Here is a 106,880-nt window from a genome sequence, read left to right as displayed (position 1 = left end):
GTCGGTATGGCTATGACCGTCCTTATCCAGCACCCTCCACACCAGGGGCAGGGTCAACCCCTGGTACACCACCCCCAGCATCATCACATTCAACTGCTGTCTGCCAAACGCCCACTCGGTACGATCCAGCGCCACTATCCAACCCCTCTCGTCGGCTTCGAGCAGGCTCAGCACCCACTTGGCCAGCTTTAACTGGCACAGCTCAAAGCCCTCAAAGAAGCGTTGTAGGCGACGATAGTTGGAGCTTGGGGCCACCTGGGTCAGGTTCACCGTTCTGACCCTTACCAGGGCCAACACAATGGCCGCAATCAGGTTGACCCGGGCCAGGTGATATCCAAGCTGGGGTGGTATCAGCTCAACCAATCGTTTATGCTCTTCCATGGGCCACCTCCTGGCGGGGGCTGGCCCTTATTCTTAGCCTTTCTCAAAGTTTTGTCGTGTACTAAGCCAGGATGCTAAAAGGGTGCTGGAATACCTCGAGGCCAAAGCGGGCGCTACCTCTACCCAGCCTGAACCTGCCCCGACTTGAAGCCTGGCCCACAGCAAGGTGGGGCCCTTTGCGGGCAGACTCGAGGGTATGAAACGCCTGTGGTTTTTGCTTTTGCTGCTGGCCCCGGTGCTGGCCCTGGCCCCCGGCGACCCGGTGTCCTTGCCCAAAGTGCAGGACTCCTACGGCAAGCCCGTTGACCTGGCGGCTGTGGCCAGGGAGGGCAAGTACCTCTTGTTCTGGTTTTACCCCAAGGCCAGCTCACCTGGCTGCACCGCCCAGGGCAAGCGCTATGCCGAGCTCTACGGCGAGTTTGACAAGCTTGGGGTTGAAATTTTTGGGGTGAGCGCCGACCCCGCCGCCGACCAGTGCGCCTTCATCGAGCAGATGGCCCTCAAAGGGGCCATGCTCCCCGACCGGGACGGCACCCTGGCAAGGCTCTTCAAGGTAGGGGGGATTTTTGGTTTCTACAACCGCGATACCATTCTGGTAAACCCCAGAGGCCGCATCGAGCGCATCTGGCGTAACGTGAATGCCTTCCGCGACCCCGATACGGTGCTGGCTTACGTGCGTGAACTCAAGCGATGAGTTTTGGTCTCCGTTGGATGCACGTGCAAAGCCACGCTTTTGATTGGCTAAAAGCCCAGGGCTGAAAGCTGAAAGCCCATGGCCCTGGCTGTGAGTTGGGGCAATGCTCCTGTAAGTGAGCATCGCGTTGGAATCGGGCTTCTCGGCGGGTGCAACTTTGGCCTCGAGGTGTGTATCCATCCAAGACCTGCTCGAGACTGTAACCATCCCGTAAGTCTCTGGTCGCCAGGAATCGCAGAATAAGCCTTGATGAAAGTGGTGGTGATCGGCGCGGGGGTGGGGGGGCTTACCACCGCCGCTTTGCTGGCGCAGGCGGGCCTCGAGGTCAGCGTGCTCGAGCACCATACCTACCCCGGCGGCTCGGCGGGCACCTTCTGGCATCGGGGCTTTCGCTTCGATGCGGGGGCTACGTTGCTGGCCGGTTTCGACGAGGAGGGGGTTTTTACCCGGCTCGAGCGCCGGTTGGGGGTTCGCTTCCCGGTGCGCAAGTTGGCCCCGGGCGAACCGCTCATGGAGGTCTGGCTCCCGGATGGCCGGGTGGTGATGCGTCCGGTGGGCCGGGCCTTTGAACTCGAGGCCCAGCGAGAGGCCTTCGGCAGAAGCGTGCAAGGGTTCTGGGCTTGGCAAGAGCGCCGTGCCCTGGCCCTGTGGAAACTGGCCCAGGGCCTGCCCTTCCCACCCGCCGATGCCCAGGAACTGCGGCAGCTTGTGCGGAAGGGACTGCCCTGGGCGCTGGAAAACCTGGCCGACCTGGGGGGCCTTCTGGCCGATTTGCTGCGGCCCACGGTGGCCCATGCGCCTGCCGACCCCATCTTCAGGCGCTTTCTGGATGCCCAGCTGCTGATTGCCTCCCAGACCGATGCCAGGGGCACCTATGCGCTCTTTGGCGCAGCCGCGCTCGACCTACCCCACCGCAGCCCTGCCCTGCCTCAGGGGGGGATGGGGGCCATCGCCGAAACCCTGGCGGAAGCCGTCCGGATGCACGGGGGCCGGGTGCTGTACCGGCACCGGGTCGAACGGCTACGGGTTCGCAACGGGCGGGTGGAGGCCGTGGAGGTCGCACTGGGGGGTCGTCGGCGGGGTGAACGCGAGGTGCTCGAGGCCGACGTTTTTATCGCCAACCTGACCCTCGGCGACCTGGCGGCGCTCATACCGGATGGCCCCCAGCCGCCGCCGCCCGCAGACGGCTGGGGGGCTTTCATGCTGCACGCCGTGGTGCCCGAGGGCATGGTTCCCCCGGGGGCCCCTTACCGGCAGTGGGCGGGGGAGGGCGACTGGACTTTTGTAAGCCTGGCGGATGCCGGCGACCCCTTGCGGGGCCCGGCGGGCTGGCGGGTCTTGTCGGCCTCGGTGCATACCCGGTTGGCCGAGTGGCGGGGCTTATCCAAAGAAGGCTATCAGGCCCAGAAACAAGCCTGGCAGGAACGGGTTCTCCGACAGGTAGAACGGCAGATTCCGGGTATCCGGGAGTCGGCATTGCTTGTGCTGGGCGGAACCCCCCGTACCTACCACTTTTACACCCGCCGACAGGATGGCTGGGTGGGGGGGTATCCGCAAAAACACCCTTTCCGCACCCCCAGCCCCCGAACCCCCTTTCCCAACCTGTGGCGGGTAGGAGAGACCATTTTTCCCGGGCAGTCGGTGCCGGCGGTTGCGATGGGGGGTGAGCGGGTGACCGCCCTGATTCTGGCCCGGCTGGGCCTGGCAAACCCTAGCGGGCCGCGAAATCCTGCCCCACTTTCCAGTACGCCGCCATGACCTTGCGCACGGCGGGCAGGGCCACCCCACTGCCCTCACCGCCGTTTTCGAAGAAGGCCACCACCACCAAAGGGGGGCGAGGGTCGGCAGGGTCTACCGGGCCGTAGCCCATGTACCAGGCGTGCTCGAGGCCGGGGGTCAGGGTTTCGTTCTGGGCGGTGCCGGTCTTGCCAGCAGTAGATACAGGAAAGTTGCCCAGCACGTGCTTGGCAGTGCCCCAGGTAACGGTCTTGCGCAGCCCGTCTTGCAGTTCCTTCCAGTATTTGCCCGGTACCTGGGTATTGGGCCTCTGGATGGCCTGGTTGCCAATGCGTAACACCAGGTGCAGCTCGGGTTGGTTGCCGCTCTGGGCGATGGTAGCCAGCATGCGGGCAATCTGGACAGGGGTGGCTTTGTTGTAGCCCTGCCCGATGGCAATCGAGAGGGTTTCGCCGGGCCACCAGCGGGGGTCTTTGGGGATGTTCTGCCGCTTCCATTGCAGGGTGGGCACAATGCCGGTCTGTTCGCCGATCTCGAGCCCGGTCGGGCGGCCCACCCCCAACTCCAGTGCCCGCTTGTGGAGCTTGTTCACCATGCCGATGGGGTCGAGCATGGCCACCTGGTAGTACCAGGTGTTGCAGCTCTGGGCAATGGCTTCCTTCACGGTCATCATGCCCATATCCACCCGCGCCCAGTTGCGCCGGATGCCGCCAAACACGATATACGGGCTGCAGCGGTAGGCCGTGCCGGGGCTCACGTAGCCGCTTTCCAGAGCCAGGCTCGAGGTGGCCAGCTTGTAGGTGGAGCCCGGGGGATAGGCATTCACCGCCCGGTTCAGGGTGGGTCGGTCTTTGTCGGCAAACAGCTCACGGATTTTGTCGTTGGGGCGAGGTCTGCGGCCAAATAGGTTGGGGTCGAAGGCGGGGGCGGTGGCCATGGCCAGCACCTCGCCGTTGCGCGGGTCGAGGGCCACGATGGCCCCTTTGGCCTGCCGGGCCAGTGGAAGCCCATAGCGAAGGCGGATGCGGTTGATGTCCTCCACCCCCTCCCGTAGCGCCTGCTCGGCAGCCCGTTGGAGATTCAGGTCGAGGGTCAGGTACACATCGGTGCCGGCCTGGGGTTCTTTGAGTTCTTCAAAACGCACCCGCTGCCCCCGGGCATTCACCTCGGCCAGCACCACCCCTTTGATGCCCTTGAGCTGGGCTTCCAGGGCGGCCTCGAGGCCCGCTGCTCCTACCAGCTCCTCGGGGTCGTAGCCTTCCTTGAGCTGTTCCTGGCTGGGCAGGGCGGTGTACCCAATCACCGGCCCGGCAATGGGATTGGGGTAAACCCGCTCGATACGCTCCAGGAGCTTCAGATTGGGCTCCCCGGCGGTCAGCTCGGCCAGGGTGGGCACGAGCGCCTCCGGAATGTTCACCATCAGCTCTACCGGCTCCCGCTCTACCCTGGGCAGTTCCTTGAGCCCGGCCAGAGCCAGAATGCGCTCCTTGAAATGTACTTCCCCACCCAGGTAAATCAAATCCACCGCCAGTCGGTTGGTAGCGATTACCTGCCCGTTGCGGTCCAGAATGCGCCCCCTGGGGGCTAGCGAGGTTTCGGTGCGAAGGTAGTTGCCCTGGCTGCGGGTGGCATACTGCTCGTACTGAAGCACCTGTAACTGCCATAGCCGCCCTACAAACAGCAGCAACAGGAGGTAAAAAAGCCCCAGCAAAATCCAGACACGGCTGTTCACGCGCTACCTCTATTTGCTGCGAACTGCAAAAAGTTGCCGGGAGAGTTGAATGGCAAATGGCGCTAAAAGAAGGGTCAGCAGCATCTCCGGTACGATAACCGACCAGAGCGTGAGAGGGTTGAATGCGCCGAGCCGCAGCCAAAATGCCACCAGCAGAATTCCGAGCCATTTGGCCACGAAGCTCCCCCCCAAAATGACGGCCTGACCGGCTAACTCGTCCCAGTGTACCAGCCGTGAAAGGCGGTAGTAGGCATAGGCGGCAAGTAAGAGCCCCACCGCATGCAGCCCCGGATACCCTGCCGAGAGCAGGTCTTGCAGCAACCCCAGGATAAAGGCCAGCGGCAGACCGACAAAAGGCGACACCGAGGCAACCAGCAACAAAGCCGCCAGATAAATCAGATCCGGGGGCGCAAAACTGTCTCCAAGCAGTCCAGAAACAAAGCCCTGGAGTACAAAAGCCAATACAACAATCAAAAGGATTCGCATAGGGAACAAAAAGAGGGTTCAGGTAGCACGGGGGTTGTGAGACCGGGCGGAAGCAGAGCCAGGCGTTTTTGCAACGGTTCAATCCGCAGCCATGCCTGATGACGGGCTGAACGAACCGGATTGACACCGCTCAGGAGCGCCCTCGAGGGGATGAACTTGCGTGTATTCATAAGGGCTTGAGTACCTGTACCTCCTCCAGGAGCGAGAGCTGTACTGCAGGCCGCACAAGCAAAACCTTTTTGAGCGCTCCGGGCGAGGTGGGCAAGACCTGCTCCACCGTTCCAACCGAGATGCCTGCAGGATAGAGGCCCAGCAAAGCGCCGGTCACCACTTTGTCACCAGGTTTGACGCTGGCCTCTGGAGCAATCTCAACCCGCAACATGCGAGGGGGGGCGCCATAAGCAATACCGCGCCCTGGGGCGCCTGCAAGCCGTACCCCCACCCGCGATTCGGGGTCGAGCACTGTGCGAACCACGGCATTGTTTGGCGTGACCTCGGTGATGACCCCTACCAGTCCACTGGCAGTTGTGACCGGCATTCCGACCCGCAAACCCTGGGCCGAACCAGCCCCTAAAAAAAGCCTTCGATAAAGCCCTGAAGCATCGTCGTCAATCACAGGCGCAACCGCCGCCACCCCCAAACCCTGAACAGCCTGTACGCGCAAGGTGGCCTGAAGCTTGCGGTTTTCCAGCGTCAGGCGCTGGTTTTCTTGCCGGAGTTGTTGCAGCTCGGCTTGCATCCGGCGTTGCTCGGCCCGCAGGTCGCGGCGGTCAAATATAGCGGCCAGGCTGGCCCTGGCATTCTGACCCAGGCGAAAGGAGAAGCCAAACAAAGGGGCGGTGCGGGCGGCAAACTCGCCCGGCAAGGTAGGGGCCGATTGCCGGGTCACGGTGACCAGCAAGATTCCCAGCAGCAATAAGCTGAACAGCAAAGCCCGACGGATAACGGTATCGCTCATAATTTACCGCCCGTCGGAGCGTTCACGAAGTAACGGTAGCTTGTCTTCCAAAGCTTCAAATAACCCAACTCCCAAACAAGAGTTTAGCGTACAGGGTAGAAAAGGGCTCCCTGGAAAGCCCGATATGATTTATAGAGTATAAGTGTTTAGTCCAGATTAGTGCTTGCGCCTTGGCGGTTGTCTGCCTGGCGATTTTTTGGGGAAGACTCGAGGTTGTGGTGTATGGGGTATCGAGGTGTGTCTGCACTTAGAATCCTTTGAGGTAGACATGGCTGAGAAAATCTCGCCCAAATGACAACCCGCTGGCTTCAGAAAGATTGGCTTTGCTGTGGTCCAGAGTGCCAAGGCTATGCTGGTTGGTGTTTGGGCTGGGCCCCGACATAGCGTGTGGCAGTCCAGATCAACACCACTGCAAACACCACCCGCAGCCAGAATTCAGGTAGCTGATTGGCCACCAGACCGCCCGCAAAGGCCCCCACCAGAATGCCCACCACCAGCCCCGGCACGTACTCCTGGGCCAGATTGCCGTGGCGGTAGTGTGTGTAAGACCCCACCAGGGCCGAAGGAATCATGGCCAGCAGGGAGGTGCCCTGGGCAGTGTGCTGCTCGAGGCCCACCAGCAAGACCATTATCGGCACGGTGATGGTGCCGCCCCCCACCCCCAGCATCCCCGAGGCAAAGCCGGCGACCACACCCGTAAGAATCAGGGGCAGCACCCGTACCCAGCCTTGCAAAGGCTCCTCTACGTGGGGGATATAGGGCTTGAGCAGGAGCGACAGAGCCACAAAAATCAGGTACCAGCCGAAGACCCGCTTGAGTTTCCACTCGGGCAACCGATTGGCAAACCGGGCCCCAAGGTTGGCGGTGATCATGGCGGTAGGGAAGATCAGCAGGGCTGCTACCCAGTCCACCGTACCCTGGGTAGCATAGGAGAGCGCACCCGCCAGCCCAGTAAAAACCACCATCACCAGACTGGTTGCCACGGCTTTGTGTTGGGTGAGCTTGAGGAAAGCCACCATCAGGGGCATGGCCACAATGCCCCCGCCCAGGCCCACCAGTCCCCCAAAAGCCCCCGCTACCAGTCCGATCCACAGGCTAGAAAGATTCACAGCCCCCGTTATACCACGAACGGGTCGGATTTTAGATTCAAAATGGGCCTTATGGCAGGGCGGTTTGCAACCAGCGAAGCCAGTTCTCCCCCAGTACCCCACTTCGGAAAGGTTCGGGAACCAGGCCCCCGATTTTTTGCAGGTCGGAGGGCTGGTTCAGGCCCTCCGGGTTTTCGTGCAGGCCAAAGCCTCCATCAAAGTCGGAGCCGATGCCCACTTTGTCCCATCCAATCAGGCTGGCGGTGTGGGCCATGTGCCGTCCGACCACTTCCAGCTTCACACGCTCCATGCCGCGTTGCCAGGTGTGTTCCAGGAAAAACCCAAAGAGCACCGTGCCGATCACCCCGCCCCGCTGGCCGATGGCCCGGATCATGGCATCGCTCAGGTGGCGGTTGGCAAAAGGGGGCTCTTCGCCCCCGAGCAAGGCTCGAGGGTTGCTGTGGGTAGCGCAAACTGACCCCTCGAATACCTCCAGGGCCTGCCAGAAGGCTTGTTCGTCCATGTGGGAGAAGTCCAGGGCCAGGCGGTTCTCGTCCATAGCGTGAATCAGTTCAAACCCCAGCTCGCTCAGGCCGCCGGGTTCGCGGGTTCCGCCCGAGTAGCGGGTGCGGTTCCAGGCAGGACCGATGAGCCGTACCCCCTGCGCCTTCCAGAACCCCACCTCGCCGGGTTCGCGGATACACTCGGCGCCCTCGATCAGGATGACCAGGGCGGTTACGTGGTCCTCCGGCCACAACGCCAGATGCTTTTGCAGGCTGGCCTGATCGCGCAGAATGCGTACCCACCCCTGTTCTTCCCAGCGCAGATACACCTCGAGTTGCCGCAGGGCTTGCTGGTGAGCGGTCTGCGGGTCAGTGTACTTGCGCGGATCTACCCAGAGGGTTGCAAAACAGATGCCTATGTTGCCTTCTCGAAGGGCAGGCAGGGTCACGACGGGCACATCGGGGTGGGCGTCCTGTTTGCGCAACGCCGCAAGTGGCAGGGTCAGGTCGCGCCCCAGGTCTACTGCGTTGTGGGCCAGGTCGAGGTGGGCGTCCACGATCATGCTTCACATCTTAACGTGGCTGGGCGACTTGGATGTTGCGTAGGCCAGCGTTCCGAGATTGGGTTACCAGTACCGATTTTTTTGGATTAGCAATCCAGGCCCAGGTTCCGTGCGCACAAATGGCCGATGATTCAAAGTGTGAATCTGGTCTGGCACCGCGCCGATCTTCGTTTGCACGACAACCCCGCCCTTGGCGAAGCCCTGAAAGCGGGCCCGGTGGTGGGCCTGGTGGTGTTTGACCCCAGCATTTTGCAAAACACCAGCCCGCGCCGGCGAGCCTGGTTTTATCAGAATGTAGCCGCGCTGCGTGAGGGGTACAGGCGGCGGGGGGGTAGCCTGCTGGTTCGCACCGGCCTTCCCTGGGAGGTGTTGCCCCAAGTGGTGGGTGAACTGGGGGTGAAGGGTGTTTTTGCGGTTCGTAATTCGACCCCTTACGCCCAGTTTCGGGATCGGAAGGTACAGGAGGCCTTGCCGGGCCAGGTTCGCTGGCTCGAGGGCCAGTACATCCACGAACCGGGCACCATTCTGAAGCCCGACGGAGGCCCTTACACCGTCTTCACCCCCTTCTCCAAACGCTGGTGGGCCGCCCAGGAGCCGGTTTTGCTCGAGGCACCCGCCCATTTCCCCAGCGTGACCCCTCCGCCCGGCTACGACCTGGGCAGCATCCCCGAAGAGGCTTCGGACGTTCCGCTCCCGCCGGTGGGGGAGGAAGCGGCCCTGCGGGCGCTCGAGGCCTTTCTCCACAATAAATTGCCCCAGTACCACCAGACCCGTGATGGGCTGGCCGGGGAAGGGGTCTCGAGGCTTTCCTACTACTTCACCCTGGGGGTGCTCTCGCCCCGCCTGGCCGCCCGCCGAGCCCTGCAAGTGGGTGGCGAGGGAGCCCGCAAATGGGTAAACGAGCTGTGCTGGCGCGACTTTAGCGGCGATCTGCTCTATCACCGTCCCGAGATGCTCTCTTCCGCCTACGACCCCCGCTGGAACGACCTCCCCTGGAACGACGACAGCGAGCTTTTTGCTGCCTGGCTGCACGGCCAGACCGGTATCCCGGTAGTAGACGCCTGCATGCGTGAACTACGGGCCACAGGCTTCCTCTCGAACCGGGGCCGCATGGTAGTGGCGCAGTTTGCGGTCAAGCTGGCCCTCTTGCCCTGGCAGAAATGCGAGCGGGCTTTCCGTGACCTCTTGCTCGACGGAGACAACGCCTCCAACCTGCAAGGCTGGCACTGGGCAGGCGGGCTGGGCGTGGATGCGGCGCCCTACTTTCGGGTTTTCAACCTGATCACCCAGGCCGAGACCCACGACCCCGGCGGCGTCTGGCTCAAGCGCTGGGTGCCCGAATCGAACGGCCTTGCCCAGCCCTACAAAGCCCCGGTGCTGGATCTGGAGTTTGCCCGCCGACGCTACCTGGCGGCTGCCGAGAAGATCGCCAAAAAGCCGGGCATGGCGGCAGAGAGTCAGGAGCCGAAGGCCAGAGGTTTCTAGTGGCTAGACAAAAATCCTATCTGCCCACCGTTGGCTGCCACCAGCATGCCCTCGAGCAAGGGTTTGCACCGGTTGAGGATTTGTGGGCGATCAAGGTCAAACGCTAAAAGCAGGTGTTACCGGGGCAGCCTCAGCCCTCGTCTGACCTGTGACATGCGGCCCGTAACTGGCGACAGCAAACGAGCATCTCTACGAAGCTCTACCCCGATACTCAATTTCCAGGGATTGTATATGCGGTACAAAGGCTTCAAAACACACCTACCGGTCAAGGTATGTCCGGTTTGTGGTCGGCCCTTTCAGTGGCGCAAGAAATGGGCCCAGAACTGGCCGGATGTGAAGTACTGTTCGGAACGCTGCAGAGGCCAGGCCAAAGGGAGGAAGACTTGAGTGAGCTGGTGGGGGAACGCATAGCCCAGCAACTGCTGCTGTGGGCACTGGTGTGTTTGGCGGGCGCTCTTTTCGGTTTGTGGCGCACTCAACATGCCTTCTGGAGGCCGTTCTGGTTCATGACCGGAGTCTGGGCCTTGGTAAACGCGGCGATTGCCTATGGAGGCTGGCTGGGAGCCGAGCCCGACCCAGCAAGCCTCCGCCAGTTCCTTTGGATTAATGCTGGGCTCGATGCCCTGTATGTGGCGGTAGGGCTGGCTTTGTGGCTGCGCCCAAAACCGTTGCAGAAGGGGTTTGGCCTCGCCATCATTGTGCAGGGATGGTTCTTACTGGGCTTCGATGTGTTGCATGCCCTACAAATCTGAACGTAACTTGGACAAATGTTGTACTAATCCTCAACGTATAACGTAGTCATCAGAGGTTGCGAGGTAAGTGTTCATCAGCCCAAAGCCGATACCAACGGCCTGGGTGCAGGTAAAGACTTGACCTCTAACCCAATCCAAGTTGTACAGGGAGGTAGGAAATGAAACTCAAGGCATTGTTTGTAGCAGGCAGCTTGGCCCTGGCCGCCCTCGGCCTGACCCTGACCAGCGCCCAGAGCACCACCCAGAACCAGACCATCGCGCAGATTGTGGCTACCAACCCCAACTTCAGCACCCTGCTGGCCGCCGTCCAGGCCGCCGGACTGGTCCAAACCCTCTCGGGCCCTGGCCCCTTCACCGTCTTTGCGCCCACCAATGAAGCCTTTGCCAAGATACCCAAGGCCGACCTGGATAAACTGCTGGCCGACAAGGCAGCCCTGACCAAGGTTTTGACCTACCATGTGGTGGCTGGACGGGTGCCCTCGAGCCAGGTCGTGAATCTCAAAGAAGCTAAAACCGTGGAGGGGCAAAACGTGACCATTGCGGTGAAGGATGGCAAGGTAATTCTGAACGGCAACTCCACCGTCACGGCAGTGGATATTCAAGCCAGCAACGGGATCATTCACGTGATTGACACAGTTCTTTTGCCCAAATAGCTAGCCCGGGTGCGGCGCCCCCGTCGGTCAGCGGGGGCGCTTTCAAGTTGCGCCTGTACAAGGTTTAGAACCCTTACAGAGCTGCCCATTGCGGCACGAACTACGCAGTATGCTCTGGCAAAAGCCGTAGCAGACGCCCTTTCGTTCCTCCCCTACCGTGTGGGGGAGGTTAGGTGGGGTTGCCGAACAGCGACTTGGTGCAGCCAGTTGATTGCTGGGCCTTGCCCGATACCCTCCCCGGCCCTCCCTACGTGGTAGGGAGGGAGCTCTATGTCAATCCCTCCCGGAAACCCGGAGGTGTACGGACATCTCTACGACGATGTATTTAGTTTTTCCCAGGTAGGGGCTCTGTAGGCCAGAGAGGTTGCTGAACTGCGCGTCTCACGATACGATGACCTGGCAAGTATATAAACCCTGTCGGTAGAAAGGAGCGTCGTATGCGGTGGATGAAATTGATCGCGGGCCTGATGCTGGTGCTGGGTTTTGCCCTAGCTCAGGGGGGTGGCAACACAGCCTTTGTGCGCTTTGCCCATCTGGTGCCCGATGCCCCGGCGGTGGATATCCTCTCCGGCGGTAACAAGGTTTTTGAGGCCCAGGCTTTCAAGGATGTGACCTACTACGCCGAGGTGCCCGCCGGCAGCCTGACCCTGACCGTGCAGACCCCCGGGCAGAACCCGGTGAAGGTGGCCGATGTAGCCATCCGCGTGCAGGCGGGTAAGTACTACACGGTCATGGCGCTGGGTACGGCCTCGACCCTCAAGGCCCGGCTGGTCGAAGACCGCATCGCCCCTGCCGAAGGGGTGGCCAAGGTTCGCATCGTGCATGCCTCGCCGGATGCCCCGGCGGTAGATGTGGCCCTCAAAGGGGGGCCGGTGCTGTTCCGCAACCTGGCTTTCAACCAGATTTCCGGCTACGGCACGGTTCCGGCGGGGGTTTACAACCTCGAGGTACGTCCCACCGGCACCACCACGGTAGCGCTGCCGCTCGAGGGGGTGGGCTTTGAAGGCGGCAAGGTCTACAGCGTCTTTGCGGTAGGCTTGCTGGCCGGCCAGACCCTCGAGGTGATCGTGGTCGAGGATAGTTTTGGCAGCCCATAAGGGCAAAGCAGGCTAGAGGGTGGGCTTCGGCCCACCCTTTTTTGTGGGCTCTGGTCAAGTCTGAACCCCCTGGTGGCCTCAGGATAGAAGGGTATGCGTAGGTGGGTGGTTCTGGCTATGGTTCTGCTGGGTACAGGCCTGGCTCAGCCCGCGCGCTGGACAGGCCAGGCCGAGTACCGGGCTATTCCGGGCGCACCGACGGCAGCGGGGGCGGCTCTGGACCGAAGTTACGTGCTGGTCTACCCGGCCCAGGGAACCCCGCGCGGCACCATCGTTTTGGTGCCGGGGTTCTTGGGGGGTGCCACCAATTTTGAGGCCCTGGCCCGACGGCTGGTGCTGGCGGCCCCTGGCTGGGCGGTCTGGGCCTGGGATCGGCGGGCCAACGGCCTCGAGGACCGCCGGGGCTTTACATCGCCCGACCCCTGGGCCTACTACCAGAACTACCAGCTGCCCGATTTTCCCTTCCTCAAGGACTGGGGCCTGAAGGTACACCTGGACGACCTCGAGCAGGTGGTCGACCAGGCCCGAAGCACCAGTCCTGTGGTGCTGGCCGGGCACTCGCTGGGTGCGAGCCTGGCCTCGCTCTTTGCGCTGTACCGGGGCGATAAAATCAGCGGCCTGATTTTGCTGGATGGCGCACCCCGCCTGATTCCCCTCACCCGTGAGCAATACTTTGGCGGCACCGAAGGGGGTTTTGGGCGGCTGGCCGGGCTCAACGAACTGCTTGAAGGCAGGGCCCCGCCCTACATCAACGCTTTCGGGCTCAACCCGGTGGGCTTTGCCCAGGCCGAAGCCCAGGCCTTCATGACCGCGCAGAACCCCCAGGCCGACGCCCCACCAGGCTGGGTGCCTTTCCGGGCGAGCCGGCTGGCGGCGGCCCTTTCCCGCGTGGACGACCGCTATGCCCTGTCGCCCATTTTCTCGGTCTCGGTGGGGCAGTCCACCGGGCGCGAGGGGATTAGCCTGTTCAGCTTTTTTGTGGGGAGTGTGGTCTACACCATCCGGGGCCCCCGGGGGGGCCGGGTGGAGTGGCGCGATAGCGGCGAGGCCACCGACCCGATGGAATTTATCTCATCGTATGCCAACCCTACCACCGGCTTCTCGGAGTGGTTTTTCCCTTACCGCCTCTCCCTCGACATCTCGGCCTACGATGTGGCCATGCCCGAGCTGAGGCCGCGCTCGCTGGCGTATCCGGTGCTGGCCCTGGGCGCAGGGCGGGGGTTGCTCCCGCAAACCAGCAATTTTCAAAGTGTAGGGGAGGTGTTCCCCAGTACTCGAGTAGACATCCGAATCCTGCCGGGCCTCACGCACCTGGACATCCTGACCAGCCGCAACGGCGCTGCGGTGGGCCCTATTGCGGCTTACCTGCAAGGAGTTCGCTGACAATCTTTGGCCCTAGACCCTTGGCCCCAGGCTCTTGACCTTCGCATGACCCTCTGGATTCTCGGCGACCAGCTCAACCATGCCGCAGTGCAGCAGCTATCGCCCCAGCGGGTGCTGCTCCTGGAGGCCTACGAGCTGGGGCGTACCCCGCCCATGCACCCGCAAAAGCTGGTGCTCTTTTTCAGCGCCATGCGCCACTTTGCCCAGGAGCTGCGGGCGGGCGGAAGGGAGGTCATCTACCTGCAGGCCGATACCCTGCTCGAAGCCCTGCAAGCGTTTTTCCAGGCCTACCCCGGCGAAACCCTGTACCAGATGCAGCCCGCCGACTATGGCTTCGCCGAGCGGGTGGGGGCCATCGTGGAAGGCCAGGGCGGCAGGTATCACCTGCTACCCAACCGGCTCTGGTTGTTGCAGCCGGAGGATTTTGACCGCTGGGCGGGGAAGCGCCAGACCTACCGCCTCGAGTATTTCTACCGCTTTATGCGCCAGCGTACCGGCTACCTGATGCACAAGGGCCAGCCGGTGGGGGGTGCCTGGAACTACGATGCCGAGAACCGCAAGGCGCCGCCCCCAGGCTACCGGCCCCCGGCCCCGCGCCGTTTTGCCCCCGATGCCCTCACACTGGCGGCCTTCGAGACCGTACGGGAGAAGTTCAGGGGGCATTTTGGTTTCCTGGAGGGTTTCGAGTGGCCCATAACCCGGCAGCAAGCCCTACAGGCTCTGGAGGATTTCGTGCAGCACCGTCTGGCGGCCTTTGGCCCCTACCAGGATGCCCTGGTGGAGCAGAGCTGGAGCCTGAATCACTCGCTGCTCTCCCCGGCCCTCAACCTGGGCTTGCTGCACCCGGCCGAGGTGGTGGAGCGGGCCCTGGCCGAGTACGAAAAGGGTGGCATTCCCCTTGCCAGCATCGAGGGTTTTGTGCGGCAGGTGATCGGCTGGCGCGAGTACATCTACCACGTGTACCGCCGCGAGATGCCCGGGCTCCTGCAGGCCAACCAGCTTCAGGCCCACCGGCCTGTACCGCCGCTCTTCTGGGGTGCGCCCACCCGTATGCGTTGCTTATCTACCGTATTGCAGCGCGTTCAGCAGCGCGGCTACGCCCACCACATCGAGCGACTGATGGTGCTGGCCAACTTTGCGCTCCTTTATGGCATCGAACCGCAAGCCCTTAATGCCTGGTTTGTGGCGGCCTTTGTGGACTCCGCCGACTGGGTAATGGTGCCCAATGTGCTGGGCATGGGGGTCTTTGCCTCGCCCATCCTTTCCTCCAAGCCCTATGCGGCCAGTGGGAAGTACATCGCCCGCATGGGCAACCACTGCCAGCACTGCGTTTATAAAGTGGGCGAGACCCTGGGCGAGCAAGCCTGCCCCTTCAACAGCCTGTACTGGGACTTCATGGCCCAGCATCGCGCCCTGCTGGAGGGCAATCCCCGCCTGGGGGTGCTGTACAAGACCTGGGACAAGCGCAGCCTGGAGGAGCAAGCTACCCTTCGCCGCCAGGCAGAGGCGCTGCGCGAACGGATTGCTTTGGGTGAGCTTTGAATGATAATCCGCTCATGGTTGTGCGGCGGGCCGTTACGTGCGAAAACCAACCATCGCAGTGAATCCGCTAGTTCTCGTTGTGAATGAAGGTTTTGCACGTGACCCCGCTAGCGGCACAAACGTTACCTGGTTATGAAGTGTAAATAACGTTAGATGGGACATTTTTCTCCTGTAGACTCACAACGTGCAGATGCAACTACAAGAAGCACGCGGCAGGCCGTGAATGCGACCATCATTCAGATGCTAGCGTATAGACTGAAGAGCATATTCGAGGGGAGGTTGGGTTTTTGCTAGCACAGTGGACGACCTGGCTACTGCAGCGGAGGCTCGAGCTGGTGCTGGGTCTGGTGGGGCTTGGGGTATATTCGCTTGTTTTCCCCGCACTGTACTCGCTGTATGGCTACTATTTGCTGGTTCTCTCGTTACCGGCATTGCTTTTGCTGAGCTGGAGTCTGGGCCTGTGGGGTGCAGGGTTGGTGGGGGTGCTCAATGCACCCCTCCAGATGTTCTTGCTCAACACGGTAGAGGCCCAGTGGGAATCGGGGCTGACCAACTTTGCCCAACTGATGACCGGCGCAGGGCTGGCGGCCTGCCTGGCGATGGGGCTGTTCCGATTTCAGTATGACCGCCGTTGGGCTGCGGAAGTGGCTATGCGGAAAAGCCAGGCCCAGGCTGAGGAGCGCAACCTCGAGCTCGCCCTTTTCTCCAAGGTGCGCGACGGGCTGGCCCGCGACCTCGAGCCCGCCGCCTTGATGCGTGGGGTGGTGGATACCCTGCATGAACATCCGCGCTTTGACAGTGTGGCAGCCTATCAACCCAACGGCGAGGGCCTGCGTCAGATCTGGTCGGGCGGTAAGCAAACCCTGCCTGATCATTTTGGCCCGACCCACGAGATTGTGCTGCGGGCGGCCCGCTCCGCCGAAACGGTGGTGCTGTACAGCACCGAAGAGCGCAGCAAGGCCGGTTTGCTGGGAGAGCGTAGCCTGATTGCGGTACCTTTGCTGGTAAAGGGCAGCGTCCAGGGGGTGCTGCTTGCCAGCAGCCGTACCGCGGATTTTGAGCAGCGCGACGTGCGCTTTTTGGAAGGGGTCGCTGGGCAACTCAGTCTGGCCATAGACCGCGCCCAGGTCTACGAAGCCCTGCGCGAACAGGAAGCCATTTACCGCACCCTCCTGGAAACCTTACCCGATGCGGTAGCGCTATACGATGGCTCCAAGGTGCTCTACCTCAACCCGGCTGGCTTGCGGGCGCTGGGCTATGAGCGCCTGGAGGAGGTGGTGGGGCAGCCCCTGACCCAGTTGGTGCACCCCGAGTCGTTGCCACGGGTGGCCGAGCGGGTGCAGCGCATTCTGGGGGGCGAGCCCGACACGGTGGAGGAGATTCGGTTGGTGGCCCGGGAGGGGCGTGAACTCGAGGTCGAGGCTCTGGGCGTGCTGGTGCAGATTGCCGGCCACAAACAGGTCATGATTTCCATCCGCGATGTGGGTGAACGCAAGCGCCAGCAAGCCCGTATCGAGTATCTGGCCTACCACGACCCCCTCACCGACCTGCCCAACCGCCGTAAGCTGTGGGCGGTGGCCGAGACGGTTTTTGTGGCCGACCGCCGCAAGCGCGAGACCCCGGCCCTGATCTACCTTGACCTGGACAATTTTAAAGTCGTCAACGACACCCTGGGCCATCAGGTAGGCGATGAACTCCTGCGCCAGATTGCCCAGCGCATTAAGGAGGTGCTGCGCCAGGGCGATCTGCTGGCCCGCATGGGGGGCGACGAGTTTGCGGTACTGCTGCCCTCCGCCGACCGCACCTCGGCCCTGGCCGCAGCCCGCCGGGTAAATGGGGTCTTCGACACGCCCTTTACCCTGGGCGAGCACGCCATTCACGCCCAGGCCAGCCTGGGGGTGGCGCTCTACCCCGAGCACGGCCAGACCCTCGACGAACTGGCCCGCGCCGCCGATGTGGCCATGTACCAGGCCAAGCACGCCCGCACCGCGATTGCCATCTACGACCCCACCCAGGACATCAACTCCCTGGAGCGCCTCGAGACCGTACAGCAACTCCGCAAGACCATTCAGGAGGGCCGCTTCCTGATCCAGTACCAGCCCATCCTGAACATTCAGAGCCGCCATGTGAGCAAATGGGAAGCCCTGGTGCGCTGGGAACACCCCGCCCGCGGCCTTTTACACCCCGGCGAGTTTGTGCCCCTGGCCGAAGAGGCCGGTCTGATTGGCGAACTTGATCTGGCCGTGCTCAAACAAGCCGTGCAGGATCAAAGGCGGCTGGGCGGTGAGCTGGCCATCAATTTTTCTGCCGTTACCCTGGCCCACCCCAACTGGGTGCGGGAGGTGGTGCGCTCGCTGGTCGAGGAGACGCTCCAGCCCAGCATGTTATGGCTCGAGATCACCGAGTCGGCCTTGTTGCCCGAGCGGCAGAAATGGTTGGGGGGGCTGGTGGCGTTGCGCGGGCTGGGTGTGCGGGTGGCCCTCGACGACTTCGGCATGGGCTACTCCTCGCTGGCCCACCTCAAACAAGTACCCATTGATCTCATCAAAATAGACAAAAGCTTCGTGAGTGAAATCGGCAGCAACCGCGCCTCCGAAGACATCCTGCGGGCCATGCTGCAACTGGCCAATGCGTTCGGCCTCAAGACCCTGGCGGAAGGGGTGGAGAACCGGGCGCAGCTCGAGTGGCTGGCCCGCCATGGCTGCCACTATGCCCAGGGCTACTACATTGGCCTGCCGATGTCCGCTGATCAGGCGACCAAAGAAGTATTCTCCAAGGCGTTTTGAGGTTGTTCCCTGATTTGCTTCTGCCCCACGGTGTAAAAACCACAACAACCGTACGCTCAAAGCGTGAATACCCTGTTGATTGGAGCCACGGGCGGTATTGGGCAGTCGTTAGCGCGTCATCTGGCAGGCCGGGCAAGCCGTTTGTGGCTTTCCGGGCGCAATGGGCAGACTCTGGCCAGCCTGGCCCGCGACCTTAGCGCACTGGCGGTTCCTGCCGAGCTCGGCAACGAGCTCGAGGTACAGGCCCTGGCCGAGGAGGTGGGGCCGCTGGACCTGCTGCTGTATGCGGCGGGGGCAGTGCAGAAGGCGGGTCTGCGCGAACAGAGCATGGCCGACCTCGAGCGCATCACGGCGGCGAACCTGGGGGGCCTGGCCTTACTGCTCAAATATGCCCGGTTCAACCCCCAGGCCCGGGTGGCGGTGCTGGGCGTATACCCCGAGTTGATTGCAGTTCCCGGGCTCTCGGCGTACCTGGCGACCAAGCTTGGGGCCGAGGGCCTGCTAAACGTGGCCCGCAAGGAGTTCCGCCGCGAGGGGGTGCGTTTCTGCCTGGTGCGCTTGCCTGCCGTCGCCACGGGTTTGTGGGCTCCCCTGGGTGGGGCTCCCAAAACGGCCCTGCATCCAGATGAGGTGGCGATGCGTATTTTGGGGGGAGTTCTGGCCGAGCCCGTCCCGGAGGTACTTGAAGTCCGGTAGACGCGCCTCAAGAACAGGAGAGAAACCATGATTCACCGCAAATTCTTCATCCCCCTGCTGGTTGGCTTGTTCTGTGGCCTGTCGCAGGCCCAGACCAACCAGTACGCCATTGAAGGGCGGGTGACCTATGCGGCCAGCTACAGCCTGGGCCGCTGGGAAGGAACCAATACCAGCGTGCGCGGCATGGTGCGCTGGAACAACCAGACCGGCGAGGCTTCGGGCCAGGTGTGTGTGGAGCTGGGCCGTTTCGACTCGGGCAATGTCCTGCGCGATGCCGATGCTCGAGGGGTGTTTGATGTCAACCGCTTCCCCCAAAGCTGCCTCGAGGTCGAACGGCTGGTACAGACCGGCGAGGATGCCGTGCTGAGCGGCACCCTGGAGATTAGCGGCACCCGGCGGGCAGTGCGGATTAGCGGCAAACTGACCCGTGAGGGCAGTACCTATCGGTTTGTCGGGGGGTTCAGCACCAGCTTTTCGGAGTGGAAACTAAACCCGCCCAGCCTGCTGTTCCTTCGCGTCAACGACCCGGTGGAGGTGCGCCTCGAGGCCCGGGCCACGCTGCGTTAAGTAAAGCAAAGTTAAAGCACTCCTTGAACTTTGCTTCAAAACAGGTTGATAGGCTCAGTAGAGGAGGTTCCATGCAGAAACAAACCCTTCTGCTTTGGGCCCTGGTTTCGTTGCTGGGATGCAACGCACCGGATGCCAGTCCCCCGGTACTGCCACCCGGCCAACCCGCGCCTGTGGCGGGGCAGGCCTGCCCGGACTGGGTACACAACCGTCACACGGTGCGCGGCCCCGACGGGGAGCTGTATCCAACCTGGCACCCACCAGTGGATCCCGAGTACAACTGCTACTTTACCCACGAACACGGCGACGACCCCCGCACCAGTCTGGCCAACCCGGATCTGCCACCTTTCGGCTACGTGGGTAAGCTGGCCGGCATGCCCGAGGCCCACGAGGGCTTCAAGGTGTTTGTGGCCAACCGGGGCACCCGCAACGACGAAGACCGCACTGCCCTGACCAGTACCCGTATCGTGGCCCACATGGGCACCGGCGGGGTGCGGCGTTACAGCGTGCGCCAGCACTCCCTGATGTTCGACCTGGTGGCCCCCAGTGGACACCGGGTAAGCGTACAGGGTATGGCCGACACGGGCCTGGTGGGCTCCATCTGCGAGCGCGACCCTACCCTGAACGACGCCGATCCCAATAACGACATTGGCCGCAGCGTGATGACCCTTCCCGGAACCGGCTGCCACACCCAGAGCCCAGGCTCGCTCTACGAAATCTGGGCCTTTAAGCTGCGCCTGGCCGACAAGGTGGAGGTGATCGCCTCCACTGCCGCCTTCGACCCCATCACCACCATGAACCCGGCCAACCTGAGCGAGTTGCACTACACCGAGCAGGTGTTCAGGGGCTTCACCGGCTTGCGCGGCTGCAACCGCGAGTCCTACCACGGGCCGGTCTACTGGTACAACGCGAACGGCCCCGAGGTGTTTTTTACCGATGCCTTTGGCAAGGCCGGGGGGCCTATCCGACAGTTCGTCTCGCGCCACAACGATATCGGCATCTGGATGTCGCAGCGCTCGGATGGCTTCCTGAACCAGTTCAAGCTACCTAAAAACCACTGTGCGCCGGGGCTGGGCCTTCTAAACTAGCCACGCACTGCGGTAGCTGTAGAGGATGCTCACACAGCAGGTTTGCGCCGTGGGCCTCGAGTTCTCCCCGGCTTCCATAGCCCCCCACAGAGCGCACCGGGTGAGCCCTGGCTGCTTGGAGCAGGGTTACGTAGACCACCCTATTGTAGGGCTGTCTTCATGCCTCGGATTGCGTCTCCACTATCGCTTTTAAGCAGGAGTAAGCCTGCATCAATGCAGCGTATGCCGGTGTGGGGCCTTGCTCGAGATCCTCCCCAACCCTCCCAACGCCGTGGGGTAAGGGTCAACTCGCCCCGTGAGCGTCTGACAGGAACCGCTCAATCGAAAATCTTACCTGGGTTGAGCAGGTTCTGGGGGTCGAAGAGCTGCTTGATCTGCCGCATCCAGTCCAGGGCGGGGCCGTGTTCTTTGGAAAGGTATTTTTTCTTGCGCAACCCCACCCCGTGTTCGCCGGTGCAGGTGCCACCCAGGGCCAGGGTGTGCTCTACCAGTCGTTCAGAGAATACCTCGGCTCGCTGATCGCCCGGTTCGCACACCACCAGGGTGTGAAAATTACCGTCGCCCACATGCCCCAGGATGTTGCCGGTCAGGCCCAGCTCGTGCAGCAAGCGGCTGGAGTACTCCACCAGGTCGGGCATTTTAGAGATGGGCACAGCGGTATCGGTGGAGAGGTACTCCTTGCCGGGAAACAGGTTGACCAATGCCCAGTAGGCCTGGTGCCGGGCCTCCCACTGGGCGGTGCGCTCCTCCTGGGTGCGGGCGCTGTCTATGCTGATGGCCCCGGCTTCTTGCATCAGCCCCAGGGCCATGCTCGACTCGGCTTCCAAGGCTTCTTTGGTTGAGGAATGAAATTCCACAAACAAAGCCGGTTTTTCGGGGTAGCTGCGGGCCAGGTAGCGGTTGATGGCCCGAATGCCCACCTCGTCCACCAGTTCCAGCCTGGCCACCGGCAGCCCACTGGCCATCACGGCGTAGGCAGCCTGGGCGGTGTCGGAAAGACTTTCGAAGAAGACCCGCAAGGTGTGGATGTGCTCGGGGATGGGGTGCAGCCTCAAGGTCAGCCGCGTGATGATGCCCAGGGTGCCTTCGGAGCCGATGAACAGATCCTTGAGGTTGTAGCCTGCGCTGGTTTTGCGAACCCCCCGGCCCAGTTCCAGCACCTGGCCGCTGGCCAGCACCACCTGCAACGCCAGCACGTTCTGCCGCATGCCACCGTAGCGCACGGTGGTGGTGCCCGAGGCATTGGTGGCCGCCATGCCGCCCAGGCTGGCATCCGCACCGGGGTCTACGGGAAAAAACAATCCGGTGCCCTTGAGGGCTTCGTTCAGGGCCTTGCGGGTCAGGCCCGGCTCCACCACCGCCATGAAGTCCTGGGGCCGAACCTCAAGCACGCGGTTCATCCTGGAAACATCGAGCGAGATGGCCTGTCCCTGGGGGATCACGTGCCCTTCGATGCTGGTGCCGGCCCCGAAGGGGATCACCGGCAGGTGGTGCTCCTGTGCCCAGGCCAGGGTGGTCTGAATGTCTGAAAGGCTCTCGGCAAAGACCACCGCCAGGGGTGGGCGGCGCACGGGGTAGCTTTCGTCTTTGCCGTGGGTCTCGAGGTCGGCAGGAGCAGTGCTGACCTTTTGAGGCAAGAGGTTTTTCAGGCTTTCCAGCATGACCATAGCCTAACCTGAACGGAAGATAGGCAGCGTGTCTTGCCGCCCCCTGGTTTGGTGATATTTAGCCCGTAAAAGAACCCTGAGCGTTAAGTAAATCCGGTTGGTGACGAATGCGCCGAACAACCCGGCATAAGCTGCTACCCTGACCCTTGGCAATGAGTACCTTGACCGACGTCCACCAACCTACCGTGCGCGAAAACCTGCAACAACTCCTTTCAGATGCTTGGAACCAGCTCGAGCAGCAACCTCTGGAGGCGGCAGTGCTGGCTCGCAGGGCAGAACATCTGGCACGGCGCTCCGGCAATAACCGGGCCTGGGCCCAGAGCCTTTTTATCTGGGGGGTGAGCACCCTTTACGAGGGGGATAGCCACGCGGCCATTGGGCTCTTGTCGAGGGCGCTGGCGGTGTATCGCTTTCTATATGACGAGCAGGGACAGTGGTCTTGCCTGAAAGCCATTGCCCTGGCCTGGGGCAACCTGGGCGATGCGGTACAGGCCCTCGAGACCCACTCACAGGCAAACGCCTTCAAACGCCAGACCGAGTATGCCAGCAAAGCCCGCTGGCTGCGCTGGTTAGCAGCAAACTGAGATTTTTCCAAGATTTGACACTTTCGCTACTGGAGTGTCAAGGCTCGTATGGTCTTATTCGTCGTCCAGCACGGGTAATTTGCGCTTGACCGTGCGCCGGCTTTATTGCAAGCTGAGGTATGGCGAGTGCTGTGAAACGTGAAGTGTGGCAGGACGTGGAGGTGAGCCTGGAGCTTTCGCTCGAGTTCGACCCCGAAGAGTTTTTGCGGCGCCATCCGGGCCTGGCGCTGGTGCTGGCAGAGCTGCTAATCGGGCCGCCCCGGCGCTGGCGCGACCCTGCCGAGCTGTTGCCCTATGCCGGTTGCAAGAGCCTGGAGGCCAAGCTACCCCGTCTGCGTTTCAGCCCCCTGGAAACCCGCCCGCTGGGTCAGGCCCTCGACAGGCTGTTTACGGCCCTCGAGTTCAGCATTGTCGGGCACAAGGTGATGGCGGTGCCGCCGCCCAGCAAAGCCCTCGAGCTGCCCGAGGGCTGGCGGGCACGCAGTGGGGTGTGGCTGTGCCACCAGCCGCTTGGCTGAGGCAAGTCCATCCATTTGGCCAGGCCGCTCTCACAACGCATACCAAATCTAGGCGTGCCTCTTGCCTTCTCTCCTGAGCGGGAGAAGGTGGTGACACCCCGACTGAGCTATTTGGTAGCAGTGACAGGAACGCGACTGACTGCGCCTGGGGTGTTGCCGGATGAGGGGGCATGGTTAACCTCTCGATAACTCGTGAGGTTGGTGTCACCTGTAGTTATGCAAAAGCTGTGTATTTTGGACTAATCGCCCTCTCAATTCCCCGAGCCTGTATTTCTTACGTTCCCCAAAAAGCAATACCTAGACGGGGTATCTGGGTATGGCCCGATATTAAGTGCCAACACCTGTACTTTGACGCCGCCGATTGCTATACTTGATAGGTTGCCGTGGAAACGTTTACACAGCGTTTCTTACGGTATGAAGGAGTTTGAAGTGAGCCGGTCGTATATGGTTGATTGCGGCGAAATGGTCGAAAAGGTGGAGGCGCTCATTGCTCGAACCTGGCAACTGTTGATTGACCGCGAGGAAAGCCTCGAGTACAAAAACACCGTTCGGAAACTGGGGCTGGAAATTGAACAGCAAGCCCGCAACCTGGGCAGCGAAAGTGCTTATGCCATGTCCCAGCTGATTCTGGGGGTGAACGCCCTGGATCGCCACCAACCCGACGAGGCAGTGCAGCGCCTGACTACAGCCCTGACCCGCTTCCGCTGGCAGTCCGATGTGTACCACGAATGGTTCAGCCTGGCTGCCATTGCCCAGGCCTGGTATCTGCTGGACGACTACGACCAGATGCACGAAACCCTGGTAGGTGCCAAAGACCTCTCCCAGCCCAGCACCCAGGATAAGGTTCGCTGGCTCGACCGACTCGGCATGATTCGCTGATGCGGCAAACCATACCAATCTTCAAATGGTCTAATCTATAGGAGCATGGCCCTGCGGCCATGCTCTTTATGCCACAGCGCATCCTATTGGTCTATACCAAGGCGGGGGGCGGGCATTTTGCCCTGGCCCAGAACCTGCACAAACTGCTAACCGAACTCGAGCCCGAATCCGAGATTCGCCTGTTCAATTTTTTCGATGTGGGGCCGCGCTGGATTGCCCAAGCCATTCAGGACGGCTACAACTTTGCCGTCAACAAACAGCGCTGGTTGTTTACGGTGTTTCAAGCCTTCTACCAGACCCGCCCGGCCATTCAGTCCTTTGCGCGGGTACTGGGGATGCGTCTGGCTCCGGCCATCAACGAATACCTGGAGGAGTTTCGCCCCGACAAGATCATTTACTGCTATCCAGTTAACCACGGTTTTCGCCGACTGCCCTACGTGCGGAAGCATAAACCCAAGACCCTTACGGTGGTGAGCGATATTTTCAGCCCGCACCTGTACTGGTTCATTGATACCAAAGACCAGTACGTGGTGGCTAGCCCCGAAGCCTACAGCATTGCAAGGCGCTACCGGGTTCCCCCTGAAAACCTGCACTACTTCCAGACCCTGATTGACCCCAAATACGACCAAACCCTGGCGCCCGAGGAGGTGGCCCGCCTGCGCCAGGAGTGGGGCCTGATTCACCCTTACACCGTACTGGTGACGGGAGGTGGGGCGGGTCTCAAAATCAGCTTTGGCCTGGTGCGTGAGTTGGTCAAAATTGAGGGTATCAATGTGGTGGTGGTGTGTGGCTACAACCAGAAGCTCTACCGCCAGCTCGAGGCTTTCAAGCAAAAGAACCAGATTGCCAACCTGATTCTGTTTGGGTTCACCAAGCAGATGTACGAACTGATCAACGTTTCCAACGTGGTGGTTTCCAAGGCGGGCCCTGCTACCATTGCCGAGGTGCTTTCGCAGCACAAAGACCTAATTGTTTGCGATTATGTGTGGCCGCAGGAATACGGCAACGTCGAACTCATTCTGCACGAAAAGCTGGGATACTACATTCGCCAGCCCCGCAAAATTGCCGCCAAGATACGCGAACTCAAAGATCGGCCTCAGGAACGCAAAACCCTCAACCTGCAAAACGACATCGTTCGGCTAGCCAAGTACATCCTGGCGTTGTGAGGCTGGAGGCCCGAAGCCGAAGGCTGGAAGCGGAACCATGTCGGGTGAATGCCGTAAACCGGGTTTCCGCGCCAAAGTTCCGAAAAAAGCCTTCGGCGTTTAGCTTTGGGCCATCTTCAGGCTTTGCCCAGAATCTTCTCGATGCGCTCCAGAGCCTCCTGCGGCAAATCCACCCCTGCAGCCCCCAGGCTTTCCTTGAGCTGTTCGGGTTTGGTGGCCCCGGTAATGGCACTGCTCACGCCCTTTTGCCGCAAGACCCAGGCCAGGGCCAGCTGGGTACGGGAGAGGCCCAGCTCGCTGGCCACCTTTTTGAGGGCCTTGACCTTTTTCACATTCTCGTCGGTCAGGAAGCGGCTACCAAACTGCGGGTAGCGCTCGAAGCGGCTGTCTTTGGGAATGCCCTTGTCGTAGCGCCCGGTGAGCATCCCCATGGCCAGGGGGCTCCAGACCACCATGCCCAGTCCAAAGCGCTCGGCCTCGGGCAGGATTTCTTGCTCGACCCGTTCGCGGTAGAGCATCGAGTATTGCGGCTGCTCCACTGCAGGCGGATGCAGGCCGTTGGCCCTGGCAAACTGCACGGCCTCCACAATGCGGGCTGCCGGCCACTCCGAAGTCCCCCAGTAGAGCACCAGGCCCCGGTCTACCAGGTTGCTCATGGTGGTCACAATCTCTTCCATGGGCACCTCGGGGTCGTGGCGGTGGCAGAAGTAGAGGTCGAGGTAGTCGGTGCCCATGCGCTTCAGGCTGCGCTCCAGGCTTTCCCGCACGTGCTTGCGCGAAAGGCCCCGTCCGTTGGCATCGTCGCTGGTGGGCCAGAAGACCTTGCTCGAGAGAACCAGCTCGTGGCGGGGGAACTGCTCCAGCAGGGCCTTGCTCATCAGCTCCTCGGCCAGCCCCTTAGCGTATACATCGGCGTTGTCGAAGAAATTGACGCCGCCCTCGTAAGCGATGTGGGTGATCTCTTTGATTCGCTCGAGGTCGTTGACGGCATCGCCATAGGTGACCCAGGCACCCAGCGAGATTTCCGAGACCTTCAGGCCCCATTGACCAAGTTTGCGATAGCGCATGGGCATGATAACCTCCGCCCGCTATCTTATGGCTTGCAGGCGGGCTCAGTGTGTTTTTGCTCTCTTTGAGCTAAGCTCGAGCCAGACGGCTTAGGAGTCAGTCTTGAGTTCGATAACGGCTGCCGGGGCCACGAATCCGGCGGTCTTGTGCGCTCCATCGCAAAAAGGCTTGTTGGCCGAGTGGCCGCAACGGCAGAGTGAAACCCTGGGCTTTTCGATGACAACCTCCTGTTCGCCCTGCCGAAGCACCAGCTTACCGCCCGTCTCGATACCAATGGAGCCGTTTTCTCTGAACTCAATCTTCATGGCCGAATTGTACCGCCCCAGGCGGCACCGGAAAATGGTTACAGACCCGAGTATCATCCAGGCTGCCAGGTTTGACCGTTGGCCCCGTGCAACTCAGAATGTGCTTGATGTATACGACCCGGCTGGCCTATGTTCACCTGACCGTGCGGCATCTGGAATCTGCCGTGACTTTCTACACCCGTTTTTTGGACTTGCAGCTCACAGAGCGCTTCGGGGCCACCGCGCTGCTGGTTTCCTCGGAAAATACGGGCCACTTCGAGCTGGCCCTGACCGAAGGAGAGCCCACCGGAACCGCCGGGCTGGGGTTTGAACTGGCCTCCGAGGCAGATTTCGAGGCTGCGAAGGAGTTTGTAAGGCTCGAGGGGGTACCCTACAAACTGGAAGACCGGGGTGTTGCATATGTGCTGACCCTACAAGACCCCGACGGGAACACGGTGGAGCTTTTTTTGGATCGGCGCAAGCGGGGCGGGCGGGCCTTCTGGCGCGGTGAGAGTGAGCTAATCGGCTGAAGTTTCTCCAAGGGGTGCTTGGCAGGTCTGGCTTTATACTGGGGCCAAAGCAGGGAGGAACCATGCGTTGGTTGCGATTTTTGGGGCGTTTGCTGCTGATATTGGTGGGCCTGGTGCTGCTCCTGGGGGTGGGTGGCTGGTTCTGGCTGCGTGGGGCAACCCTTCCCCAGCATGAGGGCAGGCTGGCCCTCAAAGGGCTCTCTGCGCCCGTGGAGATGAACCGCACTGCTGAAGGGGTACTCCACATCAAAGCCCAGACCGACGCCGACGCCTTTTTTGCCCTGGGAGTGGCCCATGCCCAGGATCGGCTGTGGCAGATGGAGTTCCAGCGACGGGTAGGTGCGGGGCGATTGTCCGAGGTCATCGGAAAGGCCACGCTGGATCAGGATCGCTTCTTACGCACCTGGGGTTTCTATCGGGCCGCCGAACAGGCCTATACCGGGCTGTCGCCCTATGCTAGGGCCGCGGTGGATGCCTATGTGGCGGGCATCAATGCCTACCTGGACAGCAACCCGCCCTTGCCCCTGGAGTTCCGTCTGCTGGGTTTCCGGCCCGAGCCCTGGAAACCTGCCGATGTGCTGGTCTGGGCCAAGATGATGTCCTACGACCTTTCGGGCAACTGGCGCAGCGAACTCCAGCGCTTGCAGTGGGCAGCCCAGGGCATGAGCCCGGAGCGGATGACCAGACTCAAGCCGCCCTACCCCGCCGACGCCCCGACTGTGCTGCAAGCCGAGGATCTCCAACAACCCCCACCCCCCCGGCCCGATGGGGAGTCGGCTCGCACCCTGCTCAGCCTGGCCTCCGAACTGCCCAAAGCGTTTCATCTGCCCGGTGAGCCGATGGCCCGGGCCTCCAACAACTGGGTGATTGGCCCTTCGCGAACCGGAAGTGGCAAACCCTTGCTGGCCAACGACCCGCACCTGGGGTTAGGAGCACCCTCGGTGTGGTATCTGGTGCACATGGAGGCCCCAACCTACAAGGCCATGGGTAGTAGCTTTCCGGGGCTGCCGGCAGTGGTGATTGGCCGCAACGAGCGCATCGGCTGGGGGGTTACGACGGTAGGGGCCGATGTACAAGATCTTTACATCATGGAAGAGGTTGCGGGGGGCTATCGTTACAAGGGGCAGGTGGAGCCCTGGCGTATCCGCACCGAGGTGATCAAGGTCAAGGGTGAACCCGAGGTGACTCTGCGGGTGCGGGAAAGCCGCTATGGGCCGGTCATCAACGATGTGGTGAATAATCCGGGTGCAAGGCCGCTGTCGCTACGCTGGACCAGCCTGGACGCCACTGACCGTACCATGGAGGCTTTTTTGGGCATTGCCCGGGCGCAAAACTGGGAACAGTTCAAAGCTGCGCTGGCTCTCTACAACGCCCCCAGTCAGAACTTTGTTTATGCCGATGTGGACGGCAACATTGGCTACATGGCCCCGGCCCGCTTTCCCATCCGCAAGCCCGGTCATTCGGGCCTGATGCCCGTACCGGGCGATGGCAACTGGGACTGGCAGGGCTACCTGCCGCAAGACCAGTGGCCCCAGGTTTACAACCCCAAAGAAGGTTTCATCGTAACCGCGAACAACAAGGTGACTGCACCTAACTATCCGCACACCATCTCGCTCGAGTGGGAGGAACCTTACCGCGCCCAGCGCATCCGGGAGCTGATTCTGGCTAAAGAAAAGCTCTCTTTGGAGGATATGGTAGCCATGCAGCAGGACATTACCAGCCTGCTGTACCGGGAGTTTAAGCCTGTGCTCGAGGTGCTCAACCCGCTCTCGGAAAACGCCCGGCAGTGGAAAGCCCGCTTGCTGGCCTGGGACGGGGTGATGCGGGCCGAGCAGGTAGAGCCCACGGTCTTTCAGGCCTGGTACACCGAGCTCACCCGCCTGCCCAGCAAGGAGGTGGGACAGGAGTTCTGGGAACAGCCCCGGTATGTGCTCGAGGCCATGCGCCAGGGCGACCCGGCCTGCCAGACCGGCGACACCCAGACCTGTCTGGACTTTGCGGCGCTTGCCCTAGACCGGGCGCTGGATCGCTTCAACAACAACCCCCCGCGCTGGGGCGAGATCCACCGGGCCACCTTTCCCCATGCCATTCTGACCAACGTTTCACCCCTGAACCGCCTTGCCGACCGCTCAGTGCCTCATGGGGGCGACCGTTACACCCTCAACCGCGCCTCTTACGACCCCAGCAACTTCAAGATGACGGTGGGAAGCAGCTACCGCCACATCCTGGACTTTTCCGACCTCGAGCGCTCCTTGTTCATTCACCCCATGGGCCAGTCCGGGGCACTACTCTCCGGCAACTACGACAGCCTCCTGCAAAAGTGGGCCAGTGGTCGGTACCTGCCCATGCGGATGGGGGAGACGGGCTTCAGAACACGGCAGACTTTGGAACCCCAGCGGTAAAGCGGAGCGCCGGGTTCACCGAGTAGATGCAGTATGAACTACCGTTCACCCCAAACTTTGATGAGTATTACCGGAATTAGCTGGATGGTCATTTTGGAGTGGCATTCCTATCCCCCTCATCCGGCGACTAATTTGGCATGAACCGGCTAGTTATGGTTTTTTGATGAGCCTGCTTGCTCCTAACGGGAGCCTGGGGGAAACAAACCGCGACCCTCGAGGCGTTTGCAATCAATACCAGGCTCGACCGAAGGAACTGCGCCAGGATTCAAAAAGACCGCCTCCAGGGCTTTGGGTTTGGCCAACTGTCTTTTTTGAATCCGGTATAAGATTGGGGTGGGGGACTTCAGCATTGCCCGGAAGCGGCTTTGTTATGCCCGTGCCCCTCGGATGGAACCACCAGCCGCTAAAGCCCCCGGTCTGATATTCCGCGATCTATACGAAGTTTGGCACAAAAGAGGTGGGAACTATGTGGGATGTTTTGTGGCAACCCGGCCAATTTTTCAAGGCCCTGGCAGAGCGCAAGCCTAATTTTGTGGCTCCATTTTTCATCGTTGTGGCCAGTACAGTGGCAGCCTCGTTGGGGCAGGTGTTGCTGGTTCGACTCCTGCCCAGCTTTGTGCCGGGGGGATTGCCCGTGCAACTGGTGTTTGCGCTTTTGGGAGGGGTGGTATTTGGCATGCTGCTGTGGGGGTTGGGGGGACTGATTATTCGCCTGCTGGCCGGGCCGGATAGCCGGGCCTGGGAGGTCTATGGTTGGGCCTCGGTACCGGCTTTGCTGGTGGGGCTGGTGCTGGTTCCGCTGGGGGCCTTGTTTCCCATCACCGGCGATCTTTCCCCCCTGCCACCGGCCACCGACCCCGAGGCCCTGCGGGCCTGGCAGCGCGAGTATCAGCAGGTGGTCGGGGCGGCCATCGGAACCCGCGTGCTACAAGGGCTGGGGATTGCAGGTTCATTGTGGTCGTTCTGGATTATCTGGTCGGGCCTCAAGGTGCTGGCCCCCAGCCGGGCACTCCTGGCCACTTTGGGCGTGGCGGTGGTTTCGCTGGCCTTCACGCTGTGGGGCATTCTGGCCCAGCGCTAGGGGCCTGTTCAGGTTTGGCTGGGGTAGGCCCGCTTCAACTTCAACTGACTGGAGGCAATTCGCATGAGACGCTGGATCTGGATCGGGCTGGTGGCCCTCTCGCTGGGCCTGACCCTCTTTGGGCTGTTGCGCCCCAGGGCCGAGCAGGGCCTGGCCGTCAACGTAGCGCGGGCCGAACGGGGCGAGTTTGTACGGGAAGTGCGGGCGACCGGCACGGTGGAGGCGCGGGTTTACACCCTCACCTTCCCCAGGCCGGGCCGGGTGGCCGAGGTGCGGGTCAAAGAAGGACAGACCGTGCAGGTGGGGCAGGTGCTGGCGGTGCTCGAGACCACCAACGAACAGGCCCAGTTGCGCTCGGTGCGGGAGGCGCTTCGGGCCTTGCAGGCCCGAGCCCAGGCCGCCGAGGCCGACTACCAGAGCAACCGCACCCGCCTGCAAAACCAACTGCTCGAGGTCAGGCGGAACCTGCGCATCGCCCGGGAACTCCTGCGGGTGGGCGGGGTGGCCCGGGGCGAGGTGGAACGCCTGGAGCGCCAGGTGGCCGACCTCGAGGCCCAGCTCGCCAGCCTGAACCAGGCCCGCACCAGTACCCAGCGCGACCTTCAGGCCCAGCTTCAAGCCCGCCAGACCGAGCTGTCTGCGCTCGAGCGCAGCATTGCCCAGTCCAGTTTGCGGGCGCCCGTGAATGGCACCGTCTCGAGCGTGGGCTACCTGGTGGGGGTCGAGACCACCGCCCAGAGCGCTGGCGCTGCCCTGGGTGCGCCCTCGATTCGCCTGGTGGAGGCCGGGAGCCTGCGCGTTCAGGCCCGCCTGTCTGAGGCCGATGTCCCCTGGGTACGGCCCGGCCAGCCGGTGCGCCTCGAGCTCGACGCGGCGCCCGGCCAGCCCCTGGTGGGCAAGGTGGATCGGCTGGGGGTGCAGGCCGAGGTGGCCGGAACCGGGGGGAGCGCGGTGCTGCCGGTGTTTATTCGTTTTCTCGACCAGAAGGCCGAGTCGCTGGCCCGGCCCGGCCTGACCGCCACTGCCCGCATCACCACCCTGCGCCTGCCCAGTGCGCTCAAGGTGCCCCTGGAGACCCTGGTAGAAGCGGGGGGCCAAACCTACCTCTGGGTGGTGGATTCGGCCACCCGTACGGTGCGCAAGCAGCCGGTTACAGTACTCGCCCGCAACCTCACCCAGGCCGCCGTAGAAGGTATTCCCGACCAGAGCATCGTGGTATCGCTACCCCCCGAAGCCCTCAAGGAGGGCGCCAGGGTCAGCTACCGCTTGAGCGGCCCGGAGGCTCGTCCATGACCCCCGTGGTGCAGATGCAGGGCGTGACCAAGGTCTACCGCTCGGGCTCGGGTAGCCGCACGGTGGAGGTACACGCCCTGCGGGGGGTAGACCTGACCATCGAGGCCGGGGAGTACGTGGCGCTGATGGGGCCTTCGGGCTCGGGTAAGTCCACATTAATGCACATCATCGGCCTGCTTGATTCGCCCACCGAGGGCGAATACAGCCTGGGGGGTGAGCCGGTTCGGGGTCTGGGCGAAGCGCAACTGGCCCGCATCCGCAACCAGCGGGTGGGGTTTGTGTTTCAGGCGTTTTTCCTGTTGCCGCGCCTCACCGCTTTGCACAATGTGGCCCTGCCGCTGGTCTACCGGGGGGTGCCGGCCGCCGAACGGCTCAAGCGGGCCAGAGTGGCGCTCGAGTCGGTAGGCCTGGGCGACCGCCTCGACCACTTGCCCTCCGAGCTTTCGGGCGGGCAAAAACAGCGGGTAGCCATCGCCCGAGCCCTGGTGCAGGAACCCGACTTACTCCTGGCCGACGAACCGACCGGCAACCTCGACTCCAAATCCTCGGACGAGATTATGGCCCTGTTTGATGCCTTGCACCGCCAGGGCAAGACCATCGTGGTGGTCACCCACGAGCCCGATGTGGGGGCCAGGGCCCAGCGCATCGTGCGCTTGCGCGATGGCAAGGTGGCCGAGGGGGGGATGGCATGAACCCTGCCAAAAACGCCCCGCAGAGCCCGCCGCAGGCGAGTATGTCGGGCATGAACCCGCTGGAGAACTTTCGCATGGCCTTCGAGTCGCTGTGGGGCAACAAGCTCCGCAGCTTCCTGGCCTTGCTGGGCATCGTGATTGGGGTATTTGCGGTCACGGCCATGATCTCGCTGGGCCAGATGGCGACGGCAGGCATTACCCAGGACCTGGAAGCTGTGGCAGGCCGCTCGATCTTCGTACAACCCAACTTCAACGAGGGCCAGGATTTCAGCTCTGCACCCATCCGCGAGGAAGACCTGCAGGCCCTGCAGGCGCTGCCCGTCACGGTGATTCCCCAACTTTTTACCAGCATTCAGTACGAGAGCAAGCCGGGTGAGCGACGCTCCATGCAACTGCAAGGCACGCCGGGGGATTTGCCCAGGCTCGATCCCACCAACAAAATTGCCAGGGGGCGCTATTTTACCGACCTCGAGGCCCGGGGTGGTCTGGCGGTGGCGGTACTCTCCGACCGGGCCGCCAAGGACCTGTTTCCAGGCCGCGAAGCGGTGGGTCAGGTGGCCCGACTGTACTACCCCGGCGGGGCCCGCATCGACCTTACGGTGGTGGGGGTGCTGGAGCCTCCCAGCGGTATTTTTGGGGGGTTTGGCTCGAGCGCAACCGTCTATGCCCCCATCCAGCTCATCTGGAATACCTCCCCCACCGCACGGCGGGGCGAGTATGCGTTTGTCATTCTGCCCCTCAAGAAAGGGGCCGACGCCCAGCAGGTCACGCGCCAGGTGCAGCGCATCTTCGAGAGCCGTTACGGCAAGGGCAAGTACCAGGTACAGTCCACCGAGAGCTTCCAGGGCACCCTGCGCTCGGTCACCCTCATCTTGCAGGCGCTGCTGGGCGCTATTGCGGGCTTATCACTTTTGGTTGGGGGTATTGGCATCATGAACATCATGCTGGTCTCGGTGACCGAGCGCACCCGCGAGATTGGCCTGCGGAAAGCCCTGGGGGCCACCTCGGGACAGATTCGCCAGCAGTTCTTGATCGAGGCGGTGGTGCTGACGCTCGTAGGGGGTCTGCTAGGGGTACTTCTGGCCGCAGGGCTGCTCTTGCTCATAACCGCCACGGTGCCTTTCTTCAAGGTGTACATTCTAAGTCCCACCACGGTTTTTCTGGCTCTGGCGGTCAGTGCCCTGGTGGGCTTGTTTTTTGGGGTGTGGCCTGCCGCGAGGGCTGCCGCACTTGACCCGATTGAAGCCCTTCGGTACGAATAAAAAACCAGGGATGTGAGCACCCCTGGTCAAAGAAACCGTAAAGAGTGTTTAGCGGAAGTAGAGCCTGGGCCCAAACTCGACTCCCATAACAAAAGTGCTGGAACCGCCGGCGAACAAAAGCGCGGGTTGCAATTCCACGAAAAAGTTGAAATCGCGGGTTACGGGAATTTCCAGTCCGGCGTTGCCGTTGATACTAAAGACGGTAGTGCCGCCTGCTACCAGGCCTAGGCCGCCTCCAAAGTAGAAATCAGGGTTGCCACTCGAGCGCAGGAAGTAAATCACATCGGCTCCGATGGAAAACTGGGTTCCGCCACCAGTAGCAAGCCCAAAGCCGCCCCGCAGCGCCAACGGGCCAATCACATTCTCGGCCCCCATGCGGGCCTGAACGCTCAGGCTAAACCCAGGCACCAGGCTCATGTTTCCGCTGGCAACCTCACCAAACAACCGTCCCTGGGCGAAGGCCCCGCTCAAGATTGCAACCAGCACGATAGCCATCAGTTTCTGCATAAGCAACCTCCGAGGGAAGTATATCAGAGCCTTCCCAGCAGGGCCTTAAGCCTAGAGCACACCTTGCGGTAAGCTAATCTTCCAAAGGAGGCAACATGCTGCGTTGGTTCGTGCTGCTCGTCACGTGTTTTGGTTTTGCGTTAGCTCAGGGTTCGATCCAGGCTCCCGCGGGTTGGCAGGAGATTCGCCCTGGAGGTGCAGCGGTCTGCTCGGATGGCTCTCCCTGGCGTTTTTATGTGGCGCCAGGGGCCGCCGATAAGGTGATTGTGAACTTTCAGGGAGGAGGGGCTTGCTGGGATGCCGCAACCTGCAACCCCCAGTCGCGCCTCTACACCCCCCGGCTGCAAATCCAGGACTTACAGGCGGGGCAGGGGGTTTTCAACCGCAACAACCCCGAGAACCCCTTCCGCGACTGGACCCACGTGTTTGTGCCCTACTGCACCGCCGACCTGCACTGGGGCAACAATACCGCCCGCTATGGCGACCTGAGCATTCAGCACAAAGGAGCCGTCAATGCCCGCCAGGCGGTGCTATGGGTTTTCAACAACATCCCCACCCCGCAAAGCGTGATGGTTACGGGCTGTAGCGCGGGGGGCTATGGCTCTATCATGTGGGCACCCTATTTCATGCGCCGCTACCCCAACGCCAGGGTGGTACAGTTGGGGGATGCCGCCCTGGGGGTAGCCCCGGTGTCCTTTTTCCCAATTGCCTCGGCAGCCTGGGGCATCCAGGGGGCGCTGCCTGGATGGATAGGGGGCCTCGAGCCCGCCAAACTCGGTTCCAACGACCTCTACCAGGCCTTCGCCAAAGCCTACCCCAACCGCAGCTTTGCCCAGTACAGCACCCTGCTGGACGAGGTGCAAATTTTCTTTTACAGCCTGATTCTGGGCCAGCCGCGCCCTACCCCGGAAATTGCCCAGCAGTGGGTGCAGGGTGCTCTGGCCAACCTTGCCTCCATCAAACAGTCGGCCCCCAACTTCTACAGCTACCTGGCCCCGGGCACCCAGCACTGCATTATCGGGCGGCCCGAGTTCTACAGCACCAAGGTAGGGGAGGTGACCTTTGCCGACTGGGTGCGTAAGCTGGTCTCGGACGGCAAGCCGGGGGATGTGGCTCCACCCCGATAGGCACTGGGCTTACGTCAAAGGCGTGTGAGTTTGAGGTGAATGCCGTTCGCTACCGGTAATTCCAACTTTAGCCAGATACCCAACTTTCAGCGATGCACAAGATGGAAGGTAGGTTGCGGTGTTCATACGCCTGACCCCTGTTCCCTACTTCAACGTTCCCATAAGTGGGCCAAGTGTTATGACAGGGATGGTTCAAGGGGGCTATGGTTTTTCTCCTACTTCCTCCCAGTTGAGGCCGTCCCCAAGCTCCTGAGGGGCGAGTGTTTTCCTTGGGGCAAAGCTGGCGAACCATTCGCGCAGGTCGGGTTCCAAACCAACCAGAACTTTGTGCACGGTTTTCCTGGATAGTGGCGCCGCCTGTAGCAGGCCCTTTAGCAGTGCATCGTCCTTTTCCTCCACCAGCCGCGCGGCCTCGAGGGTGAACTGCCCCTGAAACCAGAGCTGGTCGGAAAGCGTCTTGGGTTTGCGTTCGTAGCTGCCCAGGCTGGGCTCGCTGGGCGTCAGGTGGGCCAGCAGCAGGCCCCACTGCCTGGCCTGGGGGTACAGCTCCGGCAGGGCCTGGTGGAGTGCCAGCAGGTACAGGTAGTTGGCCATAAACTCGTCCACCCAGCGAACCCGGGTGCGCAGCTTCCAGGCCACCGCCACCGCATGGGCGTACTCGTGCCCAAGGTTGAGATCCAGAAAATCACTGGGCTGGCCGTAGGGCTTCCCGGCCCTTTTGATGGCCGGAACCAGGGTCTCGCGCAGCCGCCAAATCAAGCGCTCGGGGTAACGGGCGGGCAAGAACAGATAAAGCCCCTCCCGCAGGCTGGTGCGCTGAAACGGAAAACCATAGGGGTGCTTGACCCGTGCCTTCCAGTCGGCCTCGTTCAGCACCATCAGATGTACCGGCGGCACCTCGGCATAGCGTGCTAGCGCCCCGCGCAAGGCTAGCAGGTATTCCTGCATGGCCCTGGCCCGCAGCACCGAGCCCTCGGAGGCTTGCAGCGGGATGTGGGGATGGGGGAGGGCCTGCACAGGTTGATTGTAAGCACAACGTCAAAAAGGGTCTCAAGTCGCAGGTCGCGGGTCAGGTGCAGGCCGGGAGGTTTGGCCATCTGCGGGTTGCGCTAGACATACCCCAGGATTTCCTTGCGTTTCTGGCCCCAGGCCAGGGCGCTGGCGATGCCCTCGTCAATCGAGTGCTCGGCTTTCCAGCCCAGCAGTTCCAGGGCCCGGTCGGCGTTGGCGTAGGCCCCGGCCACATCGCCTGGGCGGGGCGGGGCTTCGCGTTTGGGGATTTGCTTTCCGTACACGCGCTCGAAAGCGGCTACAAGTTCTTTTACCGTGACCCCGTTGCCGGTGCCCAGGTTAATTACCACGTAGGGGCTCTGGGTTTTTTCCATGACCGCATCGAACTGCTCCACCGCCTTTACGTGAGCCATGGCCAGATCCCACACATGGATGTAGTCGCGGATGCCCGAGCCGTCGCGGGTGGGCCAGTCTACGCCGGTGAGGGTGAACTCGGGTAGCTTGCCCAGGGCTACGTCTACCATCTTGCCCAGCACATGGCTGGGTTCGCGTACGTGGATGCCCGAGCGCAGCTTGGGGTCGGCCCCGATGGGGTTGAAATAGCGCAGGGCAATGCCGCGCAGTGGGGTGGCCCTGGACAGGTCTTCCAGCACCATCTCCATCATGTACTTGGTGCGGGCGTAAGGCGAACTGGGCTTGAGCGGTGAGGTTTCGGTTACTTTGAACCCCGGCACCACGTCGTAGATGGAGGCCGAGGAGCTGAACACCACCCTGGGGTAGCCGAGTTCCCCCAGGTTCTTGAACAGTTCCAGGCTTTTGCAGACGTTCTCGCGGTAGTAGAGGTAAGGCTCCTGCACCGACTCCGGCACCACAATACGGGCAGCGCAGTGAATGGTGCTGTGGATGTCGGGGTGGTTCTGGAAGATGCGCTCGAGTAGCGGCCGGTCGGCGATGTCGCCCTCGTAGAAAATCTTGCCCTGGGTAAAAGCCCTGGGCCCTGTGACCAGAGAGTCCAGCAGTACCGGCACGTGGCCGGTGTCCTGAAGTGCGTTGGCGATGGTGCTGCCGATATACCCTGCTCCGCCTGTAATCAGAACCTTCATGGGCCCGATTGTACCCGTAAAAGCCTTAGTATTTGGACCATGGGCGCACTGGATGGTCTCAAAGTGCTCGACCTTTCCCGCATTCTGGCCGGCCCCTACTGCACGCAGATGCTGGCCGACCTGGGCGCGGAGGTCTGGAAAATCGAGCCTCCCAAGGGAGACGACACCCGAACCTGGGGCCCCCCCTTCCTGTCCGGTCTTCAGCCACCCTCTTCTGCCCTCGAGGGCGAAGGGGGCCGGGGGGATGAGGGGGCAAGCCCCAGGACAGAACCGTACTCCCAGAAGGGTCAAAGTCCCCGCTGGACTCTCGCATCCGAGGGGGAGAGCGCTTACTACCTCTCCTGCAACCGGGGCAAGAAGAGCGTGGTGGTGAACCTCAAAGACCCCAGGGGCCAGCAGATTGTCCAGGAGCTGGCCAGGCAGGCCGATGTGCTGGTGGAGAACTACAAGACCGGCGACCTGGCCCGCTATGGCCTGGACTATGCCAGCCTTGCCCGGTTGAACCCAGGGCTCATCTATCTTTCCATCACCGGTTACGGCCAGACTGGCCCCCGCGCCCAGGAACCCGGCTACGATGTGGCGGTGCAGGGGCTTTGCGGCATTATGTCGGTTACGGGTGAGCCGGAGGGGCCGCCCATGCGGGTTCCGGTGGCCTGGATAGACCTGATGACCGGCATGAACGGGGCCGTGGCCGTCCTGGCCGCGCTACAGGAGCGCTCGCGCAGCGGGCTGGGGCAGCACCTGGATCTGGCGCTCTTTGATGTGGGGCTGGCCGCCATGGTTAACCTGGCCCAGAGTTACCTGGTGACCCAGCAGCTACCCGAGCGGTTGGGGAACGCCCATCCTCAGATTGTCCCCTACGGCGCGTTTGCCGCCTCGGATGGCTGGTTCATGCTGACCGTGGGCAACGACGAACAGTACCGCCGGGTGTGCGAGGCTACAGAGCACCCCGAGCTATGGGACGATGAACGCTTCCAGACCAACGCAGGCCGGGTAACCCACCGCGCCGAACTGCTGCCCAGGCTCGAGGCCATCCTGCGCACCCGTCCCCGCCGGGAGTGGCTCGAGCGCTTCACCCAGGCCGGGGTTCCGGTCACGCCGGTCAACAACCTGGCCGAGGCTTTCGCCGAGCCCCAGGCCCAGGCCCGGGGAATGCGCCAGGAGGTTGCCCACCCGACCCTGGGCGCCATTCCCCTAATCGGTTCGCCGCTTTCGCACCTGTCCCGCACCCCTGCCCGCGCCCAGGGCCATCCGCCGCTGCTGGGCGAACATACTCGGGCGGTGCTAGCGGGCGTGCTGGGTTACACGCCGGAGCAAATCCAGCATCTGATAGACGCTGGGGTGGTCAAGGTGGCTTCTTGAGCTCGAGGTTAGCTAAACGCACCAGCACTTTGCATACCATAGGAAAGGTGAGGTAACGAACCGGGGGTAGGGGATAGGCCAGGTAAACTCACAACCTGCCTCCTACCACCCACTCCCGCCCTGAGCGTTGTTGAAAGTTGGGTATGCATCGAAAGTTGGCGTGAGAGCCCGGCCGCCAACGGGTAACTTCATCCCATACACAGAGCGAAGCTTGCTGTCACCGTGAAGAACGAGGGCTTCTACAGGCCCTTGGTACCGAAATCGCTTGAAAGACGTGGCTTTTTGCGCGCTTCAAAGACGTGGCCGCCCATCCAGGCGGCCACTGTTTTGTTCAGGACAAGGCATTCTTGCAGTCGGATCGCGCAAGGTGTGTGAAGATCGCTCTTAGCACAACGTATTTACCCGAATCTGGCGGGTTCGGAAGATGGTGTTAACTCCGTCAGATACCCGCAGGGTGATGATGTGGTTGGCCGAGACCACCGAGCAGTTGGTATACAACCTCACCGTCACCGAGCTGCCGGTGCCCAGCAGTTGGTCGCCGCTGGCCGGGGGGCCGGGTTGCACGTCGCCGAGATTGGTGAACCACTGTAAGGTCAGGGGGTCTCCATCGGGGTCGGAGGCGCTGGCCTGCAGGGTGATCTGGTAGTATTGCCCGTTTTCATCGGAGCCGTTGAAGTTAACGTTCAGGTCGCTGGAGGGGTTGGTAATGCTGGCCGTGGGGGGGTTGTTGGTGCAGTTCACGACGGTGAGGGTGCGGGAATCGGTGCTGGAGAGGGTGTGGGGGGCCGGGGCATCGTCGGTGGCCTGCACGCTGATGGTGTAGCTGCCCGGTGCGCTGAAGGTGCGGCTGGCGGTCAGGCCGGTGCCGAAGCTGGTGCTGCCCACACGCCAGACCACGTTGCTGCTGGGGAAGGGGTTCGCACCGAAATTGTTGGGGTCGCTGACGCTGGCACGGAAGTCGATGGGGGTGTTGGTGCACAGGGTGCTGCCGAGGACGGGCTCCAGGATTCGCACGGTGGGGGGGTCGTTGCGCACGGTGATGTTCACGCTGGCGCTGGCGCTCTGGCCGCCGGAGGTAGCGGTAGCGGTGATGCGGTGGCTGCCCGGGCGCAGGTTAGAGACACTGATTGCGTTGCCGCTTCCCAGGCTGCCCTCGAGGCTGCTGCTCCAGGCCAGGCTGGGGGTTCCGGGGGTGTCCGCGTCATAGGTGGTGGCGTTCAGGAAAACCGGCTGCCGCCAGGAACGTACCAGACCTTCGGTGGGGCTATCAATGCGCACAAAGGGGGGCACGTTGCCCAGGGCCCGGCTCACCGCGCCAAAGGCATTGACCCGCCGCTGGTGGCCACCCGAGCCGTGTACGCCACCGTTGTGGGCCGATTCGTAGAGGATTTGCTCGACCTGGAAGGGTAGCAGGCCAGGGTTGGCGGCCCAGATCAGCGCGGCCACACCGGCCACAAAGGGGCTGGCAAAGCTGGTGCCGTTGACCCGGCGAACCTCGCGCCGGTCGGAGTCGGGGCCGGCCCAGACGGTATAGGGGCCGTAGATATCCACCGAGAAGAAGCCCCGGTCGCTGCCAAAGTTGGAGCCAGCAGCCCTGGCGGTGCTGTCCCAATCCATGCCGCCCACGCAGATCATCCCCAGCAGCTCGCAGGGAACCCAGAGATCCTCTTCCCAGCAGATGCCCAAAAAGCAGTCCTGTTCGTCCACATTGCGCCCACTGTTGCCGGCAGCGGCGAAGAAAATCGGGCGGAAGGGGCTGGTTTCGATGGCCAGCAGTAAGGGGGTAACGGTCGCGTCGAGCAGGGCGCCGGGAACCGCCGGAACGGCTCCGGCGCCACTCATGTTGATAATGCGCGGACGCTCGGCCAGACCCCCGGCCAGGGTAGTGACCACGAAGCGCAGGAACTCGAAGAAGTCGCCGGGCACCTGGATGGCCATCAGCTCGGCCACCGGGCCCGCAGGGCCGGCTGCGCCCTGGCTATTGTCGGGCTGGCCCATAGCGGCCTGGGCTACCAGGGTGCCGTGCCAGGGGCACGGAGCCGACCCGCAACTATATGGGTTCCTGGCCCCCCAACCGGCGCCCCCGTAAATGTTGCGCTGGGTGGGGTAGTCGGGGTGGTCGCGCTCAAAGCCCCCGTCTATGATGGCGATCTTGACCCGGTTGGAGAGCCGCCCGGCTGCCTGGAGCAGCCGCCAGGCCTCGCCTACGCCGATGTCCTGGGCGCTGCCCCGGTTCATGTAGGGCCAGGTAAAGGCGTTGGGGTTGTAGAGGTCACGTTCGGCGGCAGCCACCGAGCTAAAACCGGCCTCGAGGGTAGTGGCCTCGGCGAAGCCCTGGGGGCTCAGCACAAAGTTGAGCGAGACCTTGAGGTTCTGGCTAACCCCCTCGCGGGCGGCGGCAGCCAGCAGGTTGAGGCCCTCCTGGCTGGAGAACTCGAGGTCGCCCCTTGCTCCAGGCACCAGGGCTTGCAAATCCTGGGCGAGCTGGGCCTCGATGGCCGGGCTGGCGTTAATCTGTACCAGGTGGAGCTTGGGGGCACCCTCGAGGCTAATGCTTCGCAGTATCCGCCCACCGTAGCGGGCCGCCAGGGCCTCCACCTTGGCGGTGTCGTCGCTGCTGATCATCAGCTCGTTGAGCACAAACTCGCTCTGGATGCCGCTCTTGCCCCGCAAGGCCCCAACCGGGCGGGGTGCGCCGCCATCGGGGTCGGGGATGGAGGCTACCGACGGGGTGAGGGTTGGGACGATGCGGAAGGTGGACGGGGGAAGCTGGTTGGAGCTGGGGGCGCCGCCGCACTGGGCGGCCATCAGGAGCAGCGAAACAGCCAGCAGGATGGTTTGCATCAGGAACCGAACTCGAGTGGGTTTCATTCTCTTCCTCCTTGAACCCTTCGGGTGTCTACCGAAGTTATGCAAAGGGTAGAGGTGGGGGGTTGAACGGGGCATGAACGCTAAAAAACCCCGCCACTCAGCGGGGTGAGAAATCTGTCAAGTTCAGTTAGGTAAACGATGGAAGAGGGGTAGGTTTGCTGGAGCCGGATACAACACAATGCTATTGGCGTTGCCCAGGGTACTGCCCTCAATAATGCGCTCGGGGATGGTGGGGCTGCCAGGGCTTGAGTCCACCGTGAGCTGGCTGGGTGACAATCGGGCAAAGCGCCCGTTTGCCGAGGGCTTATCGTAAGCCAGCCACAAACCGCCTCCCTCGTCGAAGGCGAAGGCGCGGGGCAGAGCAGTGGCTGGGAGGCTAATCTGCTTATCTGGACTTAGAGTGGCGCTGCCGGTGCCGGTTAGCTGTGTGCTGGTATACTTGTATAAAATAGCTCCACCACAGTTAAAACAAAGCACCCATAGGCTGCCCGCGTTGTCGAAGGCCAGATCGTAGGCCGTGTTGGTAGGGCCTGCTGCAAGGTTCGCAGTCAGTATGCGTACGGCGCTGCTGGCGGTAGTTGAACTGTTCAGGCTGCTAGCATCGAAGCGCATAACCTGACCGCTGTTGCTGCTGAGGTCGTGGCCGACCCACAGGTTGCCCGATGCATCGAAAGCCAGGCCCCTGGGGGTTCCGCTAAAGCCGCTAATCTCGACGGTGGGGGCTACCGTGGTGAGGCTGCTCGTGGCTCCGTTGAGCTGGTTGCTGGTTACACGTACCAACTTTTTGGCGCATGGAATGGATAGCCAGAGGTGGCCGTTGGGGTCAAAAGCCATGCGTTCGGCCCCAGGAACGCAACTAAAGCCCGAGACGTCGAGTCGCTTGTCAGGGGTTTTGCTGCCGGTTGCACCAAGCGTACTCGCCGGGTAACGCAGCAGCGTGGGATCTGAAGTGGTTCCACCCAGCATCCACAGGTTTCCGTCTGGATCAAAAGTCAGATCACGGGCCAGTGCAGTGTCTGCCGACACCGCTGCCGCAGCTGTGTTCGAGGTTTCCAGGTTGTTGCCAGCATACCCCAGAGTGCGGGCATCGCCACTATTCTTGGGGGGGTTGTTGATAGTCCACAGTTTGGCGCTGCTGGGAATCTGGTTGTAGGTCACTGTAATCTGGCTGGTCTCATTGTTTTTCACACAGGCTTGGGTTTTGTCGCTGCTCCCGGTGTAAGCAGAGCGAACCACTGTACTGCTGGTTGTCTGACTGGTGGTTTTCTTGACATCAATCACATAGTTGCCACCGCCAACGCTGAGCGTTTGGGAGCTGGTTAGCGTCTGGCTGAAGCTGTTTGGCCCGCTCACCGTCACTTTACCGTTAATACCTGGGGGAAGGCCATTGATGATGACCTGTAAAGTGCCCTGGCCATCGGTATTACAAGCCGTTTGCTGACCACCAGGACAAGCCGTGAGCAACAGCGACAGCGCTCCCAAAAGACCAAACCATACCTGTTTCATTCGTAACCTCCCTTTTTCATTCGTAACCTCCCTTTACGCCTTGCTTGTAGTGTGCCATACCCTAGCACGCCCGGAGGTTAACGAAACACCCCTTAACGCTCCATGAACGCTCCACGGCCTGGGTAAACTGAAGCTATGCTTTACACACTGGGCGGCCTGCGCCTCGAGGGCAGCGGCTTCAGCCGGGAGAAGCCCCTGCTGCTGCTGGCCTACCTGGCCCTGGAAGGCCCCAGGCCCCGGCGCTTTCTGGCCGAGCTGTTCTGGCCCGAGGCCGCCGACCCCATGAACTCCCTGGCAGTGGCCCTGGCCAAGCTGCGTAAGCTAGGGGTGGCCTACAACGACGAAAGCCGGGCCTGGGTAGACCTGGACTGCGATGCCCTGGCTTTGCAGGATGCCCTGCGGGCGGGGCGCTGGGAGGAGGGGGTGCGCCTGTATGGGGGGCCTTTTGCCGAGGGGCTTGCGGCCACCGAGGTGGGGAGCGAGCTTGAGGAATGGGTCTACGAGGTGCGCGAGCGGCTGGCCCGCGAGGTGCGCCAGGCCCACCTGGTACTGGCCGAGAAAGCCGCCCACCAGGGGAGGTTCGCCGAGGCTGCTGCCCTTGCCGAACGAGCCTACCAGGTAGCCGGCGCGCCGCCTTTGGAGCCGGAGGAACTGCCCCAGGTCTACCGGCTGCTGCTGGCTGGCGAGCATCCCCTGGCCGAGGCCCTGGGGCGCGAGGCGCGGGAGCTGGGCATTGCGCTGGGCGGCTCGAGCCAGGCCGCCCGGGGTCGCCTGCGGCAGGGTCTGGTGGGCCGGGAGCAGGAAATCGCAGCCCTGCTGGCCACCCAGGAAGGAGCCTGGGTCTGGGTGCGGGGTGGGGCCGGGATGGGCAAGACCGCCCTGCTACACGAGGTGGCGGGCCGCACGGGCTGGCTCTACCTGCCGGCCCGTTCAGGGCTGCCTTACGCTACGCTGGAACCCCTGCTGGAGAACCTTCAGGGGGGTGAGGAGGCCCTGCTGCGCCGGGCGGTGCAGTTGCGCGAACACCTCCTCCTGGACGACTGGGAGCAGATGGATCCCGAAAGCCAGCGCATTTTGCTGCGCCTGCGGAGCCTGCGCCCGCCCATCCGGGTGGTGGCCTCGGGCCGGGGAGAGCCCCCCTTTGCGGTGGATGGGCTGGTCGAGCTCGAGCCCCTCTCAAGAGAGGAACTGGCAGGCTATCCGGGGGCTTTCGAAGCAACCGGAGGGGTACCGGCCCTGGTGGGGGCCTGGCTGCGCGGGGAGCCCATCCAGACCGCCCTGGAAGCCCGCTTGCTCGGCCTGAGCGAGCCGGCGCGGCAGGTTTACATGGGGCTGGCCCTGCTGGAAACCCCCGACCTGCTGCTGGTGCGCCAGGCGGTGGGCCTGAACGCAACCGAGATGGCCCAGGCCGTAGACCTGCTGCTTTCCGCCGGGCTGATCAACCTGAACGGGGCCGTCTTCGGGCGCGAGGCCGCTTTGAGCTACATTGCTGAACGTCCCACGCTCGAGGCCCGGCTCAGCCTGGGGCTGGCCCGCCTGCTCAAACCCCAGCAGGCCCTGCCGCTCTACCGGCGGGCCCGGGCGCTTCTGGAGGATACTGACCTGCCCCACCTCCAGCAGGCCTACCGGGCCTGGGCCACCGAGCTGATTCGCCGTGGCTTTCCCAAACGGGCCGCCGAGGAGCTTACCGAGGCCCCCAACCACCCCGAAATTACCCTGCTTCGCGCGCGGGCCTTCGAGCGGGCGGGCCTGTATAAGGAGGCCCTCGAGGCGATGCGCTTCCTGCCCGACACCCCCGAGCACCTGGCCCTCAAGGCCACCCTTTTCCACCGCCTGGGCCGGGCCGATGAAGCCCAGGAAGCCGCCGAAAAAGCCCTATCGGGGGGGATAGAGGCCCGGGCTGAAGCGCAGAATACCCTGGGCCTGATTGCTCTGGCCAAAGGAAGCTTTGCCGAAGCAGCCGCCGCCTTCAGACGGGCCGCCGCTCTGTGGCTGGGCCTGGGCGACGAAAACCGCCGTCTGGATGCCCTCAACAACGCGGCCATCGCCCGTGCCCGCACCGGTGAGGATGTGGCCCAGGTCTTCCAGGAGCTTTTGCAGGCCGCCCAGGACAACCCGAGCCTGCGGGCCCAGGCCCTCATCAACCTGGGTAAGGAACTCGAGCGGCAACAAAAGCTCGAGGCCGCACTGCAAAGCTACCAGGAGGCCGAACAACTGGCCCTGGCCACTGGCAACCTCAAGAAAGCCGCCCTGGCCCAGAACAACGCGGGGGCTCTGCTGCACGTTCAGAACCGCACTTCCGAAGCCCGGGCCTATTACCACAAAGCCATCGAGGCGGCCCGCGAGGCGGGCGAGGCCTATGTGCTGGCCCTGGCCCTTTCGAACCTGGCCGAGCTGATGGGGGATCTCGAGGTCTGGCAGGAGGCCATTGCGGTCTCGGAAAACGCCGGGTATTTCGACCTGGCCCAGCAGCAGCGGGCGCAGATGCAGGCGTTCATGGAGCGTTCAGGGTAGCGGCGGCAGGATAAACCCATGCCACGGAGCGCGTACTGGCTCGAGGAGACCCCTTATCTGGAGGTGCAGGATGCGATGGATGCTGATGCTGGCGGCGGTGGTGGGGCTGGTGGGTTGCGACCTTTTGGGGCGTGGGACGAGCCCCATCTCGGCGGAGGTGTATCCTTCGCCCCGGCGGGCGGCCTGGGAGGAGGAGGTGCAGGTGAGCCTGCCCTGGCGGGCGGGCGGGGGCCTGCGCCTGAGCCTGGCGGGGGAGGAAGTGACGGGCTTGCGGACTGAACCCGAGGGGTCAGGCAGCAAGGTGTTCTTCAAGGTGCCCCGCAACTTCTGGGGCGGCCCACAGGCACTGGATATTACCGACGGGGCCAACCGGGCCACGGGCAGCCTGACCGTGCTGGGCGAGAGCGTGGGCGCGGGAGCCCTGGTGGTGCTCAAGCCGGGGGTTACCGACGGTGCTTTTGCCCAGCAGATTGGCGGGGCTGGCCTGCGGGTGGTGCCCAACGCCAAGGGGGAGCCCTCGGTGCCTCTGGGTGCGGCCTCCGGGCCCTGCGCCGGGCGGCTGGCCCAGGTAGCCCAGGCCCCCGGCCCGCCCCTGGCGGTGGGGGCTTTGCTCGAGCGCCTTGAGACCGCCGCCGCAGGGGCTATCGTAGACCTGGACGGCATTCTGGGCATTGACCCCCTGACCGGCTACGACACCGGCTCCGACCTGGATCCGAGCCCCAATAGCAGCCCCATCAATGCCCGGCAGGCCATCCAGCGCAACCCGGCCAGCAACTTCACCGGGGCAGGTACTACCATTGCGGTAATTGATACCGGGGTAGCCAGCCTGACCGGCCTCAACCTGCGCACCGGTGGGGCCGACTTCACCAACCTCGACACCCCCAACCCCAACCTCGACGAGTACCGGGACGGCCTGGGCCACGGCACCGCCGCCGCAGTGCTGGCCGCCGATGCGGCCTACGGGGTGGCACCCGCCGCCGGGATTCTGCCCATCAAGAGCTGCGACAAAAACGGCAAATGCCCCCTGGCCGCGGTCATCCGGGGCATCTGTCATGCGGTGGCCTATGCCGAGGGTAATAAGAACCAGAAGCTCATCCTTAACCTAAGCCTGGGCAGCGACACCCCCAGCGAAATCGTCTATATCGTCCTCAAAGATGCCCTGATGAAGCGCGGGGTGGACGGCCTCCCGACAGTGGCCGCCGCCGGCAACCAGTGGGCCATCCGTAGCAGCAAAAAGGGCACCCTGCACCACTTTCCGGCCTCCTTTGGCGGGAGCCGGGGCCTTTCGGTCAGCCGTGAGCCGGCCCGCCGCATGACCCCGCTGAAGGGGCTCCTGAGCGTGGGGGCGGTGGGGCTATATAGCAGTGCCTTCCGCGTGAGCGGCTTCAGCAACCAGGGCGACTTTGTAGACCTGGTGGCCCCCGGCGAGCGGGTGCGGAGCCTGCGCCCGGCGAACCTCGAGGCCGAGTTCACCGGCACCTCGTTTGCTGCCCCCCTGGTAGCGGGCGCGGCGGCGGTCGTGCGTCAGGCCAGTGCGCTCACCCCCCTGACCCCGGAGGCCCTCGAGCTCACCCTGCTGGCCAACCTCACCAACCCTAGCGGGCTGGGGGACGCGCCGGAAGAGGCCAGGGGCCAGGGCATGCTGGATATGACGAGGGGCCCCTAGATCAGCTAGATCAGCACACTCACCGACTGGTTGGTATGCACCCGCCTTATGGCCTGGGCCAGCAGGGGCGCGGTGGGCAGGATGGTGTAGCCCAGCGCCGGGTTTAGCGCAATGGTGTCGGTGAAGACCACCTCGCGGATGGCCGGGTGGGCCAGGTTCTCGCGGGCACTGCCCACCAGCACCGCGTGCGAGGCCATCACGATGACCTCCGGGATGGCTCCCGCAGCCACCAAAGCCTCTACGCCCCGCCGAATGGTGCCGCCGGTGGAGATGATGTCATCAATGATAAGGGGACGCTTGCCCGCCACGTCCCCAATCACATAGCTGACCTGGGTTTCGCGGGGGCCGGTGCGGCGTTTGGCCAGGATGGCCAGGGGCAGGTTCAGCCGCTCGGAGAGCCTGCGAGCCTGCTCGGCCCGGCCCGAGTCGGGCGAGACCACCACCGCATTTTCGGTCAGGCGCTGGCTTTCCAGATACTCAGCAAAAAGCCGTACTGCCGAAAGCTCGTCCACCGGTTGATAAAAAAAGCCCTGAATCTGGGGGGCGTGCAGGTCCACGGTAATGACCCGGTGGATGCCCACATGTTCCAAAAGGCCCGCCACCAGCCGGGCGGTAATGGGCTCCCGGCCCTGGGTTTGTTTATCCTGGCGGGCGTAGCCAAAGTAGGGAATGACCGCGTTGATGCGGCCTGCGCTGCTGCGGCGTACCGCGTCGGCCAGCACCAGCAGTTCCATCAGGTTATCGTTGACCGGGGGCGCAGTGGGCTGGATCAGGTACACATCGTCGCCGCGGATGCTTTCCAGCAGGCGCACCCGCACCTCGCCGTCGGGGAAGCGCTCCACGGTGGCCTTGCCCAGTTGTATGCCCAAGGCTCGGGCGACTGCTTCGGCCAGGGGGCGGTTGGCGTTGCCGCAAAAGAGTTTGACATGTCCGCTGTTAGTGTGCTGAACATCCTCTACCAGTTCTGAACCCAGTCGCTGCTCCGTTACGGATGCTCCCCCCATGCTTCCTCCTCCTCGAGTGCCCGCATATGCCAACCTATTGAAGTTCACTTTGATACCTCAGTATACCTGGGCACCCCAGTAGGCATCACCAAGCCTCCAAGTCGCGGTCTTAATCAAGTTGAAGCAGGAAGCCAACATCTGCAGCCCAACGAAGGAAGCATTGGCGAACGCCCGATTTGGTACGACTTTGTTTCAACTGTTCAACACCTGGCCAATCAGACTGGCCAGTCGTTCCGAGGCGCTCTCCAAAAAAGTTTCGAAGGCTGTGGGGGCTTCGCTGCCGGCCTGGTCGGTAATGGCCCGCAGCAGGGCCATCGGCATACCCATGCGCTTGGCGGCCCAGAGGGCGGCGGCGCCTTCCATTTCCACCGCATCGGCGGCGAACACCCGGCGTACTTCTTCGGCCTCGCTGCGGTGGGCCAGAAAGCGGTCGGCACTGGCAATACGCCCCAGGTAGATAGGCAAGCCCATGGCCAGGGCCGTGCGCAAAACCTTGGAGGTGAGCCCTGCATCGGCAGGAATAAAGCGTTCGCCGGTAGCCAGCTCACCCGGTGCACGGCCAAACGCCGTAATGTCCACGTCGTACTGCACGGCATCCTGGGCCAGGATCAGATCGAGGGTTTTGAGGTCAGGGTTCAAAGCCCCGGCCACGCCCACCCAGAACGACTGGGCCGGGTTGAAACGAACCTTGGCATAGGCTACTGCCGCAGCGGCGGCTGCTTTGCCCACCCCGGTTTCGATGAGCACCACCGGATAGCGCCCCAGCTCCCCCTGGTGGATGGTCCAGGGGCCATCCACGGCCTGTTGCAAGCTGAGCTGTTTGCGCAGAGCCTGGGCTTCGACGCCTTCGGCAGCAAAAAGAGCGACCACGGACATACTGGGTAGCCTAGCACTCACCAGTGCGAACATCCAGCAGTAGTCTAGCGGGAAACGCCCGAATTACGGGAGGTGTGAACTGCAGGGTAATACCATCCTTGCCTGAACACTTCACCTGTTATGGAAACGATGAAGTGGGGAACAGGGGTCAGGGGACAGGGGCCAGACGTTGTATTACCTTCCCTCATCTGGGGCCTCCAGCAGAACCGTTTGTCGGCGTGTTGATGGGAAGATTTACCTGGCGTTGAGGTATTTCGGGAGGCGTAGGTACCTCAATCCATAATCTCGATGGTTTCCTGGATGTGCAGGCCGCTTTCCAGCACCCGCTGGGCCCAGGCCCGTGCGCCCTGGGGGTCGTGGTCGCGGTAGTTGCCGCACTCGAGCTCACTCACCCCCGGCACGGGTTCGGTATGGTTCACCACGTCCTTCAACGTTTCCCGGAAAGCCTCCAGTACTTTCTGGGGCCCCGGCTCCCCCAGCACTACCATATAAAACCCGGTGCGGCAGCCCATCGGCGAAATGTCCACCACCCCCTCGAGATGACTGCGGATATAGGTGGCCAGGAGGTGCTCGAGGGTGTGAACGGTGCCGGTGCTGAGGGCTTCTTGGTTGGGTTGTACAAAGCGCAGGTCGTACTTCTCAATGCGGTCGCCCCTGGGGGTCTCCTTCACCCCCGCCAGTCGCACGTAAGGAGCCTGGACTTTCTTGTGGTCAAGGCGAAACGATTCGGGAATGGGTGGCTTGGACATCAGCTTCAGTTTACAGGGCTTAAAGCCGAACGCCGAAGGTCGAAAGCCAGAAGCCGCAAATCCCAACGGCCCTCCACCCTAGACTCTTGACCCTTGACGTTCTTAACCCCGCAATTTCTTCCACAGCTCGGGGGTGAAAAGCAAAAAAACCGGAATCAACTCAATACGTCCGGCCCACATCTGGAAAATCAGGATTGCTTTAGATAGCGGCTCCAATCCGGCATAGCTTCCCATCGGCCCCACTTCGCCCAGCCCCGGCCCGATGTTGCCGATGGCCTGGGCGCTTGCGGTGAAGCCAACTATAAAGTTGTTCTCGAGCAGCGAAATAGTCAGCGTACCGGCGGCCAGCAGCGCCACGTAGAGCGTAATGAAAGCGGCTACCGAGCGCATCACATCCTCACCCAGAGCCTTGCTGCCCAGCCGCAGAGTGATGATGGCCTGGGGGTGCAGCGAACGGATTAACTCCCGCCGCACAATAGCCCCCACCACCAGCAACCGAATCACCTTGATACCCCCCGCGCCCGAGCCCGCACATCCCCCCACAAACATGGCCGCGACCAGAATGGCCTGGGCAGCCGGAACCCATAGGGCAAAGTCGGCGCTGGCATAGCCGGTGGTGGTGATGATGGAGGTCACGTTGAAGAAGGCATGGCGGAGGGCGTCGCTCCAGCTATAGTTCATGTCCCGGGTGTGGTGGGTCATCAGGAAAGCCGCCAGCGATAAGCTAAACACCAGGACAATCAGGGTATAGACCCGCAGCTCCACATCTCTTAATAGCGGACGGGGGTCCAGCGTGAAAAAAAGCCTGTACTGGAGCACGAAACCTGCCCCACCCAGAAACATGAACAGGGTGCCGAACCACTGGGCCAGCGGGGTGTACTGCTCAAAACTGCGGGGGTTGGGGCTAAACCCCGCAGCCGGTAGGGTGGTCAGGGCGTTGCAAACGGCTTCAAAGGGGGGAACACCGGCGACCCAGTAGCACAGCGCGGCGGCCACGGTAAGGGCAGCGTACACTTTGAGGATGCTCTGTGCGGTGGTGCGCAGCCGGGGGGTGAAGGGTTCTTTTTGGACCCCGGTGCTCTCGGTGATAAAAAGCTGACGCCCGGCCACAGCCAGATGGGCCAGCAGGGCCACCGCCAGCACCAGGAAACCGACCCCTCCAAACCACTGCATCAGGCTGCGCCAGAAGAAGAGGCTATAGCCAAACTGGGAAAAATCGGCCAGAGCGGTGGCCCCGGTGGTGGTGAAGCCCGACATGGCTTCAAAGAGCGCATCGAGATAGGGCATACCCCCCGCAATCCAGAACGGGATGGCGCCCAAAGCAGGCACCAGCAGCCAGATCAGGGCAATCGAGAGGAGGGCTTCGGCCCGGCCCGGCTCGTGTCTGGGGTCGCCCAGTTTACGGAACCACCCACCCAGTCCCAGGCCTACCACAGCCCCGATCAGGAAGCCCCAGGGCGATTCGCGGAGCAGAAGCGCCAGGGCCTCGAGCCCCAGCATTACCAGGCCCAAAGCCAGGTACACCACGCCCAGGAAGTAGTAAGCAAAGCGCAGGTTTTCGAGCAGCCAGGGTTTAGCTCGGGTTCTCATCTGACACCCAATCTGCTCAGAAGTGACCCAAAAGCGATATAAGAGACCCTCGGACGCGCCCCCTGGCGCGGCAAGTGAGGGGCGCGTTTAGCGCCGCTCACGCGCAGAGTTGGTATGAATACCAACCCTGCCTTTCGCTGCGAGCAGGCCAGGCCATCGAAAGCGTGTAAAACGCGCTGGGCTAGTTCAATTCCAGACTGTGCGGCTTCAGAGTTGTTGCGCCGCCAGAGCAATGCAGGTATGAACAGCCTGGATTTCATCGAGCGCCTCAGGCCCTTAGCCGACGCCAGAGGTCGGGGGTGAAGAGCGAGAATACCGCAATCAACTCGATCCGGCCTGCCCACATCTGAAAAATCATCACCGCTTTGGAGATGGGATGCAGATTGCCGTAGTGGGCCATGGGCCCCACATCGCCCAGCCCAGGTCCCACGTTGCCGATGGCCGCCGCCGAGGCGGTAAAGGCGACCACGAAGTCTTCTTCCAAGACCCCCATCACCAGTGCGCCCAGGGCAAAGAGACCCACGTACAGGGTGATAAAGGCCGAAACCGCCCGCAGTACATCCTCGCCGATGTTCTTGTTGCCGACCCGCAAAGGCAGCACTGCCTGGGGGTGCAGGGCCCGCTGCAACTCCCGCCGCACCAATGAGCCAATCACCAGCCAGCGGATGACCTTGATGCTCCCCCCCACGCTGCCGGCGCTTCCGCCCACGAACATCAGCATGACCAGAAGGGTCTGGGCGGGTACCACCCACTGGGCAAAGTCTGCCGAGGCGAAACCGGTGCCGGTAATGATGGAAGCGGTTTGAAAGAAGGCATGGCGCAGGGCCGGTTCCAGGGTGTAGTCGTGTCGGAAGAACAGCACCCCCGCCATGACCAGCGCTACCGTCAGCACAATCAGGGCGTAGGCGCGAAACTCGGGGTCGCGCAGGGGCGCGGCGTACTCGCGGCCAAAAATGGCCCGGTACTGGAGCAGCAGATTAACCCCGGTCAGGAACATGACCACGGCCGCTATCCACTGGGTGAGGGGGGCATAGGCTGCGAAACTCTGGGGGTTGGGGCTGAAACCGCCGGCGGAGACGCTCGAGAAGGTGTTGGTGATGGCCTCGAAGACCGGCACGCCGGTCAGCAGGTAGGCGGTCAGGGTGAGCAGGGTCAGTAGCAGATAGACCCGCAGGATGTAGTTGGCGGTTTGGCGCAGCTTGGGGGTGAGCTGCTGCTTTTGTACGCCGGTGGTCTCGGCAAAAAACATCTGCCGTCCAGCCAGGGCCAGGTGGGGCAAGACCACAATAAAGAGCAGCAGGATGCCCATCCCGCCAAACCACTGGCTCAGGCTGCGCCAGAAAAAAAGCCCATAGCTGAACTGCGAGAAGTCGGCCAGGATGGTGGCCCCGGTGGTGCTGAAGCCGGAGGTGGCTTCGAACAGCGCGTCCAGGTAGCTGAGGCCCCCCGAAATCCAGTACGGGATGGCCCCCAGGATGGGCACCAGAATCCAGAGCCCGGCCACTGTGAGCAGGGCTTCGGCCCGGCGCGGCTCGGCCTGGGGGCTTCCCAGCCGCCGGAGAACCCAGCCAAGGGGTAGTCCAATGGCCGCCCCCACAAAAAAGCCCAGGGCATTCTCGCCCAGGAGCGTATCGGTCAGGCCCAGCAGGCCCATCACCGCACCCAGCGCCACATACACCGTTCCGGTCATGTAGGTGGCCACCGGGATGGGGTTGGCCCGGACTGCTTTAGCGAACCTGGGCCAGGACTTCATCGGCCACCTGCCGGTCGGTGAGTACCAGGAGCTTGTCGCCAGCCGTAACCGCCAGCATAGGGGAGCGCAGGTAGACCTTGGTGCCGCGCTCGAGGGCCACCGCCACCGCCCCCTGGGGCAGCACCAGCTTGTCGAAAGGGGTCTCGCGGAAGTCGGGGGGTACCTCGAACTCCAGGAGCTCGATCTGGTCTTCGATCAGGGCCAGGTGATCCACGTTGTCGGGAGCGATCCAGTCCACCACCTCGCGCACCGCGGCCGCGCGGGGGGTGAGGGGGATGTCTATGCCCACATGCTCGAAAAGGCGGCGGTTTTCGCCCCGGTTGACCCGGGTAATCACCTTGGCTACCCCCACCTGCTTGGCCAAGAGCGAGACCAGCAGGTTTTTTTCGTCGTTTTCGGTGACCGCTACCATCACGTCCACATGGTCGAGGCCCTCGGACTCCAGAAGCTCGAGGTCGGTGCCGTCGCCCTCGAGGACCAGGGCCCCCGGCAGATGCTCGGCCAGCCAGGCGCAGCGGTCGGGGTTGTGGTCGATGATGGTGACCTCGAGACGGTGCTTCAGCAGCTCTTTGGTCACCATGTAGCCCACATTGCCACCCCCCACCACCATCACCCGCCGCACCCGCTCACGGGGGGCAAAGCAGGCCTGGATGACATCGAAGCCCTGGGGGGTGGTCATGAAGAAGATGCGATCCTCGGGCTCGAGGGTCAGCTCCTTGAACCTGGGGTCGGTGGCGGCGTAGAACTTGCCCTCCCGCAGGATGCCGGCCAGAAAGCTGCCGCCCGGCCAGTCCAATAGGGCCAGCTCCTTGCCCACATAGGGGCCGCCCTCCCGCACCTGATACTCCACAAAACGGAGCCGTCCTCCGGCCAGTACCTCGGTGTCTACCGCGCCCGGAATGCGGATCACCTCGACAATTTCCTTGGCCAGCGAGCGCTGGGGCCAGAAGACCTGGTCAATGCGGGTGCCCAGAATTTCTACCGTGCGGGGGTCGGTCAGGATGTCCACATAAGACTGCTTACCCACAAAACACAGGGTTTCCCTGGCCCCCAGACCCTTGGCCAGCATGCAGGCAATCAGGTTGACCTCGTCCCAGTTGGTAGTGGCAATAAAGGTGTTGCACAAGTCCACCTTGGCTTCGCGCAGGATTTCGGGGTCGGTGACGCTGCCAATCACCACCTGTACATCCAGCCCCCCCAGCCGCTCCTTGGCATCTGGGTTGGTATCCACCACCACCAGGTCGTGCTGGGTGTGTAGAGCTTTCGCAATCTGCGAGCCGATCTCGCCGCCGCCAGCAATCACGATGTACATAAGGGGCTCCGCTTTACTACCTGCCAATAGCCGAAAGCCAAATGCCGAAGGCCCCTGTGGAGGTCTTCGGAGGGTTTGGTCTCCCGGTTTTGCCGAATGCTCAAGTCTAGACAGACCTGAAAAGGTTTCATAAGCCAGACCGGGTTCAGCTTACACCCGAATTGTTTCTATGGCTACGTTGTGCATCACCGGCACCCCCGGTTTCCAGGCCACCCGCCCCACCATCTCGCCGTACAGGTCGTAGGCTTCGGCCTGGGTGACCCTGACCCGGATGATGTCGCCAATCTTGACCGTTCCATCGGTCTCAACGTAGACCAGGCCGTCAATGCCCGGCGCGTCGAATTTGGAGCGGCCCACTACCTGGCCCGGTAGCTCGCCGTAGTCGTCCACCATGACCTCGAGGGTCTGGCCCACTCTGGCCTGGTTTTTCTCGAGGCTAATCTGCTGTTGCAGGGCCATCAGGCGTGCACGGCGTTCCTCCTTGACCTCCTCTGGCACGGCTCCCGGCAGGGCGTTGGCGTCGGCCCCTTCCACCTCGGAGTAGGTGAAGCAGCCCACCCGGTCGAGCCGCGCCTCGGCGATAAAGTCCAGCAAGAGGGCGAAGTCCTCTTCGGTTTCGCCGGGGAAGCCCACGATGAAGCTCGAGCGTATCGCCAGGTCGGGGGCGATGGCGCGCCATTCCTGAATGGTTTTGAGGTGGCTTTCGGCCCCCCCAGGGCGGCGCATGGCCCGTAGGATGCTGGGGCTGGCGTGCTGCAACGGCACATCCAGGTAGGGCAGCAGCTTGCCCTCGGCCATCAGGGGAATCAGGTCGCGCACGTGCGGGTAGGGGTACACGTAGTGCAGCCGCAGCCAGGCCCCCAGCTTTGCCAGTTCGTTGACCAGGTCTACCAGGTGTGCCCGTACTGGTCGGCCTGCGTAGTCGGAGGGACGGTGGCGAAGATCCACCCCGTAGGCCGAGGTGTCCTGGGCAATCACCAGCAGCTCCTTGGTGCCGGTGCCCACCAGCCGGGCCGCCTCGAAGAGGATGTCGGCGGCATCGCGGCTTTGTTGCAGGCCGCGTAGCTTGGGGATGATGCAGAAGCTGCAGCGGTGGTTGCAGCCCTCGGCAATTTTCAAGTAGGCATAGTGGCGGGGGGTGAGCTTGACCTGGGGCGGCACCAGGGCCGTGAAGGGGTTCTGATCCAGGGGCGCCACCCGTTGCACGGCGGCCAGTACCCTGTCTACCTCGCCGGGGCCGGTGACTTCCAGCACCTGCGGATGGGCCTGCTGGATGACCTCGGGGCGGGCCCCCAGGCAGCCGGTCACGATCACCCTGCCGTTCTCCGCGAGGGCCTCGCCAATCGCGGTGAGCGACTCCTCCACCGCCGGGGTGATGAAGCCGCAGGTATTCACCACCACCACATCGGCGCCCTGGTACGTCGGGGCGGTCTCGTACCCCTGGGCCCGCAAACGCGAGAGTATCTGCTCCGAATCCACCAGGGCCTTGGGACAGCCCAGACTCACAAACCCAACCTTGCCTGCCATTCGCTCTCCTGTGCGCCGGTGGCGCGACAACATTAGCGAGTATAGCAGGAATAGCGTGAATGGGTGGAAACCGCAAAGTTGAAGGAGGCACGTCATTGTTAGAGAAGTCAATAGTTCGTCTAATGTCGCAGGTCACAAGTCGCAGGCCCATGGCCAAAAATCCTTGACCAGACCCTTCTGGGCTGCTTCAAGGGATGCCTCCGGAACTGCCTACAAATCTCCTGCAAAGGGTGGTGCTACAATCCATAAGGTTTCTGGGAACCTGCATTCGTGGCCAGTGGAAACCGGAGGTCAAGATGGCAGGACTTATGGATTTGCTTGGAGCGGCCCTCAACGAAAACACCATCAAGCAGATGGCGGGCCAATTGGGGGCTTCGGACACCCAGGTACAGAGCGCTATCGGGATGGCATTACCGGCCCTTTTGCAGGGCTTGCAGCGAAATGCTGCCGATCCAAAGGGGGCCGAGTCGCTGGCCGCTGCGCTAGACCGCGACCACGACGGGAGTGTGCTGGACGACTTGATGGGCTTTCTGGGCCAGGCTCAGCAGGGGCCGGGCGCCGGTATTCTGCGGCACGTGCTGGGTGATCATCGGGCGACAGTGCAACAGGGCATCGGCCAGGCGGCGGGCATCAACCCCAACCAGGTGGGGAGCCTTCTGGAGATGCTGGCCCCGATTGTGATGGGAGCGCTGGGCAAAACCACCCGTCAGCAAGGCGCGGGGGCGGGTGGCCTGCTGGATCTGCTGGAGCAAGCCACCGGGCAGATGCAGCAGCAGCAGCCCCAGGCCTTCAATCTGGTCAACATGCTGCTCGACCAGAACCGCGATGGAAACGTGGTGGACGACGTGGTGCGGATGCTGGGCAATTTCCTGAAGCGATAGGGGTCTGAAAGAAATAGGGCCGGACACATGATCCGGCCTTTTTTGCGGAACCACTGTCTTTAGCGCCTTTTCACCGGTTCACTGTCCGTAGCGCAGCGATACTACCTGCCCTACGTTGCCCATGCGGCCCCGATCCTGGCCGTCCACAATGACCCGCACCACCCCGGCGTTACCGGCTCGCACCACCACCGGGAGGGGGAAGCTGAGCTGGGTGCCGCCGGGGGCGGTGCCCTCGTAGAGCTGCCGGCCTGTGCGGGCGTCGGTCACGCGGAGCCAGCTGGCGCCCTCGAGCCTCAGCACCAGCCCGGTGGTGGGGGTGGTCGGATTGGGGGGGGACGTGGGCTCTGGGGTGGTGGGTGCGGCGGGGTTGGGCGGGGGGGCCGGTGGAACGGGGGTGAGGGCGAAGCTCAGGCTGCGGTCGCTTTGCAGGGTGAGTACCTGTTCGTATTTCTGGTAGCCAGCGGCCTCAATCCGGAGGGTGCGTTCGCCGGCCTCCACGCGGGCCTCGAGGGGGGCCTGCCCCAGCAGAAAGCCATCGAGGTAGACCCGCGCCCCGGGGGGCTGGGTGGCAATCCGCAGGCTCACCTGCTGGGGGGGCGGGGGCGTGACGGGGGCCGGTGGGGGGGGTACAGGGGCCGACGTGCTGGGCGGGTTCAGGGCCCGGTAGCCCAGCCAGCCCAGTACCGCCAGGAGCAAAATAAGTGGCACCAGCCAGAGCCAGCCCGTGCTGGAAGGGGAGGTAGGCGCTTTTGTGCTGGAAACGGTTTGGGAAGCAGCGGGCCCTCCCGAATCGGGGGCGCCGATGGGGTAGAGGGCCAGCAAAGGGGCCGGGTCGAGACCCAGCAGCTGGGCGTAGCGCTTCAGGTAGCCTCGAGCCAGGGCCGGCTCGGGCAGCTCGTCGAAGCGACAGTCCTCCAGCGCCTCCAGTATGGCCCGCCGCACCTTGAGAACCTCCGCGGCCTGGGCTAAGTCCAGCCCTTTGGCTTCGCGGGACTCTTTCAACCGCTTCCCCAGCTCACACATTGCGCCTTATTCTATGCCAGTTTATCAGCTAACGTACACGTTATGGCTAGCTGTTCACTCGAGCTCTGCCAAAGCCAGCGCGATTTGCGCTGCAAGCCGGGCATTTTCTTCCAAAAGGCGCAGGTTGACCTCGTCGGTCTGACCGCCGCTCAGCTCGGAGATTCGCCGCAGCAGGAAGGGGGTCAGGGCCTTGCCGCCTATTCCGGCCCGGGCGGCCTCCTGGGTGGCCTGTTCGACCCAGTGCTGTACCTGGGCAAAGTCCAGCCCTTTGGAAATGGGGTTAAGCACCAGCGAGGCTCCCGGCAGCCCCAGCCCTCGAGCGGCCCGAAAAGCCTGGGCGGCCTCAAGCGCCGACTCGACCCGAGCGGGCAGGAGGTAGGGGCTGGTGGGGCTGTGAAAGGCGGGCAGGCGATTAGTTTTGTAGCCCAGCAGGGCCACCCCCAGCGACTCCAGGCGCTCGAGGGTGGCGGCCAGGTCAAGAATGCTTTTAGGCCCCGCCGAGACCACCACAATGGGCGTGCGGGAAAGCTCGAGCAGATCTGCCGACTCGTCGTAGGGATGGGGGTGTACCCCGCCAATACCCCCGGTGGCGAAGACCTGGATACCGGCCTTGTGGGCCAGGAAGGTGGTGGAGGCCACGGTGGTGCCGGCACTCCTGCCCTGGGCGACCAGTGCGCCCAGGTTCCACAGGCTGGCCTTGTCGGCGCTGTCGTCGGCAGCGATGGCCTTTAGCTCGTCCGGGGTCAGGCCCACCACCACCTCGCCTTTCAGAATGGCGATGGTGGCGGGGACGGCGCCGGCTTGCCGCACGGTGTCCTCGAGCTTCTGGGCTAGTTGCAGGTTCAGGGGGCGGGGCAGGCCATGGGTGATGACGGTGGACTCGAGGGCCACCACCGCCTGGTGGGTTTGCAGGGCTTGGGCGACTTCGGGATGCAGACGCATAGGAACAGCATAAGGGAGGGGGCAGGGGTTATGGAGGGGGCAGGCGACAGAGGTTCCCACTGAATTTTATTGACTCTACGATGCTTGTTGCTGTCTTTATCTCGTCATCAAATCGGGTTACTGCTCCCTTGGGCAACTGGCGTGTAGATGCGCTGTTTGGCTTAGAAGCAGTGAATTCAGCGTAGTTGCATACCCCTGACCCCGCTTCCTTTACCCCTTTACTTGCGGGAACACCCGATTGCGCCCCGCTCGCTTGGCCGCGTAGAGCTGTTCGTCGGCGGCGGCGAGGAGTTTTTCGTGGTTGGGCAGAGTGGGGTCGTTGCTCACCCCGATGCTCACCGTAACCTTCAGATCTGGGTGAATAGTACTCCAGTCATGGCTCTCCACCCGTTGCCGCACCCGTTCACAGGCCACCAGCGCACCGAGCAGGTCGGTTTGTGGGAAGACCAGGGCGAATTCTTCTCCCCCATAGCGGGCCGCAAAGTCCACCCCGCGGCAACTGGACTCGAGCATCTGTCCCACCACCCGGAGGACATCGTCGCCGACCTGATGGGAAAAGTGATCATTAATCTGTTTGAAATGGTCAATGTCCACCATAGCTACGCTAAGGGGAAAGTGGTAGCGTTTGGAAGCAGCAAACTCGCGCTCCAGGTTTTCCTCGAGGTAGCGGCGGTTATAGAGCCGGGTGAGGGGATCCTGACGGGCCAGTCGCTCTAGCTCCTGGGACTGCAGGCGCAGTTTGTCCAGCAGGCGCGACTTTTCGGCGTCGGCTTCCTTGAGGCTTTCGATGGCGCGGGCCAGCTCGCGGTTGGCGCGGGCTAGCTCGATGTTACGCAAGCGCTCTATCTCAGCTTCCTGGCGGGCTTTCTCCACCTGAAACCCGGCCAGCAGGGCGGCGGTTCTTTGGGCTTGCTGTTCTTTGTGCAGCCTGCGCTCAATTTCGATGGCCTGCTGGAGGTGGTATAGGGCGAGGGCGGGTTTGTTCGTTTGTTCGTAGATTCTGGAAAGGGCCTGGTGAAACTCCAAGAGCGGTTTTTGGGGCCCTAGCTCCTCGGCCATCTTGAGCCCTTTTTGCAGAACCTGGGTGGCAGCATCCGGCTGTCCCAGATGGCCCAGTGTCGAGCCTATCTGAAGCCATGTACTGAGCTCACCCAGCCGATTGCCCAGCTCCTGATAGAGCGTTTTGGACGCCTGGAATAACTCCAGAGCCTTTTCCAGGTTGCCCAGAGAGGCCTGGGAAAGGCCCAGATTTTCCAGGCAGGTGGCCCGTACCTGGGGGCTGCCCAATCGGCTGGCAATTTCCAGGGCCTGCTGGTGGTAGTCCAGGGCCTCCTGGGTACGGCCCAGCCGCTGAAACACCACGCCCAGGTTGGAGAGCGCGTTGGCCTGGCCCTGGAGGTCGCCCAGCGCTTGCTTGATCTCCAGGCTTTCGCGGTAGAGCTGTACTGCCCCCGGATAATCGCCCATCTCGAGGTAGACCAGTCCCAGGTTGTTCAGGGTGCCTGCTTCAGTTAGTCGGTCGCCAATCTCGCGCTTGAGGGCCAGACTGCGCAGAAAATACTTGGTGGCCTCCTGGTAGTTGCCTAGGGTGTACTGGACGATGCCCACGCCGCTTAGGGCGTGGGATTCCTGGGCTTTGTGCTCGTATTTACGGCTTTGCTCGAGGGCTTCCAGATAATACTCAAGGGCCTTGGGAAAACTACCCTGAAAGTAGTAGAAGTTGCCCAGGGCGTTCAGGGTGTCTATCTCGCCCTTGACTTCACCGGCCCTGCGCAGGATAGCGAGGGCTTCCTCGAGGCACCCCTGGGCTGCCGGCAGGTTGCCCTGGCGAAAATGGAAATCGCCCAGGTTTTTCAGGGCCAGCCCGCGCCCTGCCGGATAGGCGGGGTTTTGCGACAGAATCAGCATGTCCTCCACGGTCTCTTTGGCCCGGCGCAGGTCGCTCAGACGCAGAAACTGGTAGAGCTGATCCAGAAGCCCCAGTTTCTCCGAAAGGGCCTGGGTCTGGTTGAGTTGGGCCTCGAGGGCCTGGAGGGTCTGGTTCATAGCCCAACAATCTTGGGCTTTATCATACGATTTTATGACCCGAAGCAAACCTGGTTGCGGCGTTTGCGCTTGGCGTCGTAGAGGTACTGGTCGGCCACCATCAGGAGTTTTTCGTGGTTGGGGGCGCTGGGCGCGTCGGATACCCCGATGCTGACCGTAACCGCCAGGTCGGGGTGGATGAAGCTCCAGTCGTGGGTCTCGATTCGCTGGCGCAGGCGCTCGCAGACGGCGGCGGCCTCGGCAACGGGGGTCTGGGGGAACACGATGGCAAACTCCTCCCCGCCGTAGCGGGCAATCAACTCGACTTCCGGCAGGGTTTCCTTGAAAAGGGCAGCGGTGGTTTTGAGTACCTCGTCGCCCGCCTGGTGGGAGTAGGTGTCGTTGATAGCCTTGAAGTGGTCGAGGTCAATCAGGGCGACGCTCAGGGGCCACTGCTCGGCACGGGATTGCTCAAACAGGCGCTCGAGCTGCTCCTCGAGGTAGCGGCGGTTGTAGATCTGGGTGAGGGGGTCGGTGCGCACCATCTGCTCGAGCTGGGCCAGCAGCTGGCTTTTTTCGCGATTGGCCTGCTCGAGGGCTTCGTTCGCGGCAACCAGCTCCACATTCCGCAGGCGCACGATCTCGGCTTGCTGCAGGGCCTGTTCGGCCTGGAAGCGAATCAGGAGGGCCAGGGTTTTGCGCTCGAGTTGTTCGCGCAGGTTGGCGGCGGTCAGTTCGTGGTACAGCCGGTGTTGCTGGAGGGCCAGGGCAAACTGGCCCTTGTGCTGCCAGACCTCCGACAGATACAGATGCACTTCGGTATGGGCCTTGCGGTTGCCAGCGGACTGGGCTACCTGCAGGGCTTCCTCGAGGGTGTTCTGGGCCATTTCGTAGTTGCGCTTTTCCAGCCAGATGCGGCCAATCTGCACCAGCAAGTCGGCTTCGGTATGGCGGTTGTGTAGCTCGCGCTCGAGTTCCAGGGCTCGTTTGTTGAGCTCGAGGGCGGTGTCGTACTGCCCCAGGGCAAAGTACGTAAGGGCCAGATTGCCCAGCGCGCTGGCCTCGATACGGCGATCCCGCAGCTTCTGGGCCAGTTGCAGTGCCTGCTGGCTGTACTCGAGCGAAGACTGGTAGGAGTCTAGCCGGTAGTAGGTGAAGCCCAGGTTGTTGCGAACCACCGCCTCGCGCTGCTGGTTGCCCACCCGGATGCAGATTTCCAGACCCTTCTGGAAAAGCTCCTGGGCCCTGGAGAGCTCCCCCTGCTCCAGATAGACCGCGCCCAGGTTGCCCAGGGCGGCCCCTTCGGCCTCGAGGTTGCCCAGGCTCTGGGCCAGTCCCAGGCTATGCAGGTACAGTTCGGCGGCGCCCTGGTAATCAAACAGCGAGAAATAGGTTCCCGCCAGCCCGTTCAGAGTGGCGACTTCCAGATTGCTGTCCTGCAGCCGATGAGCGAGTTCCAATGCCTGGTTGTAATGCTGAATGGCGCTGCGATACTCGCCCAGCATGCGCTGCACATGGCCCAGCGTGCAGAGGCTCTTGGCTGCAAGGCTTTGATCGGGGCCGAGTGACAGCAGGGTATTGAGGTTGGCGCGGGCCTCGAGGTACTGTCCCAGTCGGTACTGGCTTTCCCCCAGCAGGCTCAGGACGGGCAGTCGGAGCCTGGCGAGCCCATGCTCCTGGCACAGCTGCGCGGCCTGGGTGGCCATGTCCAGGGCCTGGGAGGGGTTGATGCGCAAGACCTCACTACCCAGATCCACCAGGGTCAGTACCCGTTCGGCAGCCGTGGGGGCCGCGGAGGAGGTGAGATGGGTGGCGGCGTGGTTCAAAATTTCTCCTGACGATAAGGCACCAAAATACTTGCGAAGAGGTGCAACCTGGCTCGAGCCTAGGGGGAAAAGGCATTAATTCCGGTGATATCTGACACACCCAGCCGTTAACTGGGGGTGTGGTTTGTAGAATTTTACGTTTGAAACGTATTTGACGAACTCAAGGATTGTGGTTCAACTGGGCAGGCTCTGGCCGAACATGTATCTGAATTGAACCGAACACCGCAGTCTTGCGGCCCAGGGTATGCCATCCTGCGCACATGGCACGATGGCTCATGATGGGTTGTTTTGGTTTTTTGCTTTTTTTGGGTCTGGCAGGCTGGGCAGCCTACTCGTTCCTGATTCGTCCGGCCCAGACCCTGGTCAACAATTTTCAGCAGATTATCGCCCAGGACAAAGACATAAAACGGCAGACTGCGTATACGCCCCCCGCCAGTGGGCTGCTGAGTCCCGATCAAGTACAGCGCTTTGTACGGGTGCAGCGCAGCGTCAAGCAACAGCTAGGGGAGCGCTACCAGCGCGTGGAGGCCCGGCTCAACCAGCTGGCCAACCAGCAAGTCGGGCAGCTTACGCTGGACTACCGCACGGCGCTGGATCTGTTCCGCGAGGGGGGCTCGCTGGTGCTGGATGCCAAAGGGTTGCAGGTGCAGGCCCTGAACCGGGAGGATTTCTCGCTCGAGGAGTATGCCTGGGTGCGCTCCCAGGTCTATGCCGCGCTCGGCTATGGGGTGCCCAATCTGAACCCCCAGGAAATTCTGCGCCAGATTGCGGCCCGAGACTTTAACCCCAGGGTCGAGCTGGCCAGGCCCGAAGCCCCGGCGGCCAATGTTCGGCTGGTGGAGCCGTACCGCGACGAACTGGTGAGTTACTATCCTTTTACCTGGTTCGGGTTGTAAAGCAGTAGTTCGTGCAATCGAGCCCAGAAACCGCAGAACAGAGAATTCCACCTTCGCCATTCTCGCATTATTTGCAACCAGGATTCCTTGTCGGCTGCGCCTCTTCGGAATGACAGGGCGATTCTTTGTGACACAAAAATGCTTGGATAACTTTGTGGCAAACAAACATCCAGCCTTGACGGGTATTCCTACAATGTTTAAATGCCGGAACGCAAACGCCCGGAAAAGGCACCGGGAGCCGCTGAGGCCCAGGTATCCCGTGGGCGTCTGGCGCTGCTGGGCGTTCCGGTTTTGCAGATCCAAACGCGCCAGCTAAGCCCGGTTGAACGCAAGACCGCGGGCATTCTGGCTTACCTGACCCTGGAAGGCCCCACCCCCCGCTCCAGGCTGGCGGGCCTGCTCTGGCCCGAGTCGTCCGAGGCCACCGCCCGCAACAACCTGGCCCAGGCCCTGCGGCGACTCAAACAGGCTACGGGGGCCGAGCTGGTAAGGGGCGCGGATGTGCTGGAGTTGCAAGGGCTGGAGGTGGATGTGGCCGCCCTCGAGGTTGCCCACTTCGCAGGCCGCCATGCCGAGGTGGTCCAGAGCCAGGGCCGCTTGCTCGAGGGCCACGACTACGACGACTGCCCCGACTTCGACGACTGGCTGATCATAAGGCGCGAACGTCTGGACGACTTACGCCGCGATTCGCTCACAGCCCTGGCCGAGGAGCTCGAGCAGGCCGGGCAGTACCGCGAAGCCCTGAGCTACGCGGAACGTCTGGTGGAGCTAGACCCGCTTTCAGAAGCGGCTCACCGCCGGGTCATGCGGCTTTGGTACCTGAGCGGCGACCGACCGGCGGCGCTCAAGGCCTACGACCGTTGCAAGGCCGTTTTACAGCGGGAGCTGGGCATGGCCCCCCTGGCCGAGACCCAGGCCCTGGCCGCACAGATTGCCCAGGGTTCGGCGCTTGCCTATAGCAGCCGATCGCCCCGCAGCACCATGCCCCTGAGCCTGATCCGCCCGCCGTTGCTGGTGGGGCGGGAAAAGCTCTGGGCCGCCATGGAGGAAGCCTACCAGAAAGGCCAGGTGGTGTTTTTGCGGGGTGAGCCGGGCGTGGGAAAAACCCGTCTGGCTACCGATTTTGCGGCATCCAAGGGGCGGGTGGTGTTGTTGGCGGCCCGGCCTGGCGATGTGGCCGTGCCCTACTCGAGCTACGCCCGCAGCCTGCGGGAGTCCTTCAGTGAGCGCCCCGGTCTAGCACAGGCCCTGCCGGCCTGGGTGCGCCGCGAGCTAGCCCGTATTCTGCCAGAACTGGAGCAGGAGGCCCCGCCGCCCCTCCTCTCGGAAGCCGACAAGCTGCGTTTCTACGATGCACTAAGTGAGCTCACCCTGCTTTTGCACGAGGGGGCAGCCCCCAGCATTCAGGTCAGCGACGATGCCCAGTACCTCGACCCGGCCAGCCTCGAGGCCATGCTCTACCAGCTCAACAAATACGGCGGGGTGGGGAAGAAGGGCCAGCCCCCCTTTACCATCGAGATTTACCGCCGGGGCGAGATGTCCAGCGCGATTGAGCAGGAGGTTTTTTACCCTCTGGTCGAGCGGGGGCTGGCGGTCTTGCTGGATGTGGAGCCGCTAGAGCCTGCCGAGGCCGAAGCCCTGGTGGGGAGCCTTGAAGTGGCAGGTTTGCCTGCGTTGGCGCCGTCGCTGGTGCGCTATGCCGGGGGCAATCCGTTTTTTGTGCTCGAGACGGCCCGCAGCCTGGTGGAATCCGGCGCTTTGCAAAAAGGGGTGCCGCAAAAACTCCCGGCTTCGGGCAAGGTACGGGCCCTGATTCAGCGGCGGTTGGAGCGCCTGAGCCCCCAGGCCCTGAACCTCGCCCGTACTGCAGCCGTCGCAAGTACAGACTTCTCGGTTGTGCTGGCCGCCCGGGTGCTGCAAACCAGCCCCGTCGCGCTCAGCGAGCCCCTGGCCGAGCTCCAGACGGCCCAGGTCATGCAGGGCCATGCCTTCGTTCACGACCTGCTTTACGAGGCCACCCTGGAGGGCATTCCGGCCAGCATCAAGCTGTATCTGCACCAGCAAGTGGCCGCTATTTTGGAGGAGCAAAAGGCCGAGCCGGCCCGTATTGCCGCCCACTGGCTCGAGGGCGAGCCCCCCAGGGCCATTCCCTTTCTGATCCAGGCGGCCCGGAAGGCCGAGGCGGCTTACCAGCTGGCCGAGGCGGCCCAGTTCTACCAGCGGGCCCTCGAGCTGGCCGACCCGATGGGCAATGCCGGGCAGACCTTCGATCTGCTGGAAGCCCTCAGCCAGGTGATGAGCCGCTTCGATACCGGCCTGCGGCACGCGGCCCTGGTCGAGCGTATGCTGGCCCTGGCCGATACCCCCGCCCGGCGGGCCCGGGCCTGGCTGTGCGAGGCCATTCGCCTGGGCGAGCACGCCTATGGCCTCGAGGCCGAGCAGGCCGCCCGCCAGGGCTTGCAGCAGGCCGAGGAGGCCGGGCTGCCCGACCTGCGGGTTCGCTTGCTGGATGCCCTGGCCCAGGCCCTGTTTGTCCAGCGCAAGACCCCCGCCCTGATTGAGGCCCTGGAGCAACTCCGGCAGCTTCATCTGGAGCGGGGCGATGCGCTTCAGGCGGCCATCTGCACTTCCCGGCTGGGCATCGCCTACGACCAGCTCGAGCGCCACCGCGAGGCCCTGGGGTTCTACCGGGAGGCGGGGCCGGTGCTCGAGCGTTCCGACAACCGGCTGATGCAGGTCGGCTTTCACCATAACCGGGCGGTCTGCCTGGCTGCGCTGGGCTATGCCGAGGCGGCCCTGGAGGCGCAGTTGCAGGCGCAGCGCTTGCTCGAGGGCGTGCAGGGCGCGGTAGGCCGCGAGGTACACCACCTCAACAACCTGGCCCTGCGCTACTACGACCTCGAGCGCTACGCCGAAGCCCAGCAAGCCCTGGAACGCGCCTTGCAAATAGTGCCCGAAGAATGGGGCTGGACGCGGGCTTTTAGCCAGTACCAGATGGCCCGGCTGCACCGGTTCTGGGGGGCGTGGGGTCTGGCCGCGGACTGGCTGGGCCGCGCTTTGGCCGAGCCCGACCTGCCCCGGCGGGACGAGGCCACCTACCGGATTCTGGAAGCCCTTCTGGCCCACCAACGGGGCGAGCCTGTGGGGCCCCTGCTGGAGCGGCTCGAGGCCCTGTTTGCCGGGTATCGGGGGCTGGCCTATGGCTGCTACCTGCTGGCCAAAGCCCGCATGAGCTCCCCCGAGCAGGCGCTGCTTTGCACCCAGGAGGCGCTCACCCTGGCCCAGCAAAACGACTGGCCCAGCCTGGAAATCGCGGCCCACACCCTCCGGGCTAATGTTTTGCTCGAGCTGCCTGCCCGTTCCTCGCGCGATAAAAAGGAAGCCCAGCGCCACATCCAGGCGGCTGTGGAGAAGCTTGAGACGTACTGGCCCACGGGCTGCACAAGGCTCGAGGTGCTGTGGGTACGCTACCGGGCTCAGACCGGCCACCAGGCCGATAGCGCTCAACTTCGGCAGGTGCTAGACTACCTGAGAAAGATCGCCGATCAACAAGTACCCCCAGCCCACAGACCCGGTTTTCTGCATCAAAACCCCCTCTGCAAGGCGATTCTCGAGGCGGCCCAATCTGCCGGAATCGCAACCTTCTAACGCTTGTCATCCTCCAGTCATGCCAGTGGGTCTATGTTTGATGACGTGTTTACTGGATGGTTGTTCTGAGGGATGAGGGCCAGTGACGGTGGACAGGAGGGACACTATGTATGCAAGGTGGCTACTGGGCGGGGTGTTGTTGGCGTTACTCACGGCTTGCCCCGGTGGGGATTCGGCTGGTGGCGACATTGGGGGAACGGTTTCATTGGGCCCCAGCATCACCGGGCAACGCCTTCAGATTGACCCCCAGCCGGGCAAACTCCGGCGCACGGGTGAAGCGCGTTTTGTACCGGGGGAGGTGCTGGTGGAGTTTCGGGGTGGGGTGAGCCTGCAATCGGTGAGCAGCCTGCGGCTTCAGGTACAGGGCAGGCCCGTGGAACTCCAGCAGGTGCGGCCTCTGGGTCTGCCCAATATGGCCCTGTACCGGGCCGATTTGAGCGAAGCCGAAACCCCGGCATTGCTGGCTGCCCTCCGTGGTCGTTCGGATGTGGTTTCTGCCGACCTGAACTGGCTCGAGCAGCCTCTGGCCCCGCCCAATGATCCGGGCTATCCTTTCCAGTGGCACTATCCCGCCATCAACCTACCGCAGGCATGGGAGATTACCACCGGTTCCAACAGCGTGGTGGTCGCCATCCTGGACACCGGGGTGCTCTTCCGTGAGGGCAATCCGGCCCAGTCGCACCCCGATATCGGCAACCGCCTGGTGCCCGGCTACGACATGGTCTCGCCCATCAGTGGCGCCAACCCCCTGGCCAACGCGGGCGACGGCAACGGTCGCGATTCCGACCCCTACGACGTAGGCGACGAGCAAAGCACAGGCTACCACGGTACGCATGTAGGCGGTACGGTGGGGGCCGCGACCAACAACGGGGATGGCGTGGCGGGGGTGGACTGGACAGCCCGCCTCCTGCACGTGCGGGTGATTGGTTTGCTGGGGGCTACGGTGGCCGATCAGGTGGATGCCATACTGTGGGCCGCCGGCGAGACGGTGCCGGGGGTGCCTCCCAACGCCAACCCGGCCAAGGTCATCAACATGAGCCTGGGCGGTAAAAGCCCCTGCACTACAGCCCGCCAGAATGCTATCAACCTGGTTACCGGTAAGGGGGTGGTGGTGGTGGTGGCCGCCGGCAACGAAAACGACGATGCCTCGCTCTATAGCCCGGCCAGTTGCGCTAACGTGATTACCGTGGGGGCCACCGACTTCGCGGGGGCACGTGCCCCCTACTCCAACTACGGGGCCCGCATAGATGTCATGGCCCCCGGGGGCGATGTCAGCAAAGACCTCAACAACGACAACTTTGTAGATGGGGTGCTTAGCCTGGGGCGGCGGGACTCCGACGGGCAGTTCATCTACAACTTTGAGAATGGCACCTCGATGGCCGCGCCCCATGTGGCGGGGGTGGTGGCCTTGATGAAGGCCCTCAGCCCGAACATCAACACCGCGCAGGCCCTACAGATTTTGAAGTCCACCGCCAGACCCCTGAACGCGACCCAGTGCAAACGGCCCAGCGGCAATGATTGTGGGGCAGGCTTAATTGATGCGAATGCGGCCCTGGCGGCGGTGCAGGGCGGCACGACCTCGAGCTTTAGCCTGTCCACTGCCAATACCATCCTGCAAGTTCAGCCAGGCGGCAGTGTGAATGTACCCATCACCATAAGCCGCAGTGGCGGATTTAGCGGAGCGGTGAGCCTGAGCCTGCAAGGTGCGCCCGCCGGGGTGAGCGGGAGCTTCAACCCGCCCAGCACCACCCTGAATGACAGCACCCTCACCCTGAACGTGGCCGCCAGTGTCCCCAATGGAACCTATGCCCTCACGGTGCGGGGCACTTCGGGTAGCACCTTTGCCAGCCTGCCCCTGAGCCTACGGGTGGGAAGCGGCACCAACGCCAGTGTGCAGGGCACACTGGTACTGGCCTGTTACGTGGCACAGGGTGACTGTGACCTCAACCGCTCCAAAGCCATCCAGGTGAGCCAGGGGGGTACCTCGGCCAGCTATACCATTCCCGATCTGACAGACGGCGACTACGCCGTACTGGGCTGGAAAGACCTCAACAACAATGACGATGTAGACCGGGGCGACTACCTGGGCGCGGTGGTGGATCAAAGCGGCAACCTGGTCGCTGTGCGGCCCGGCAACCTACAGGCCAACTTCCAGCTCGACGCGCTGAGCGACGACTTATCGCAGCTTTCCCCAGGGGTGCTGCGGAGCCTCGAGCGGGCTAAAGTCAAATAAGCTTCAAGTCCTACAAGTCCTACTCACAGACCCCTGCGGGGGTCTGTTTTTGTTCAGTCATCCTCCAGTCATCCTGGTTGTTCTACCCTGCATCCTGCAACCTCAAGGAGGTGGATATGCACAAAAGGATGACCCTAGTGGCACTGGCAGCAGGACTGTTTTTAAGCGCCTGTGGGGGCGGGGGTGGAAGTGGGTTCTCGGGAACCGTTACTGCTCCATCAGGAAAGAGCGTTCAGGGCACCGAGGTGTTGGCCTGTTATTACCTTGCCGCTGCGGACGACTGCGACCCCGCCAAGAGCAAGAGCGTTACGATCAATACAACGGGGCGTAGTGGCAACTTCAATATTGAAGGGCTGAGCGCAGGGGATTACATATTGGTTGCAGTTAATCAAGCTCAGGGCCTGGTCGGGATTTACCTGGACAACCAGGGCCAGCCCGCCCTGGTCAAGCCGCCGCGTAGTGGGATCACCATCGAGCTATCTCAAGCAGCGTCGGGGTTCTCAAGCCTCCAGGGTAAACTTCTGGAGAGGTAGTTTGTTCGCCTCCAGTACGCTGCGGAGCCTCGAGCGGGCTAAAAAGTAAGCTTTCAATCCTACATTAAGACCCCTGCGGGGGTCTGTTTTTTTGCAGTCACGCTCCAGTCACGCCGCCTTGTCTAGGGTCATGGTAACGAAGGTTTTCTTGGTGCAGGGGAACGTTAGAAGAGCCAGGAGCTTCGTTGTTAGACATCAGGAGGATGTATGAGACCACCCTTTGGCAATTCCGTACTGATGGCCCTATTGGCCCTGGTGCTGTGGGGGTGCACCAACCCGGGCCCATCGCCAGTCATTGGTAGTTTTTCCGCTACGCCCAATCAGATTTTTCCAGGGGAGGCGGTACAGCTTTCCTGGAACGTAACCAATGCGGAAAGCATCACGATTGCCCCCGACGTGGGTACGGTGAGCGGAACCAGTGTGACCGTCAGGCCCAACCAGACCACCGAATACACCCTGACTGCCACCAACAAAGCGGGCTCGAGCCAGGCCAAGACCACCATCACGGTGACGCCTCCCGGCAGTGTTCCAGCTAACTTCCGGGTGGCAAGGGCCGAGTCCAATCAGATCGAGCTGGCCTGGGATCGCGCTGGGGGGGTGAGCGGCTACGTGCTTGAAGTGGCCCGCGACAGTGGTTTCAGCAAACTGGCCGATCTTGGTGCAGAAGCCACCTCCTATGTCCACCGGGCGCTCCAGCCCAACACCTTGTACACCTATCGCATTCGCCCGTTGCGCGGAAGCGATGCGGGCTCGCCGGTTGAGCTCAAAGCCTCCACAGCCGCCGGTACGCCGGTGGTGCTGGCCGAAAACACTCGAGTGGTGGACGGGGCTACACGGGCTGTCCTTCAGGCCTATAACCCCAGCACCGGTACTTTGCGCTTTACCAGCCTGACCCCGCAACTTGCCAGCCTGAGGCCCGGCGACATTGTGGTTAGCGAGCCAGGCCCTGGCGCGCCTGCGGGCTACTTGCGCAAGGTGCGAAGTGTGCAGCCCGACGGCGCGGGGCTGGTGGTGGAGACCGAGGGTGCAGAGCTGGTCGAGACCCTGCAGCAAGGCTCGATCCAGGCTTCCCAGAAGATAGACGACCCCAACGCTTATACCGCCCAGCCCCTGGTGCAAGGCGTCAGGCTACGCCAGCCGGGTCAGGTGAGCCTCCAGGCCGTGGCAGATTGCCAGAAGAACGGCACCCGTGGCCTCACCATAGACATACCCAACGTGGAGATTGCCAAGAAGGAAGAAATCGACGAAACCGGCAAGGTCAAGGTGGTGGCCAAGATCAGCGCCGAGGGGTGTGTTCGGCTAGACCCCAGCCTGTTCTTCAATCTGGATGTACGACCAATCTTTGATGTACAGCGCTTTGAGGCAGGGGTAGCCATTGCCCAGGAAGCCAAGCTCAAGGTGAACCTCGAGGGTAGCATCACCCTGAAAAAAGAGGTTGAGATCCTGCGCTTGCTGGGACCAACGGTCACCTTCCATATAGGCCCGGTACCGGTGGTGATGCAGCCATCATTCGTGGTGAGTGTGGGGGTAAGCGGCAAGTACGAATTCAAGGTAAGCTTCGGGGTCAAGCACGAGTCCAGCTTGCGCACAGGGGTGAGCTACCTCAAAGGTCCAGGCTGGAGCCTGATCAACGACAGACAGGGCAACTGGACGCCCATAAGCCCAATAGAGAAAGATAACCTGCGCATCAAATTTGCCCTCGAGGCTTTTGCCAGCGCGTCACCTGGCCTGACCTTTTACGGCACCATCACCGCAGCCCTAGTAGTCCAGGTTTATGCCAAGTTTGACCTCGAGATACCCCGCAACCCCTGGTGGAAGCTGGTGGCAGGGCTGCGCTTCGGCTTCAAGGCCGACCTCTCGCCGCTGTTCAAGGACGTCAAGCTCGATTTGTTTGCCCCCGATATCGAGCTGCTCAAGTTGGAGAGCCCCAACAGCCCGCCCGACACGCCCCTCATTGCCTCGCCCCGCTCAAACCAGCAAGCCTTCGCCCTGGTGCCTATCGTGCTGTCCGGCAGCGCCTTTGACCTGGATGATGGGGACGTCGCTACCGGCTTACTGCCCTGTACGGCCCTGCGCTGGAGCAGCAGCAATACCCTGGATACACCCCTGCTGCCGGGTAATGCTTGTGGCAGCCCCACCGTTACTTTCCAGACCCCTGGCTCACGCACCCTGACCCTGACCGCCACCGACCCACGGGGGGCCAGCGCCTCCGCCAGGGTTGAAATCAACGTGCAGCCGACTCCCAGTCTGCGGATTCTCTCCCCACAAGCCAACACGACTCCCCCAAACTACTGCGAACGGGGCACAGTAACGCTGCAAGGCCAACTGGACGGCAGCGATCCGGCAACCAACGACCTTCGCTGGTCGTGGCGGAGTAGCAGTGGGGTTGTTACCGAGATTCGTACGGGGGGGAGGGAGATCCTTACCACCGTCTGGACTCCGCCGTCTATGCCCGGCGGAGGTGGACTGGGCCGCATCACCCTGCGCCTCGAGCAGATCTCCCGCAACCTGGTGTTTGAAGTCCCGGTGGAGCTGGTCTGCATCAACTGAGGGTCTTATACCAACTCTGCGCGTGAGCGGCGCTAAACGCGCCCCTCACTTGCCGCGCCAGGGGGCGCGTCCGAGGGTCTCTTATATCGCTTTTGGGTCACTTCTGAGCAGATTTGGTATTACCTGAAGAAGTAGCCGTGCATTGCCGGGGTCAGTGCTAATGGAGCGGCTGGTTTCAAAGCGTTTCTTTGCGCTGACCCGCAAAGGAGGGTTGAATGGATTTTAGAGTCTTCTCTTGGTTCAGGCTGATGGGTCTGTGTGCGTTGCTGGTACTCGGCGCCTGTCGAAACGCGCCGCCCGACTTCCAGATTGGGGCACCAGCCCAGGCCGTGGAGGTGCGGCGGGGTTCGGAGGCCAATATTCCCATTAGCATCAACCGCCTGAATGGCTTTACGGGGGCCGTGACGCTCGAGCTGAGCAACCCCCCCGCGGGCCTCAGCGCTCCCAGCTTCAACATCCCCGACGGGGCTTCCAGCGGTCAGCTTGCCCTGCAAGTGGGCACAACCGCAGCGCTGGGGGCAGTCGAGCTCACCCTCAAGGCCACCGGCGGCGACCTGGTCAAAACCACCCCCCTGAAACTTAGCGTGCAGGCCGCTCCGGTGGAGTTTAGCCTGCGCGTACAGAACAGCCCCAGCGTCGTTCAGGGTCAAAACGCAATTCTGGCGGTGCAGGTGGAGCGCGGGCCGGGCTTTGGCGGCCCGGTTCAGCTCGAGCTGACCGACCCCCCTCAAGGCATCTCGGCTGCGCCCCGCACGGTTGCGGAGGGAGTGTCGAGTACCACCCTTTCCATAGCAGTAGCCGCCAGTGTGGCCCCCGGTACCCTGACCCTCACCCTCAGGGGCCAGGCAGAAGGGGTAATCCGGATCGCCCCGTTCAGCCTGAGCGTGAGTGCCATTCAAGATTTCTCGGTAAGCCCTGAGGGTTCCTCGAGCCTGACCAGCCCACCCGACCGCACCCTGACCGTACCCCTTACCCTGAGGCGGCAGGGGGGATTTGCCGAAGCGGTGCAGCTGGCCCTGGAGGGGAGCATTGTAGGCAGCGGGCAGGATCAGGTGCAGGCTACCTTTACCCCCACCGAGCTATCGGGAAGTACCAGCACGGCCAACCTCGAGCTGCGCATAGGTCCAAGCGTGCCCCCCGCCAACTACGACCTGGTGCTGCGGGCCACCGCGGGCGGACGTGTGCGTACCGCAGCGCTGCAACTCGAGGTCGAGACACCACCCGTGGCCTTCGTGCTACCGCCAAACCCCGTTCCGCTGCTGCGCGGAACCCAGGGGACGAGCCGGACGGTCGGCATCCGGCGGCAGGGCGGCTTTAGCGGGCCGGTTGAGCTTCGGGTGGAGGCTCCGGCGGGTCTGCGGGCCAGCATCAGCCCCAACCCCCTGCCGGGAAGTGAGGCCACGCTGTATCTGCAAGCCGAAGGAACCGCTTCGCTGGGCCCTCAAACGCTCACCCTCTCGACCGTCAACCTGGGCGGACGCAACGTGAGTACACGCCTCCCGGTAGAGGTGCTTCAGCCCGACTTCACCATTGCGGTGCGCAACCCAGCCAACCCCACTGCCAACTCGCTAACCATGCCCAGTGGAGCCGGATCGCGGGACTCGTCCCGCAGCCTGCAGGTGAGTGTTGCCGACCCGCAAAATGGTTTCAACGAGGGAGTGCTGTTCGATGCCACCGGTCTACCAGCCGGCGCGAGCGTGCAGAGGGTCAACGTTACCCCTGGCAGTGTCGGTTCGCTGGAAATCCGCCTCAGCCGCCTTACCGAGTTGGGTACGTACCGCATTACCATCACTGCCTCGCACCCCGGCCTGAGTGTGCCCAAGACCGTACCCTTTACCCTGAACGTAGAGCTGGGTGAGCGCCTGTACCAGGATTTCTCCTACACCGGAGGCAGCTTGCCCAGCGGTTGGAGCACCACCCAGAGTTCTGCTCCGGTGCGCGACCACTGGATCAAGACCGATGGCGCGGCCTACGCCAATGCCAGCCGGATCGGAGCCAATAACACCGCTGTTCTAACCACCGACATCCTGCTCATGCCCAACCTCGGCTTTCCCTGCTCGGGCAACCTGGAGCTACGGTTTACCAGTTTCTTCGGCGCCACCGGAACCGCGTTTTTACAGGTATTGGCATTCAACGGAATGGAAACTAGGGAGGTCACCAGGCCCTTTTATGACCCCGCCGCCCTGTTCCGCAACGAGGGGCCGTTCACGCTTGACAAGGACTTTTTCACGAGGGGCACCGGAGCCCGTTTGATATTCGTGTTCTCCCCCAGAACCAACAGCCCGGATGAACGCTGGGGCATTGATAACATCCTGGTGGCCTGTCGTTAAGGTTGAGAGCGATACCAGATTGGGTTGGTTCGTCGCCGAACGGTGACGAACCAACCTGGCCGAAGTTAAGTTGCGCCCGTATAAGGTTTAGAGATGAATCCAGGCTGCGTTAGAAAATCAGGCTCCGGGCGCAATACCCGAATGATTTTCGATCATGCCATTATCCAAAACATAGACGGGAGGCACTTATCCGCATAGCAGAGGGCGATACCGCCCCTTGGAGGGGAGACACTTATTTCGCCGACCGCCAGGGAGGGGTGTGCTCTGGGATTCAAAAAGACGGCCTGTAGCGCTTTTGGTTTTGTAAACCATCTTTTTTTGCGGTATTTGAAATGGCGCAAGGGGCTCCCTTCGGCGCTTGGGGTTGGAATTGTTGCAAAACCTGACCTGAGAAAGCCTGGGTCTATTAGCATGAAGGTATGCAACCGCAGGGGGACAGCGCAGTCTCCTGGGGGCTGGTTCTGCTGGAGAGCCCCCGGCTGCAAGGCCCAGGGCAAGCTCCGCTGCGCCTCGAGCGCAAGACCGCTGCCCTGCTGGCCTACCTGGCCCTGGAGGGATCCACCCCCCGCTCGAGGCTGGCCGGGCTGCTCTGGCCCGACTCGCCCGAGTCCACCGCCCGCAACAACCTCTCCCAGGTGCTCAGGCGGCTGCGTCAGGTGGGCGGTGAGGGGTGGGTAACGGGAAGCGATACCCTCAGCTTGCAGGGTATTGCCACCGATGTAACCGAGATGGAGCTGGCCCACTTCGCCGGGCGGCACGCCGAGGTGGTACAGGGCCGGGGCCAACTGCTGGAGGGCCTCGACTACGACGACTGCCCTGAGCTCGAGGACTGGCTCATTACCCGACGCGAGTACCTGGACGACCTGCGCCGCCGATCGCTGGCGGCCCTGGCCGATGCAGCAGAGCAAAACGGCGAGTACCGCGAGGCGCTGCAACATGCCCGCAGCCTGCTAGACCTTGACCCCATCTCCGAGGCCGCCCACCGCCGGGTGATGCGGCTACTGTACTTGCTGGGCGACCGGGGGGCTGCGCTGGCAGCCTACCACCGCTGCAAGGACATTCTACGCAAGGAGCTGGGCACCCAGCCCCTGCCCGAGACCCAGGCCCTGGCCCGGCAGATTGATCAGGGGGAGCGCCTGGAAGTCCGCGTTCTCGAGCGCAATGAAATGCCTCTGGGCCTGCTGCGCCCACCCCACGCAGTTGGGCGCGAAGCCCTGCTGCGGCAGATGGAAAGGGCCTGGTTGGCGGGGCAGCACCTGATCCTGAGCGGGCCGCCTGGGGTGGGCAAGAGCCGCCTGATGCAGGAGTTCCTGAGTGCTCGGGGTGCGTACCTGGCCCTCGAGGGCCGCCCCAGCGACCACGGGATACCCTATGCCAGCCATAGCCGTGTTTACCGGCAACTGCTCGAACACCTGCCCGCGCTACCACTGCCCGACTGGGTGCGCACCGAGTTGAGCCGCATCGTGCCCGAGCTGGGGCAAGCCCCCGGCCCCATCCAGTCCGAGGCCGACCGGCTGCGCTTCTTGCAGGCCAAGGCCGAGCTGATTCGTCTGGGCATGGCCGAAGGCATGGGACCAGTGGCACTCGACGACCTGCAATACTTCGACCCTGCCAGCCTGGAAGCCTGGCAGTTTGTGTTTGCCCAGGGCCACCCCCAGAGCATCCTCACCTACCGGACTGGCGAGCTACCTCCGGGGGTACAGGGTTTTTTGAATGAATTGCTCGAGAACAACCAGGCGGTACTGCTCGAGGTGGGGCCCCTGGATCAGGCCGCCATTGGGGAATTGCTGGAGAGCCTGGAAATTCCCCCGGCGGGCTTGTCCGAGGCCCTGTTCAAGCACACCGGAGGCAACCCGTTTCTGGTGCTCGAAACCCTGCGCAACCTGTGGGAGTCCGGGGGGCTGCACCAGCCCCATTCCAGGGGTCTGCCCAGCTCCAAAAAAGCCCAGACCCTGATCCAGCACCGCCTGGGGCGCCTTTCGCCGGGTGCACTGAACCTGGCCCGTACTGCCGCTATTGCGGGAGCCAACTTCAGCCCTGGCCTGGCCGCAAAGGTGCTGGAGGTGGGGCCCATGCAGCTAACCGAACCGTGGGCCGAGCTCGAGGCCAACCAGGTACTCGCGGGCCACCGCTTCGCCCACGACCTGATCTACGAGGCTACCCTGAACGGCATTCCCCAGGCCGTGCGCACCCTGCTGCACTGGCGCACCGCCCAGTTTCTGCCCCCCGAGCCCGCCGCCGAGCACTACTGGACTGCCCTAAGTGCCCCCGGCGGGGCCCTGCACGACCAGCCGCTGGACAAAGCCCTCGAGGCCTTTACCCAGGCCGCCACCCTGCACTTCCTGCGGGGACAGCAGGAGACCGGGCGGCAGTGGTTTGATCGGGCCTTGCAGCTAGCTCCGGACGAGGCCAGCCAGGTGCGGATCCTGGTGCAGAAGGCCCGGATGGAAGAGCGTCACCTGCACTACCCCGAGGCCGCCGCTACCCTGAACCGGGCCGAGCAACTGCTAAGCGAGGTGGGGCCGGTGCTCCAGGCCAGTGTCTGGAACAGCCGGGCGGCCTTGCAGGTGTTGGGCTTTGGCGATGCCAGGGGCGCACAGGGGGCAGCCCAGATGGCCCTCGAGGTGCTGGGCGACCTCGACTCGAGGGAGGCTCTAGCGGCTCGGGCCGATGCCCTCAACTACCTGGGCGAGGCGGCCCGCATGCAGCGCGACTTTGCCCAGGCTGAGGCCCACCACCGCCAGGCCCTACAGATTCGCCGCAGCCTGCAAGATGAGGCCCGGGTAGCCGGTTCCCTGCAAAACCTGGCCTCGGTGCTGATTGAGCGCCACCAGCCCGGCGCACAGGCTTTGCTCGAGGAAGCCCTGGTGCTGTGGAAAAAACTGGGCTACGCGAGCAACGTGGTACGCACGCTCAACAACATGGGCAACCTGAGCTGGCGGCTGGGCCAACTGGAGCGGGCCGAGGGCTACTTCCGCCAGGCGCTCGAGCTGGCCCAGCCCAGCCAGGCCGGACTGCCCACCTTCTACCTGCACAACAATCTGGGCGCGGTGCAGTTCGGCCAGGGCAAATACCGGCAGGCCAAGGCTTCCTACCAGACCGCCCAGGCAACCCCGGAGGCCCAGCTCAACCCCCTGATGCAGGGCATGGCCTTGGGCAACCTGGTCGAAGCCCAGCTACGCCTGGGCGAGTACGATAGCGCCCGGCTTAACCTGAACCGTGCCCTACAGGCCCTGGCCGACACCAACAACCCCTACTACGAGGCCGACCTGCACTGGTACGCGGGTGAACTCGAGGTGCTGCAACACCGGCCCGAACAGGCCCTAAAGCCCTACCAGATGGCCACCCGCGCCGCCCAGGCGGGCCGCTACCCCCTTCGCGAGGCCGAGGCCTGGGCCCGGCTGGCCCGCCTGCAAGCCCAGCCTGGGCTGGCCGAGCAGGCGCTGGAACTACACCCGGCCCCCACCACCCGCGCCGCGCAATTGCTGCTGGAGGGCTACCTCGAGGCGGCTCTAATAGCCATCCGGGAAACCGCCGACCCCTACGAGGAGGCCCGCCTGCTGCTGGATGCCAGCCGCCTGCTGGAGCGGCCCGAGCTACTGGCGCAGGCCCTGGCCCTGCTGCAAAAGCTCAGGGATTCCGACCCAACCGAATAGCTCTTCTGTTCTTATCGTACTTTCCACCATCGCGACGCATGTGGGGTGGCGTAATGTACCCAGTCATCCTCCAGTCATGCCGGGTTTGCTACCAATGTCTGGTGTTCGATGAAAGGGAGAAGCTTATGAACCGAATCATCCTTGCACTGGTCAGCTTATTGGCACTGGCAGCTTGCAGCAATCGCATCTTTCCTGCGTTCCCCGAGAGGGTGCACAGCCTAGCCACCCCGCTGCTGGATTGGAAGCCGGCGCCCGAGTTTGACCAGCTCTCGCCCGAACTGGACTACGACCCCAGCCAGGTGGTGGGGATTTTCGACTGCCCCGGCAACCAGACCCCCGAGTGCATGCCCAACCTCGAGCGTATTGCCAACCTGGCGGGACTGAGCCTGATCGCTGCCTATGGGCTGGATAGTGTGAGCGGCTCGAGCCTGGCCTGCGGCAAGACCCTGGTGCAGTACCGCGTGCCCAGCGGCATGGACGTGTTCACTGCTATTCAAAGGCTGCAAGCCGCTGCCGCCCAGGTAACCGGCCGCAACGCGCTGTATGGGGTCAACCCCCAGGTAGGGCTCTATGGCGACCAGGGGAGTGCCTCCGTTCAGCGGGCCACCCCCGACTGGGCGTACCAGGCCGTGAACCCGGCGCGTGGCCCGCTCTCCTCCAACCCGCTGGTGGGGGTGCTGGACACCGGGGTAAGCCCTGTGGGCGCGTTTTCCCTCCAGGGTGGGGCCGACTATACCGGCAGCGGCAGCACCGAGGACGACTTTGTCCACCCCCAACACGGCCAGCGGGGCCACGGCACAGGTGTTGCGGGCCTCATCGCAGCCAGGCCATCCCTGGGGGTAGCCGAGGGTGCGGTGGTGCTGCCGGTCAAGACCAACGATGCGCGGGGCAAGGGGAGCGACGTAACGGTAGCCCGTGGGCTCTGCTACGCCGCCAGCCAGGGGGCACGGGTCATCAACACCAGCCTGGGCACCCTGCTCAACTCCAAGGTGCTCGAGCTCGCCCTCTACGACCTGAGCCGGTCCGGGGTGGTGACGGTGGCCTCGGCGGGTAACACCCGTGGCTTTAGCGGCGCCCGCCGCAACCTGCCCAACTACCCCGCCGCCTATAGCCGCACCATCGAGGGGCTGATTGCGGTGGGTTCGGTGAACAGCGCAGGGCAGACCTCGAGCTTCGCCACCGCCCAGGGCTACACCGACCTGGTAGCCCCCGGCGAGGCCGTCTATGCCCTCGATCCCAGCGGCGGTGCGGACTATTACACCGGCACCAGCTTTGCCGCCCCGTTCGTGGCGGGCACGGTGGCCCGCATGATGGACAAAAACCCCCGCCTGACCCCCTCCGATTACAAGGCCATCCTGCTGGCTACCGCCAACCCCAAAGGATGCCGCAGGGTGCAGGGCGGCGAGTGCGGGGCGGGGCTCCTGGATATTCAGAGCGCCCTGAACAAAACGCCCTAGCAAGCCGTTTGGATTTTGGTTTGGCTTCCCAATGAAGCCAGGCATCCTCAACACGGCGGCCTTTGGAGGATAAACAGGATGCTACCGCAAGGGGCTGGCACAGGGGAGCAAACGCTGGGCTGGGTGCTGGTGCTGCTCGAGGGCGTCCGCCTGCACGTTCCCGGCCTGGCCTTGCTGTGGCTCGAGCGCAACCCGCAGGGCTGCTGGCCTTCCAGGCCCTGAGCAGCTTCACCCCCCGGACAGACCCCTGCGTGGGTCTGTTTTTGGTTCAGTCATCCTCCAGTCATGCTGCTTTTTCTATCGTGTGCACAACGAGGTGAATGGAGGAGAAGGTTTATGAAAAAAATACCGGCATTCCTGGCCCTTACAGCAACGATGTTGATCTTCTGGGGTCAGGCTGCCCTGGCCCAGCAGACCTGGCTCTCGGGCAGGTTTGGGTTCATACCAGGTGTGGCCTGCGTGGTCTTTATTCCGGAGACTGCCGTCACCGCCTACGCGGCCTACTGGGGCAGTGCCACCCCGCTGTTTCCCCAGACCGGCGATGTGACCTATGTGCAGGGGGTGGCTGCCGTGGTGGGCAACCCTTGCTCAGGGGCGGACGCGCTGGGGTTCGAGTTCTTCCTGCCTGAAGGGGCCGAACTGGCGGTGAGTACGCAAACCCCGGTGCGCTGCATTCTTCGGCGCTTGAGGGATGGCTACAGCGAAAACGTTCCGTTACCCGGCAACACCGGCGCCTGCTCCCCAACCCCAGCTACCGGGCCGAATGGGGGTTTGCAGTTTGGTTTTGCCGTGGTACCTGCGGGGTGGAGTTTTGAGATTAATGTGCCGGTGCGGTTTAACCGTGCCCTCACCGGCCTGGCTGAGCCCCCTCAACGCCGTTTGCGCGTCTTGACCAGCAGTTCCAACGGTACCGTGGTCACCGAGCAGTTTGTGGTGGCGGGATATCGGGCACTGGTTAACTACGATGCGCCGAGTTCGACCCGCTCGGGTAACACCTTCGACTTTAGCGGTTTCATCCATCACTATGGGCGGGCTGGTACTGGTTTCATGGATTTTCGCTTGTCCCAAAGCGACCCCTACTCTGTACTTTCGAATTCGAGCGGCCCGGTAACAGTCAACGTTCCCAGTACCAACACCATCAGCCGAGCTACCTGGAGCATCACCATCAATCCTGGTCAGAACTACACCCTCTACTGGCGAGTGCGGTTTCGCGATAGCGGTGGAGTAGAGTACGTTGGGCCTGAGCAAATTGCCCAGATCAACACCACTTCCAGCGGAGGGAATCCTTCGAGTACCTTTGCGCTAACGCTCAACAAGGGCGGCACGGGCGCGGGCAGCGTAAGCAGCAACCCGCAGGGTCTGAACTGCGGGGCGACCTGTACCCAAAACTTCACCAGTGGTACGGTGGTCACGCTCACCGCCACCCCCGACCCTGGCTCGAGCTTTACCGGTTGGTCCGGCTGTACTGGCCCGGTGGGCAGCCCCACCTGTAGCGTAACCATGGATCAAGCCCGCACCGTTACGGCCAACTTTGCGGTGCTGCCCCCGCTGACCACCGGCTCCTTCAGCATCACCACTAACGGCCTGCCCAACGGCTCCACGGCCAGCGTTCCCGTCACCGGCCCCAACAACTACAATCGCACCTTCGAGATTCTGACCGGCACCGGACAGAGCGTCTCGAGCGCCGATGCCGGCCAGTACTTCACCACCCCGCCCAACGTGAGCTTTGGGGGCAGTACCTATGTGGCCAGCCCTGCCACCCAGTCCTTCGTGGTGCCGGGTGGTGGCAACCCGACCTTCACTGTGGAGTACAAGCTTGGCCGCAGCCTCACCCTGAATAAGAGCGGCGCGGGTTCGGGTAGCGTAACCAGCAACCCCGCCGGTATCAACTGCGGCGCAACCTGCAACTACGTCTTTGCCGATGGGGCCAGCGTCACCCTGACCCCCAACGCAAGCGCAGGCTCGGTGTTTGCCGGCTGGAGTGGAGCCTGCTCGGGCACCGGGGGCTGCACCGTGACCATGAGTGCGGCCCGAACCGTCACGGCGACGTTCAATCAAAGCCCCACCCAGACCCTTACGGTGAGCAAGGCGGGCAGTGGCACGGGTAGTGTTAGCAGCAACCCGGCGGGTATTAGCTGCGGAGCCAACTGCGCGGCTAACTTCGCACAGGGCTCCACGGTAACGCTCACCGCTACACCCGATAGCGGCTCCACCTTCACCGGTTGGAGTGGAGCCTGTAACGGCACCGGTACCTGCTCGGTCACCATGGACGCAGCCAAGACCGTTACAGCGACCTTTACCAACCCCAACGCCGCCCCAGCTACCCTTACCGTAGCCAAGCCCGTCAACGCCCCCGCCGATGCCACCCGCCTCAAGGGCGATACGGGGGTGCCCGCACTGGCCTTCACCCTCACCCCCAGTGGTAGCCCAACTATCACTTCCTTCACCCTTCAGGCTTCTGGAAGTGGCAACGACGCATTGGATATCACCGCCGTTCGGGTCTATCTCGATACCAACGGCAATGGGCAGGTAGACTCCGGCGAGACCGCCCCGCCCGCCCAGCGTTTCAACGTCGACAACGGTACGCTCAGCTTCAGCCTCACAGGCGGTAGCGGCTCCGGCCTAAGCCTGAACCAACCCGCGCAGTTTCTGGTGACGGTGGATTTCAACACCACCCTGGCGAGTCGGCCTGCGGTGCTGAAAGCCTCGAGCCTGCCACTGCCCGCAGGGTTGCTGCTGGCCCTGGCTCCCATGGTGCTGCTGGGGGCCTGGCGGCTGCGCTCGACCAGTGGCCGACTGCTGGGTCTGAGCCTGATCCTGCTGCTCACCGCTGGCCAGTGTGGAAACAGCCCCACTTTGCCAGCTGCTCCCAAGACTTACCAGATCAACCTGACCGCTGTTGGTACGACCGCTACACCAAGTGGCCTGCCCATTACTGGCGCCACCATCACGGTGCAGAAATAAAGCCTCGGGGTGTCGGCTCCGGGCTGCCTCCTCAGGGCCGACACCCACCCTCCTGAAAGGAGATTCCATGAGTCTAGCCCACAAAGCACTTGCCTTCCTCGCCACCCTGGCAGCCCTGATCCAAAGCCCTGCCCTGGCCCAGTGGGTCGCACCAGGCACCACCTTTGGCGCACCCAGCAGCATGAGCTATTCCCAGGCCATGGCCTACGTCACCGTTCAGATGAACGCCGCGGCGGTCCAGCGAGCCCAGTCTGTGCTAAACCAGATCAATAGCACTAACCGCAACAACCCCAGCGCCCAGGCCGCCGCCCGCACCCAGGCCCAGACCCGGCCCCAGACCACCTTCAAGCCCGGAGCGCAGCGGCTGCTCCTGAACACGTTTGTCCGCAGCCTGAGCAACAAGCCCGCCGAGGTGCAGGAACTAACCGCGGCCTTCACCGACGGCTTCAAGGGCTTCGAGGCCGAGGCTCGGCGGCTGGGCCGCCCCAACAACGTGGCCATGGCCTTTGCGTACCTGGTGGGGGTCTGCTACCTGGTGCACTACGGCGAGGAACCCACCGAGGCGGCCCTCCTGAACCTCCAGGCCAACACCGACACGGCCTTTGGGGCCTCCGAGGCCTTCCGGCGGCTTTCCGACAGCGAGCGCCAGCGCATGTACGAGGCTTTTGTGCTGATGGCTACCCTGCCGCTATTGGGCTATACGGTGGCGGTGCAGGAAAACGACCCGAAGCTCCTGGAGACCTACCGCGAGATCGCAGCGGTGGCCCTCGAGAGCGCCCTGGGGGTGCGCCCCGACCGGCTGAAGTTCACCCCGACCGGCCTCGAGCTGCGCTAAAGGCGGAAACCGTGGCTCCCAACAGCACCCAAGTCTATGTGGTTCGCATCTGGTACGAGCCCACCCCCGAAGGGGAGGTCTGGCGGGCCTCGGTCAGCCAGGGCGAGGAGCGCCATTACTTCGCCGAGCCCAGCGCCCTGACGGCTTTTTTGCAACAGGAGATGGAGGAGGCCGGGGTAGAAGCGCCGCAGTAGCCGGTCATGCTTCTTAAAGGAGGTACGGATGCATAAGATTCTTCTTGCGACAGGCTTCTTGCTGCTGTTGGCTGCTTGTGGGGATGGTGGAGGGGGCAACCCCACCAACCCCTCCAATCCAACCAACCCCACCAATCCCAGCGGCAGTTTCCCCGCCGAGCTCTCGGGAATCTGGCAGGATACCCTGGCCAGCAGCGGGGATTTCCGCAACCCCCTCACCGGCTTCGAGTTCACCATGACCGGAGGCTACTCGGCCCAGCTCAAGGTGAAGCCCAACGGCGAGTTCTACTTTGCCCATTACTCCCAGGGGGTTGCGTCCAACTGTAGCCTGGTGAGCTTCTTCGACCAGATGGTGGGGCAGGCCGAGTGGGGCAATAACCGGCTCACCCTGCGGCCTCGCGAGCGCCGGCTGGACGTGCGGAACTGCGCCCAGTCGGGCAGCTTCAACCAGCGGCTCGACCCGGTGGTGTTCGAGGCTGCGGTGAGCGAATACTCCACCTTTCTGGATACCAGCCTGCTGATGGAACTCTCCGGCGGGCCGTATCCCCTTCGTTTCAAGCTGCTGAACCGTACCCCGCCTGCCAACCTGCCCCAACCGCCCCAGCCCCCCGGCTTCGAGCTGGGCCAGCAAGGCCCTTACGACGAAATCCTGGGGCTGTGGGGCCGCTACGAGACCAACTTCTACAACCCCCAGACCGGGGCCTACCGGTTTCCCGACTGCTGCGGGGAGAACCGCTTTGTGCGCTTTTCGCCGGAGGGCTACGAGCTGGGCATGGCTTATGTGCGGGTAAACCTCGAGGGCGTCTGCAAGAAAGACCTGATCTACTACGAGAAGGGCCAGGCCCTGTTCAAAGTCACCGACCAGCGTGGCAGCGACACCTACCAGGGGGATGTGCGAATGACCCCTAGCGAGGCCCGGCTGATTGTGCGGATCCGCGAGTGTGAGGCAGAGAACGGGGTACAGACCTATACCTTGCAGCCCCTCACCCGCTATCACCGCTGGAGCTACACCCTGCCCCAGGGGGGAGAGAGCTTCATGCTGGGCTGTCAGTACCCCACGCACTTCTGGGGTTTTGCCGTCTGCTACGAGGCCAACCCCTGGTACACCTACCAGCGGCGGTAAGGCCGTAAAGGAGCTAAAGTATGCGCTATTGGATCGTTCTGCTGGGCTTTCTGTCCTTTTTGCTGTCGGGTTGTCCGGGTGAGGGCAACCTGCCGACCAACCCGGCCAATCTCCGGGCGACAGCAGTAAAGAGCCATACGGTTGCCCTCACCTGGAACGCTCAGAGCGGGCCGCTGTTGCTCGAGCGCAAAATGGAAGATGGGGCGTTCGAACCCCTGGCGGAGGTTACCGGCAAGACCAGTTTTGAAGACTTCCCGGTCTTCGACGATACGAGCTACGCCTACCGACTTACCGGTGTGAACGGGGTTAGCGAGACGACCGTTTTGGTGCCTGCAGTCAGGCCCAACCCCCTCACGGTGAGCCTGACGCCGGATACCGCCCGCAGCGCCACAGCGACGGTAGGCACCTCCGGGGGAAGCCTGAGTGTAACGGGTGCGAATGGGGTCTCCTATACCCTTACCATTCCACCCAACGCCCTCCTGCGCGACACCGAGATCACCCTGACCCCTATCAATCAGGTTGGGGGGCTTCCGCTGAGTGGTGGGCTGCTGGGTGCGGTGCGGATTGAGCCGGAGAACCTGGAGCTCTACGGCGAGGCCCGTCTTACCCTGACCTCGGCTCCAACCTGGCCTGCGGGTACACGCCCAGTGGCCTTTGCCAGCGCCAACAATGGACAGGAGTTCCACCTGGTTCCCTTTGGTGCGGCGGAACCCCTGGCTGTGCCGCGAAAGCTACAGGATGAGGACGAGCTGGCCCCCATCAAACCGATCAAAGGGGGCACCCATGGTGTGGGCGCTGGAACCCCGCAGGACGTGAAGAAACAGACCCAGGACAACCCCCCTACCGACCCCTTCAATCAGTCCCAGCAGCGGGCCGCCGCCGAGGAGGATGATCTGGCCCCACTGCTCACACCGCGCCAGTTAGCAGAGGGTAAGGCCAAAAGTCTGGAACTCAAAGAACTCAACCGCCCTTCCCGTGACACCCTGGCGGTATTTCGTGAGTTCCGCCAGTGGTTGGCTTTCCTGCGCAAGTATGGCCTCGAGGCCGAGTTTGACTCCCAGATCAAGGCCCACAGCCGCCGCCAGGCGAACCGTATCCGCATTCGCTTCGACGAGCTCTACGAGCAGTGCGAAAGGGGAGACCGTAAGGTTCGCAAGGAGATGCGCGAGCTATTGTACTGGGCCAAGCTCTACCCGGCCCTGGTGCAAAACCTGGGGGCATCCTGGATAAGCCAGGCTGAGGATCGGGTCAAACGCTGTGGTATCCCCAACTGGGAAGGGGCAGCCAGCGCCAGTCAGCCCCAGGCTATTGTGAACGGTTGGTCAGGTTCGGCGGAGATCACCTATATCGTGGAGGACATCCAAGGCGACGTGGTGACCTATGCCGCTACAGGGCGCAACTTGCGCCTTACGCTTAACTCGGGTAATGGCTGCAGTGTGAGTGTCGTAAGCGTGGAGGCGGACTCAAACCCCGATCGCAACGTCCTGATAGTAGACTATGGGCATGAGCCGGCTCAATATTCCGCTGGGTTCTTCCTGGATGCAACGTACTCGATTAACTGTGGTGATAGACCAGTTACCCAAAGAAATCTATTCCAAATCCTGTTCGGATTTGATGGGACGCTGACCCTCTCCAATGAAAACCGATTGATTAGCGGGAGCTACGAGATACCAGGCACCACCTACACCAGCACCTGGACGCTCAACGCCGTTCCGCGTACCTCTCGCTGATGCTGGAGCCGGGTGCTACAGTTGAGGAGGGATTCCCAATGAAGGTTGTCGTGACCGTCCTGGTAATGCTGACCCCGCTGGCCCTGGCCCAGCCTCCCCGCATGGCTGCCCTGAGCGACCTGCAGATGCAGTGGGCTGAAGCCCAGTGCCCCAAGCCCGAGAGCCTGGGCACCAACTTTTCGGGTCTCACCAACCCAGACCGGGATCTACAGACCCAGGGGGGACAGGCGGCTTTGGGGCAGAACCTGCTGGCGGGGTTGGACGAGAGCATTGCCGAACTCGAGCAGGAACTCAAAGACCTCGAGGCAGGCGATCCCAGTCGGGCCATGATCGAGCAGCAGCTCCGGGCCCTCAAAGCCCAGCGACAGCAGCTCCAGCGGGTGGCTCCGCAGCGCCCCAGCGCCCCGGCCATTCCCAACCAGGCCGGCGCCCTGGCCAACCTGCGCCGCGCCCTGAACGCAGCGGCGGGGCCGGGCAGCCTGCGCCTGATGGAGACCCAGCCCGAGTACAAGGAAGCTGCTACCGCCAGCCGCAATGCTGCTTTGGCAGCCGTGATCGGCAAGCCCCAGCTGGCCCTGGGGCTGTTGTTGCGGGCCCAGCAGCTCGAGCCGCGCAACCCCGCGCACCTGGTCAACCTGGCCGGAATCGCCAACTACTACGGCCTCTTTGCCGAGGCCCTGGCCCTCTCGACTGCTGCCGAAGGGCTGAACCCCCCGGCGGCTCTGCGCCCTTTGCTGCAAAACAATAAGGGCCACGCCCTGCTGCGTCTGCGCCGACTGCCCGAGGCCGAGGCTGCGCTCCGGGCCGCCGCCCAGGCCGACCCCAACCTGCAAGAGGCCCGCCTGAACCTGGCCTACGCCCTGGGGGCCCAGAACAAGTGCGCCGAAGCCAGCGTCTGGGCCAAACGGGCCTGGTGGCGGCACAACCTGAGCGGGGCCGAGAACACCCAGGTGCGCCCCTTGAGCGAGCTGTTTGTGCCCGTTACCGGCGTACCCACCCTACCCAGCCTGAACTTTGTGGCCCCCGGCCAGACCGCCGGGGCAAGGGAGGCACTCGAGGCCCTGCGCCAGGAGATCGAGGCCAAGCGGCCCACCCTCGAGGCGTTTACATCTGCCGGTGCAGCCGAGGCCCGTCGCAGTGTGGAGATCCGCGCCGAGCGGCGGGTGGGGGTGGTGAAGGGCCGGTTCATCACCTTTTTGTCCGATGCTGTGGGTTCTGCCGCCCGACTGAACAACCGCAACGACTATGCTCCACGGGAAGGGCAGGCCTACGAGGCCGCCGAGGCCACCCTGAGCCGCACGGTTTCCGAGCTCAACGCCCGCTTCAGCTCCAGCCCAGGCTGTGCCAGCGCCGCCGCCTGGCGCGAAGCCGCCCTGCCCGCCTTCCAGGCCGCCGACCGTGCCCTGCGTAGCCTGTACACCCAGGCCTGGCAGAGCGCTGCCACCCTCAGCACCCGTTTCTCCGAGCCCACCTACCGCACCGTTGCCACGCTGCGCCTGCGGCTCCTGTACTACCTAGCTGCCCAGAAGGTCTACGATTACGCTTCAACCTACTTGGTCGGCCTCGAGTCCGCTCGGGGCAGCGAGAACTGCGGCAACGAAAGCGCACCCATCATGGGCCCGCTGGCCACCCCCCAGGTTCCCCCGGCCTGCACCCCCAGCCCGGCGCCCGCGACCCCTGCGCGGGGCTGGCGGCTCTTCCTCAGTTGTGAGCGCACCGAGTTCAACTTTGCCAACCCCGCCTGGATGGACCGCTTCCAGATTCTGCGCGACAGCCTCTCGCCCCTGGTCTTTTCCCAGCTCGACTTCCGGCTGGCGGTGTTTGTTCCCGGCGGCTTTGTGCGCCTGACCGACGAGGGCGGCATCATGGATGCGGGGCTTGTGGCACCCGGCGGCAACCGCAACTGGAGCCTGGTGTGGAACGCCAGCAGTGGCAGCGTGGGGTTCGCCTCGAGCGAACCGCAGTTGGGGGTGAAGTAGGGTACATTGCCCGAGACCATGCCAAGGCTTGCGCCTGCGGCCTCGAGGGAGCCACAGTTGGGTATTAAGTGAGGTGGGTACCCGCCCCTTTCGCCAGGGCTCCCGCCTGCGGCCTCGAGCGAACCGCAGTTGGGGTCAGGTGCGGTCAGCAGACCGAGTCGGTGGGCTTGGGGTTGGCCAGCCCGAACAACGGGCGCAGCAGCAGACCGACGCCGGTGCCCAGCAAGGCCATCCCCAGCCAGACCCAGCCGTGCAGGCTGAAGGAAGCCACCCCGCCGATGTACGCACCGATGTTGCAGCCATAGGCCAGCCGGGCCCCATAACCCATCAGCAGCCCGCCCAACACCGCGGCCAGAAGGGTCTTCCAGCCCAGGCGAGGATTTTTCCCGAACACCCCGGCTGCCGAAGCGCTCAGCAGCGCCCCCAGCAGGATGCCCAGGTTGGTGAGGCTGGTGGGGTGGCCCAGGGGGGAAAGCTCGAGGGGCGACTGACCGTTCCAGAACCCCCAGAACGCAGGCTGGGCCAGGCCCAGGGCTTCCACCGCCTGCGAACCCCACAGGGCCAGGCTGTAGGTAACCCCCCAGGGCCGCCCGCTCACATAGAGTACTGCCGCATTGAGCACGGCCAGCACCAGAGCAGCTACCCACAAAGGCCAGGTGCCGCGCAGTATGCGAACCCACCCCTTTGGCCCTTGTGGCTGAAAAGGGGGCGGGGGCTGCCGCTTGCGGATGACCCATTCGGCCAGCAAGGCTATTCCTCCCACGCATGCGAGCGTTACCGCCAGCGCCCCCCAAAGCCCCAGGCGCTCGGCCAGCGAGATGGGGGGCAGGGTTCCCGCCGCTCCAGGGCCCATCGTCCAGAACTCCAGGTTCCAGGCGCCCAGCACCGAACCCGCCACAAAACTGCAGAGCGCCACCAGGCCAATCAAACTACCCCCGCCGGTAGCGTACAGGGTGCCCGAGGCACAACCCCCGGCCAGTTGCATCCCAATACCAAAAACAAAGGCACCCAGCAGCAGCCCAGGCCCAATGGGAGCCAGGTAGCCGGCCAGCGGCTGCCCGCCTAGGCCCTGGCCCAGGGCAAAGAGAAGGGCAAACAGGGTTGCGGTAACCGCCAACAGGAGCATATGGGCTTGCAGGGCCCGCCCCTGCCCCACGGTTAGAAGCTGACGGAAGGCCGAGCTAAAGCCAAACTTTGCGTGAAACAGACTAAAACCCAGCCCCACCCCCAGCAATAGCAACAGGCCCTGGGTTGCGGAAAGCTGCATATACAAATACCCCGTTCCCAACAACCCCAGTACAAGCAAGCCGTACTGGGGCCGGGTGGTTGGTTGTGGTGATGCCGAGGCAGTAACGTTGGGTTGCGAAAGTTTGCGCGATAGCGACATCTGTGCTCCCTGTTGGCGGGGTTGGTCTCGAGTCTCCCCACTACCAATGAGGGTTAGGTTATCAAAGATGATAACTTTTGTAAACTATTTAACCTTTTGCGTCCCGGAACAGTGTTATCTGGCCTGTAATAAACTTGGGTGGAGTGGTCTATCAACCTTTGCTTACCGGCCCACCCTTGAAAGGCCCCACAATGCCTCGGGTGATCCAGCCGCCGTAGAAGGGGCCCGGTTGTGGCCGGGCTTTTTCACCGTCCACAATTCAAGGCTGCTTCTTGTGCAGGGCCTCGAGGAAGGCCCAGATGGCGTATTCCATGTCTTCAATGGCCTTTTTGCCGCCGGTCACCAGAAGTGGGGCGGCGTTGCCGTCGTAGAGGTACAGCACTCGAATCGGGAACAGCAAATATGAGATGAAGGCAATCAGGGCCAGTGCGAAGGCGCCATATTCCAGCAGAGCCGGATTGATTTTCAGGAGCTGGGGGAGGTTGAGCCAGCCCAGCCAGCGCAGCCCCAGGCTGGCCAGCCCCACAAAGAAGCCCACAAAGGCCAAAGCCATCAGCCAGTCGCGCATCTGGTAGGAGAGCTCGAGCCGGGTTACCAGCGGCAGGTAAATGCGAACCGTGACCGCGCCGTTCTGGAAGCACAGCCAGCCGGTCTCGATGGCGGCTTCGCGGAAGCGCGATCCACTGGCCAGATAGCGATGAGGAAGGGTGATTTTCTGCATGCAACCTCCGGGTAACGGGTTCTGAAGACAGGCCCATTTTTGCATGACCCCGGCCTTTTGCGTAGAGCAGGCTGAATGAATGTTGTTTTGCAAACAAGCAGGCGCAGGTGAGCTACAATTTTTTGGATGATTTGGCCCTTCAAGCGCTTTTTTGCGGGCCGCCCGGTGGCGCAGGTGGTGGTGCTGCTCACAGCACTTAACCTGGCTACGGTACTGGGTTTTACCTTGCTGGTTCCGGCCCGCCCGCTCGAGGTGCCGCTGGTACTGCCCTGGCAAGACCCCGCCCAGACCGCCTGGCGTCTGGGGGCAGCTCTGGCGCTATTCCTGGTGGTGCTGTGGGCGGTGCGCCCGGGGCAACGTCGGGCCTGGGAGTTCGGGGTCTTGATCGGGATTGGGGTAGCGGTGGTGGCCTGGCTGAGCCAGAACTACCTGCCTTTTCTGGCCCTGGGGCTAATACCGGTGGTGGCCCGGTACTGGCTGCCGCTGTGGGTGGTGTTACTGGTGGTGGCAGGGCTGGGGGGGTTGTCGGTGTGGTGGGCCCAGCGAGAGCCGCTACAAATCACCTTCGAGATTTTGCTGAGCCAGGGGCCCCAGGGCAATACCGCCTGGAGTGCTTTGCCCACCCCTGCCGAGTACCCCAACCTGAGCCTGGCCTTTTTCATCTTTATTGCTTTTTTGTATTCGGGCTATGCGCTCTTTACCCTCGAGCTGCTGGTACGCGAGACCCGGGCCCGGGAGGAGCTCGAGCGTACCCGCCGGGAGCTCGAGCAGACCTCGCGCCAGGCCGGGGTGCTGGAGGAGCGCCAACGCCTGGCCCGCGAGATTCACGACACCCTGGCCCAGGGCTTTGCCAGCATCGTGGTGCAGCTCGAGGCGGCCGAGATGGCAGCCCAAAACGAGACTTCCGCCGGGCGCTATCTGGAGCAAGCCCGCGCCGCTGCCCGCGAAGGCCTGTCGGAGGCCCGCCGCATGGTCTGGGCCATGCGCCCGGAAATCCTGGAGAACACCTCGCTGCCCGAGGCCCTGGGGCGCCTGATCCAGCGCTGGCAGGAGGAGAGTGGGATCAAGGCCCAGTTCACCCTGACCGGCGAACCCCGCCCGCTGCACCCCGAGCTCGAGGTCGGTCTGCTGCGCATCGCCCAGGAGGCCCTGGCCAACATCCGCAAGCATTCCAGGGCCCGCCAGGCCACCCTCACCCTTTCCTATCTCAACGACATGGTGCTGATGGATGTGCAAGACGATGGGGTGGGCCTGCAACCGCCCAGCTCGGGTAGCTTTGGCCTGCGCTCCATGCGCGAACGGGTCGAAGCGCTGGGAGGACAAATGATGGTGGAAAGCGAGGCCGGACAGGGCACCACCCTGGCCTTTAGCCTGCCCCTGTACCGGGCAGAGCCCGCAAGGGTGGAGACTTTATGACAGGCTCGGCAATCATTCGAATTCTACTGGTAGACGATCACCCCGTGGTACGGGCGGGCCTTTCGGGGTTGCTTTCCTCCCAGCCCGATTTTGAAGTGGTGGGTGAAGCCTCCAACGGCCTCGAGGCTCTGAACTTGTTGGAGAAGCAGGAGACAGATGTGGTACTGATGGATTTGCGGATGCCTCAGATGGATGGGGTAAGCGCCATCCGGCAGATCCGGGCTCATTTTCCCAAAGCGCAGGTTCTGGTACTCACCACCTATGACACTGATTCCGAGATTGTTCGGGCGGTCGAGGCTGGGGCTACGGGCTATTTGCTCAAGGATGTACCCCGCGAGGAACTCTTCCGGGCCGTGCGGCTTTGTGCCCGGGGCGAAGCGGTGCTTTCTCCGCCCATCGCGGCCCGGCTGCTGGGTCGGATGCGCGGCCCCGCCGAAGAAAACCTTTCCGTGCGCGAGCTCGAGGTGCTCTCGCTGGTGGCCAAGGGCTTTTCCAACAAAGAAATTGCCCGCAAGCTCAAAATCAGCGAGGCGACCGTCAAGACCCACCTGCTGCACACGTTTGGCAAGCTGGGCGTGGATGATCGTACGGCGGCAGTCACGGTGGCGCTGGAAAGGGGTATCCTGCGGCTGGAGAGTTGAACCCAGCCATGCAATACTTACCCCGACAAACCCGGTATTGTAAGGGCTATGGGCCCCGGCATTCGAAGATTTCTGCGTTATCTCATTCCAGCAGGCATCGGCTTGCTGGTGGCACTTGGCGACCTGGGCAATGTGGATCTGCTCTTTGCCGGAACCCTGCTGCTCTTGATGGGGTTTGTGGTGGGGTGGTGGTGGCCCTGGCAATGGTGGCTTAGCGGGCTCTTGATGGGGGGCATTCTGCCCCTGGTACAGCTGTGGGCTACGCTGGCCCGGTTTCCCATGCCCTACGTGCCCGACCCCCTTCAGGGCCTGTTGCTGCTCATTCCCGCTTTGCTGATGGCAGGTTTTGGGGCTATTGTGCACCAGAAAACACCCTACACCCCCGCCGCACTACGTGCGCGCTTGCGACGGGCACGCCAGGCCGATTATCACGACTACGAGGAATCTTAGAGCGATTCTCGGGGCTATCTGGATGTTGGTTTTTACCGTTCTGGGTAACGTTAGGTGTCTCCTGTATACACCCTGGTTAGATACTAGCAGTGTAACCGGATGTGACATTCTCTGATCGGACGGTAACGTTTGCCGATGAGTGTTTTGATTTGTTCCACCACTGCCTTCTCAAAAACAGGGTCATCAAAGTCGATGATTAGCCACATATCGTTCATCCTAGCCTCGGCGCGAAATGGGTAGTGCCCTTCCGCAAATCGCTCAAGCTCAACGGACAGTGATGAACGGTTCAGTTGAATGTGACGCTGCCCTGAATTGCCTTCACATTGTGCGAATCTACACGCTGGATCAGCGTGAATACCGATATGGGCATTCGGGTAGTTGATGTATGCCTTAGTCATTGTCTCTCCTAAGACATCTGACTTACGTATCACACAGTGAGGTGTGAAAATGGTGGAGTAATCAGACCACTTCAGCCGCTTTGCGAACCTCGCGCACAAACTGCTGGGTTTTGTCGTCCAGATCGTGTACAGCCCAGGGAATGGTTTTGGCCCCCGGCCACCGATCAAAAAGGGTATCCAGCCATTGCAGCAGCAGGTCGGGGGTCATCGGCCCCGAAGACTGGTAGATGACGCTGGCATTGCTCAGGGTTACCTTACCCAGAGCCTCGTAGTGGCTGGGGGAGGTATGCATGATGAGCATTCGGAAGGTATCACCCGAATCCTGTCCTACGCACTCCAGAACCTGCCCCTCTGCTAGCGTATTAATCTTATGCAGTGTGACCATAGATTAATGGTACGTTGTCCAGCAACGAGTTTCCAGTGTCAATTGTCCAAATTGATCGAAGTGCACCATTCCTGAACCACACAGATAGATGGGTGGCCCAATTGCCAGGAATGCTCCCGGCATAAGAAATTCGTGGGAATCGGCATTGCGAGGAGGCCACAGGCCGGCCAAGGAATCCCGAAGGGTTCGCCAATCCTGCGGGGTTGTCGGGGTGATCTGGGTGGCTTCCCCTGCGGCTTTGCCTCAGAGTCGCAAGGACGTCTCGATTCGCAGAGCCGCCAGTTTGACGGGGCTCGAGCGAGTGAGTTCGGAGCGTAGATTTTGGGCTTCAAACTACCCCTTTACCACGATGTTGAGGAGCTTGCCCGGAATGTAGATTTCTTTAACTACCTCCTTGCCCTCCAGGTGCTGCTTTACGTTGGGAATCTCACGCGCGAGTCGCTTGATTTCCTCTTCGCTGACCTGGGCGCTGACGATTGTTTTGCCGCGCACCTTGCCGCTAACCTGCACTACCAGCTCAAAGCTATCGGCCACCAGCGCAGTCTCATCTACCTGTGGCCAAAGAGCGCTAAATACCGAGGAGTTGTGGAATTCGTGCCAGAGTTCCTCGGCCAGGTGGGGGGCGAAGGGGGCCAGCATCTGCAAGTAGCAGAGCACCGCGTGGCGGTAGACCGGGGTGATGCCCTGCTCCTTGCGGTAGTCGCTCATGCTGTTGAGCAGCTCCATCAGGGCCGCGATGGCGGTGTTGAAGCGCAGGGCCTCGATGTCCTCGGTTACTTTCTTGATGGTCTGGTGCAGCTTCTGATAAAGGCCCTTGTGCGCCCCCTCCAGCGCAGAGGGCTCATACAGGTCGCCCTGGGCCTTCAGCTCTACCAGATGCTCGGCCACCATACGGTAGACCCGGTTCAGGTAGCGCCATGCGCCCTGGACCCCTTCTTCGGTCCAGATCATCTCGTTTTCGGGTGGGGCGGCAAACAGGATGGTGATGCGGGCGATGTCGGCGCCCTGCTCTTTCACGAAGGGCCCCACCATCACCCCGTTGCCCAGGCTTTTGGACATGGTGGCAGCCTTCCAGAAGTGGGTGCTGCCGTCTTCGTGGGTGCGAAGTTCTGCGCCCGATTTCCGGGCCTCTTCAAGCGTCAGGGTCTCGGGGATTTCCAGCTTGGCCCGCCGCTCCGGGTTCTTGAAGTGGATGATGTCGCCCCGGACTTCCACCTCGCCCACGTCGGTCCAGCCCTGCACCATGCCCTGGGTGAACAGGCCCTCGAAGGGTTCTTCGGCTTCGACCATGCCCAGGTCGTGCAGGAACTTGGTGAAGAACCGACTATAGAGCAAGTGCAGGATGGCGTGCTCGATGCCACCGATGTACTGGTCAACTGGCATCCAGAAGTTGGCCCTGGCGGGGTCAAAGGGCTGGCTGGGGTTTTGGGCGTCAGTGTAGCGCAGGAAGTACCAGGACGAGTCGAAGAAGGTGTCCATGGTATCGGTGTCGCGCCGGGCTTTACCTCCGCACTTGGGGCATTCGCACTCGTAGAACTCGGGGTGCGCTGCTAGGGGGCTCTTGCCCTTGGGGCGGATGTCGTCCACGTCGCGCAGGGTGGGCAGCTCGACCGGCAACTGCTCGTAGGGCACCGGCACAATACCGCAGCTGTCGCAATGAATCATGGGGATGGGGGTGCCCCAGTAGCGCTGGCGGCTAATGAGCCAGTCGCGCAGGCGGTAGTTGACCTTGCCAAGGCCGATACCCTTTTCCTCCATCCAGGCGATAATTTTCTTCTTGGCCTCCTCCATATACAGGCCGTTCAGGAAATCGGAGTTGATGGCGGGGCCATCCTCGGTGTAGGCCTTGCCTTGCCAGCCATCGGGGGGCTGAACAGTGCGGATGATTTCCAACCCGAACTTCTCGGCAAACTCCCAGTCGCGTTCGTCCTGCCCCGGTACGGCCATGATGGCCCCGGTGCCATAACCCGAGAGTACATAGTCGGCGATCCAGACCGGAATCTCCTTGCCGTTGGCCGGGTTGATGGCGTAAGCCCCGGTAAAGACCCCGGTTTTCTCACGGTCTTCGCGCTGGCGCTCGACTTCGCTTTTCATCTTGGCGGCAGACACGTAGGCTTCTACGGCCTCTTTTTGCTCCGGGGAGGTAATCCGGGCCACCAGTTCGTGCTCGGGGGCCAGCACCATGAAGGTAGCCCCAAAGATGGTGTCGGGACGGGTCGAAAACACGCGGATTTTGGCGTCGTATCCCTTGACCTGGAAGTCGAACTCCGCGCCCTGGCTCTTGCCGATCCAGGCCCGCTGCATGGCTTTGACCTTCTCGGGCCAGCGGGGGAGCTTTTCCAGGTCGGCCAGCAGGCGCTCGGCGTAGTCGGTAATTTTGAGGTACCACTGCTCGAGCTCGCGCTTCTCCACCAAAGCTCCACTGCGCCAGCCGCGCCCGTCAATTACCTGCTCGTTGGCCAGCACGCTTTGTTCAACCGGATCCCAGTTGACCAGGCTTTTCTTGCGGTAAACCAGGCCCCGCTCGTACATCTTCAAAAAGATCCACTGGTTCCACTTGTAGTAGTCGGGCAGGCAGGTAGTGACCTCGCGGCTCCAGTCGTAACGGATGCCCATCAGGCTGAGCGACTCCTTGGACTGTTTGATGTTGCCAAAAGTCCAGTCGGCGGGCGAGACCCCGAACTTGAGCGCGGCGTTTTCGGCAGGCAGTCCGAAGGCATCCCAGCCAAATGGATGCAGCACGCTGTACCCCTGCTGAACCCGGAAACGGGCCAGCAGGTCGCCCATGGTGTAGTTCTTCAGGTGGCCCATGTGCAGGTCGCCCGAAGGGTAGGGGAACATCACCAGAATGTAGGCTTTCTTGGTACCATCGCTTTCTTTGGCCTCGAGCAAGCCTATCTCGTCCCAGTATTTCTGCCATTTGGGCTCTATTTCGTGGGGGTTGTACCGGTCGGTTGTTACCATTGCTCACTTCTCCACTTCTCAACGGGCCATTCTATTGCCTGACGGGCTAAAAGGGAAAATGCAGGGTCTGGGGGCTTGTGCAGATGGTAGAAAAAACATCCCCCTTCAGGAGCGAAGGGGGAGTATCCCAGGCCTGGGGCTCCCCTAGGGTAGTTCTAGGCGAATAAACCTCTGCACCAGGCCATAATAGCATGAGGTAGCCAAACCAAAGGCGGGGTTTGTTTTCTATCTTCACCCCAAGTTGCCACTGGGGGGGCATGGCCACAGATGAATCTACAGATGGGGGTTCAAAACCTTATGGAGTGGAGAGGTAAATTTGCACACACCAGGGGTCGGGCTAGCCCTGAACCGATGGGCAGCCTCGCAAAGCCAGATGACATGACCTGAGCGGCATAACGCTAATGGCATTAACAATGCCCTGATGCGAATCTGGCCCTTAACGTTATGGGAAATCGAGTGGTTGTGTTCATATTTGGGTAACCTCCCCCTGACTTTGCATAAAATGCGCTTCAGTGGAGCCGACTTTGGAAGGGGTTGTACTGATGCAAAACCGTTGGCCAACCAAGACTTTCCCCCAGGCAGCCTCAGTGCATCGGGCTATTCTGGTGATGGACTCGAGGAAGGTGCGTACCCCCTTGCGGCGTCAGACTTCGTCCAGGTCGAACTGGTCGCAACTCTACCAGGCTGGGCCCTACCACGTGGATCTGAGCCTCAAGTGGGAGGAGGCCGGGGCGCGTTTGGTGGGGCAGGTGATCTCGAGGGAGCGGGTTTCTTTTGAGCTAGCCCAGGTCTTCGTGAAGCAGAACGCAGCATGGGTGAAAATGCCCCTGGATCTTGCAGGGCGTTTTAGTCTGCTTTTGGCCTCGCTGGAGGATTGCAGCCTTGAGTTTCACATTCAAGGAGAGGTGGTCATTTTAGATGGCTTCGAGTTGAGTTAGAGCGCTCTTCCCACCGTTAGCGCTCACCGTCCTGATCAGAACCTTGGCCGCCCGGATGGGCGGCCAAGTCATTTGAGTTCAGCGTTACAGAGTTGGGGGTGCTACCGCCCGGCGATTGTATTGGCCTGTACCCCCCGCTGCAAAAACTCGTTGGTGAAGAAAGCGGCGGCGGGCAGGTCGGTGCGGACACGCCCGGTCTGCCGGAGCAGGTTGAGCCCGCTCTGCCAGCCCTGGGGGTTGGAGAAGCCCAGGCCGTTCTGGCGGGTGTAGGGCGACTGGTAGAGCCGTAGCGAGACCTCGAGCACCCGGAACCTGTCCTCTTGCAGGTTCTGCACGTACTTCCTGGAGGCTTCAAAGGCTTTGCGCGGTTCCCGCAGCGTCAGGGCCAGGGCCTCCTGGGTGGCCTGCACAAAGCGGCGGGCCAGGTCGGCGTTTTCCAGCACGCGGTCGGTCGAAATCACGCCCACCCCAGGCGAAAGGTTATAGGGGCCTGCTGGAATTACATTGAGTTTAACACCCCGCGCTTGTAGCACGATGGGTTCGTTGTTCACGAAGCCCATGGCCACGTCCACCCGCCCGGTTACGATGGCCTCGGCCTGGGTGAAACCAATCTGTTCAATTTTTACATCGGATTCGCGCAACCCTGCGGCCCTGAGCATGGCCTGAAGCGAGGTGTACGAGGTGCCAAACAGCCCCGGTATGCCGATGGTTTTGCCCTTCAGGTCGCGCACCGAGGTAATGTTCTTCTCGGCCCGCGAGAAAAGGGCGTTGGGCACGCTCTGATAGAGCGCCAGCACGTACTTGAGCGGGGTGCCCTGGGCCCGCAGGGCAATCACATCCTCGGCATCGGCCACCACAAAGTCGAGCCGGCCCTGGGCCAAGAGCGGGTACAGCTCCGAGGCAAAACCGTGCTGAAACTCCACCTCGAGGCCCCGCTTGCCATACAGCCCCTCGACCACCCCGGCGTAGAAGGGGGCAAACTGCACGTCGGGCAGGTAGCCCAGCCCCACCCGCACCTTTTGCGTTTGAGCCATTCCAAACGACAACAAGACTGCCAGTAAAACAACCAACTTTTTCATTGCACTCCTCAACACACCGTGCTACCCACACATCGCCAGAGCAGGCACGAACTGCCTCTGGCCAAGCGCCTGTTGCCCAAGCTGTGATTGAGGATTTACGAGGTATTACCCACTTTTCCCGCCCAGGCACAGGGGCACCCGGGCTTCACTCCTTCTCCCATCCGGACTGTTACCGTCGGCTTGCGATTTTCACGCAATCGGGCCTGGATGTGCGGCAGATTTCCAGGCTTCGCGGGCTGGGGCGGTTGTTTGCCGCCTTCACCGCCGGTGGGGAATTGCACCCCGCCCTGAAGGAATTGGGCCTGCTGGCCCGAGGTTAGTTTAGCCACAAACCCTGGACTTGCAAAGTGCAGCAGACTGGATTTTGATGGGGGGGTGCGCCTAGAACTTCAAAGCCTGCTGGCCCTGGCCGACGAGAAGGTATTGGAGCGGGGCAAGTCACTTTTTCTGGAGGGGGCGGTGCTCGAGGCCGCCCGCAGCCGGGACTGTTTGCAGGCCAGGGTCGAGGGTAGCGCGCCCTTTCCGTACCGGGTCGAGATTAACCTGAGCAAAGGCGAGTGGCGCTGTTCGTGTCCCTACACCTGGGGGCCTGTGTGCAAGCACGTGGTAGCGGTGGCCTTTGCCGCCCTGGAAGCCCCCGAAATTTTCACCCGCAAAAAGCTGGGGAAAAGCGTGCCGGTAAATTTGGGGCCGCTGCTCGAGCTCTCCGACGACGAACTATTGCGCTTCTTGTGGCAACTGGCCGAAGAACGCCCCGAACTTCTGCACGAGTTTGCCTACAACCTAATTCAGCGGTATGAATGAAGCGAGTTCATTGCTTAGCAAGGTCTTCGCTTAGCCTACCGGCGTCGGTAACGCAGCACGTAGCTTTCCAGCAAAGCCACCAGCCCATATAGCGAGATTCCCAGTAACACCGTAACGGCCACCGCCGAGAAGGAGAGGGCGTAGTTAAAGTTGCGCTGCTCGGTTTGGGCCAGGTGACCGAGCCCGCCGCCCCCCAGCACAAACTCGGCCACCACCGCCCCAATTAGGGCCAGCGAGACCGTCAGGCGCAACCCGCCCAGGATGACCGGCAGGGCGCCGGGAAACTCGAGCTTCCTGAATACCCCCCAGGCACTGGCCCCAATGGTCTGAAAAACCTCCCGGTAGGTGCGGTCTACCTCGCGCACCCCCACCATGGTCGAGACCAGCACCGGAAAAATGGAGATCAGGGTGGCAATGGTCACCTTGGAGCCCAGCCCATAGCCAAACCAGATGATGAGCAAGGGTGCCACAATAATGGTCGGAACCGCCTGCAAGGCCACAATGAAGGGGGAGAGCAGACGCTCCAGCGAGCGCTTCTGTCCCATGGCGTAGCCGATGGGCAGCCCAATTGCGAGCGAGGCCAGGATGCCCAGCCCGGCGGTCTGTAAGGTGGCCAGGGCGTTGCGCAGTAGCAGTTCGGCGTTTTGCGTGAGGGCCTGCCAGACCGCCAGGGGCGAGGGCACAAAGACCGGCACCCGCGCCGCCATGAGGCCCCAAGCCAGGAAGAACAGGCCGAGGAGGCCCAGCACCCCAAAAACCTCCCAGGGGGGACGCAGGGGCTGGGGCGGCGGCTCGATGAAGGTGGAGTCGGCCACCCCCAGCCGTTCGCGCAACTCGGCCTCGAGGCCATCGGTAAAAGCTGTGATGCGCCCTTCGTGTTTGGTGTCCAGAATGGCGTCAATTTTTCCGCCTGTAAGCACTACCACCCGGTCGGCCAGGTAGACCGCCTCGCGGATGCTGTGGGTCACGAACAAAATGGTTTTGCCGGTGCGCTTGTGCAGTTGCTTGAGCTCGAGGTTGAAGCGCTCGCGCACCAGGGCGTCCAGGGCTGCGAAGGGCTCGTCCATCAGCAGCACCTCGGCATCCTGGGCCAGCGCCCGGGCGATGGCCACGCGGGCCTTCATGCCCCCGGAAAGCTGGTGCGGGTACAGGTTCAGATAGGGCTTCATGCCCAGGTGGGTCTCAATTCGGCCCCGGCCCGTGAGTTCGATGGGCAGGCGGATGTTCTGTTCGACGGTGCGCCAGGGCAACAGCCGGTAGTCCTGGAACACCATGGCGGGCTGGCCCGCCACCTCCACCGTGCCCTGCTTGGCCTTGAGCAGCCCCGCTACCACCCGCAGCAGGGTGCTCTTGCCCCCGCCCGAGGGGCCGATGATGGCGATGAACTCGCCCTTCTGCACCTCGAGGTCTACCCCCTTGAGCACCTCCCGTCCCTCAAACGCTACCGAAACGCCCGAGAGCCGGATGGCAGCGGGCGCCTGGGTGGTCGGGGCTGGGGTGGGCGCAGGGTGGCTCATGGCCTTAGCATATCGCGCTCTTCGCAGACCTGATACCGAGTTTACCTGGATAGTTATTTTTGAGTGGCATTCCTGTACCCCTCATTCAGCGACACCCCAGATGCAGTAAGTAACGTCTCAGTCACTATTCTCCTCAGCTGCTGTCGGGGTGTCGCCACCTTCTCCCGCATGGGGAGCAGGAAAGGGGTTCAGGTTAATTTCGTGTCATATGGCGTCGCTCGAGCGATCCGTCAAAATTTTGGCCAGCAAGGCCCCTACAAGCAGAATCCACATGGTCAGGTAAAAGCCCGCCAGAGCCAGCAAAAACCCGGCGATGGGGCCATAGATCAGCTCGTACTGGGTGCGGGGCAGCAGCAGCGGCAGCCCCAGCCGGACGCCCTCCCAGGCCAGGGCGGCCAGTGTGGCAGCCGCGAAGGCCGCCAGCACGCGGGGGGTGGGGATCGGCAGCAGCATGTAAGTCAGAAAAAAGAGCAAGAGCGCCCCCAGAATGGGTACCACCACCTCCACCCCCCCGCGCAAAAAGCTCAGGTCGGCGGGCAGGTAGCGCAGCAGGAAGCCCATGGCCAGCCCCATCAGGGCCAGCAGAATCAGGGCCAGCCCCAAAAGCAGCGGCGCCAGCAGGCCCGCGATGCGCCCCCGCATGACCCGCAGTACGTTCAAGCCTTGGTGGAGAAGCCGGCGCAGGGGGTGAGAGTCGGGGGTAGCGGCCTCGAGCAAAGCGACGGGATGCTCGGATAGGGGTGAAAGCCTGCCAAAGATGATGCCCAGGGCATAGGCCAGGGCCGCAAAAAAATTGCTGCTGGCCCAGAGCAAAATCAGCAGACTGGCAAAGGTAAGGGGGAAAGCGCCTCGAGTCAGAAAGCTCACCACCGTCTGGGCCAGGTCGGGCTGGGTAGGGAAGAGCACCACCACCAGTTCAATCAACCGCACCAGCACGGCGTTGCGCAGGTCTTCGTTGCCCGAGAGCACAAAGCCAAAAATACCCGCCAGCAGAATCAGCAAGGGCATCAGGCTAAAGAGGGCGTAGTAGGCCAGGGCCGCCGAGAAAAACGGAATGTGCGAGCGGGTATATAGCTGGTAAACCTGGCCAATAATACCAACCTTAGCTGGATAGTTATCTTTGAGAGGCATTCAAAAACCCCCTCATCCGGCGACACCCCAGACGCAGCCAAAGACGTCGCTGGCACTACTTTTGTATTCCGCTGGCGGGGTATTGCCACCTTCTCCCACATGGGAGAAGGCAAGGGGTTCATATGGATTTGGTATGGAGGGCTGCATATTTGCGGAAGGGTGGCCGACAGCCAGATGCAAAATACCGAGGGCGAGATGTCTGCTACAAAACTCCAGTAATCAATTGTCCTCTGATTCTCGACGCTCAACCCTTGACCTCAATCACGCACCTGCCCCTGGCCCAGGGCCACAAACTTGGTGGTGGTGAGTTCCTTCACCCCCATGGGGCCATAGGCGTGGAGCTTGCTGGTGGAGATGCCGATCTCGGCCCCCAACCCCAGTTGGAAGCCGTCGTTGAAGCGGGGTGAGGCGTTCACCAGTACCAGTGAGGCGTCTACCTCGCGCAAAAAGCGCAGAGCGTGGGCGTGGTGCTCGGTGCAGATGACCTCGGTGTGATGAGAGCCGTAGCGGGCGATGTGCTCCAGGGCCTCCTCCAGCGAATCCACGACCTTTACGGTCAGGATCAGATCCAGGTACTCGGTACGCCAGTCCTGCTCGGTGGCGGGCCGGGCTTCGATGAGGGCGCAGGTGCGCTCGTCGCCGCGCAGCTCGACATTGGCTTCGCGCATGGCCTGGGCCAGCCTGGGCAAAAAGACCGGGGCGATGGCGCTATGCACCAGGACTTTCTCCAGGCTGTTGCAGGTGCTGGGGCGCTGGGCCTTGCCGTTGACGGCGATGCGTACGGCGCTCTCCAGGTCGGCGCTCTGGTCCACAAACAGGTGGTTGACCCCCTCGGCGTGGGCCAGCACCGGCATCCGGGCCTCGCGCTGCACCAGTTCGATAAGCTCCTTGCCGCCCCGGGGGATGATCAGGTCGAGTAAGCCGGCCAGGTGGCACATCTCCAGAATGGCGCTGCGGTCGGTGGTGGGCACTAGCTGAATGGCTTCCGGTGGCAGACCGGCCTCTTGCAAGGCGGCCTGCATGAGCTGCACCAGGGCCTTGTTGGAGTGCCAGGCTTCCTTGCCGCCGCGCAGCAGGATGGCGTTCCCGGCCTTGAGGCTGAGGGCGCTGGCCTCCACGGTGGCGTTGGGGCGCGACTCGTAGATGAAGCCAATCACCCCCAGCGGTACGCGCATCCGCCCTACCTGAAGGCCGTTGGGCCGAATCTGCAAGCCCTCAATTTCGCCCACCGGGTCGGGCATCTGGGCTACCTGGCGCAGGCCGGTTTGCAGGTCTTCCAGCACTTTTTCGCTCAGGCGCAGCCGGTCGAGCTTGGCCAGAGAAAGCCCGGCGGCCTGGGCGGCCTCGAGGTCTTTCTGGTTGGCGGCGAAGAGGGCTTCTTGCTGGGCCAGGAGCAGTTCGGCTACGGTCAGGAGGGCCTGGTTTTTGGCCCTGGGAGGGGCGGCTGACAACACCCTCGCAGCGGTTCGGGCCGCCAGGGCATAGGCTTTGAGTTCGGGGGTGGCGGTCATGGCAACCTCGGCAGGGGCTCAAAAGAGCCCCCGGCTTTTCCAAGTTTACCGAGCCTCGAGTTCGGAAACCAGGGCAAAGTAGTCGCGGTGGATGGCCTCGTCGGTGTTTTTGTAGCCGAGAATGGCCTCGATGTCTCTGGTCTGGCGGCGCTGGATGCGCTTGAGCTCGTCGGCGCTGTAGTTCACCAGGCCCACCCCAATCAGGTGGCCTTTTTCATCCAGGCACCGGACTGCCTCGCCTACCCCAAACTGCCCGCGCACCTCGAGGATGCCTGCCGGTAGGAGCGAAGCCCCCCCTTGGCGCAAAGCCCGGGCCGCACCGGCATCCACCACCACCTCCCCCTGGGGTTTGGGAAGCTGGTAAAGCCAGAGCTTTTTTCCGCTGTAGCGCCGTCTGGCCCCGGCAAAAAGCGTACCCACCGGCTCTCCGCGCAGGGCCTCGGCGATACTCTGAGGCCTGGTGCCCGGTAGCAGCAGGGTGGGAATTCCGGCGGCCTGGGCTTTCTGGGCAGCCAGCAGCTTGCTCTTCATTCCGCCGGTTCCCACGCTGTTGGGGTCATCGCCCGCCATCCGCAGCACCCCGGCGTCCACCCGCTCCACGTAATGGATGGGCCGGGCCTCTGGGTGGGTGCGGGGGTCGGCCTCGTAGAGGGCCTCGATGTCGGAGAGCAGAATCAGGAGATCGGCCCCTACCAGCGTGGCGATGAGCGCCGAGAGCTGGTCGTTGTCGCCAAACTTAATCTCGTCCACCATTACGGTATCGTTCTCGTTGATGATGGGGACGATGCCCCACTCGAGCAGCGTTTCCAAAGTCTGGCGGGCGTTCAGATAGCGGTGGCGGTGGGCCAGGTCTTCGGCGGTGAGCAGGATTTGCGCGACCTTCAGGTCGTACCAACCAAAAGCCTGCTCCCACCAGTACATCAGGGTCGGCTGCCCTACCGCCGCAATGGCCTGTTTGGCAGGCATGGTTTTGGGGCGCTCCTTGAAGCCCAGCTTGCCCAGGCCGGTGGCCATGGCCCCGGACGAGACCAGCACCACCTCGCGTCCCTCGCCCCGCAAGGCCGCAACCTGGGACGCAATGGCCAGCTGCTGCTGCCGCCCACCCGGCCCGCTGATGACGGCGCTTCCCACCTTGATCACCAGGCGGCGGTAGGTTTGCAGAGGCAGGGGGGGACGGTCTCCCATAGCTCTGCGTTATCGTAACGCTTCTTGGGCTTTTTCTCACTCGGTTCATGCGCCGGCTATGGTGACATAAGGGCATCATGCGTGCCTGGCCAGTGCTGGCGTTGTGGTCTTTGGTGGCCTGTAATCCCTCGCCGGCGGTACCGGGCCCCGGTATACCCTCGGTCTCGGGCGAGGTCACCATTCAAAAAACCGAGTGGGGCCAGAGCGTCCTCAAAACCGATCTGCGCCTGGTAGCGGGTAAGCCCGCGCTGTTGCGGGTACACCTGACCGCCGACCGCGAGGGCTTGCCGGGGAGCCTGAAGGGCGAGGTATTTCGGGGTTCCAATCGGCTGGGAGAGCTAAGCTTTACCGGCCCCGCTACCCTCCCCACCACCATCAACCCCGCCGAACTGGCCCAGACCTACCAGGCCACGGTGCCAGCAGGCTTGGTAGTCGCCGGGATGGAGGTGCGGCTGCTGGCCGACCCCAACAATCAGGTTGGTGAAAACAACGAAGCTGATAACCGCCTGACCCTCACCCCGGCAGTGGGGGTGGGCACGGTGCTCCCCCTTACCCTGGTGCCGGTGTTGCAGCCGGGGCAGACCACCCTGCCTACCCTTCCGGGCGTGGACTTGCTGCGGGATATGCTCCCGGTGCAGGGGGTACAGACCTCCACCCGGGCCCCGTTCAGCTATGGCGCTACCGTGGGCAACGCCAGCAGCGACTGGAGCAACCTGCTCAGCGCCCTGCGCAGCCTGCGTACCAGCGACGGCAGCAGCCGTTATTACTACGGGGTGGTGCGGGTGGGGTATGCCAGCGGCATTGCTGGGATTGGCTACGTGGGTTTCCCGGCCAGTGCCGGTTGGGATATTGGCAGCTCTGCCGCCCGCATCATGGTGCACGAGATTGGGCACAACCTGGGCCGGGGTCATGCACCCTGCAATGTGACGGGTGAGTCGGGCTATCCCTACGCGGGGGGCTTTATTGGCACCTGGGGTTATAGTGTGTCCAGCGGCGTACTGTTCAACCCAGCCCAGTACAAGGACGTGATGAGCTACTGCACCCCGCAGTGGATTTCCGACTATATGTAATCACTGGTGCTAGTTGAAAAGTAGCGGGAGAAAGGAATAGGGTCTGGTGTATGCGGCCAGACCCGAGATGCATTCTATCGCTGGAAGACGTTGCTTTGGTGATGTACGTTGGGGTAGACGATGCCCTGCGTTCGAAGGCTGAACAGCATGAACATCAACAAGCCAAGCTCAGCCTTAGTGAGTTGGTCACCATCGGGCTGATGTTCAGCCTCAAAGGCGGCTCATTCCGCCGGTTCTACCTGTGGCTGGTCGCCAACCTGGGTGACTGCTTCCCCCATCTACCTGAACGCACCCGTTTGCAGCGACGACTACTCCAGTACCAAGCTTTGGTCGTACATTTTCTGGCCGAACCCAGCTTGTTCT

General features: G+C 62.7%; 83 protein-coding genes, 2 pseudogenes and 1 riboswitch. Of the genes and pseudogenes, 50 read left to right on the top strand and 35 right to left on the bottom strand.

What is annotated here, in order from left to right; all coding sequences use genetic code 11:
* Positions 1 to 381 (bottom strand): annotated as a pseudogene (locus J3L12_RS08385) (hypothetical protein); the annotation flags it as partial.
* A gap of 196 nt (positions 382 to 577) precedes the next feature.
* Here J3L12_RS08385 and J3L12_RS08380 point away from each other — a divergent pair.
* Positions 578 to 1,075 carry a peroxiredoxin gene (locus J3L12_RS08380; RefSeq protein WP_208014598.1) on the top strand — a complete coding sequence of 166 codons (498 nt, stop codon included), beginning with the start codon at positions 578 to 580 and terminating at the stop codon, positions 1,073 to 1,075.
* A 249-nt stretch (positions 1,076 to 1,324) separates the two neighbouring features.
* Positions 1,325 to 2,833 carry an NAD(P)/FAD-dependent oxidoreductase gene (locus tag J3L12_RS08375; protein WP_208014597.1) on the top strand — a complete coding sequence of 503 codons (1,509 nt, stop codon included), beginning with the start codon at positions 1,325 to 1,327 and terminating at the stop codon, positions 2,831 to 2,833.
* Here J3L12_RS08375 and J3L12_RS08370 read toward each other — a convergent pair.
* The 5 genes from J3L12_RS08370 to J3L12_RS08350 all read right to left on the bottom strand — a co-directional run bounded on the left by J3L12_RS08370 (position 2,787) and on the right by J3L12_RS08350 (position 8,142).
* Positions 2,787 to 4,544, bottom strand: a complete 1,758-nt coding sequence (locus tag J3L12_RS08370; RefSeq protein ID WP_208014596.1) for a penicillin-binding transpeptidase domain-containing protein — start codon at positions 4,542 to 4,544, stop codon at positions 2,787 to 2,789. The two genes, J3L12_RS08375 and J3L12_RS08370, sit on opposite strands and share 47 nt — an antisense overlap.
* Positions 4,545 to 4,553: 9 nt before the next feature.
* The gene (gene mreD, locus J3L12_RS08365) at positions 4,554 to 5,030 is read right to left on the bottom strand and encodes a rod shape-determining protein MreD (protein ID WP_208014595.1); all 477 of its coding nucleotides are present in this window, start codon (positions 5,028 to 5,030) and stop codon (positions 4,554 to 4,556) included.
* Between the two features lie 166 nt (positions 5,031 to 5,196).
* A complete protein-coding gene (gene mreC / locus J3L12_RS08360; RefSeq protein ID WP_208014594.1) occupies positions 5,197 to 5,988 on the bottom strand; it encodes a rod shape-determining protein MreC in 792 nt (263 codons plus the stop codon).
* A gap of 347 nt (positions 5,989 to 6,335) precedes the next feature.
* Positions 6,336 to 7,097 carry a sulfite exporter TauE/SafE family protein gene (locus J3L12_RS08355; RefSeq protein ID WP_208014593.1) on the bottom strand — a complete coding sequence of 254 codons (762 nt, stop codon included), beginning with the start codon at positions 7,095 to 7,097 and terminating at the stop codon, positions 6,336 to 6,338.
* 49 nt (positions 7,098 to 7,146) lie between these two features.
* A complete protein-coding gene (locus J3L12_RS08350; protein ID WP_208014592.1) occupies positions 7,147 to 8,142 on the bottom strand; it encodes a membrane dipeptidase in 996 nt (331 codons plus the stop codon).
* A gap of 138 nt (positions 8,143 to 8,280) precedes the next feature.
* On the opposite strand from J3L12_RS08350, the gene J3L12_RS08345 reads away from it, so the two are divergent.
* The 11 genes from J3L12_RS08345 (at position 8,281) to J3L12_RS08295 (ending at position 20,191) form a co-directional block, all read left to right on the top strand.
* Positions 8,281 to 9,627, top strand: coding sequence for a deoxyribodipyrimidine photo-lyase (locus tag J3L12_RS08345; RefSeq protein ID WP_208014591.1), 1,347 nt, complete (start codon positions 8,281 to 8,283; stop codon positions 9,625 to 9,627).
* Between the two features lie 45 nt (positions 9,628 to 9,672).
* The gene (locus tag J3L12_RS17090) at positions 9,673 to 10,014 is read left to right on the top strand and encodes a DUF2256 domain-containing protein (protein WP_347708867.1); all 342 of its coding nucleotides are present in this window, start codon (positions 9,673 to 9,675) and stop codon (positions 10,012 to 10,014) included.
* The gene (locus J3L12_RS08335; RefSeq protein WP_243455063.1) at positions 10,011 to 10,379 is read left to right on the top strand and encodes a hypothetical protein; all 369 of its coding nucleotides are present in this window, start codon (positions 10,011 to 10,013) and stop codon (positions 10,377 to 10,379) included. The genes J3L12_RS17090 and J3L12_RS08335 overlap by 4 nt, the downstream gene beginning before the upstream one ends.
* 158 nt (positions 10,380 to 10,537) lie before the next feature.
* A complete protein-coding gene (locus J3L12_RS08330; protein WP_208014589.1) occupies positions 10,538 to 11,032 on the top strand; it encodes a fasciclin domain-containing protein in 495 nt (164 codons plus the stop codon).
* Between the two features lie 437 nt (positions 11,033 to 11,469).
* A complete protein-coding gene (locus J3L12_RS08325) occupies positions 11,470 to 12,129 on the top strand; it encodes a DUF4397 domain-containing protein (RefSeq protein WP_208014588.1) in 660 nt (219 codons plus the stop codon).
* Between the two features lie 93 nt (positions 12,130 to 12,222).
* Positions 12,223 to 13,512 carry an alpha/beta fold hydrolase gene (locus J3L12_RS08320; RefSeq protein WP_208014587.1) on the top strand — a complete coding sequence of 430 codons (1,290 nt, stop codon included), beginning with the start codon at positions 12,223 to 12,225 and terminating at the stop codon, positions 13,510 to 13,512.
* 45 nt (positions 13,513 to 13,557) lie between these two features.
* Positions 13,558 to 15,054: a cryptochrome/photolyase family protein gene (locus tag J3L12_RS08315; protein WP_208014586.1), complete on the top strand. Its 1,497-nt coding sequence runs from the start codon at positions 13,558 to 13,560 to the stop codon at positions 15,052 to 15,054.
* 287 nt (positions 15,055 to 15,341) lie between these two features.
* Positions 15,342 to 17,840, top strand: a complete 2,499-nt coding sequence (locus tag J3L12_RS08310) for an EAL domain-containing protein (protein ID WP_208014585.1) — start codon at positions 15,342 to 15,344, stop codon at positions 17,838 to 17,840.
* A gap of 63 nt (positions 17,841 to 17,903) precedes the next feature.
* Positions 17,904 to 18,536, top strand: coding sequence for an SDR family NAD(P)-dependent oxidoreductase (locus J3L12_RS08305; RefSeq protein WP_208014584.1), 633 nt, complete (start codon positions 17,904 to 17,906; stop codon positions 18,534 to 18,536).
* A 27-nt stretch (positions 18,537 to 18,563) separates the two neighbouring features.
* Positions 18,564 to 19,103: a YceI family protein gene (locus tag J3L12_RS08300; RefSeq protein ID WP_208014583.1), complete on the top strand. Its 540-nt coding sequence runs from the start codon at positions 18,564 to 18,566 to the stop codon at positions 19,101 to 19,103.
* Between the two features lie 71 nt (positions 19,104 to 19,174).
* Positions 19,175 to 20,191, top strand: a complete 1,017-nt coding sequence (locus tag J3L12_RS08295; protein ID WP_208014582.1) for a hypothetical protein — start codon at positions 19,175 to 19,177, stop codon at positions 20,189 to 20,191.
* 317 nt (positions 20,192 to 20,508) lie between these two features.
* Here the strand turns inward: J3L12_RS08295 and J3L12_RS08290 are convergent, their stop codons facing one another.
* Positions 20,509 to 21,858: an FAD-linked oxidase C-terminal domain-containing protein gene (locus J3L12_RS08290; protein ID WP_208014581.1), complete on the bottom strand. Its 1,350-nt coding sequence runs from the start codon at positions 21,856 to 21,858 to the stop codon at positions 20,509 to 20,511.
* A 152-nt stretch (positions 21,859 to 22,010) separates the two neighbouring features.
* Here J3L12_RS08290 and J3L12_RS08285 point away from each other — a divergent pair, with 152 nt between their 5' ends.
* From J3L12_RS08285 to J3L12_RS08270, 4 genes are all read left to right on the top strand, one after another.
* Positions 22,011 to 22,442 carry a hypothetical protein gene (locus tag J3L12_RS08285; RefSeq protein ID WP_208014580.1) on the top strand — a complete coding sequence of 144 codons (432 nt, stop codon included), beginning with the start codon at positions 22,011 to 22,013 and terminating at the stop codon, positions 22,440 to 22,442.
* A gap of 131 nt (positions 22,443 to 22,573) precedes the next feature.
* Entirely contained in the window at positions 22,574 to 22,960 is a 387-nt protein-coding gene (locus J3L12_RS08280) for a hypothetical protein (RefSeq protein ID WP_347708866.1), read from the top strand.
* Positions 22,961 to 23,389: 429 nt separating this feature from the next.
* Positions 23,390 to 23,839, top strand: a complete 450-nt coding sequence (locus J3L12_RS08275) for a hypothetical protein (protein WP_208014578.1) — start codon at positions 23,390 to 23,392, stop codon at positions 23,837 to 23,839.
* A gap of 68 nt (positions 23,840 to 23,907) precedes the next feature.
* Entirely contained in the window at positions 23,908 to 25,005 is a 1,098-nt protein-coding gene (locus J3L12_RS08270) for a glycosyltransferase (protein ID WP_208014577.1), read from the top strand.
* 116 nt (positions 25,006 to 25,121) lie between these two features.
* Here the strand turns inward: J3L12_RS08270 and J3L12_RS08265 are convergent, their stop codons facing one another.
* Positions 25,122 to 26,072 (bottom strand): aldo/keto reductase family protein, encoded by a 951-nt coding sequence (locus tag J3L12_RS08265; protein WP_208014601.1) that lies wholly within the window; start codon positions 26,070 to 26,072, stop codon positions 25,122 to 25,124.
* 90 nt (positions 26,073 to 26,162) lie between these two features.
* Positions 26,163 to 26,378 carry a CDGSH iron-sulfur domain-containing protein gene (locus tag J3L12_RS08260; RefSeq protein ID WP_208014576.1) on the bottom strand — a complete coding sequence of 72 codons (216 nt, stop codon included), beginning with the start codon at positions 26,376 to 26,378 and terminating at the stop codon, positions 26,163 to 26,165.
* A gap of 107 nt (positions 26,379 to 26,485) precedes the next feature.
* Here J3L12_RS08260 and J3L12_RS08255 point away from each other — a divergent pair, with 107 nt between their 5' ends.
* From J3L12_RS08255 to J3L12_RS08230, 6 genes are all read left to right on the top strand, one after another.
* Positions 26,486 to 26,887 (top strand): VOC family protein, encoded by a 402-nt coding sequence (locus tag J3L12_RS08255; protein WP_208014575.1) that lies wholly within the window; start codon positions 26,486 to 26,488, stop codon positions 26,885 to 26,887.
* Between the two features lie 62 nt (positions 26,888 to 26,949).
* On the top strand, positions 26,950 to 29,289 hold the full coding sequence (locus J3L12_RS08250) for a penicillin acylase family protein (RefSeq protein WP_208014574.1): 2,340 nt from the start codon (positions 26,950 to 26,952) through the stop codon (positions 29,287 to 29,289).
* 466 nt (positions 29,290 to 29,755) lie between these two features.
* The gene (locus tag J3L12_RS08245; protein WP_208014573.1) at positions 29,756 to 30,370 is read left to right on the top strand and encodes a YIP1 family protein; all 615 of its coding nucleotides are present in this window, start codon (positions 29,756 to 29,758) and stop codon (positions 30,368 to 30,370) included.
* Between the two features lie 63 nt (positions 30,371 to 30,433).
* Complete coding sequence (locus J3L12_RS08240) at positions 30,434 to 31,663, top strand: HlyD family efflux transporter periplasmic adaptor subunit (protein ID WP_208014572.1); 1,230 nt, start codon at positions 30,434 to 30,436, stop codon at positions 31,661 to 31,663.
* Entirely contained in the window at positions 31,660 to 32,355 is a 696-nt protein-coding gene (locus J3L12_RS08235; protein ID WP_208014571.1) for an ABC transporter ATP-binding protein, read from the top strand. The genes J3L12_RS08240 and J3L12_RS08235 overlap by 4 nt, the downstream gene beginning before the upstream one ends.
* Positions 32,352 to 33,617: an ABC transporter permease gene (locus J3L12_RS08230; RefSeq protein ID WP_208014570.1), complete on the top strand. Its 1,266-nt coding sequence runs from the start codon at positions 32,352 to 32,354 to the stop codon at positions 33,615 to 33,617. The genes J3L12_RS08235 and J3L12_RS08230 overlap by 4 nt, the downstream gene beginning before the upstream one ends.
* Before the next feature lie 48 nt (positions 33,618 to 33,665).
* Here J3L12_RS08230 and J3L12_RS08225 read toward each other — a convergent pair whose 3' ends face one another.
* The gene (locus J3L12_RS08225; protein WP_208014569.1) at positions 33,666 to 34,124 is read right to left on the bottom strand and encodes a hypothetical protein; all 459 of its coding nucleotides are present in this window, start codon (positions 34,122 to 34,124) and stop codon (positions 33,666 to 33,668) included.
* Positions 34,125 to 34,219: 95 nt separating this feature from the next.
* On the opposite strand from J3L12_RS08225, the gene J3L12_RS08220 reads away from it, so the two are divergent.
* Positions 34,220 to 35,251, top strand: a complete 1,032-nt coding sequence (locus J3L12_RS08220; protein WP_208014568.1) for a pectin acetylesterase-family hydrolase — start codon at positions 34,220 to 34,222, stop codon at positions 35,249 to 35,251.
* 201 nt (positions 35,252 to 35,452) lie between these two features.
* Here the strand turns inward: J3L12_RS08220 and J3L12_RS08215 are convergent, their stop codons facing one another.
* Together J3L12_RS08215 and galE are read right to left on the bottom strand one after the other, a co-directional pair.
* Positions 35,453 to 36,268: a hypothetical protein gene (locus J3L12_RS08215; RefSeq protein ID WP_208014567.1), complete on the bottom strand. Its 816-nt coding sequence runs from the start codon at positions 36,266 to 36,268 to the stop codon at positions 35,453 to 35,455.
* A gap of 92 nt (positions 36,269 to 36,360) precedes the next feature.
* A complete protein-coding gene (gene galE, locus J3L12_RS08210) occupies positions 36,361 to 37,365 on the bottom strand; it encodes a UDP-glucose 4-epimerase GalE (RefSeq protein WP_208014566.1) in 1,005 nt (334 codons plus the stop codon).
* Positions 37,366 to 37,404: 39 nt separating this feature from the next.
* On the opposite strand from galE, the gene J3L12_RS08205 reads away from it, so the two are divergent.
* On the top strand, positions 37,405 to 38,727 hold the full coding sequence (locus J3L12_RS08205; protein ID WP_208014565.1) for a CoA transferase: 1,323 nt from the start codon (positions 37,405 to 37,407) through the stop codon (positions 38,725 to 38,727).
* Positions 38,728 to 39,111: 384 nt separating this feature from the next.
* Here J3L12_RS08205 and J3L12_RS08200 read toward each other — a convergent pair whose 3' ends face one another.
* Both J3L12_RS08200 and J3L12_RS08195 read right to left on the bottom strand, forming a co-directional pair.
* On the bottom strand, positions 39,112 to 41,598 hold the full coding sequence (locus tag J3L12_RS08200) for a S8/S53 family peptidase (protein WP_208014564.1): 2,487 nt from the start codon (positions 41,596 to 41,598) through the stop codon (positions 39,112 to 39,114).
* A gap of 123 nt (positions 41,599 to 41,721) precedes the next feature.
* Complete coding sequence (locus J3L12_RS08195) at positions 41,722 to 43,104, bottom strand: hypothetical protein (RefSeq protein WP_243455062.1); 1,383 nt, start codon at positions 43,102 to 43,104, stop codon at positions 41,722 to 41,724.
* Between the two features lie 135 nt (positions 43,105 to 43,239).
* Here J3L12_RS08195 and J3L12_RS08190 point away from each other — a divergent pair, with 135 nt between their 5' ends.
* Together J3L12_RS08190 and J3L12_RS08185 are read left to right on the top strand one after the other, a co-directional pair.
* On the top strand, positions 43,240 to 45,618 hold the full coding sequence (locus tag J3L12_RS08190; RefSeq protein ID WP_208014563.1) for an SARP family transcriptional regulator: 2,379 nt from the start codon (positions 43,240 to 43,242) through the stop codon (positions 45,616 to 45,618).
* A gap of 70 nt (positions 45,619 to 45,688) precedes the next feature.
* Positions 45,689 to 47,284: a S8 family serine peptidase gene (locus tag J3L12_RS08185; protein WP_208014562.1), complete on the top strand. Its 1,596-nt coding sequence runs from the start codon at positions 45,689 to 45,691 to the stop codon at positions 47,282 to 47,284.
* Positions 47,285 to 47,289: 5 nt separating this feature from the next.
* On the opposite strand, the gene J3L12_RS08180 is transcribed toward J3L12_RS08185, so the two are convergent.
* The 7 genes from J3L12_RS08180 to rimO form a co-directional block, all read right to left on the bottom strand.
* Positions 47,290 to 48,288 (bottom strand): ribose-phosphate pyrophosphokinase, encoded by a 999-nt coding sequence (locus J3L12_RS08180; RefSeq protein WP_243455061.1) that lies wholly within the window; start codon positions 48,286 to 48,288, stop codon positions 47,290 to 47,292.
* Positions 48,289 to 48,480: 192 nt separating this feature from the next.
* Positions 48,481 to 49,164, bottom strand: a complete 684-nt coding sequence (mtnN, locus tag J3L12_RS08175; protein WP_208014561.1) for a 5'-methylthioadenosine/S-adenosylhomocysteine nucleosidase — start codon at positions 49,162 to 49,164, stop codon at positions 48,481 to 48,483.
* A gap of 272 nt (positions 49,165 to 49,436) precedes the next feature.
* On the bottom strand, positions 49,437 to 49,913 hold the full coding sequence (locus J3L12_RS08170; protein WP_208014560.1) for an S-ribosylhomocysteine lyase: 477 nt from the start codon (positions 49,911 to 49,913) through the stop codon (positions 49,437 to 49,439).
* Positions 49,914 to 50,015: 102 nt separating this feature from the next.
* Positions 50,016 to 51,503 carry a TrkH family potassium uptake protein gene (locus tag J3L12_RS08165; protein ID WP_208014559.1) on the bottom strand — a complete coding sequence of 496 codons (1,488 nt, stop codon included), beginning with the start codon at positions 51,501 to 51,503 and terminating at the stop codon, positions 50,016 to 50,018.
* Between the two features lie 268 nt (positions 51,504 to 51,771).
* Entirely contained in the window at positions 51,772 to 53,157 is a 1,386-nt protein-coding gene (locus tag J3L12_RS08160; protein ID WP_243455066.1) for a TrkH family potassium uptake protein, read from the bottom strand.
* Positions 53,158 to 53,230: 73 nt separating this feature from the next.
* Complete coding sequence (trkA, locus tag J3L12_RS08155; RefSeq protein WP_208014557.1) at positions 53,231 to 54,568, bottom strand: Trk system potassium transporter TrkA; 1,338 nt, start codon at positions 54,566 to 54,568, stop codon at positions 53,231 to 53,233.
* Between the two features lie 150 nt (positions 54,569 to 54,718).
* Positions 54,719 to 56,095 carry a 30S ribosomal protein S12 methylthiotransferase RimO gene (rimO, locus tag J3L12_RS08150; RefSeq protein ID WP_208014556.1) on the bottom strand — a complete coding sequence of 459 codons (1,377 nt, stop codon included), beginning with the start codon at positions 56,093 to 56,095 and terminating at the stop codon, positions 54,719 to 54,721.
* 296 nt (positions 56,096 to 56,391) lie between these two features.
* On the opposite strand from rimO, the gene J3L12_RS08145 reads away from it, so the two are divergent.
* Complete coding sequence (locus tag J3L12_RS08145) at positions 56,392 to 56,976, top strand: DUF937 domain-containing protein (RefSeq protein ID WP_208014555.1); 585 nt, start codon at positions 56,392 to 56,394, stop codon at positions 56,974 to 56,976.
* 78 nt (positions 56,977 to 57,054) lie between these two features.
* Here J3L12_RS08145 and J3L12_RS08140 read toward each other — a convergent pair whose 3' ends face one another.
* The 4 genes from J3L12_RS08140 to J3L12_RS08125 form a co-directional block, all read right to left on the bottom strand.
* Positions 57,055 to 57,999 (bottom strand): RodZ domain-containing protein, encoded by a 945-nt coding sequence (locus J3L12_RS08140; RefSeq protein WP_208014554.1) that lies wholly within the window; start codon positions 57,997 to 57,999, stop codon positions 57,055 to 57,057.
* A 54-nt stretch (positions 58,000 to 58,053) separates the two neighbouring features.
* A complete protein-coding gene (locus J3L12_RS08135; protein ID WP_208014553.1) occupies positions 58,054 to 58,941 on the bottom strand; it encodes a pseudouridine-5'-phosphate glycosidase in 888 nt (295 codons plus the stop codon).
* Between the two features lie 210 nt (positions 58,942 to 59,151).
* Positions 59,152 to 60,987 (bottom strand): tetratricopeptide repeat protein, encoded by a 1,836-nt coding sequence (locus J3L12_RS08130; RefSeq protein ID WP_208014552.1) that lies wholly within the window; start codon positions 60,985 to 60,987, stop codon positions 59,152 to 59,154.
* Between the two features lie 32 nt (positions 60,988 to 61,019).
* Positions 61,020 to 62,792 carry a diguanylate cyclase gene (locus J3L12_RS08125; RefSeq protein WP_208014551.1) on the bottom strand — a complete coding sequence of 591 codons (1,773 nt, stop codon included), beginning with the start codon at positions 62,790 to 62,792 and terminating at the stop codon, positions 61,020 to 61,022.
* A 260-nt stretch (positions 62,793 to 63,052) separates the two neighbouring features.
* On the opposite strand from J3L12_RS08125, the gene J3L12_RS08120 reads away from it, so the two are divergent.
* The 15 genes from J3L12_RS08120 to J3L12_RS08050 all read left to right on the top strand — a co-directional run bounded on the left by J3L12_RS08120 (position 63,053) and on the right by J3L12_RS08050 (position 88,920).
* Entirely contained in the window at positions 63,053 to 63,688 is a 636-nt protein-coding gene (locus tag J3L12_RS08120) for a hypothetical protein (RefSeq protein WP_208014550.1), read from the top strand.
* Positions 63,689 to 63,889: 201 nt separating this feature from the next.
* A complete protein-coding gene (locus tag J3L12_RS08115) occupies positions 63,890 to 67,336 on the top strand; it encodes a BTAD domain-containing putative transcriptional regulator (RefSeq protein ID WP_208014549.1) in 3,447 nt (1,148 codons plus the stop codon).
* A 106-nt stretch (positions 67,337 to 67,442) separates the two neighbouring features.
* Positions 67,443 to 69,569, top strand: a complete 2,127-nt coding sequence (locus J3L12_RS08110) for a S8 family serine peptidase (RefSeq protein ID WP_208014548.1) — start codon at positions 67,443 to 67,445, stop codon at positions 69,567 to 69,569.
* Between the two features lie 116 nt (positions 69,570 to 69,685).
* Positions 69,686 to 70,102 carry a hypothetical protein gene (locus tag J3L12_RS08105; RefSeq protein WP_208014547.1) on the top strand — a complete coding sequence of 139 codons (417 nt, stop codon included), beginning with the start codon at positions 69,686 to 69,688 and terminating at the stop codon, positions 70,100 to 70,102.
* Between the two features lie 207 nt (positions 70,103 to 70,309).
* Positions 70,310 to 72,652 (top strand): hypothetical protein, encoded by a 2,343-nt coding sequence (locus J3L12_RS08100; RefSeq protein ID WP_208014546.1) that lies wholly within the window; start codon positions 70,310 to 70,312, stop codon positions 72,650 to 72,652.
* A gap of 215 nt (positions 72,653 to 72,867) precedes the next feature.
* Positions 72,868 to 74,982 (top strand): hypothetical protein, encoded by a 2,115-nt coding sequence (locus tag J3L12_RS08095; protein WP_208014545.1) that lies wholly within the window; start codon positions 72,868 to 72,870, stop codon positions 74,980 to 74,982.
* Between the two features lie 419 nt (positions 74,983 to 75,401).
* Positions 75,402 to 78,638, top strand: a complete 3,237-nt coding sequence (locus J3L12_RS08090; protein ID WP_208014544.1) for a tetratricopeptide repeat protein — start codon at positions 75,402 to 75,404, stop codon at positions 78,636 to 78,638.
* A gap of 125 nt (positions 78,639 to 78,763) precedes the next feature.
* On the top strand, positions 78,764 to 80,095 hold the full coding sequence (locus J3L12_RS08085) for a S8 family serine peptidase (RefSeq protein WP_208014543.1): 1,332 nt from the start codon (positions 78,764 to 78,766) through the stop codon (positions 80,093 to 80,095).
* 78 nt (positions 80,096 to 80,173) lie between these two features.
* Positions 80,174 to 80,317, top strand: coding sequence for a hypothetical protein (locus tag J3L12_RS08080; RefSeq protein WP_208014542.1), 144 nt, complete (start codon positions 80,174 to 80,176; stop codon positions 80,315 to 80,317).
* A 114-nt stretch (positions 80,318 to 80,431) separates the two neighbouring features.
* Positions 80,432 to 83,059 carry a hypothetical protein gene (locus tag J3L12_RS08075; RefSeq protein WP_208014541.1) on the top strand — a complete coding sequence of 876 codons (2,628 nt, stop codon included), beginning with the start codon at positions 80,432 to 80,434 and terminating at the stop codon, positions 83,057 to 83,059.
* A 67-nt stretch (positions 83,060 to 83,126) separates the two neighbouring features.
* Positions 83,127 to 83,894, top strand: coding sequence for a DUF6683 family protein (locus tag J3L12_RS08070; RefSeq protein WP_208014540.1), 768 nt, complete (start codon positions 83,127 to 83,129; stop codon positions 83,892 to 83,894).
* 11 nt (positions 83,895 to 83,905) lie between these two features.
* Positions 83,906 to 84,088 carry a hypothetical protein gene (locus J3L12_RS08065; protein WP_208014539.1) on the top strand — a complete coding sequence of 61 codons (183 nt, stop codon included), beginning with the start codon at positions 83,906 to 83,908 and terminating at the stop codon, positions 84,086 to 84,088.
* Positions 84,089 to 84,116: 28 nt separating this feature from the next.
* Positions 84,117 to 85,211 (top strand): hypothetical protein, encoded by a 1,095-nt coding sequence (locus tag J3L12_RS08060; protein WP_208014538.1) that lies wholly within the window; start codon positions 84,117 to 84,119, stop codon positions 85,209 to 85,211.
* Between the two features lie 20 nt (positions 85,212 to 85,231).
* On the top strand, positions 85,232 to 86,941 hold the full coding sequence (locus J3L12_RS08055; protein WP_208014537.1) for a DUF4402 domain-containing protein: 1,710 nt from the start codon (positions 85,232 to 85,234) through the stop codon (positions 86,939 to 86,941).
* A 38-nt stretch (positions 86,942 to 86,979) separates the two neighbouring features.
* Positions 86,980 to 88,920, top strand: coding sequence for a tetratricopeptide repeat protein (locus tag J3L12_RS08050; RefSeq protein ID WP_208014536.1), 1,941 nt, complete (start codon positions 86,980 to 86,982; stop codon positions 88,918 to 88,920).
* Between the two features lie 145 nt (positions 88,921 to 89,065).
* Here the strand turns inward: J3L12_RS08050 and J3L12_RS08045 are convergent, their stop codons facing one another.
* Together J3L12_RS08045 and J3L12_RS08040 are read right to left on the bottom strand one after the other, a co-directional pair.
* Positions 89,066 to 90,187, bottom strand: coding sequence for a YeeE/YedE family protein (locus tag J3L12_RS08045; protein WP_243455060.1), 1,122 nt, complete (start codon positions 90,185 to 90,187; stop codon positions 89,066 to 89,068).
* 379 nt (positions 90,188 to 90,566) lie between these two features.
* Positions 90,567 to 91,028, bottom strand: coding sequence for a hypothetical protein (locus J3L12_RS08040; RefSeq protein WP_208014534.1), 462 nt, complete (start codon positions 91,026 to 91,028; stop codon positions 90,567 to 90,569).
* A gap of 126 nt (positions 91,029 to 91,154) precedes the next feature.
* Here J3L12_RS08040 and J3L12_RS08035 point away from each other — a divergent pair, with 126 nt between their 5' ends.
* The 3 genes from J3L12_RS08035 (at position 91,155) to J3L12_RS08025 (ending at position 93,535) form a co-directional block, all read left to right on the top strand.
* Positions 91,155 to 92,444 carry a sensor histidine kinase gene (locus J3L12_RS08035; protein ID WP_208014533.1) on the top strand — a complete coding sequence of 430 codons (1,290 nt, stop codon included), beginning with the start codon at positions 91,155 to 91,157 and terminating at the stop codon, positions 92,442 to 92,444.
* Entirely contained in the window at positions 92,441 to 93,085 is a 645-nt protein-coding gene (locus J3L12_RS08030) for a response regulator transcription factor (RefSeq protein WP_208014532.1), read from the top strand. Before J3L12_RS08035 ends, J3L12_RS08030 begins: the two co-directional genes overlap by 4 nt.
* Positions 93,086 to 93,193: 108 nt before the next feature.
* Complete coding sequence (locus J3L12_RS08025) at positions 93,194 to 93,535, top strand: hypothetical protein (protein WP_347708868.1); 342 nt, start codon at positions 93,194 to 93,196, stop codon at positions 93,533 to 93,535.
* Between the two features lie 83 nt (positions 93,536 to 93,618).
* Here the strand turns inward: J3L12_RS08025 and J3L12_RS08020 are convergent, their stop codons facing one another.
* From J3L12_RS08020 to leuS, 3 genes are all read right to left on the bottom strand, one after another.
* Entirely contained in the window at positions 93,619 to 93,933 is a 315-nt protein-coding gene (locus J3L12_RS08020; protein WP_208014530.1) for a hypothetical protein, read from the bottom strand.
* 61 nt (positions 93,934 to 93,994) lie between these two features.
* The gene (locus J3L12_RS08015) at positions 93,995 to 94,318 is read right to left on the bottom strand and encodes a hypothetical protein (protein WP_208014529.1); all 324 of its coding nucleotides are present in this window, start codon (positions 94,316 to 94,318) and stop codon (positions 93,995 to 93,997) included.
* 333 nt (positions 94,319 to 94,651) lie between these two features.
* Positions 94,652 to 97,282, bottom strand: coding sequence for a leucine--tRNA ligase (gene leuS / locus J3L12_RS08010; RefSeq protein WP_208014528.1), 2,631 nt, complete (start codon positions 97,280 to 97,282; stop codon positions 94,652 to 94,654).
* Between the two features lie 587 nt (positions 97,283 to 97,869).
* Between leuS and J3L12_RS08005 the strand changes: the two genes are divergently transcribed.
* Complete coding sequence (locus J3L12_RS08005) at positions 97,870 to 98,220, top strand: hypothetical protein (protein WP_208014527.1); 351 nt, start codon at positions 97,870 to 97,872, stop codon at positions 98,218 to 98,220.
* 101 nt (positions 98,221 to 98,321) lie between these two features.
* Here J3L12_RS08005 and J3L12_RS08000 read toward each other — a convergent pair whose 3' ends face one another.
* A complete protein-coding gene (locus J3L12_RS08000) occupies positions 98,322 to 99,299 on the bottom strand; it encodes an ABC transporter substrate-binding protein (protein WP_208014526.1) in 978 nt (325 codons plus the stop codon).
* Between the two features lie 145 nt (positions 99,300 to 99,444).
* A riboswitch (FMN riboswitch) is annotated at positions 99,445 to 99,598 on the bottom strand.
* A gap of 76 nt (positions 99,599 to 99,674) precedes the next feature.
* Here J3L12_RS08000 and J3L12_RS07995 point away from each other — a divergent pair.
* On the top strand, positions 99,675 to 100,103 hold the full coding sequence (locus tag J3L12_RS07995; RefSeq protein WP_208014525.1) for an SWIM zinc finger family protein: 429 nt from the start codon (positions 99,675 to 99,677) through the stop codon (positions 100,101 to 100,103).
* A 35-nt stretch (positions 100,104 to 100,138) separates the two neighbouring features.
* Here the strand turns inward: J3L12_RS07995 and J3L12_RS07990 are convergent, their stop codons facing one another.
* The 4 genes from J3L12_RS07990 to proB form a co-directional block, all read right to left on the bottom strand.
* Positions 100,139 to 101,620 (bottom strand): ABC transporter permease subunit, encoded by a 1,482-nt coding sequence (locus tag J3L12_RS07990; RefSeq protein WP_208014524.1) that lies wholly within the window; start codon positions 101,618 to 101,620, stop codon positions 100,139 to 100,141.
* Positions 101,621 to 101,824: 204 nt separating this feature from the next.
* Positions 101,825 to 102,751 (bottom strand): YhjD/YihY/BrkB family envelope integrity protein, encoded by a 927-nt coding sequence (locus J3L12_RS07985; RefSeq protein WP_208014523.1) that lies wholly within the window; start codon positions 102,749 to 102,751, stop codon positions 101,825 to 101,827.
* Between the two features lie 257 nt (positions 102,752 to 103,008).
* Positions 103,009 to 104,262 carry a glutamate-5-semialdehyde dehydrogenase gene (locus J3L12_RS07980; RefSeq protein ID WP_208014522.1) on the bottom strand — a complete coding sequence of 418 codons (1,254 nt, stop codon included), beginning with the start codon at positions 104,260 to 104,262 and terminating at the stop codon, positions 103,009 to 103,011.
* A gap of 45 nt (positions 104,263 to 104,307) precedes the next feature.
* Positions 104,308 to 105,447, bottom strand: coding sequence for a glutamate 5-kinase (gene proB, locus J3L12_RS07975; RefSeq protein ID WP_208014521.1), 1,140 nt, complete (start codon positions 105,445 to 105,447; stop codon positions 104,308 to 104,310).
* 77 nt (positions 105,448 to 105,524) lie between these two features.
* On the opposite strand from proB, the gene J3L12_RS07970 reads away from it, so the two are divergent.
* Both J3L12_RS07970 and J3L12_RS07965 read left to right on the top strand, forming a co-directional pair.
* Positions 105,525 to 106,517 carry a M66 family metalloprotease gene (locus tag J3L12_RS07970; protein ID WP_208014520.1) on the top strand — a complete coding sequence of 331 codons (993 nt, stop codon included), beginning with the start codon at positions 105,525 to 105,527 and terminating at the stop codon, positions 106,515 to 106,517.
* A 50-nt stretch (positions 106,518 to 106,567) separates the two neighbouring features.
* A pseudogene (locus J3L12_RS07965) lies at positions 106,568 to 106,880 on the top strand (hypothetical protein); the annotation flags it as partial.

The sequence above is a fragment of the Meiothermus sp. CFH 77666 genome (assembly GCF_017497985.1).
In the GTDB taxonomy this organism is placed as follows: Bacteria; Deinococcota; Deinococci; order Deinococcales; family Thermaceae; genus Meiothermus.
Note: the sequence above shows the minus strand (reverse complement) of the source record. Positions and strands in the feature narration are given on the sequence as shown.

Bases quoted from the DNA above. Each gene is read 5' to 3' on its own strand.
- J3L12_RS08380 (WP_208014598.1), top strand. From the start codon at position 578: ATGAAACGCCTGTGGTTTTTGCTTTTGCTGCTGGCCCCGGTGCTGGCC.
- J3L12_RS08375 (WP_208014597.1), top strand. From the start codon at position 1,325: ATGAAAGTGGTGGTGATCGGCGCGGGGGTGGGGGGGCTTACCACCGCC.
- mreD (WP_208014595.1), bottom strand. From the start codon at position 5,030: ATGCGAATCCTTTTGATTGTTGTATTGGCTTTTGTACTCCAGGGCTTT.
- mreC (WP_208014594.1), bottom strand. From the start codon at position 5,988: ATGAGCGATACCGTTATCCGTCGGGCTTTGCTGTTCAGCTTATTGCTG.
- J3L12_RS08350 (WP_208014592.1), bottom strand. From the start codon at position 8,142: ATGATCGTGGACGCCCACCTCGACCTGGCCCACAACGCAGTAGACCTG.
- J3L12_RS17090 (WP_347708867.1), top strand. From the start codon at position 9,673: ATGCCCTCGAGCAAGGGTTTGCACCGGTTGAGGATTTGTGGGCGATCA.
- J3L12_RS08330 (WP_208014589.1), top strand. From the start codon at position 10,538: ATGAAACTCAAGGCATTGTTTGTAGCAGGCAGCTTGGCCCTGGCCGCC.
- J3L12_RS08325 (WP_208014588.1), top strand. From the start codon at position 11,470: ATGCGGTGGATGAAATTGATCGCGGGCCTGATGCTGGTGCTGGGTTTT.
- J3L12_RS08320 (WP_208014587.1), top strand. From the start codon at position 12,223: ATGCGTAGGTGGGTGGTTCTGGCTATGGTTCTGCTGGGTACAGGCCTG.
- J3L12_RS08315 (WP_208014586.1), top strand. From the start codon at position 13,558: ATGACCCTCTGGATTCTCGGCGACCAGCTCAACCATGCCGCAGTGCAG.
- J3L12_RS08300 (WP_208014583.1), top strand. From the start codon at position 18,564: ATGATTCACCGCAAATTCTTCATCCCCCTGCTGGTTGGCTTGTTCTGT.
- J3L12_RS08295 (WP_208014582.1), top strand. From the start codon at position 19,175: ATGCAGAAACAAACCCTTCTGCTTTGGGCCCTGGTTTCGTTGCTGGGA.
- J3L12_RS08290 (WP_208014581.1), bottom strand. From the start codon at position 21,858: ATGGTCATGCTGGAAAGCCTGAAAAACCTCTTGCCTCAAAAGGTCAGC.
- J3L12_RS08285 (WP_208014580.1), top strand. From the start codon at position 22,011: ATGAGTACCTTGACCGACGTCCACCAACCTACCGTGCGCGAAAACCTG.
- J3L12_RS08270 (WP_208014577.1), top strand. From the start codon at position 23,908: ATGCCACAGCGCATCCTATTGGTCTATACCAAGGCGGGGGGCGGGCAT.
- J3L12_RS08265 (WP_208014601.1), bottom strand. From the start codon at position 26,072: ATGCGCTATCGCAAACTTGGTCAATGGGGCCTGAAGGTCTCGGAAATC.
- J3L12_RS08260 (WP_208014576.1), bottom strand. From the start codon at position 26,378: ATGAAGATTGAGTTCAGAGAAAACGGCTCCATTGGTATCGAGACGGGC.
- J3L12_RS08255 (WP_208014575.1), top strand. From the start codon at position 26,486: ATGTATACGACCCGGCTGGCCTATGTTCACCTGACCGTGCGGCATCTG.
- J3L12_RS08250 (WP_208014574.1), top strand. From the start codon at position 26,950: ATGCGTTGGTTGCGATTTTTGGGGCGTTTGCTGCTGATATTGGTGGGC.
- J3L12_RS08245 (WP_208014573.1), top strand. From the start codon at position 29,756: ATGTGGGATGTTTTGTGGCAACCCGGCCAATTTTTCAAGGCCCTGGCA.
- J3L12_RS08240 (WP_208014572.1), top strand. From the start codon at position 30,434: ATGAGACGCTGGATCTGGATCGGGCTGGTGGCCCTCTCGCTGGGCCTG.
- J3L12_RS08235 (WP_208014571.1), top strand. From the start codon at position 31,660: ATGACCCCCGTGGTGCAGATGCAGGGCGTGACCAAGGTCTACCGCTCG.
- J3L12_RS08230 (WP_208014570.1), top strand. From the start codon at position 32,352: ATGAACCCTGCCAAAAACGCCCCGCAGAGCCCGCCGCAGGCGAGTATG.
- J3L12_RS08225 (WP_208014569.1), bottom strand. From the start codon at position 34,124: ATGCAGAAACTGATGGCTATCGTGCTGGTTGCAATCTTGAGCGGGGCC.
- J3L12_RS08220 (WP_208014568.1), top strand. From the start codon at position 34,220: ATGCTGCGTTGGTTCGTGCTGCTCGTCACGTGTTTTGGTTTTGCGTTA.
- galE (WP_208014566.1), bottom strand. From the start codon at position 37,365: ATGAAGGTTCTGATTACAGGCGGAGCAGGGTATATCGGCAGCACCATC.
- J3L12_RS08205 (WP_208014565.1), top strand. From the start codon at position 37,405: ATGGGCGCACTGGATGGTCTCAAAGTGCTCGACCTTTCCCGCATTCTG.
- J3L12_RS08200 (WP_208014564.1), bottom strand. From the start codon at position 41,598: ATGAAACCCACTCGAGTTCGGTTCCTGATGCAAACCATCCTGCTGGCT.
- J3L12_RS08195 (WP_243455062.1), bottom strand. From the start codon at position 43,104: ATGAAACAGGTATGGTTTGGTCTTTTGGGAGCGCTGTCGCTGTTGCTC.
- J3L12_RS08190 (WP_208014563.1), top strand. From the start codon at position 43,240: ATGCTTTACACACTGGGCGGCCTGCGCCTCGAGGGCAGCGGCTTCAGC.
- J3L12_RS08185 (WP_208014562.1), top strand. From the start codon at position 45,689: ATGCGATGGATGCTGATGCTGGCGGCGGTGGTGGGGCTGGTGGGTTGC.
- J3L12_RS08180 (WP_243455061.1), bottom strand. From the start codon at position 48,288: ATGGGGGGAGCATCCGTAACGGAGCAGCGACTGGGTTCAGAACTGGTA.
- mtnN (WP_208014561.1), bottom strand. From the start codon at position 49,164: ATGTCCGTGGTCGCTCTTTTTGCTGCCGAAGGCGTCGAAGCCCAGGCT.
- J3L12_RS08170 (WP_208014560.1), bottom strand. From the start codon at position 49,913: ATGTCCAAGCCACCCATTCCCGAATCGTTTCGCCTTGACCACAAGAAA.
- J3L12_RS08165 (WP_208014559.1), bottom strand. From the start codon at position 51,503: ATGAGAACCCGAGCTAAACCCTGGCTGCTCGAAAACCTGCGCTTTGCT.
- J3L12_RS08160 (WP_243455066.1), bottom strand. From the start codon at position 53,157: ATGGGCCTGCTGGGCCTGACCGATACGCTCCTGGGCGAGAATGCCCTG.
- trkA (WP_208014557.1), bottom strand. From the start codon at position 54,568: ATGTACATCGTGATTGCTGGCGGCGGCGAGATCGGCTCGCAGATTGCG.
- rimO (WP_208014556.1), bottom strand. From the start codon at position 56,095: ATGGCAGGCAAGGTTGGGTTTGTGAGTCTGGGCTGTCCCAAGGCCCTG.
- J3L12_RS08145 (WP_208014555.1), top strand. From the start codon at position 56,392: ATGGCAGGACTTATGGATTTGCTTGGAGCGGCCCTCAACGAAAACACC.
- J3L12_RS08140 (WP_208014554.1), bottom strand. From the start codon at position 57,999: ATGTGTGAGCTGGGGAAGCGGTTGAAAGAGTCCCGCGAAGCCAAAGGG.
- J3L12_RS08135 (WP_208014553.1), bottom strand. From the start codon at position 58,941: ATGCGTCTGCATCCCGAAGTCGCCCAAGCCCTGCAAACCCACCAGGCG.
- J3L12_RS08130 (WP_208014552.1), bottom strand. From the start codon at position 60,987: ATGAACCAGACCCTCCAGGCCCTCGAGGCCCAACTCAACCAGACCCAG.
- J3L12_RS08120 (WP_208014550.1), top strand. From the start codon at position 63,053: ATGGCACGATGGCTCATGATGGGTTGTTTTGGTTTTTTGCTTTTTTTG.
- J3L12_RS08115 (WP_208014549.1), top strand. From the start codon at position 63,890: ATGCCGGAACGCAAACGCCCGGAAAAGGCACCGGGAGCCGCTGAGGCC.
- J3L12_RS08110 (WP_208014548.1), top strand. From the start codon at position 67,443: ATGTATGCAAGGTGGCTACTGGGCGGGGTGTTGTTGGCGTTACTCACG.
- J3L12_RS08105 (WP_208014547.1), top strand. From the start codon at position 69,686: ATGCACAAAAGGATGACCCTAGTGGCACTGGCAGCAGGACTGTTTTTA.
- J3L12_RS08100 (WP_208014546.1), top strand. From the start codon at position 70,310: ATGAGACCACCCTTTGGCAATTCCGTACTGATGGCCCTATTGGCCCTG.
- J3L12_RS08095 (WP_208014545.1), top strand. From the start codon at position 72,868: ATGGATTTTAGAGTCTTCTCTTGGTTCAGGCTGATGGGTCTGTGTGCG.
- J3L12_RS08090 (WP_208014544.1), top strand. From the start codon at position 75,402: ATGCAACCGCAGGGGGACAGCGCAGTCTCCTGGGGGCTGGTTCTGCTG.
- J3L12_RS08085 (WP_208014543.1), top strand. From the start codon at position 78,764: ATGAACCGAATCATCCTTGCACTGGTCAGCTTATTGGCACTGGCAGCT.
- J3L12_RS08080 (WP_208014542.1), top strand. From the start codon at position 80,174: ATGCTACCGCAAGGGGCTGGCACAGGGGAGCAAACGCTGGGCTGGGTG.
- J3L12_RS08075 (WP_208014541.1), top strand. From the start codon at position 80,432: ATGAAAAAAATACCGGCATTCCTGGCCCTTACAGCAACGATGTTGATC.
- J3L12_RS08070 (WP_208014540.1), top strand. From the start codon at position 83,127: ATGAGTCTAGCCCACAAAGCACTTGCCTTCCTCGCCACCCTGGCAGCC.
- J3L12_RS08060 (WP_208014538.1), top strand. From the start codon at position 84,117: ATGCATAAGATTCTTCTTGCGACAGGCTTCTTGCTGCTGTTGGCTGCT.
- J3L12_RS08055 (WP_208014537.1), top strand. From the start codon at position 85,232: ATGCGCTATTGGATCGTTCTGCTGGGCTTTCTGTCCTTTTTGCTGTCG.
- J3L12_RS08050 (WP_208014536.1), top strand. From the start codon at position 86,980: ATGAAGGTTGTCGTGACCGTCCTGGTAATGCTGACCCCGCTGGCCCTG.
- J3L12_RS08045 (WP_243455060.1), bottom strand. From the start codon at position 90,187: ATGCAGCTTTCCGCAACCCAGGGCCTGTTGCTATTGCTGGGGGTGGGG.
- J3L12_RS08040 (WP_208014534.1), bottom strand. From the start codon at position 91,028: ATGCAGAAAATCACCCTTCCTCATCGCTATCTGGCCAGTGGATCGCGC.
- J3L12_RS08035 (WP_208014533.1), top strand. From the start codon at position 91,155: ATGATTTGGCCCTTCAAGCGCTTTTTTGCGGGCCGCCCGGTGGCGCAG.
- J3L12_RS08030 (WP_208014532.1), top strand. From the start codon at position 92,441: ATGACAGGCTCGGCAATCATTCGAATTCTACTGGTAGACGATCACCCC.
- J3L12_RS08020 (WP_208014530.1), bottom strand. From the start codon at position 93,933: ATGACTAAGGCATACATCAACTACCCGAATGCCCATATCGGTATTCAC.
- J3L12_RS08015 (WP_208014529.1), bottom strand. From the start codon at position 94,318: ATGGTCACACTGCATAAGATTAATACGCTAGCAGAGGGGCAGGTTCTG.
- leuS (WP_208014528.1), bottom strand. From the start codon at position 97,282: ATGGTAACAACCGACCGGTACAACCCCCACGAAATAGAGCCCAAATGG.
- J3L12_RS08000 (WP_208014526.1), bottom strand. From the start codon at position 99,299: ATGAAAAAGTTGGTTGTTTTACTGGCAGTCTTGTTGTCGTTTGGAATG.
- J3L12_RS07990 (WP_208014524.1), bottom strand. From the start codon at position 101,620: ATGAGCCACCCTGCGCCCACCCCAGCCCCGACCACCCAGGCGCCCGCT.
- J3L12_RS07985 (WP_208014523.1), bottom strand. From the start codon at position 102,751: ATGCCTCTCAAAGATAACTATCCAGCTAAGGTTGGTATTATTGGCCAG.
- J3L12_RS07980 (WP_208014522.1), bottom strand. From the start codon at position 104,262: ATGACCGCCACCCCCGAACTCAAAGCCTATGCCCTGGCGGCCCGAACC.
- proB (WP_208014521.1), bottom strand. From the start codon at position 105,447: ATGGGAGACCGTCCCCCCCTGCCTCTGCAAACCTACCGCCGCCTGGTG.
- J3L12_RS07970 (WP_208014520.1), top strand. From the start codon at position 105,525: ATGCGTGCCTGGCCAGTGCTGGCGTTGTGGTCTTTGGTGGCCTGTAAT.